Origin of the sequence: Hyalangium gracile (genome assembly GCF_020103725.1) — a bacterium.
Taxonomy (GTDB): domain Bacteria; phylum Myxococcota; class Myxococcia; order Myxococcales; family Myxococcaceae; genus Hyalangium; species Hyalangium gracile.
In genome coordinates this window covers 172,431-287,529 of the sequence record NZ_JAHXBG010000009.1, presented here as the reverse complement: position 1 = coordinate 287,529, position 115,099 = coordinate 172,431, and the positions used below count along the sequence as shown (strand labels likewise).

At 69.5% G+C, this 115,099-nt stretch carries 95 protein-coding genes (2 of these 95 only partly in view); 47 read left to right on the top strand and 48 right to left on the bottom strand.

Going from position 1 to position 115,099, the window contains the following annotated elements:
• The 11 genes from KY572_RS20530 to ptsP all read left to right on the top strand — a co-directional run.
• Window positions 1-127, top strand: partial view of a hypothetical protein gene (locus tag KY572_RS20530; protein ID WP_224244593.1) — the 3' end only. Its footprint begins 830 nt before the window's first position; only the last 127 of its 957 coding nucleotides appear in the window; the start codon falls outside the window, past its left edge; its stop codon occupies window positions 125-127.
• A gap of 86 nt (window positions 128-213) precedes the next feature.
• Entirely contained in the window at window positions 214-1,212 is a 999-nt protein-coding gene (locus KY572_RS20525) for an SPFH domain-containing protein (protein WP_224244592.1), read from the top strand.
• Between the two features lie 7 nt (window positions 1,213-1,219).
• The gene (locus KY572_RS20520; protein ID WP_224244591.1) at window positions 1,220-2,149 is read left to right on the top strand and encodes a diacylglycerol kinase catalytic domain-containing protein; all 930 of its coding nucleotides are present in this window, start codon (window positions 1,220-1,222) and stop codon (window positions 2,147-2,149) included.
• 48 nt (window positions 2,150-2,197) lie between these two features.
• Window positions 2,198-4,411, top strand: coding sequence for a hypothetical protein (locus KY572_RS20515; protein WP_224244590.1), 2,214 nt, complete (start codon window positions 2,198-2,200; stop codon window positions 4,409-4,411).
• Between the two features lie 182 nt (window positions 4,412-4,593).
• Window positions 4,594-5,388, top strand: coding sequence for a tetratricopeptide repeat protein (locus KY572_RS20510; RefSeq protein ID WP_224244589.1), 795 nt, complete (start codon window positions 4,594-4,596; stop codon window positions 5,386-5,388).
• Window positions 5,389-5,716: 328 nt separating this feature from the next.
• Entirely contained in the window at window positions 5,717-6,139 is a 423-nt protein-coding gene (locus tag KY572_RS20505) for a PTS sugar transporter subunit IIA (protein WP_224244588.1), read from the top strand.
• Window positions 6,140-6,172: 33 nt separating this feature from the next.
• A complete protein-coding gene (locus tag KY572_RS20500) occupies window positions 6,173-6,658 on the top strand; it encodes a PTS sugar transporter subunit IIB (protein WP_224244587.1) in 486 nt (161 codons plus the stop codon).
• Between the two features lie 4 nt (window positions 6,659-6,662).
• On the top strand, window positions 6,663-7,379 hold the full coding sequence (locus tag KY572_RS20495) for a PTS sugar transporter subunit IIC (RefSeq protein WP_224244586.1): 717 nt from the start codon (window positions 6,663-6,665) through the stop codon (window positions 7,377-7,379).
• The gene (locus tag KY572_RS20490; RefSeq protein WP_224244585.1) at window positions 7,376-8,146 is read left to right on the top strand and encodes a PTS system mannose/fructose/sorbose family transporter subunit IID; all 771 of its coding nucleotides are present in this window, start codon (window positions 7,376-7,378) and stop codon (window positions 8,144-8,146) included. The genes KY572_RS20495 and KY572_RS20490 overlap by 4 nt, the downstream gene beginning before the upstream one ends.
• Before the next feature lie 28 nt (window positions 8,147-8,174).
• Window positions 8,175-8,453, top strand: a complete 279-nt coding sequence (locus tag KY572_RS20485) for an HPr family phosphocarrier protein (RefSeq protein WP_224244584.1) — start codon at window positions 8,175-8,177, stop codon at window positions 8,451-8,453.
• 39 nt (window positions 8,454-8,492) lie between these two features.
• Window positions 8,493-10,259, top strand: coding sequence for a phosphoenolpyruvate--protein phosphotransferase (gene ptsP / locus KY572_RS20480; protein WP_224244583.1), 1,767 nt, complete (start codon window positions 8,493-8,495; stop codon window positions 10,257-10,259).
• A 36-nt stretch (window positions 10,260-10,295) separates the two neighbouring features.
• Here ptsP and KY572_RS20475 read toward each other — a convergent pair whose 3' ends face one another.
• The 9 genes from KY572_RS20475 to KY572_RS20435 form a co-directional block, all read right to left on the bottom strand.
• Window positions 10,296-11,126 (bottom strand): heme ABC transporter ATP-binding protein, encoded by an 831-nt coding sequence (locus KY572_RS20475; RefSeq protein WP_224244582.1) that lies wholly within the window; start codon window positions 11,124-11,126, stop codon window positions 10,296-10,298.
• A complete protein-coding gene (locus tag KY572_RS20470; RefSeq protein WP_224244703.1) occupies window positions 11,123-12,163 on the bottom strand; it encodes a FecCD family ABC transporter permease in 1,041 nt (346 codons plus the stop codon). The genes KY572_RS20475 and KY572_RS20470 overlap by 4 nt, the downstream gene beginning before the upstream one ends.
• 47 nt (window positions 12,164-12,210) lie before the next feature.
• A complete protein-coding gene (locus KY572_RS20465; RefSeq protein ID WP_224244581.1) occupies window positions 12,211-13,077 on the bottom strand; it encodes a heme/hemin ABC transporter substrate-binding protein in 867 nt (288 codons plus the stop codon).
• Entirely contained in the window at window positions 13,074-14,162 is a 1,089-nt protein-coding gene (locus tag KY572_RS20460; RefSeq protein ID WP_224244580.1) for a hemin-degrading factor, read from the bottom strand. The genes KY572_RS20465 and KY572_RS20460 overlap by 4 nt, the downstream gene beginning before the upstream one ends.
• Before the next feature lie 26 nt (window positions 14,163-14,188).
• Window positions 14,189-15,763 (bottom strand): HmuY family protein, encoded by a 1,575-nt coding sequence (locus tag KY572_RS20455; RefSeq protein WP_224244579.1) that lies wholly within the window; start codon window positions 15,761-15,763, stop codon window positions 14,189-14,191.
• Between the two features lie 28 nt (window positions 15,764-15,791).
• The gene (locus KY572_RS20450; RefSeq protein WP_224244578.1) at window positions 15,792-17,756 is read right to left on the bottom strand and encodes a TonB-dependent receptor plug domain-containing protein; all 1,965 of its coding nucleotides are present in this window, start codon (window positions 17,754-17,756) and stop codon (window positions 15,792-15,794) included.
• A 438-nt stretch (window positions 17,757-18,194) separates the two neighbouring features.
• On the bottom strand, window positions 18,195-18,644 hold the full coding sequence (locus KY572_RS20445) for a c-type cytochrome (protein WP_224244577.1): 450 nt from the start codon (window positions 18,642-18,644) through the stop codon (window positions 18,195-18,197).
• A 79-nt stretch (window positions 18,645-18,723) separates the two neighbouring features.
• The gene (locus tag KY572_RS20440) at window positions 18,724-18,936 is read right to left on the bottom strand and encodes a hypothetical protein (RefSeq protein WP_224244576.1); all 213 of its coding nucleotides are present in this window, start codon (window positions 18,934-18,936) and stop codon (window positions 18,724-18,726) included.
• A complete protein-coding gene (locus KY572_RS20435; protein WP_224244575.1) occupies window positions 18,936-19,634 on the bottom strand; it encodes a YcnI family copper-binding membrane protein in 699 nt (232 codons plus the stop codon). Before KY572_RS20435 ends, KY572_RS20440 begins: the two co-directional genes overlap by 1 nt.
• A gap of 281 nt (window positions 19,635-19,915) precedes the next feature.
• Between KY572_RS20435 and KY572_RS20430 the strand changes: the two genes are divergently transcribed.
• Window positions 19,916-20,179 carry a c-type cytochrome gene (locus KY572_RS20430; RefSeq protein ID WP_224244574.1) on the top strand — a complete coding sequence of 88 codons (264 nt, stop codon included), beginning with the start codon at window positions 19,916-19,918 and terminating at the stop codon, window positions 20,177-20,179.
• A gap of 19 nt (window positions 20,180-20,198) precedes the next feature.
• Here KY572_RS20430 and KY572_RS20425 read toward each other — a convergent pair whose 3' ends face one another.
• The 12 genes from KY572_RS20425 to KY572_RS20370 all read right to left on the bottom strand — a co-directional run bounded on the left by KY572_RS20425 (window position 20,199) and on the right by KY572_RS20370 (window position 32,789).
• Window positions 20,199-21,332, bottom strand: coding sequence for a methanobactin export MATE transporter MbnM (locus KY572_RS20425; RefSeq protein ID WP_224244573.1), 1,134 nt, complete (start codon window positions 21,330-21,332; stop codon window positions 20,199-20,201).
• Window positions 21,333-21,337: 5 nt separating this feature from the next.
• A complete protein-coding gene (locus KY572_RS20420) occupies window positions 21,338-22,207 on the bottom strand; it encodes an MbnP family copper-binding protein (protein WP_224244572.1) in 870 nt (289 codons plus the stop codon).
• Window positions 22,208-22,299: 92 nt separating this feature from the next.
• Complete coding sequence (locus KY572_RS20415; protein WP_224244571.1) at window positions 22,300-23,025, bottom strand: hypothetical protein; 726 nt, start codon at window positions 23,023-23,025, stop codon at window positions 22,300-22,302.
• Window positions 23,022-23,909, bottom strand: a complete 888-nt coding sequence (locus KY572_RS20410) for a transporter (protein WP_224244570.1) — start codon at window positions 23,907-23,909, stop codon at window positions 23,022-23,024. The genes KY572_RS20415 and KY572_RS20410 overlap by 4 nt, the downstream gene beginning before the upstream one ends.
• A 98-nt stretch (window positions 23,910-24,007) precedes the next feature.
• Window positions 24,008-24,733 (bottom strand): ABC transporter ATP-binding protein, encoded by a 726-nt coding sequence (locus KY572_RS20405; protein WP_224244569.1) that lies wholly within the window; start codon window positions 24,731-24,733, stop codon window positions 24,008-24,010.
• 126 nt (window positions 24,734-24,859) lie between these two features.
• Window positions 24,860-25,192: a transcriptional regulator gene (locus KY572_RS20400; protein WP_224244568.1), complete on the bottom strand. Its 333-nt coding sequence runs from the start codon at window positions 25,190-25,192 to the stop codon at window positions 24,860-24,862.
• The gene (locus KY572_RS20395) at window positions 25,189-25,863 is read right to left on the bottom strand and encodes a hypothetical protein (protein WP_224244567.1); all 675 of its coding nucleotides are present in this window, start codon (window positions 25,861-25,863) and stop codon (window positions 25,189-25,191) included. The genes KY572_RS20400 and KY572_RS20395 overlap by 4 nt, the downstream gene beginning before the upstream one ends.
• 154 nt (window positions 25,864-26,017) lie before the next feature.
• Complete coding sequence (locus KY572_RS20390; RefSeq protein WP_224244566.1) at window positions 26,018-26,524, bottom strand: MgtC/SapB family protein; 507 nt, start codon at window positions 26,522-26,524, stop codon at window positions 26,018-26,020.
• Between the two features lie 6 nt (window positions 26,525-26,530).
• On the bottom strand, window positions 26,531-27,130 hold the full coding sequence (locus KY572_RS20385) for an MXAN_6521/LA_1396 family lipoprotein (RefSeq protein ID WP_224244565.1): 600 nt from the start codon (window positions 27,128-27,130) through the stop codon (window positions 26,531-26,533).
• Window positions 27,131-27,208: 78 nt separating this feature from the next.
• The gene (locus KY572_RS20380; RefSeq protein WP_224244564.1) at window positions 27,209-29,818 is read right to left on the bottom strand and encodes an efflux RND transporter permease subunit; all 2,610 of its coding nucleotides are present in this window, start codon (window positions 29,816-29,818) and stop codon (window positions 27,209-27,211) included.
• Between the two features lie 121 nt (window positions 29,819-29,939).
• Window positions 29,940-32,108, bottom strand: coding sequence for a site-specific recombinase (locus KY572_RS20375; protein WP_224244563.1), 2,169 nt, complete (start codon window positions 32,106-32,108; stop codon window positions 29,940-29,942).
• Window positions 32,109-32,204: 96 nt separating this feature from the next.
• Entirely contained in the window at window positions 32,205-32,789 is a 585-nt protein-coding gene (locus KY572_RS20370; protein WP_224244562.1) for an MlaC/ttg2D family ABC transporter substrate-binding protein, read from the bottom strand.
• A gap of 225 nt (window positions 32,790-33,014) precedes the next feature.
• Between KY572_RS20370 and metK the strand changes: the two genes are divergently transcribed.
• Window positions 33,015-34,196 carry a methionine adenosyltransferase gene (gene metK / locus KY572_RS20365; RefSeq protein WP_224244561.1) on the top strand — a complete coding sequence of 394 codons (1,182 nt, stop codon included), beginning with the start codon at window positions 33,015-33,017 and terminating at the stop codon, window positions 34,194-34,196.
• A gap of 395 nt (window positions 34,197-34,591) precedes the next feature.
• Here metK and KY572_RS20360 read toward each other — a convergent pair whose 3' ends face one another.
• On the bottom strand, window positions 34,592-35,062 hold the full coding sequence (locus KY572_RS20360) for a YchJ family protein (protein WP_224244560.1): 471 nt from the start codon (window positions 35,060-35,062) through the stop codon (window positions 34,592-34,594).
• Between the two features lie 128 nt (window positions 35,063-35,190).
• Between KY572_RS20360 and KY572_RS20355 the strand changes: the two genes are divergently transcribed.
• Both KY572_RS20355 and KY572_RS20350 read left to right on the top strand, forming a co-directional pair.
• A complete protein-coding gene (locus tag KY572_RS20355; protein ID WP_224244559.1) occupies window positions 35,191-36,084 on the top strand; it encodes an undecaprenyl-diphosphate phosphatase in 894 nt (297 codons plus the stop codon).
• A 1-nt stretch (window position 36,085) separates the two neighbouring features.
• Window positions 36,086-36,700, top strand: coding sequence for a CoA pyrophosphatase (locus KY572_RS20350; protein ID WP_224244558.1), 615 nt, complete (start codon window positions 36,086-36,088; stop codon window positions 36,698-36,700).
• A gap of 9 nt (window positions 36,701-36,709) precedes the next feature.
• Here KY572_RS20350 and KY572_RS20345 read toward each other — a convergent pair whose 3' ends face one another.
• Both KY572_RS20345 and KY572_RS20340 read right to left on the bottom strand, forming a co-directional pair.
• Window positions 36,710-38,134 carry an MBOAT family O-acyltransferase gene (locus KY572_RS20345; protein ID WP_224244557.1) on the bottom strand — a complete coding sequence of 475 codons (1,425 nt, stop codon included), beginning with the start codon at window positions 38,132-38,134 and terminating at the stop codon, window positions 36,710-36,712.
• Window position 38,135: 1 nt separating this feature from the next.
• Entirely contained in the window at window positions 38,136-41,078 is a 2,943-nt protein-coding gene (locus KY572_RS20340; RefSeq protein ID WP_224244556.1) for a GDSL-type esterase/lipase family protein, read from the bottom strand.
• Window positions 41,079-41,256: 178 nt separating this feature from the next.
• Here KY572_RS20340 and KY572_RS20335 point away from each other — a divergent pair, with 178 nt between their 5' ends.
• Window positions 41,257-42,321 (top strand): mannose-1-phosphate guanylyltransferase, encoded by a 1,065-nt coding sequence (locus KY572_RS20335; protein WP_224244555.1) that lies wholly within the window; start codon window positions 41,257-41,259, stop codon window positions 42,319-42,321.
• A 16-nt stretch (window positions 42,322-42,337) separates the two neighbouring features.
• Here KY572_RS20335 and gltX read toward each other — a convergent pair whose 3' ends face one another.
• The gene (gene gltX, locus KY572_RS20330) at window positions 42,338-43,834 is read right to left on the bottom strand and encodes a glutamate--tRNA ligase (protein ID WP_224244554.1); all 1,497 of its coding nucleotides are present in this window, start codon (window positions 43,832-43,834) and stop codon (window positions 42,338-42,340) included.
• A 14-nt stretch (window positions 43,835-43,848) separates the two neighbouring features.
• On the bottom strand, window positions 43,849-46,362 hold the full coding sequence (gene leuS, locus KY572_RS20325) for a leucine--tRNA ligase (protein WP_224244553.1): 2,514 nt from the start codon (window positions 46,360-46,362) through the stop codon (window positions 43,849-43,851).
• An 802-nt stretch (window positions 46,363-47,164) separates the two neighbouring features.
• Here leuS and KY572_RS20320 point away from each other — a divergent pair.
• Entirely contained in the window at window positions 47,165-47,737 is a 573-nt protein-coding gene (locus tag KY572_RS20320) for a hypothetical protein (RefSeq protein WP_224244552.1), read from the top strand.
• A 34-nt stretch (window positions 47,738-47,771) separates the two neighbouring features.
• Here the strand turns inward: KY572_RS20320 and KY572_RS20315 are convergent, their stop codons facing one another.
• A complete protein-coding gene (locus tag KY572_RS20315; RefSeq protein WP_224244551.1) occupies window positions 47,772-49,550 on the bottom strand; it encodes an arginine--tRNA ligase in 1,779 nt (592 codons plus the stop codon).
• Window positions 49,551-49,700: 150 nt separating this feature from the next.
• On the opposite strand from KY572_RS20315, the gene rdgC reads away from it, so the two are divergent.
• The 3 genes from rdgC to KY572_RS20300 all read left to right on the top strand — a co-directional run bounded on the left by rdgC (window position 49,701) and on the right by KY572_RS20300 (window position 53,131).
• Entirely contained in the window at window positions 49,701-50,354 is a 654-nt protein-coding gene (gene rdgC / locus KY572_RS20310) for a recombination-associated protein RdgC (protein ID WP_224244550.1), read from the top strand.
• Window positions 50,341-51,015: a hypothetical protein gene (locus KY572_RS20305; protein WP_224244549.1), complete on the top strand. Its 675-nt coding sequence runs from the start codon at window positions 50,341-50,343 to the stop codon at window positions 51,013-51,015. Before rdgC ends, KY572_RS20305 begins: the two co-directional genes overlap by 14 nt.
• A 349-nt stretch (window positions 51,016-51,364) precedes the next feature.
• Window positions 51,365-53,131 carry a protein kinase domain-containing protein gene (locus tag KY572_RS20300; RefSeq protein WP_224244548.1) on the top strand — a complete coding sequence of 589 codons (1,767 nt, stop codon included), beginning with the start codon at window positions 51,365-51,367 and terminating at the stop codon, window positions 53,129-53,131.
• Between the two features lie 43 nt (window positions 53,132-53,174).
• Here the strand turns inward: KY572_RS20300 and KY572_RS20295 are convergent, their stop codons facing one another.
• The gene (locus KY572_RS20295; protein ID WP_224244547.1) at window positions 53,175-53,807 is read right to left on the bottom strand and encodes a DUF2378 family protein; all 633 of its coding nucleotides are present in this window, start codon (window positions 53,805-53,807) and stop codon (window positions 53,175-53,177) included.
• A 225-nt stretch (window positions 53,808-54,032) separates the two neighbouring features.
• Between KY572_RS20295 and KY572_RS20290 the strand changes: the two genes are divergently transcribed.
• Together KY572_RS20290 and KY572_RS20285 are read left to right on the top strand one after the other, a co-directional pair.
• Window positions 54,033-54,467, top strand: a complete 435-nt coding sequence (locus KY572_RS20290; RefSeq protein WP_224244546.1) for a cytochrome c oxidase assembly factor Coa1 family protein — start codon at window positions 54,033-54,035, stop codon at window positions 54,465-54,467.
• Window positions 54,468-54,618: 151 nt separating this feature from the next.
• The gene (locus KY572_RS20285; protein WP_224244545.1) at window positions 54,619-56,439 is read left to right on the top strand and encodes a CotH kinase family protein; all 1,821 of its coding nucleotides are present in this window, start codon (window positions 54,619-54,621) and stop codon (window positions 56,437-56,439) included.
• A 69-nt stretch (window positions 56,440-56,508) separates the two neighbouring features.
• Here the strand turns inward: KY572_RS20285 and KY572_RS20280 are convergent, their stop codons facing one another.
• Window positions 56,509-58,800, bottom strand: coding sequence for an RCC1 domain-containing protein (locus KY572_RS20280; protein ID WP_224244544.1), 2,292 nt, complete (start codon window positions 58,798-58,800; stop codon window positions 56,509-56,511).
• A gap of 390 nt (window positions 58,801-59,190) precedes the next feature.
• On the opposite strand from KY572_RS20280, the gene KY572_RS20275 reads away from it, so the two are divergent.
• From KY572_RS20275 to KY572_RS20265, 3 genes are all read left to right on the top strand, one after another.
• The gene (locus KY572_RS20275) at window positions 59,191-60,561 is read left to right on the top strand and encodes a phosphomannomutase/phosphoglucomutase (protein WP_224244543.1); all 1,371 of its coding nucleotides are present in this window, start codon (window positions 59,191-59,193) and stop codon (window positions 60,559-60,561) included.
• A 30-nt stretch (window positions 60,562-60,591) separates the two neighbouring features.
• Window positions 60,592-61,527 (top strand): ROK family protein, encoded by a 936-nt coding sequence (locus KY572_RS20270; protein WP_224244542.1) that lies wholly within the window; start codon window positions 60,592-60,594, stop codon window positions 61,525-61,527.
• Between the two features lie 108 nt (window positions 61,528-61,635).
• Window positions 61,636-63,918 (top strand): hypothetical protein, encoded by a 2,283-nt coding sequence (locus KY572_RS20265; protein ID WP_224244541.1) that lies wholly within the window; start codon window positions 61,636-61,638, stop codon window positions 63,916-63,918.
• Window positions 63,919-63,945: 27 nt separating this feature from the next.
• On the opposite strand, the gene KY572_RS20260 is transcribed toward KY572_RS20265, so the two are convergent.
• The gene (locus KY572_RS20260) at window positions 63,946-65,385 is read right to left on the bottom strand and encodes a cytochrome c peroxidase (protein WP_224244540.1); all 1,440 of its coding nucleotides are present in this window, start codon (window positions 65,383-65,385) and stop codon (window positions 63,946-63,948) included.
• Between the two features lie 339 nt (window positions 65,386-65,724).
• On the opposite strand from KY572_RS20260, the gene KY572_RS20255 reads away from it, so the two are divergent.
• The 3 genes from KY572_RS20255 to KY572_RS20245 are packed head-to-tail and all read left to right on the top strand — an operon-like array spanning window position 65,725 to window position 68,903.
• A complete protein-coding gene (locus KY572_RS20255) occupies window positions 65,725-66,867 on the top strand; it encodes an ABC transporter substrate-binding protein (RefSeq protein WP_224244702.1) in 1,143 nt (380 codons plus the stop codon).
• A gap of 21 nt (window positions 66,868-66,888) precedes the next feature.
• Window positions 66,889-67,677, top strand: a complete 789-nt coding sequence (locus KY572_RS20250; RefSeq protein WP_224244539.1) for an ATP-binding cassette domain-containing protein — start codon at window positions 66,889-66,891, stop codon at window positions 67,675-67,677.
• Entirely contained in the window at window positions 67,674-68,903 is a 1,230-nt protein-coding gene (locus KY572_RS20245) for a sugar ABC transporter permease (protein ID WP_224244538.1), read from the top strand. The genes KY572_RS20250 and KY572_RS20245 overlap by 4 nt, the downstream gene beginning before the upstream one ends.
• 205 nt (window positions 68,904-69,108) lie before the next feature.
• Here the strand turns inward: KY572_RS20245 and KY572_RS20240 are convergent, their stop codons facing one another.
• Entirely contained in the window at window positions 69,109-70,014 is a 906-nt protein-coding gene (locus KY572_RS20240) for a DUF547 domain-containing protein (protein WP_224244537.1), read from the bottom strand.
• A 50-nt stretch (window positions 70,015-70,064) separates the two neighbouring features.
• Entirely contained in the window at window positions 70,065-71,462 is a 1,398-nt protein-coding gene (locus KY572_RS20235; protein ID WP_224244536.1) for a DUF1570 domain-containing protein, read from the bottom strand.
• A 118-nt stretch (window positions 71,463-71,580) separates the two neighbouring features.
• On the opposite strand from KY572_RS20235, the gene KY572_RS20230 reads away from it, so the two are divergent.
• Window positions 71,581-72,618, top strand: a complete 1,038-nt coding sequence (locus tag KY572_RS20230) for a Rieske 2Fe-2S domain-containing protein (RefSeq protein WP_224244535.1) — start codon at window positions 71,581-71,583, stop codon at window positions 72,616-72,618.
• Between the two features lie 21 nt (window positions 72,619-72,639).
• Here KY572_RS20230 and KY572_RS20225 read toward each other — a convergent pair whose 3' ends face one another.
• Window positions 72,640-73,209: a hypothetical protein gene (locus KY572_RS20225; protein WP_224244534.1), complete on the bottom strand. Its 570-nt coding sequence runs from the start codon at window positions 73,207-73,209 to the stop codon at window positions 72,640-72,642.
• Window positions 73,210-73,503: 294 nt separating this feature from the next.
• Between KY572_RS20225 and KY572_RS20220 the strand changes: the two genes are divergently transcribed.
• From KY572_RS20220 to KY572_RS20210, 3 genes are all read left to right on the top strand, one after another.
• Window positions 73,504-74,148 (top strand): NADPH-dependent F420 reductase, encoded by a 645-nt coding sequence (locus tag KY572_RS20220; RefSeq protein WP_224244533.1) that lies wholly within the window; start codon window positions 73,504-73,506, stop codon window positions 74,146-74,148.
• A gap of 117 nt (window positions 74,149-74,265) precedes the next feature.
• On the top strand, window positions 74,266-74,718 hold the full coding sequence (locus KY572_RS20215; RefSeq protein WP_224244532.1) for a hypothetical protein: 453 nt from the start codon (window positions 74,266-74,268) through the stop codon (window positions 74,716-74,718).
• Window positions 74,719-74,882: 164 nt separating this feature from the next.
• Complete coding sequence (locus tag KY572_RS20210) at window positions 74,883-75,413, top strand: MarR family winged helix-turn-helix transcriptional regulator (protein WP_224244701.1); 531 nt, start codon at window positions 74,883-74,885, stop codon at window positions 75,411-75,413.
• Here KY572_RS20210 and KY572_RS20205 read toward each other — a convergent pair.
• The 5 genes from KY572_RS20205 to KY572_RS20185 form a co-directional block, all read right to left on the bottom strand.
• On the bottom strand, window positions 75,410-76,198 hold the full coding sequence (locus tag KY572_RS20205; protein WP_224244531.1) for an energy transducer TonB: 789 nt from the start codon (window positions 76,196-76,198) through the stop codon (window positions 75,410-75,412). The genes KY572_RS20210 and KY572_RS20205 overlap by 4 nt on opposite strands.
• Window positions 76,199-76,210: 12 nt before the next feature.
• Window positions 76,211-76,654, bottom strand: a complete 444-nt coding sequence (locus tag KY572_RS20200; RefSeq protein ID WP_224244530.1) for an ExbD/TolR family protein — start codon at window positions 76,652-76,654, stop codon at window positions 76,211-76,213.
• Between the two features lie 3 nt (window positions 76,655-76,657).
• Entirely contained in the window at window positions 76,658-77,359 is a 702-nt protein-coding gene (locus KY572_RS20195) for a MotA/TolQ/ExbB proton channel family protein (protein ID WP_224244529.1), read from the bottom strand.
• Window positions 77,360-77,659: 300 nt separating this feature from the next.
• The gene (locus KY572_RS20190; RefSeq protein ID WP_224244528.1) at window positions 77,660-78,088 is read right to left on the bottom strand and encodes a hypothetical protein; all 429 of its coding nucleotides are present in this window, start codon (window positions 78,086-78,088) and stop codon (window positions 77,660-77,662) included.
• Between the two features lie 237 nt (window positions 78,089-78,325).
• On the bottom strand, window positions 78,326-79,138 hold the full coding sequence (locus KY572_RS20185) for a hypothetical protein (protein ID WP_224244527.1): 813 nt from the start codon (window positions 79,136-79,138) through the stop codon (window positions 78,326-78,328).
• Between the two features lie 1,166 nt (window positions 79,139-80,304).
• Here KY572_RS20185 and KY572_RS20180 point away from each other — a divergent pair.
• The 7 genes from KY572_RS20180 to KY572_RS20150 are packed head-to-tail and all read left to right on the top strand — an operon-like array spanning window position 80,305 to window position 89,715.
• A complete protein-coding gene (locus KY572_RS20180; protein ID WP_317987872.1) occupies window positions 80,305-81,771 on the top strand; it encodes a hypothetical protein in 1,467 nt (488 codons plus the stop codon).
• 16 nt (window positions 81,772-81,787) lie between these two features.
• Window positions 81,788-82,783: an AAA family ATPase gene (locus KY572_RS20175; protein WP_224244525.1), complete on the top strand. Its 996-nt coding sequence runs from the start codon at window positions 81,788-81,790 to the stop codon at window positions 82,781-82,783.
• Entirely contained in the window at window positions 82,776-84,659 is a 1,884-nt protein-coding gene (locus KY572_RS20170) for a hypothetical protein (protein WP_224244524.1), read from the top strand. Before KY572_RS20175 ends, KY572_RS20170 begins: the two co-directional genes overlap by 8 nt.
• Window positions 84,660-84,687: 28 nt before the next feature.
• Window positions 84,688-85,668 (top strand): ABC transporter ATP-binding protein, encoded by a 981-nt coding sequence (locus tag KY572_RS20165; RefSeq protein WP_224244523.1) that lies wholly within the window; start codon window positions 84,688-84,690, stop codon window positions 85,666-85,668.
• Window positions 85,665-87,143: an ABC transporter permease gene (locus KY572_RS20160; protein WP_224244522.1), complete on the top strand. Its 1,479-nt coding sequence runs from the start codon at window positions 85,665-85,667 to the stop codon at window positions 87,141-87,143. The genes KY572_RS20165 and KY572_RS20160 overlap by 4 nt, the downstream gene beginning before the upstream one ends.
• 23 nt (window positions 87,144-87,166) lie before the next feature.
• On the top strand, window positions 87,167-88,000 hold the full coding sequence (locus tag KY572_RS20155; protein WP_407659979.1) for a DUF58 domain-containing protein: 834 nt from the start codon (window positions 87,167-87,169) through the stop codon (window positions 87,998-88,000).
• Complete coding sequence (locus KY572_RS20150) at window positions 87,997-89,715, top strand: BatA domain-containing protein (protein ID WP_224244520.1); 1,719 nt, start codon at window positions 87,997-87,999, stop codon at window positions 89,713-89,715. Before KY572_RS20155 ends, KY572_RS20150 begins: the two co-directional genes overlap by 4 nt.
• A 52-nt stretch (window positions 89,716-89,767) precedes the next feature.
• Here KY572_RS20150 and KY572_RS20145 read toward each other — a convergent pair whose 3' ends face one another.
• The gene (locus KY572_RS20145) at window positions 89,768-91,102 is read right to left on the bottom strand and encodes a FadR/GntR family transcriptional regulator (RefSeq protein WP_224244519.1); all 1,335 of its coding nucleotides are present in this window, start codon (window positions 91,100-91,102) and stop codon (window positions 89,768-89,770) included.
• Window positions 91,103-91,282: 180 nt separating this feature from the next.
• Complete coding sequence (gene gltS / locus KY572_RS20140) at window positions 91,283-92,476, bottom strand: sodium/glutamate symporter (protein WP_224244518.1); 1,194 nt, start codon at window positions 92,474-92,476, stop codon at window positions 91,283-91,285.
• A gap of 1,196 nt (window positions 92,477-93,672) precedes the next feature.
• Here gltS and ku point away from each other — a divergent pair.
• From ku to KY572_RS20110, 6 genes are all read left to right on the top strand, one after another.
• Window positions 93,673-94,572 carry a non-homologous end joining protein Ku gene (gene ku, locus KY572_RS20135; protein WP_224244517.1) on the top strand — a complete coding sequence of 300 codons (900 nt, stop codon included), beginning with the start codon at window positions 93,673-93,675 and terminating at the stop codon, window positions 94,570-94,572.
• Window positions 94,573-94,692: 120 nt separating this feature from the next.
• Window positions 94,693-94,887, top strand: a complete 195-nt coding sequence (locus KY572_RS20130; RefSeq protein WP_224244516.1) for a hypothetical protein — start codon at window positions 94,693-94,695, stop codon at window positions 94,885-94,887.
• Window positions 94,888-95,155: 268 nt separating this feature from the next.
• On the top strand, window positions 95,156-96,121 hold the full coding sequence (locus KY572_RS20125; RefSeq protein ID WP_224244515.1) for a DUF5011 domain-containing protein: 966 nt from the start codon (window positions 95,156-95,158) through the stop codon (window positions 96,119-96,121).
• 108 nt (window positions 96,122-96,229) lie between these two features.
• On the top strand, window positions 96,230-98,998 hold the full coding sequence (locus KY572_RS20120) for a VWA domain-containing protein (RefSeq protein ID WP_224244700.1): 2,769 nt from the start codon (window positions 96,230-96,232) through the stop codon (window positions 98,996-98,998).
• 7 nt (window positions 98,999-99,005) lie between these two features.
• Entirely contained in the window at window positions 99,006-100,709 is a 1,704-nt protein-coding gene (locus tag KY572_RS20115; RefSeq protein ID WP_224244514.1) for a hypothetical protein, read from the top strand.
• A 55-nt stretch (window positions 100,710-100,764) separates the two neighbouring features.
• Complete coding sequence (locus tag KY572_RS20110; protein ID WP_224244513.1) at window positions 100,765-101,541, top strand: hypothetical protein; 777 nt, start codon at window positions 100,765-100,767, stop codon at window positions 101,539-101,541.
• 20 nt (window positions 101,542-101,561) lie between these two features.
• Here the strand turns inward: KY572_RS20110 and KY572_RS20105 are convergent, their stop codons facing one another.
• The 4 genes from KY572_RS20105 to KY572_RS20090 all read right to left on the bottom strand — a co-directional run bounded on the left by KY572_RS20105 (window position 101,562) and on the right by KY572_RS20090 (window position 108,922).
• On the bottom strand, window positions 101,562-103,628 hold the full coding sequence (locus tag KY572_RS20105) for a sensor histidine kinase (protein WP_224244512.1): 2,067 nt from the start codon (window positions 103,626-103,628) through the stop codon (window positions 101,562-101,564).
• A 144-nt stretch (window positions 103,629-103,772) separates the two neighbouring features.
• Window positions 103,773-105,032 carry a phospholipase D-like domain-containing protein gene (locus KY572_RS20100; RefSeq protein ID WP_224244511.1) on the bottom strand — a complete coding sequence of 420 codons (1,260 nt, stop codon included), beginning with the start codon at window positions 105,030-105,032 and terminating at the stop codon, window positions 103,773-103,775.
• A gap of 63 nt (window positions 105,033-105,095) precedes the next feature.
• The gene (locus KY572_RS20095; protein ID WP_224244510.1) at window positions 105,096-107,912 is read right to left on the bottom strand and encodes a TonB-dependent receptor; all 2,817 of its coding nucleotides are present in this window, start codon (window positions 107,910-107,912) and stop codon (window positions 105,096-105,098) included.
• Between the two features lie 32 nt (window positions 107,913-107,944).
• The gene (locus KY572_RS20090; protein ID WP_224244509.1) at window positions 107,945-108,922 is read right to left on the bottom strand and encodes a hypothetical protein; all 978 of its coding nucleotides are present in this window, start codon (window positions 108,920-108,922) and stop codon (window positions 107,945-107,947) included.
• A 262-nt stretch (window positions 108,923-109,184) separates the two neighbouring features.
• Between KY572_RS20090 and KY572_RS20085 the strand changes: the two genes are divergently transcribed.
• Window positions 109,185-109,910 (top strand): PaxA, encoded by a 726-nt coding sequence (locus tag KY572_RS20085; RefSeq protein WP_224244508.1) that lies wholly within the window; start codon window positions 109,185-109,187, stop codon window positions 109,908-109,910.
• 105 nt (window positions 109,911-110,015) lie between these two features.
• Here KY572_RS20085 and KY572_RS47830 read toward each other — a convergent pair whose 3' ends face one another.
• From KY572_RS47830 to KY572_RS20070, 3 genes are all read right to left on the bottom strand, one after another.
• Entirely contained in the window at window positions 110,016-111,713 is a 1,698-nt protein-coding gene (locus KY572_RS47830; protein ID WP_224244507.1) for a LysM peptidoglycan-binding domain-containing protein, read from the bottom strand.
• 178 nt (window positions 111,714-111,891) lie between these two features.
• Entirely contained in the window at window positions 111,892-112,596 is a 705-nt protein-coding gene (locus KY572_RS20075) for an expansin EXLX1 family cellulose-binding protein (protein ID WP_224244506.1), read from the bottom strand.
• A 39-nt stretch (window positions 112,597-112,635) separates the two neighbouring features.
• The gene (locus KY572_RS20070; protein WP_224244505.1) at window positions 112,636-113,343 is read right to left on the bottom strand and encodes an expansin EXLX1 family cellulose-binding protein; all 708 of its coding nucleotides are present in this window, start codon (window positions 113,341-113,343) and stop codon (window positions 112,636-112,638) included.
• Window positions 113,344-113,608: 265 nt separating this feature from the next.
• Between KY572_RS20070 and KY572_RS20065 the strand changes: the two genes are divergently transcribed.
• Window positions 113,609-114,649 carry a hypothetical protein gene (locus KY572_RS20065; protein ID WP_224244504.1) on the top strand — a complete coding sequence of 347 codons (1,041 nt, stop codon included), beginning with the start codon at window positions 113,609-113,611 and terminating at the stop codon, window positions 114,647-114,649.
• Between the two features lie 12 nt (window positions 114,650-114,661).
• On the opposite strand, the gene KY572_RS20060 is transcribed toward KY572_RS20065, so the two are convergent.
• On the bottom strand, window positions 114,662-115,099 hold the 3' end of the coding sequence (locus tag KY572_RS20060; protein WP_224244503.1) for a translocation/assembly module TamB domain-containing protein. 4,221 nt of this gene lie beyond the right edge of the window; 438 of the gene's 4,659 nt are visible here — the last part of the coding sequence; its start codon lies beyond the right edge, outside the window — the gene reads right to left on this strand; the stop codon is at window positions 114,662-114,664.

Genomic DNA, 115,099 nt, shown 5'->3' with positions numbered 1-115,099 from the left:
CAACGTCGGGCCCAAGGCCTCCTGGCGGGAGCCGGCCGAGAAGACCGAGCGGGTGAGCGTCTGGGTCGTCGTCCGCGACGGGCGCGGTGGCACCAACTGGGAGCGCCGCGAGGTCCTCTTCGAGTAGCCCCCGTCAAGCGCGCGCGATGATGTTGCATTCGTGTAGATTCGACACTAAGCTTGGTGTCGAAGTTACACGGAAAGGAGCGGGCCATGCCCATCCGCTACATCAAGGCTGCGCCGACGACGTACGTCATCCAGTTCCAGGACGGGAAGGTGAGGCGGGAGGGCCCCGGGCTCTCCTTCCTGTACTGGGCTCCAACGACGACGCTGGTCGGGGTGCCGCTGGCCAGCGCGGACGTGCCCTTCGTCTTCAATGAGGTGACGCAGGACTTCCAGGCGGTGACGCTGCAGGGGCAGCTCACCTACCGGGTGGCGGACCCCAAGCGGCTGGCCTCGCTGCTGGACTACTCGATCGACGCTTCGGGGCGGTACCTCTCCAGCGATCCAGAGAAGCTGGAGGAGCGCCTGGTGCAGGTGGCGCAGGTGCGCGCCCGCACGGTGGTGCAGGGCATGGCGCTGCGCGAGGTGCTGGGGCGCGCGGACGTGGTGGAGGGGCAGGTGCTCGGGGCGCTGTCGGACTCGGAGGCCATCCGCCTGCTGGGCGTGGAGGTGATGGGCTTCTCGCTCCTGTCGGTACGGCCCACGCCGGAGATGGCTCGGGCGCTGGAGGCCGAGGCGCGCGAGGGGCTGCAGCGCCGCGCGGACGAGGCCATCTACGCCCGCCGCAACGCCGCCGTGGAGCAGGAGCGCCGCATCAAGGAGAGCGAGCTGTCCACGGAGCTGGCGGTGGAGGAGAAGCGCCGGCAGATCCGCGAGGCGCAGATGGCGGCGGACATCGCCGTGGAGGAGCAGCGCGCGGCGCTCATGGAGCGCTGGACGCAGAACGAGCGCCAGGCGGCGGATGCGCGGGCCTACGCGCTGGAGAAGGTGCTCAACCCCGTCAAGGGCGTGGACTGGAAGACGCTGCTGGCGGCCAACGGCGGAGGGAGCGACCCCAAGCTGAACATCGCCCTGGCCTTCCGGGAGATGGCGGAGAACGCGCAGAAGATCGGCGAGCTGAACATGTCGCCGGAGCTGCTCAGCGGGCTGCTGGGCCCCTCGCAGCGCGAGCCGTCCGCCGAGCCGCCGCGCGGCCGGGGCAACAAGTGAGGGCGCCATGTACGAGAAGATCGTCCTCGTCACGCGCAAGACGCGGCTGGCGGAGCTCATCGAGCGGCTGAACACCCGGGCCCAGGCGCGCTTCTACCTGGAGCACGCCGGGCAGGACTTCGAGGACTACGCCCGCGAGGACGACACCTATCGCCGGGCGCTGGACGGGCTCCACGGCGCCCTGGCGTTCGGGCTGCCGGTGCAGCAGGTGGACCGCTCGCTGGTGCCCACCTTCCTCTTCAGCGGCAAGGAGCTGGTGGTGGCGGTGGGGCAGGACGGGCTGGTGGCCAACGTGGCCAAGTACGTGGACCGGCAGCCGCTGGTGGGGGTGAACCCGGATCCGACCCGCTTCGACGGGGTGCTGCTGCCCTTCCGGGTGGACGGGGCCCGGGCGGCGGTGCGGCGGACGCTGGAGGGCAAGGCGAGCATGCGCGAGGTGACGCTGGCCGAGGCGCGCCTGGCGGATGGGCAGCGGCTGCTGGCCTTCAACGAGCTGTTCCTCGGGGCGCGCACGCACGTGTCCGCGCGCTACACGCTGCGACACGGAGAGACAGCCGAGCCCCAGTCCTCCAGCGGCGTCATCGTCTCCACGGGGGCCGGCTCCAGCGGCTGGCTCTCCTCGGTCTTCACCCTGGCCCGAGGGCTCACCTCCTCCACGGGCGGGGTGCCGGGGAGCACCTGGCGGATGGGCTGGGAGGACCCCCGGCTGGCCTTCGTGGTGCGTGAGCCCTTCGTCAGCCGCCACTCCTCGGCAGACCTGATCAGCGGCTTCGTCACCGCCGAGCGGGAGCTGGTGCTGGAGTCCCGCATGCCCTCGGGGGGCGTCATCTTCAGCGATGGGGTGGAGGAGGACTTCCTGGCCTTCAACGCCGGGGCTACCGCCCACGTCAGGCCGGCGGCGCAACGGGCCCGACTCGTGGTGTCGTCACTCGGGTGAGCGGGAGGTCACAGATGTCTCGGGAGACTGCTAGTCTTCCTCGAAGTCATGCTCACACTCTTTACAAGGAGCGGGAACTGGGTGGTGGTGTGGATCGTGCTCGTGGCCTCGGCATGTAAGCCGACGGAGCCTGCGGGCGCTCGGCCGCCACCGGACATGAACAGCCGCTTTCTTGGTGTCTCTCAGTGGGTAGGGACGTATTCGGTCAGGAGTAGCAGCAAAGGTGAGCGGTCCCTCGAGGGACTGACAGAGGCGTGGGATCGCACGATGTGGAGTTGGGGCATCGTGGAGCTAGAGCACCGCGCTCCTCTCCGATCCGCTCTTGGCCCTGCACCAGTCTTTCACGAGGCCCGGTTTCAATCGACCCTCACTACGGAGAGTGGCAGCCAAGTCGAGAGGGAGCGTTGCTCTGGGAGTGGAAGTCTCGCGGCCACCCTGGAGTTTTCTGCTACCGGCCAGTACAGGCTGTCGTTCAGCGACGTTTTTGCTCCTTGTGAGGGGAGCATCACCCTCGATGGGCAGGAGATCCCGGCCGGCACCTCCGTGCGCCTGACGCCACCAGCGGAGAAGCTGTTTGTGTCTCTTCCCACGGAGGGGTTGAAGTTGAGTGAGACCGTGACCTTCTCGACGGATGACGAGACAGGGCACTCCACGGACTGGGTCGTTCAGTGGAATCTTGCGCCCAGGAACTCAGAGGCGGAACTCCTGCTTGAAGCGGAAGGCTATGACGCGTGGCGTCCCCTGGCATTCGTGGGCACTCTGCCTGCTGATGAACTGCCACCCGTGGGGGTGACAACTCTCGGATCTTCGCTCCTTCGAGCCCCGAAGGAGGTAGCTCCCGGGCCGCAGCCCATGCGCGCGGGGGCAACGCTGCGTCTTCGAGCGCTGGTCATCCCGATTGGGCCGTTCCTGCCAAAAAAGGCGGCGAGAATCTCCTTTGTTCTACGCTCTTCAAAGGTCCCTGGGGTGGCCATGAATTCGCCACTGTCAGACGGGGAGGCAAGCCCCCAGGATATCCAGTTCGAGCGGGAGCCCAACGAGACGTTGGGGCTGACCTTCGTCAGCAAGGATCGTGTCGAGACGCCAGCGGGCGAGTACACGCAGGCTGCTGCGGACCTGTCGTCGTTCGACTTCGGCGCCTACGGCGAGGTGACCGCCATCGCCGAGATGGCTGATGGAACACTGCTTGTAGCGAAGGTGCGCGATGAGGGGGACTCCTTCCACTTGCTACCGCTTCGCATCCCAAAGCGAGCGCCAGACTCGTTCGTGGCGGATGTGTGGAAGAGAGAAAACGGCGCCATGGCACTGGCGGACTCGTACGACGGCGAACGCCTGCCTGGCGGCGGAGGAGACGGCCACGCGGGCGATGGTCTTACCCTCTATGAGGAGTACCGGGGCTTTATTGCGGATGGAAGCTGGTTCTCCACCAATCCTGAGACGGTGGACTACTTCCTCTATAATGAACTGGAGGGCGATGCAGTGGCGGGCATCAATCTCTTCAAGAGGGCTACGAGACTTCAAGTCCACGCGGGCTTCAACTTCAGCAGTGGGGACTTCGATCCAACAACGCGAGTCGCCAACTTCAACGCCCTCCATGATGGTGGGAGACATCGTGTCGACCAGCACCTCGTCATGCTCACAAGGTCCAGCCAGGAAAGAAGGAGATCCCAAACCCAAGGAGGGCCTAGCACCCCGAAACACGCTGGCGTCATTGAACTCGCGCGCGAAATCCCTCCTCGCGAACTTGCCAACACCGTGGCCCATGAACTTGGGCACTCCGTTGACATTCCCCATCATGGGGAGGGAGCACGGAGGGACGTGGCCTGGCGGAAGCAGCCCGATGGTCGCTTCCTTGAGGTACCCGGAATGGATAACGGGCCAGCAGGTGACGTGGTCACCTTCAAACAGGAGGGGACAGGCTTCGGGCTCACACTGCCCGACTCACTTCCCGCTGTCATTGTCTCGACCGCGCATGGTGGGCTGTTCAGCGGCGATGAGACCTGCTTCATGCGGTACGCCTCAGCCCGGGCCGTCATTCGCTCTGGTGAGCGCTCGGTTCGGTACTTCCTGCTGCAGCCAGAGCCACTCGGTACGACGCTCTGCTCCGACGGCAAGGGCAAGACCTTCAACAGTGATGGGCTGTACCCGGACGGGACGGTCCGTACCTCACGGCACGGGGATGCGGCTCCCAAGCGGGGAGATTGTGTTCACCACGTTTGCGTCAATGACGCCCACGGTCATCCCCCACGGAACGCCCCATGATCTCGCTCTTTCGTTTCGGGCTGCCTCTCCTTCTAGGCTGTGCTTCGATGGCGGAGGCCGCCGGACCTTCCCCCGAGAAGGAACTCGCAACCCCATTGGCTCGTTCCGCAGAGGCACGTCCGCGCGCGCCTGAATCGGTCCCCCCCAGGGGGACCCTCGCTGAGCCTGCTCCTGGGCCCGCGGTGGGGATCAAGCTCAACGGCGATCTCTCCGAGGCGATCTACCGTCGTTGGCCTCTCGTCATCGAGGTCAGCGTCTACCACCCGGATGTATCCGGGGCCGAGCCTGTCCCACCGATTACCATTGCCGCGAAGTCGGGCGAGTGGCACCAGTTCATCAAACTGGAGGTGCTCCGACGCATTCGTGGCCAGGCGGATGTGCGCCAGGACTGGCCGCTCAAAATCGCGGGCAGTCCCTCATCAGGCTCCCTCGTGCTCGACGAGAAGAACCCTGCTGGGCGCTTGACACTTCTCATGGCCGTGGAGGACGTGGAGCCTATCCCAGTGGGTGAGTACGTCTTGACTGCGTGGCTGGATACTCGTAGCGGTGCAACCGACGCGACGTGGCATGGGACGGTTCGTCGGACGGAGGGTGCCCTTCTTCAGGAAGAGCCTACGCCGCTCTCCGAACAAGAAGCTTGTCGGAAAGCTCGGGTGCAGGTCAGCTACTACCGGGCGCTCGGGCAGCGCGACCAGTCCGCTGCGGCGCTTGATGCCTTTCTCGATCAATACCCGGCCTCTGTGGAGTCCATGTGCTGGGGCCTTCGCGGAGAGCTGTTCGAGGAGGCCGGCAACATCGACGAGGCCATTCGCTTCTATCGCCGCTCCAATGCAGCGGGAGCCCAGCAGTCCGAACCTACCTCGGACCCCCATGCCTACTGTGATCTGCCGGCGCCACCCTACTACCAGGATCGCTGCATCGACCTCATGGAGAGTCGCGCACCTCCCGAGGAACCACTCCGAGACCTCTGCTTGTGAGCCGAAGCACCTCCTCGCCCCAGCCCGGCTGCCTGCCCGACGGCCAGACGACATGCAACCCCCGGAAAATCGGCCTGGGCCCGCACCTTTAGTCATGCCCGGGCATCCATCAAATGTGGGAAGCTCTGGACATGCTCCCCCGACCGGTGGGCGACGGCGCCCTTTCTCACCGGCCAAGGAATCATGGGCGCGCAGCCGGGGTCGGTCTTACCTTTCGAGACAGAAGGGTAGGCTGGAGCAGGTAGCGGGACGCGGAACCTTTCACCGGGGTTGCACGTCGTAGCATTCAGGCGTAGACCGCAAGCCCGGGGGGTGGTGAGGAGTGAATATGGTCGGCCTCGTTGTCGCATCTCACGGGCGTCTGGCAGAAGAGCTGGTTGCCACCGCCGAGCAGATTGTGGGCAAGCTGCCCGCTGTGGCCACGTGCAACATCGAGCCAGGCACGTCCGTCGAGGACTTGCGGGCGAAGATGAAGCAGGCGGTGGCCAAGGTGGATGACGGGGAAGGTGTCATCGTCATGGCCGACCTGTTCGGAGGTACACCCTGCAAGGAGTCCCTGATGATGTGTCAGCGGGGCAACCTTGAAGTTCTTGCCGGCGTCAACCTTCCGATGATCCTCAAGGCCAACTCGCTGCGCGGCGAGCACCTGCCGCTCCCGGAGATGGCCTCCCTGCTGGCCGCCTATGGCCAGCGCAACATCACCTGCGCGTCCGCCCTTCTTCGCGAGGCTCAGCAGTCGCCGCGAACTTGACGCCTGAGCGCCTGTAGGCGATTCGAGACAGCCGTGATCACCCTGGTCCGGGTCGACAACCGCCTCATCCACGGACAGGTCGTCGAGGCCTGGCTGCCGCACCTCAAGGTGCAGCGCGTCGTCGTCGCCGATGACGAAGCCGCCTCCAGTCCGCTCATCCGCGCCGCCATGGCGTTGGCGGTGCAGTCCGCCATTGAAGTGCAGATCCTCCCCCTGGCGCAGGTGGACTTCGCCGCCGTGTCCAAGGACGGGGTGCGCACGCTGGTGCTGCTCCGGGATGTGGCGGCGGTGCCCTTCGCCTTCGCGCACGGCCTGCTGATGGACCACCTGAACCTGGGCAACGTGCACTTCGGCACCGGGCGTCGGCAGGTGTCTCCGTCCGTCTTCCTGGCGGAGGCGGAGGTGCAGGCGCTGCAGGGGCTGGCGGACAAGGGCGTCCGGGTGGAGGCGCGCGCCGTGCCCTCCGAGAAGTCGGTGGAGCTGGGAGAGCTGACCGAGCGTTGGACAAAGGGCGGGTGAACCCGTGAGCGTGGGCTGGACCCAGGTGCTGCTCGCGGGGCTCTGGGGCGGCGTGGTGGCGGTGGAGCGCAAGGCGTTCCTCCAGGCCATGCTCTCGCGGCCGCTGGTGTCCGCCACGGTGATGGGCGCGCTGCTGGGAGATGTCCACTCCGGCCTCTACGTGGGCATGCTGCTGGAGCTGTTCTACCTGGGCACCGCGAACCTGGGCGCCTCGCTGCCGGAGAATGACACCGTGTCGGCCACGGGCACGGCGGCGGCGGCGGCCACCATGGCGGCGGCCACGGGCTCGGGCTCCACGCAGGCGCTCTGGTCCATCGCCGTGCTGCTCTTCATCGCGCTGGGCCGGGGCGGGCGGTACCTGGATCGGCTCCTCGAGGGGTACATGGCGCGGCTGGCCCGCGTGGCGCTGGCCTCGGCCGAGGCGGGCAACCTCTCGCGCGCGGTGCGGCAGAACCTGTGGGGCATGTGGCCGCACTTCTGCCTCTACGGCCTGGTGACGGCCGCGTGCGCGCTGCTGGGCTACTTCCTCGGGCCGCTTTTGGAGCGGCTGCCGTTGGATCTGCTGCGCGGGCTGGCGTGGGCCTTCCCGGCCATGGCCTCGGTGGCGGCGGCGCTGGCGGCGCAGGGCAGCCATGCGCGGCGCGCGCCCCTGTACGCGGGGCTGGGGGCCACGGTGGTCACCCTGGCCGTCATCCTCTTCAGCCTCCAGGAGCGTCGGTGAGCACCGCCCCCGCTCCTACCCTGAGCCGAGCGGTGCTGCTGCGCGTCTTCCTGCGCTCGCTGGCGCTGCAGGCCTCGTGGAACCCCAAGGGGATGCAGAACCTGGGGCTGGTCTACAGCCTGTTCCCGGCGCTGGAGCAGCTCTACCCGGACAAGAAGGCGCAGGAGGCCGCGGTGCAGCGGCACCTGGTCTTCTTCAACAGCCACCCGTACGTGGCGGCGGCCATCGTCGGCGGGGTGCTCAACCACGAGCAGCGCATCGCTCGGGGCGAGGAGACGCCGGACAAGGTGGTGGCCTTCAAGGCCGCGCTGATGGGGCCGCTGGCGGCGCTGGGCGATGGGTTCTTCTGGCTGTCGCTCAAGCCGGCGGTGGGCGCGGTGTGCGCCGCGCTGGTGCCCGTGCTGCATGCCTGGGCGGCCCTGCTCTTCCTGTTCCTCTACAACCTGGTCCACCTCTCCCTGCGGGCCCGCTTCTACATGATGGGGCTGGCGCTGGGGGACAGGCTGGTGGAGGCGGTGGCGCGCGCCAACCTGCCCTCTCGGGGGGCGCGGCTGCGCTCGGTGGCGGCGGCGAGCGCCGGGGGCCTGGCCGCCTGGCTCGCGGTGGACCTGGGGAGGACTGCGGGTGGGGACCATGCGCCCTGGCTGGTGGCTGGCTGTCTGGTCCTGGGAGTGGTGTCCTATGTGCTCGTTCAACAGCGGGTGCCCAACTACGTCGTGCTGTACCTTGCCGCGGGGCTGGCGTGCGCGGCGGGAGCCTTTCTCTAGATGATGAAGAGGGGGAGTGGAGCCGCACATGGCTAACGTCGCTGAAGGCACGTACGAGATCATCAACGCCCTGGGCCTGCACGCCCGGGCGGCCGCGCAGCTCGTCAAGGTGGCCAACCGCTTCAAGTGCGACACGTCCATCGAGCACGAGGGGCAGAAGGCCAACGCCAAGTCCATCATGGGCGTGCTCATGCTGGCGGCGGGGCAGGGCTCGAAGGTGAAGCTCACCTGCAAGGGCGAGGACGCGGAGGCCTGCCTGGCGGAGATCGTCAAGCTCATCAATGACCGTTTCGGAGAGGGGCAGTAGGCCCGCGGAAGTGGACCCAGGACAGGTGAACGAGAGACCGTGAGCACGCCAGGCACACCCACCTTGAACTTGAAGGGCATCGGCGCCTCCCCGGGCGTCGGGGTGGGGCACGCCTTCATCCTGGACCGCAAGCGGGTGCGCACGCCCAAGCTGCGGCTGGCCGAGGCGGAGGTGGAGCCCGAGCGCATGCGCATGCGCACCGCGCTGGAGCTGTCGGACCGCCAGCTCGCCGAGCTCAAGGATCAGATCACCCGCACCGAGGGGCATGACCACGCGCTCATCCTCGAGGCGCACCGGCTGATGCTCCACGATCCGATGCTCGTGGACGAGGTGGACAAGCTCATCGTCGAGGACCGCATCAACGCCGAGTGGGCGGTGCGGCGGGTGGCGCGCAAGCTCAAGCACCTGTTCGACAACATCCCGGACGAGTACTTCCGCGAGCGCCGCTCGGACGTGGACTACGTGGCCGACCGCGTGGTGCGCAACCTCATGGGCCAGGTGGTGGACGAGGAGGTGGAGATCCCCGCCGAGGCCATCGTCGTGGCGCACGACTTGTCGCCCGCGGACGCGGCGATGATGGCGCGCAGCGGGCGGGTGGCGGGCTTCATCACCGACCTGGGCGGCCAGACGAGCCACACGGCCATCGTCGCCCGCGCCCGGGAGACGCCGGCGGTGGTGGGCGCGGGCAAGGCCAGCGAGCAGATCTCCCCGGGAGACCTGGTGGCGCTGGATGGCTCGAGCGGCGTCATCCTGGTGAACCCCACGCCGGACCAGCTGGCGCTGTTCCGCGAGGCGCAGCGCGTGCAGCAGGCCAGCGAGCAGCTCGCCCTGCGCACGAAGGATCTGCCGGCGACGAGCGCGGACGGCTACCGCATCCGGCTCAACGGGAACATGGAGTTCCTGGAGGAGATCCCCTCGCTGCTGGCGCACGGTGCGGAGGGCATTGGCCTGTACCGCACCGAGTTCATGTTCCTGGACCGCAAGAGCGTGCCCTCGGAGGAGGAGCACTACCGGGCGTACAAGCAGGTGCTGGCGGCGATGGGCGGCAGGCCCGTCACCATTCGCACGTTGGACCTGGGCGGGGACAAGGTCCCGAGCAAGACGAAGCACGAGAAGGAGCCCAACCCGGCGATGGGCCTGCGGGCCATCCGCTACTGCCTGGCGAACCGGGAGCTGTTCCGGGCGCAGCTGCGAGCGCTGCTGCGGGCCAGCGCGCACGGCAACCTGCGGCTGATGTTCCCGCTCATCTGCGGCATGAGCGAGCTGCGAGAGGCGCGGGCGGAGCTGGAGCATTGCCGCACGGAGCTGAGCCGGGCGGGAGTGCCGCTGGGCAAGCGCTTCCCGGTGGGCATCATGGTGGAGACGCCGAGCGCCGCGCTGATCGCGGACCGACTGGCCCAGGAGGCGGACTTCTTCTCCGTGGGCACGAACGATCTCATCCAGTACACGCTGGCGATCGACCGCCAGAACCGGGACGTGGCCTACCTCTACAAGCCACTGCACCTGTCGGTGCTGCGCTCGATCCAGAACATCGTGGCCGCGGCGAAGTCCGCCGGCATCCCCGTGTCCATGTGCGGAGAGATGGCGGGAGACCCCATCTACTCGCTGGTGTTGCTGGCGCTGGGGTTCGACGAGCTGTCGATGACGTCGGGGCAGATCCCGGTGGTGAAGAACATCCTGCGCAGCGCCAACCGCGCGGAGGCCATCGCGCTGCTGAACTCCGCCATGGAGCTGACCACGGCGGAGGAGATCGAGCGCTACATCCGCACGGAGATGGAGCGGCGCTTCATCTCCGCGGAGCCATAGGCCCTACGTGGTAGGGCCCCGGCCGGTGCCAGCAGCTCACTCCCCGATGGGCGCTGGGGGCGCTGGCTCCAACTCGGAAGCGTCGTTCGAGGGGACGATCAGCGGTGCGGAGGAGCCCGGACGCTCGATCACCTCGACAGCGATGCCGAAGGTGGAGGCGATGAGCTCGGGTTGGAGCACCTGCGCGGGAAGCCCGAGCGCCACCACCCGGCCGCTGTCGAGCACCGCCACGCGGTGGGCATGGCGCGCGGCGAGGTTCAGGTCATGGAGGATGGCGAGCACCGCGCCGCCCTGCCGGGCGAAGCGCACCGCCTGCGCCAGCACCAGGTTCTGATGCGCCAGGTCCAGGCTCGAGGTCGGCTCATCGAGCAGGAGGTAGCGATAGCCGCGCGCGGGAGGCTCCCAGAGCTGTGCCAGCACACGGGCGAGGTGGATCCGCTGACGCTCACCGCCCGAGAGGGTGGGGTAGGGGCGAGCGGCCAGGTGCCGGGTGCCCGTCGCCGCGAGGGCGGACAGCGCGATCCGGACGTCTTCCTTGTTCTCCCGTCCGCGCCCGTGCGGCGTCCTGCCGAGAAGAACGACCTCCAGCGCGGTGAAGCCGAAAACGAGGGAGGACTCCTGCGGGAGGACGCCGAGCTGGCGCGCGCGATCCCGAGGCTTCCATCGCGAGAGGGGAATCCCCTCCATCAGCACCTCGCCCATGCGGCAGGGGTGCTCTCCGGCCAGCGCTCCCAGGAGCGTGGACTTGCCGGCGCCATTCGGCCCGACGACGGCGAGGAACTCGCCGGGATGAACCTCGAGGGACACCTGACCGAGGATGCGGCGGCGCCCTCGCCAGACATCGATCTCCCGGGCGATCAGGCTCATCCCGCCGCCCCTCTGCCACGCGCCAGGAGCGCGATGAAGACGGGGGTCCCCAGGGCGGAGGTGAGCGCGCCGACCGGGAGCTCCGCGGGCGAGGCCGCCGTGCGTGCCAGCAGGTCCGCGCCCAGCAGGAGCGCGGCGCCGAGCAGCGCCGAGGCCCCGAGCAGCCATCGGTTGTCCGGTCCCAGGATGAGGCGCAGGAGCGAGGGCACGAGCAGGCCCACGAAGCTGATGATGCCCACGCAGGCCACGGCGGAGCCCACGCCCAGCGCCGCGGCCAGGATGAGTCGCCGCTTGAGCCGCTCCACGTTCACGCCGAGGTGCATGGCCTCTCGCTCCCCCAGCAGCAGGAGGTTGAGCGCCGAGCCCTCACGCAGCAGCAGCAAGAGCGCCAGCGCGAGGGGCACGACGGCGACGCGAACCGTCTGCCACGAGGCTCCGCCCAGGCTGCCCAGCGTCCAGAACGTGATGGTGCGAAGCTGCGCGTCCGTGGCGATGTGGGTGAGCAGGCTGATGCCAGCCGCCGCCCCCGCGTTGATGCCGATTCCCGCGAGCAAGACCCGCGTGGCCTCCGTCCGGCCCGAGGCCATCCCCAGCCGGTGGGCCAGCAGCGTGGCGCCCAGGGCACCCACGAAGGCTGCCGCAGGGACCGCCACCTGCCGGAGCGCTCCGAGATGGGTGGCCAGCGCCACATCGAAGACAATGGTGCACACCGCGCCCAGCGCCGCGCCGCTGGAGGTGCCCAGCAGCCCGGGCTCCACGATGGGATTGCGGAATAGCGCCTGGAGAGCCGCCCCGCTGGCCGCGAGGATGCCTCCCACCAGGATGGCGAGCACCAGGCGGGGAAGCCGGATGGAGAGGAGCACGGCCTCCTGCACAGGCTCGAGGCGGCGCCCCGACTCGCTCCCGAGCGCCTCCAGCAGCGCGCTTCCCAGCGCCTTGGGGGAGATGGCCACCGCTCCCACGGCCAGGGACGCGAGCGCCACGATCACCAGCGCTCCCACCAGACCCGCCCAGAGCCACGAGGCGCCGGGACGCAGACGCTCGGGCGGCAGGGGTGGCAGCGAGGCCGCCGCGGACGAGGAGCTCACGGCGTACCGCGCTCCGGCGGGTGGAACTGCTCCACGAGCTGCAGCACCGCTTCTCCCAGCCGAGCGCCAAAGCCCATGAGGTGCACATCCTCCAGCGGAGCCACGCGCCAGCCCTTCACCACGGACAGGCCCGGCAGGCGCGCCAGTCCCTCGGGTCCGCCGCTCGACGCCAGGAGGCTCTTCGGCACGAGGATGAAGTCGGGACGGGCCTGCACCACCGCCTCGGCGGTGAGCGGGCGGTAGCCCTCGTAGCCGGTGATGACATTCTCTCCCCCGGCGAGCCGGATGAGCGTGTCCGCCGTGGTGTTCTGCCCCGCGACCATGAGGGCGCCGGCTCCCCGCGCATGGACCGACAGGATGCGGGGGCGGATCTTTCCCTTCAGAGCCCCGACGCGTGTCGCGGCCCGAGCGAGCTCCTGATCCAGCGTCGCGAGGAGGGCTTTGCCCCGCTCCTCCCTCCCCACCAGACGGGACAGCTCGCGGATGCGCTGCCGCGTGGCCTCTACCGTCGGCTCATTGGGCAGGACGGCGACCTGGACTCCCACGCCGCGAAGCTGCTCGAGCACCCCGGGCGGGCCGGCCTCGGCCGTGACCAGCAGGAGCTGAACCCCGAGCGCCAGCAGCCCCTCGGTGGACAGGGCCCGCTGATAGCCCACCTTCTGGAGCCGCGAGGCCAAAGGCAGTGACACGCTGGAGTCATCCACGCCCACCACATGCTCGCCCACGCCCAGCGCGAGCACGGTGTCGGTGATGGCGGGTCCGACAGTGACGATCTTCCGAGGCGCCGGGTCGGCGGCCATCGCCGTGGTCGCCGCCACGAGCATCAGCGCGGACAGCACGCGCGCAGCGGGCAGGTGCCTCATGGAGACTCCTCGGGAAGGGGGAGCGCGCGCGTCAGTTGCTCGGTCAGCGCTCGCCAGGCAGGAGCCTCCGGCTGGCCCGGCTTCCGCTTGCCGAACAGCAGCGCGATGGTCTCCCCCGCCGAGTCGAACAGCTCCACGGACGTGACGACTCCATCGATGGTGGGCTTGCGGACGATCCAGGCTGTGGCGATGTGGTCGGCGCGGACGTGCAGGTTGAACCCGTGGTCCAGCACGTTCATCCACGGGCCTGTCGGGCGCACCTTCTGGACCGGACCGGTGTGGATCTGGATGGCGCCTCGGTTGCCCACGAAGACCATGATGGGCACCTGCGAGGCGGCCGCCTGCTCCAGCACCCAGGTCAGGGCGCCGGGCTCCACCGGCAGGGCGAGATCCGCGCCCACGAGTCGCAGCGCCTGCACCCGAGCCACCTCGAAGCGCTGGAGCATCCCGAAGAACTCGTGGGTGTCTCGGAGCGCGAGCCAGGCCCCTCGCAGTCCCTGCACATCCACGGTGATGTCCGGGCGAGGCGGTGCCGGCGGCTCGCGCCGGACCACGGGCAGCAGTGGCGACTGCTCGCCACTGGCGAACTCCGCCACCAGCCGCTCGAAGGCGGCGACGTGGCTGTCCTCCTCCAGGAACACCTTGTGGATGGCGGTGCCGGTGTCGTCGAAGAACTGGAGGCTCCGCTTGCCATTGCTGGCGCCGCCCTCCTGGGACGCGAAGGCGAAGCGCCAGTGCGAGAGGAACAGGCGCAGATCAATGTCCTCGCCCAGGAACAGCGCCCGGGAGCTGTGGAGTTCGAGCTGCTGGTAGACGCCGCGCTTCTCGTGGACGGCGGACTCGTTGCGGGTGAGCGCCATCACGGGGCCCAGCGACTCCAGCCGGGAGAGGATCTCTCCGACGCGGTTGTCGAGCCGGACGACATCGTCCCCCACGCCCGAGGCGAGCAGCTCGGCCTCACTGACGCCAAATTGCTCGGCGGCGTCACGGGCGCGCGCGCGGGGCTGGGCCTGGCGCAGGGCTCGCCAGCGCTCGCGGAGGGACAGGGACTCCGAGGAACTGTCGACGGAATGGAGCTGGGACATGGGACCTCCGTGATGGAGAGTGGTGATCAGAAGGCGGTGCGGCCAGGCCCGGAGTAGGCGTACTCGAGCGTGAAGCGGCCACCCTCGTAGGAGACGATGCGCACCTTGGCGTAGGCACCCTCCACGGTCTTCACCACGAAGACGGAGGCCTTTGGCGTGACGACGTGGGTGGCCATGTCGTAGTCGTACCAGTCATTCAGGACGGGGTTGCCGGACGCCTCGCTGGGCGTGGGTCCCGGCACCGTCAGCATCCGATCCTCGACGTAGGTGCCCTCGGGAGCCGTGGTGAGCTCCGCGAGAGAGGTGGCCGTGGACAGCAGCGCGCCCGCGTGGCCGGAGCCGCTCGTCCCGCTGTTGGTCTGGATCCACGTGCGGCGGAAGGAGATGTCCCAGTCCGAAGACGGCGTCGCCGTGGAGAGCGTGGCCACCGCGCCGCGCCCCAGTCGGACTCCCACGGTCTGCGACGACTGCGACGCGTCCACGGTGAGCCGCACCACGCCGGTATCGCGAGGCACGGAGGTCAGCCGCAGCGTGTACTGGCCCGAGGAGTACGAGGTGATGCGCATCCGGGCGTACTCACCGCGAGCGGTCCGCACCAGGAAGACGCGGGCCTTCGGCGTCACCACGTGCGTGTTGATGTCGTAGTCGTACCAGTCATTCAGGACGGCGTTGACGGAGGCCGTGCCACTGTTGGGAGGACCCGGCAGCGGCTGGTTCACGTCGTCCACGTAGCCAACGGTGGAGGCCTTCTGGACGGCGGCGAAGTCGGACTGCTCCGCGATGCGCGCCCCACCGACGCCGGGGCCGCTGCTGCCGCCGTTGGTACGGAACTGCGTGCGCCGCACCGCGACGTCCCAGTCCAGGGAGCTCTCGGGGTTGGCCACCTGCACCACGCCCTGATCCACCCGGAGGTAGACCCAGGCATTGGAGTCCGTGGCATTCACCTGCAGCTCGCCCGTGGTGGGAGGCTGCACGGGCGCCCAGCGGAGCTGGATCATGGCCGGCGTCCCGGCCGTGTCGTAGTAGGAGAGCAGCTGCACCTTGAAGAAGGCGCCCGCGTCCGTCCGCACGACGTAGAGCTGCTCCCTCGGAGCGAGCTTGTGGGTGGTGGGGTTGTAGCTGTACCAGCCATCCCCCACCTCGAAGGCGGTGTCCGGGTCGCTGTTCTCGTCAGCGCCATCCGCCGCGTCGGTGGAGTAGCCCGCCGAGGGCGCCTGGGTCACCTGGGCGAAGCTCGCGCCTGGGAGCAGGGCGGCCTCGACCGCTCCCGCGCCGTGAACGCCCCCACGCAGGCGGATGTGGAAGCGCTGGAACGCGAGGTCCCACTGTTTGTCCTCCGCCGCGCTCGCCTGGCGGCGCTGGTCCAGGTCCAGGCCGATCCACTCCGTCTGGCTGGTGGCGTTGACGGTGGTGGTGAAGCTGCCGTCGCCGTTGTCCACGTGGGCCACGTTGGGATCGGTGGGCACCTCCTCATCCGGGTTCTCGACGTCGGGGTTCTCTCCGGGGGCGGGCTGGAGATCCGGGCCGCATGCCGCCATCCACCCCGCGAGGAGCAGGGAGGATGAGGCGCGGAAGAGGAAGGAGGACGACAGGACACGCATGTGAGGCTCCTGTGAGCGGAGGAAGACTTCAGAGCTGGGCGGAGAGGCCGACCTGGAACGTGCGCGGAGGGATGGGCAGGTCATCCGGGTTGCCCGCCGCCGCCAGGTTCGCGCCCGCCACGAAGAGGCGGAGCCCGGCGGGCAGATCCTTGGTGAGCCGGGCATCCACCGTGACGTAGGGGTCGGAGTCGTAGCGATCCGCGACGCCATCGCCATCCACGTCCGGGTAGAAGGGACGCGAGCCCACCAGGGCGCCTCGAGCCCACGCCTCGAGCCCCCACGGGCGGAACCGCCACGACACCTGGCCCGTGAAGCGGTGGCGAGCCTGGCCCTCCAGGGGCTGGCCCGTGGTGCGATCCTTGCCGTCAGTGAGCGAGTAGCTCGCGTCCACCATGACGCCGGCGGGGAGCTTCTGGCGCAGGCCAATCTCACCGCCGCGGACGCTGGCCCGCTCGAGGTTCGTGTAGACGAAGTGCTGGCCCTCCGTGTCCTGCTGGAGGGAGACGGAGATCATGTCCCGCAGCGAGTGCTGGAAGCCGTTCAGCCACAGGATCGACCGGGAGAACGGTCGGAACTCCATGGACAGGTTCAGGCTGCGCGAGCGCTCCGGCTTCAGGTCCGAGTTGCCGCGCACCGTGTAGCCGACGCTCGGGTTCTCGAAGTCGAGCAGCAGCTCCTGGAAGCTGGGCGCCCTCAGCCCCCAGCCGTAGCTGGCCCGCAGCGTGAGGGTGGACAGGGGATCCATCCGTAGCGCGAGCCGCGGCGTGACGGCCGGGCCGAACTGCGAGTCCAGGTCCAGCCGCGCTCCCGGGACGACCACCAGGCGGGGGTTTGAGAGCGCCGTCCAGCTGTCCTGCGTGTAGATGGACACGCGGCCTCGCTCGCCGGAGCTTCCCTCCAGCCGGTCGGACTTGAGGTGCTCGCCGAGCAGCTCCACGCCTGCCATGAACGCGTGGCGCTCACCCAGGCGGGCATCGAGCTGTCCTCCCACCCGGGCGAGCTGGTCCCGGGTGTCCTCCACCGAGTCGAGCTCGGACGCCTGACGCTGGTCGAGCACATAGCGCCGCTGGAACCCCGTGTAGTACCCCTCCGTGCGCAGCGTCACCGACTCGCCGAGCTTCCACGTGGGGGCCAGCCTCACCGTGAGCGTGTCGTCCCGGCTGGCGCGATCGAAGGTGGCGCCGGTGGCGCCCAGGTCCACGCCGCGCTGCACGCGCCGCGCATAGGACATCGTGCTGGTCAGCTCGCGGGTCTCGCTCCCGCGTAGGTCTCCGCGCGCGGACACCTGGAAGCCCGCCAGGCTGCTGCCCGTGGTGCCGATGTCCGCGGGCGTTAAATCATACGCATCGCGCCGCTGGAGCCCGCCGCTCACCCGCAGGCCCCAGCTCTCGCCCTGGGCCTCGCCGGTGCCGTCCACATCCACCTGCCGCAGGCTTCCATACGAGAGGCGCAGGTTGGCCCCGAGCGGCTTGCGCGCGCGCCGGGTGATGAGGTTCACCACGCCAGCCACGGCGTCGCTCCCGTAGAGGACGGAGGAGGCGCCCTTGACGATCTCCACCTGCGCGATGTCCTCGAGCGAGAGCCGGGACAGATCGACCGCTCCGTTCACTCGCCCGGTGACGCGCTCGCCGTCCACCAGGACCAGCGCGTACTCGGGCCCGAGCCCCTGGAACTGGATGCTGGCGCCCGAGAACGTCGACTGGACTTGCAGGCCCGGATGAGCGGCGAGCAGCTCCGCCACGTCCTGGGCCCCGCTCGCCTGGATGTCGGCGCGGGTGATGACCTCGGTGGCGACTGGCACGTCCTCCAGTCGCTCGGGAGTGCGGGAACTCGTCACCACCGTCTGAAGGGGGACCTCGCCCGTCTGCGGAGGAGCCGCCTCGCCCGTTTGCACGGGAGCCTCGACGCGACCATCGCCAGGCGAAGCCTCCTGGCTCCACGCCACTCCAGGCGTGGACCAGGCCACGAACAGAAGACACCAGCGCCAGGACATCCCGCGTCCTCCGGCAGATGGCCGGGAAGCCCTCTCGTGGGAGGACCTGTTGGGCGCTGGGCTCTCGGGCCTCTGGCCTCAGGATTGTGTCAGCCGGGGAGCAGCCCCGGACAAGCTCCGCTCAAACCTCCCGCCGTGGCGGGTGCTCCACCTTCGCCCCTTGCACCTGAGCCGAAGGGGCCTCCAGCGGCACCAGTTGAATCCGGTGACACCGCCGGCACTTCAGCTCCACGCCTCCCGGGACCAGTCGCGCGAGCAGGCTGCCGCACATGCAGCGCACGTCACATTCCGCGGATTCAGGACTGCTCACGTCCCGCATGGAGGCTCCCCATTTTGGAGTGGGTCAATATGGTATTGATATTCATTATCAAAGTCAAGGTGCGCGCGTCGGGGTGGGCGAGCGTGCCAGGATCAGCTGGAGGGTAGGGCGTCAGTGGCTCAGGGAGCGCCGCAGGCCAGCCACTGGCCCAGCCTCACGCGCTCCTGCTGGGTGGGCTGGGCCCGGCTGGAGGGCGGCATGTCGCTGTTGGTGGCGTTGGGGCCGGAGGCGGTGTGCGCGTCGATGTGCGCGGAGTTGGTGCGCACCTCTTCCAGGGTGTCGAAGTTGATGTTCGCGGGAGCACCCTGGCGAGCCGCACCGGCGACGGACGCGCTGTGGCAGCTCATGCAGTACGTCTGCATGAACGCAGTCCCGAAGTTCTGGGCGGTAGGCGGGTTCGAAGTCGGACACGTGGCACCGGTGGGGGTGCCGCCATGCTCGTGCTCGTGCTCGTGCTCGTGCTCGTCCGTCGAGTCCCCGCCGCCACACCCTCCATCATCCGAGTGTCCGAGGCACAACACGGCGACGAGGGCGAACGAGGCGAGGCGCGGCAGGGTACGGAAGAGCATGGAGCAACCATCCCCCATCCCTTCATCCGGCGAGGGTGCGACGAAGTGTCGCAGGGTCGAGAGGCCGACTCGCCAGGTGTCAGCGCGAGAAGCCGGGAGGGAGCAGCTCGCAGGGGAGCTGTCCCTCGGAGGGCGGGGAGGCGAGCGCGGAGGGCTGCTCGAGGCAGGGCTTCAAGACGTCACCGTCGCCTGGCCCTGGGGCGGGCGTGGGAGGAGCGTCGTCCGAGCAGGAAGCCGCCACCAGCGGCACCAGGAGCAACAGCCACCGGGACTGCATGAGCGCGCGTCGCATCAGTACCTCACCCAGATCTCGTCGTTGGCCTTCAGCGAGCTGAGCACCGTGACGCCCGAGGTCGCCTTGACGAGCTCCTCGGTGGCCGGGTTGGCCGTATAGGCGGAGGTCCCCTTCCACACGATCTGCGCGTCCGAGAAGTAGGCCTTGAGATCGGAGATGTCGGCGGGCACGGTGAACTTGTTCCAACCCGGCGCTCTGGCCGGCACCACGACGAGCGCTGGCGCGGGCTCCGGCGCCGTCACCGTCGGCGTGCCGACCCAGTCCGTGGTGGTGATGGTCCCATCGCTCGACTTGCAGGTCTGCCGGGTCGGGAAGTACAGGGTCGTGAAGGGCTGGTTGGGAAGCTTCAGCCGGACCGAGAGCTTGTAGTAGTGCGTGTCGCTCGGCTGCAGCTCCTCGTCGGCCTTCTGCCAGAGGATGGCGGTGATGGTGCCCGCGCTGTTCTTCTCCACGGTCGCCTTGCCGAAGTCACTCGTCATGGGGCGCACCGACGTCACGCCAGCGGGGATCTCCACCCTCACGCTGTACGTGTCCGCGCCCTCGCACCCATGCCCCACGCCGAACACGATCTCCTGTGTGGCATTGGCGATGCCCGGGCCCGAGGAGGCCGAGGAAGCCGAAATATGCGCCAGGGCCAGGGACGGTGCGAGGAGGAAGCCTGCTCCCGCAAGCAGTGCGGCGATCGTCTTGTGCATGGTGACACCTCTCGTGGAATGGGGTGCGCATCTTGAGAGGGATTCTGACCGCGGCAATGAGACAAATCGTCGCACGCGAGCGTCTGGGCCGTGCGCTAGGCTGGGTTCACATGCACGACAGGATTCTGAGAGTGATTGCACGGTGGGCAACCATCGCGGGCAGTCTCGCGGTATTGGCCTGCGGAGGCTCGACGCCTGCCCCTCCGGCGAACGAGCCGGATGCGGGAACGCCGCCACCCGATGGCGGGACAGGCCCTCAGCAGCCGCCTCCGGTGTGCGCCGTGACGGCTCCCACGAGCTGTCCCGAGCCAGCGCCTCGCTATGCGGACGTGGCGCCCATCTTCCAGCAGCGGTGTGTCGTCTGTCACAACGGCAGCGGAGGCCCCTGGCCCCTGGACGACTACGGGCATGTCTCGGACTGGCAGGACTCGATCCGAGACTACGTGCGCGAGTGCATCATGCCGCCCAGCGACTCCGGGGTGACCATGACGGTCGAGGAGCGCGTGGCCATCCTCACCTGGCTCCGGTGCGGGCTGCCGCGGTAGCCCGCCCGGGCCGCGAGGCTCAGGGCGTCTCGGCGAACGGATCCGAGAAGCGCGGGTCGGTGAGGAACTCCGTGTCGGTGAGGGACTCCAGGAAGGCGAGCACGTCCTCCTTCTCCTGAGGCGTGAGGGTGAAGCCTCGGAGGAGCTCGCTCTGGTAGGGGCTGGCGCCGGAGCCCTGGGCCTGGGCCCGGCCTCCCGCCGCGTAGTGGTCCAGCACCTCGGAGAGCGTGGCGATGGAGCCGTCGTGCATGTACGGCGCCGTCACGGCGATGTTGCGCAGGGTGGGGGAGCGGTAGCGCCCCGTGTCCTCGGGCTTGTTGGTGAATTCGAACAGGCCCTGGTCCGTGGCGGGGTAACTCCCCTTGCCGTCCACGTTGTAGAGGTTGGTGTTGTGGAAGGTGATCTCGGGGAACACCGTGGTCTTCGTCTTCACCGAGTCGCTGAAGGCAAAGCCCTGGTGGCAGTGGAAGCACTCCAGGCGCTCCGAGAAGAAGAGCGTCATGCCCCGCTTGGCGGAGAGGGAGAGCGCGTCGAGCTCGTTCCGGTACGTGTACCGATCATAAGGAGAGCCGCCCGAGATGAGGGTGCGCTCGAAGGCCGAGATGGCCCGCACGATCGAGGCCATGGAGATGGGCTGCGTCTCCTCGGGAAAGGCGTCGGCGAAGAGCTGCGGGTAGCGGGCATCCTCGGAGAGCCGCTGGAAGAGCAGCTCCTCCTGGCCCGCGAGCCCCAGCTCCACGGGGTGCTCGCCGAACAGCGGCACCAGGGCCTGCGCCTCCAGGTCCGGCAGCACGGGGTTGGACCAGGTGAGGCTGGCGGCATAGGCCACGTTGGCCAGGGGCATGGAGTTGCGACGGTGGGACTCCCGCGTGGAGCCGAGCGCCGTCTTCCGCCCGTCCGTGAAGGCCTTCTTCTGGACGTGGCAGCTCGCGCAGGACTGGGTGCCGTTGCCCGACAGCCGCTTGTCGTAGAAGAGGAAGCGCCCCAATTCCACCTTGGCGGCGCTCATGGGGTTGTCGTCGGGGACGGCGGGCTCGGGGAAGCCCTGGGGCAATTGCCAGACATAGGGCTCGGGCTCGGGCTTCGGGTCGCCACCGCACGCCACGGTCAACCCCAGGAGCCAGCCCACGCATGCGGTCAGGGAGCCACGCATCGTGCCTACTCCTTGCGGAAGAAGACCTGGGCGCTCGGGTTGGCCTGGGCGCCGCCGAAGCCCAGCCCCAGCCGCTGGAAGATGGGCGCGCAGTCGTTGTCGGTGCTCTCGGACATGCAGCCCGGGGCCGTCTCGGCCTGGTTCGTATCCAGGTTCGTGCCCGCGAGCAGCGCGGCCACATCCAGCACCACGGCCTTCGACGCGGTGGGATCGAAGCCGGCGATCTCCACCTCGAAGCGGTTGGGGCGCCCGCAGGACGTCACCTGGTTGGGGCCCGACAGCTGGCACTCGGTGCTGCCCAGGTGGAGGCTGTGCCCGGCGGGCAGCCCCGTGGTGCGCCCGTCCATGCGGATGAAGATGTAGCCGCCGGCCCAGCCCCAGAAGAGGGTGCTGATGTTGAGGGGCGCGCGCGCGGTGGACGCGTCCTGGTGGTTCTTTTCGAAGGGGAGGCCCACGGTGAAGCGCAGGCCCGAGTAGTGGCCCGCGGGGACGGTGCCGACGACGCGGTTGTTCATCGCCGTCGTCCCGTTGCTGCACAGGCCCGTCTTGTTCTCGAAGTCGAGCAGCGCCAGCCCCTCCTGCTGCCAGGCGCCATCATCGGCGAGCTCCACCGGCACCTCGGTGACACCGTGGGAGAGCAGCCGCACGTTGTGGACGTAGAGGCGGAAGTCCTTGGGCTCGTAGGTGGTGCCCGTCGTCCCCAGGTTCGTATACGTCTGGCCGCAGGCGAACGGCTGGCTGCCCACCATGGGCTTGAAGGTGATGGCGACGTCCAGGGGCGGTTCAGGCGTGGGGGCTGGCTCCTCGTCTCCACAGGCGGTGGCGACGAGCGCGGTGAGGGCGAGTGGCAGGATGCTTCCGAGAGAGCGCTTCATGGGGACGGGCTCCGTGTGTCGATGCTGGAAGAGGATATGCGATTACCAGCAGGAGCCCGTCAGGCCCACGCGGCACGTTGCCGCAGGGGCGCTCAGCGTACGGAGGTCACCGCGGCCGCGCTGGCGACGTTGCGAAGCACCTGTGTCGCTGCGTCCGGGTCCAGCGGAGAGGTGCCATCCAGCCAGTGGTCGTAGGCCAGGGTGATTCGCTGCTCGGCCTCCAGCTCCTCGGCCGAGAGGGAGAGCCCGTCGAGCACCAGCTCCTGGTTGGCGATGCGGGAACTCTCCACCCGGAACGGGCGCGGAGCTCCTCCGTCGGCGGAGGGGATTTCCCCCTCCAGCAGGAACGTCCGGCCGACCATGACGCCATCGGTGGGCAGGCCCTCGGCGTCCGCATCCGCGGGCCCGAACACCAGGTGGAGCCGGCAGTAGCGGCCCGGAGGAGGACGCAGGGTGCCCAGCTCCAGCACCTCTCCATCCGGGCGCTCCAGGCTGCTCACGTGCGGAGTGCCCAGCCGCCGCGGGCTGGACTCGGAGTGCGCGTGCGCCGTGCCGATGGGCGAGAGCTCGCGCAGCCACCGCCACGCGCCGGAGTCCGCGCAGGGGAAGATCTCCACGCTGCTCAGGCTCACGTGGGCGCGGGTGAGGATGACGCGCTCGCCGCGATCGTTGGTGAAGCTCCGGGCGCTCTGCTCCATCTGGACCGCGCCCGCCCCATGGAGCGCCAGCTGGAGGTGAAGGCGGATGCCCTCCTCCCGCGAGCCGCATCCGGCCAGCAGCGGCAAGAGGAAGGTGGCGAGCAGGGACGGTGGCTTCATAGGTCGTACGCCACGGCGGCCTGGAAGATGGGCGTCTGCCGGGTCTGCCGCAGGAGGTTGAGGACGGGCACGCGCACGCCGAGCTGGACGACGGCGTCTGTGGTCGGGCTGAAGAGCACGTCCGGAGACAGGAAGCCGATGAAGCCGCTGCCTATCGGATCGTGCACGCCCCGGACGTTCCTGACGGCCTCGAGGCGGGTGTCCACCGCCAGGTGCAGGGCCCATCGGGTGCTCGGCTGGTACTGAGCGGCTACCGTCGTGCGCAGGGACGCGCCGGCGCGGAAGCCCTCACGTCCCCGGGTCGGGAAATAGCCCGTCGTGTTGGCGAGGAAGGACCACTCCCCACGGAACGCCGTGTAGGAGAGTCCAGCGAACGGATCCCACGAGCCGGTGCCCAGCTGGGCATCGAGTGACAGCGTCCTGCCCTCCGCGTCACGCAGGGTGGGGGAGGTGGGCAGCCGGGAGCCGACGAGCACCCCCAGCAGGTGGTCCGGCGAGAAGTCCCGGTCGCGGAAGACGTACACCTTGGCGCTGAGCTCCATGTCTCCAGGGCCCCAGGACTGCTCGCGCGTCAGGCTGACGTCCTTCACCCTTCGCGCCTGGAGCGGCAGCGTGGCGGAGATGAACAGCCAGGAGCGCGGCGCGTAGGCCGCGGACACGTCCATGCGCAGCTCGCGCAGGGAGACGGCGTCCACCGCCTGCTCGCCCTCGGTCTGCCCCCAGGCGCGCAGCGTGGTGGCCAGGCGCAGGCGCCCGGCGAAGGGCTGCTCCGTGCCCATGGAGGTGAGCGTCGGGTCTCCACACGCGCACGTGGCGCAGGCCCGGGCAATCCGGGGAGTAAGGAATAGCGCCCCCGCGAGGAGCAACGCACAGGACTTCCACATGGCGAGGCTCAATCTACAGACGCCGCCTCGCCGGGGCCCTGCGGTGAGTTGTCGCGGCGCGGCCGGGTGGGGGGCGCACGGCCGCGCTCGCGGGGGGCTCAGGCCGAGCGCAGCTGGAGCTGTCGGAGCACGGCCTCCGCGAAGGTGCGCGCGCCGACGTGGGCGCACACCTCGGAGAGCGTGCCCTGGTCCACCACCTGGCCCTGGTTCATCAGCAGGACCCGGTCGCACAGGTACTCGGCGTCGCTCAGCGAGCGGGTGGCCAGCAGCACGGCCTTGCCCGCGTCACGGGCGGCGCGGATGGCCATCAGCACGAAGTGTCCGCTCAGCATGTCCAGCGAGTGCGTGGGCTCGTCCAGGATGAGCGCCGGCGGATCGTGCAGCAGCGCGCGCGCCAGGTGGAAGCGCTGTCGCTGCTCGGCCGTCATCGTCGCGACGGGCTGATCCGCCAGCCGCTCCAGCTCGAACGCCGTGATGAGCGCCTCCACGCGGGATGCCAGCTCCTGGGCCTGGATGTGGTGCAGCTGCCCCCGCTGCTTGAGCAGCTCGCGCGGCGTGGGCTGCGGCGGCAGCGAGGCGTCTCCAGTGACATAGCCGACCCGGTTCTTGATGCGGAACGGATCCACCCCGGTGCTCAGCCCCGCCACCACGCTCTCTCCGGACGAGGGCACGACGATGCCCGCGAGCATGCGCAGCAGCGTCGTCTTTCCCGCTCCCTGTGGTCCGAGGATCCCCACCACCTCTCCCGGCGCGACGGTGAACGTCACGTTCCGGACCGAGGTGCTCCCCTGGCAGTTCTTCGACAACCCCCTGGCTTCAATCATGTCGATCTACCCCCATGCAGCAGAGACTCCACGGGCACACCTTCCCCGTGCCGGCCCCCCGCTGCTCGAGGACCGGAGAGACACGACTTGTACGGAGCGCCAGGGGCCGACTGGCGCGAGCGGGCGCTACTCGGCGCCTTCCGGCTCCCACCGCCGCGTGCTGCTGCGCAGCCGGTCGAGCTGCTCCCAGTGCCGCTCGATGGCCTGACGCCCCTGCTCGCTGATGGCCAGCTGCGTGTTGGGCGTCTTGCCCTTGAACTGCTTGGTCACCACCAGCAGCCCGGCCTCCTCCAGCTTGGACAGGTGGCTGGAGAGGTTGCCCTTGGACAGCCCGGTGAGCCGCTGCAGGTAGAGGAAGTCCGCGCTCTCGCACGAGGCGAGGGCGGTGAGGATGGACAGCCGCGCGGGCTCATGGACGAGCCGGTCCAGCGTGGCGAGCTCTTCGAAAGGCGCCTTCATCCCATCACCCCCGGCGTCGCATCCGGCTCGGAGTCCGGGATGGGCCTCAGGGTCTGGACCAGCATGCGGTGGTCCAGCAGACCGAGCACGACCAGGGCGGTGCCCCACGTGCTGAACAGCGTCACCTCGGGGCAGTTCGCGTCCGAGGTAAAGGGAAGCGTCTGGAGCAGCGCGCCCACCGGCGGGTAGCCCAGCGCGTGGGCGGTGGCGAACATCATCACCGCCACCCCGGTGACGCAGTAGTGGTGGGCCAGGTAGCTGCTGCGGATCCAGCACCACGTGAAGCTCAGCCCCAGCAGGCCCAGGAAGAACGAGGTGGGCGCGGGAGAGCTCGGGCCGCTGCGCTCGAGGATGCCCATCACCATGCCCATCAACGACACCGTCAGCATGGCGCGCAGCACCCGCCGGCGCGTCGTCCACGGCTGGCGGACCATGCCGTACGTCTGCCGGTAGTACAGGCCCAGCAGCGAGTAGAGGCCGAGCACCGGCAGCGCGGCCAGCAGCAGCACGGGCAGTCGCTCGGGGCGCAGCAGCGTCACCGCTCCGGGAGAGCCTCGCCACGCGGCCCAGGCCGCCAGGGCCAGCATCCCCAACCCGATGGGCAGCAGGCGCAGCCCCTGCAGGTATGGGAAGAACCTCGTCACGAACTGGATGCGGCGAAGCTCGGACATGATGGGCCTCCGCGCTCGAGATGCTGCGCTCCCCCTGCCACCAACGTCCTCAGGCTAACGACGTTGTTTTTCGGCGTCAACAACTGGTCTGCGCCGCAAACCAGCCTTGCGAGCAAGAGCGGCAAAAGCCGCCGTGCTCCATTGGGAGGGGCTTCTACGGGCCAGGAGGAGCGGGCTCCTCGGGCTCCTGCGCGCTCTCGGGGGAAATGCCCCGGCGCTTGCGGATGCGCTCGAGCAGGTGCTCCACCGGGCGCAGGCCCACGAGCACCAGCAGGGCGAAGGCCACGGTGACGGCGGCGCCGAGGAAGAAGCCGAAGCCAGCCGCCAGGCCCACGGAGGCGGTGAGCCAGAGGTTGGCGGCGGTGGTGAGCCCGCGGATGGAGGTTCCGTGGCGGAGGATGGCGCCGCCGCCCAGGAAGCCGATGCCCACCACCACCTGGCTGGCGATGCGGGTGACGTCGGCCCGGAGGCCCTCGGGCTCGGGGCCGGCCACGGTGTCCCCGGCGGCGATGCTCACCAGGGTGAAGAGGCAGGCCCCCAGGCACACGATGAGGTGCGTGCGCAGCCCCGCGGACTGGCCGCGCAGCTCCCGCTCCAGCCCGAGCAGTCCGCCCAGCAGCAGCGCCAGCGCCAGGCGCAGGACGATGGTGCGCTCGTCCACGGAGGGCTACTCCCCCAGCTCGATCTTCTCGTCGATGTCCTGCTCGGTGAGCTTGGGGTTGGGCAGCGTGTCGAGCGTGGCCTTGAGCAGCTTGTAGGTGGGGACGACGTAGGGCTCCACCTCGGGCCCGAACTGCTGGACGTACTGCGCGGCGCGCTCGCGGTACTTCTCGTCCTGCGAGCCCCAGCTCCCGGTGGCCTCGGCCGTCCACACGTCCTGGCCGTCCTCGCAGCGCATCAGCCGGGCGCGCACCGCCTCGTCCGCGCCGTCCTGGGTGCGCTTCACCTCGGGCACCAGCAGGAGCACGCCCTCGATGCCCTCGACGCACAGCGCCTTGAGCGAGGCGTCGGTGGCGGGCTCGGCCAGGGTGGTGTTGGACTTCACCAGGAAGTCGCGGTTCTGGTTGATGTACTGGCGGGCGATGAGGCTCCACAGCTCGCCCAGGGCCTGCTTGCCGTCGGGCAGCGGCTGCGTCACCACGGCCAGCCGCTTCACCTTGTGCTGATCCACCTGCTCGTAGTCGGGGCGGGTGAAGCTGTCCTTCACCGTGGCGCAGGCCGCCAGCCCCGCCAGGCCCACCGCGAGCGCGAGTCGCTTCGTCATCATCGTCTCCCTCTCCCGGCCCCTCGCGCGGAGGGGCCTCCGTTCATGCCGGGGCTCGAGGCCCCGGAACGCTGCTGCGGGCTAGGCGGCCCGGGTCTCGGCGCTCGGGCCCCCGGGGGTCCCGGTGTCCGAGGGGGGCTGCTGACCGGCCTTGCGCACGCGCCGGTCGTGCATCAGCTGCATCACCGCGGCGAGCACCGTGAAGGACACCACCAGCGTGGTGATGAGGCCGATGCAGGCCACCAGTCCCATGGAGCGCAGGCCGTTGTGGCTGGCCGCCAGTAGCGCGGCGAAGCCGGACACCGCCGTCAGCGTGGAGGAGGCCACCGCGGCGCCCACGCTGCGCAGCGCCACCACGGGCGAGGTGCCCTCCAGGAAGCGGTGGAGCAGGTAGAGGCCGTGGCTCACTCCGAAGCCCAGGAGGATGGGCAGGATGATGATGTTCATGAAGTTCAGGCGCAGATCGAAGATGGCCATGAACCCCAGCATCATCGCCAGGCCCACGGTGAGCGGAATGACGGAGGCGAGCGCCAGCGGCACGCTGCGGAAGTCCGCGAAGTGCATGACGAGGATCCACAGCGCCACCAGGATGACGGTGAGCTGCCCATCCTTGAGGACGATGCGCGCCAGCCGCGCGTAGAGCTGCGCGGCGCCGGCGGAGCGGAACTCCTTGCCGGAGGCGGTCTTGATGACGCTCGTCTCGTCGGCGAACTGGAGCATCAGCTTGCCGTCCCACAGGTCCACGCTCGGGTAGATGAACGTGAGGAAGCCGTGGTTCTCCGGCTTCGTGGTGGGCAGGTGGCGGAACTGGGTGGCGTAGATCTCCGGCACGCCCTTCACGTCGAAGGGCCGCGCCTCCAGCATCTTCTTGAAGACGGCGGCCTTCTCCTGCATCTCGGGCGGCAGGGCGGCCACGTCGATGTCCTTCAGCTCCTCCTGCCACTCCTGGAGGATCTTCGCGTTGGCCTGGGCCACCTCGGGCGGAGGCACGAAGGTGTAGATGCTGACCACCTGGTCGATGGACTTGTACTTCTCCTTGTTCAGCGTCAGCTCGTCGTAGACCTCCTTCGCCTCCTCGAGCGTCTTGGTGTAGACGGCGATGGGGTCGCTGGAGATCTGGAACCGGCGGGCGATCTCGTCCTGGAGCTGGACGGAGGGCTGGTTGGCCGGCATCAGCGCGCGGGTGTTGTAGTTGAAGCGCACGCCGTGGGTGATGCGCTCGAGCAGGGGCAGCTCCTTGCTGGCGGACACCTCCTGGCTGCTCCAGGGGATGGCGCACGCGCACACCAGCACGACGATGGTGGAGCTGACGCCCAGCAGCAGGCCGGGCCGGGGGAAGCGGATCTCCTTGCCCGAGGCGTTGTTGGTGGCCGGGGGCGTCATGGTGCCGATGAGCCGCGCGGGCAGCGCGGGGTTCATGCGGCCGATGAGCGCCAGCAGCGCCGGGCTCCACGAGAACAGGGTGAGGCCGAGGATGAGCGTGCCGCAGCCGGCCAGGAAGCCGAACTGGCTGAAGCCGCGGAACTCGCTGACCATGAGCACGAAGAACGAGCCGGCCGTCACCACCGCGGACACCATGGCCGGGCGGCCCGCGTTGATGATGGCGTCCCGGATGGCGATGTCGTACGGCTTGCCGGCGCCCAGCTCCAGCCTCGTGCGGAAGACGAAGTGGATGCCGAAGTCGATGCCGAACCCCATCAGGATTCCGCCCAGGATGCTGGTGATCATGTTGAGCTCACCCACGGTGGCGTAGGTGAAGCCCATGGTGATGATGGTGCCAATCACCATGCCGCTCACGACGATGACGGTGGGCGCCCACTTGCGGAAGAAGGCGATGGTGATGGCCAGGATGGCCAGGAAGGCGTAGATGGCCACCGGCTGGAGCGACTCCTCGATGGCGTACGAGTCGTCCACCGCCGTCTTGTACGAGCCGGTGTAGCCGTAGGCGACCGTCTTGTCGTCACCCATCAGCTCGTAGTCCTCCACCAGCTTCACGCCCTGGGGGTTCGTCTTGGAGTACTCGGCCAGCTCCTGGGTGAGCTTGGTGACGTAGGCCTTCGTCTTGCCGAGCTCGTTGGTGTCCCACATCGGCTTGATGAGCATCATCATCATCTTGCGATCGGGCGAGATGTAGTAGTCGTCGATGATGCTCTTCTTGCCGACGCTGGAGTACTTGTTGATCAGGTCCTGCAGGTCGAGCTTCACGGGCTCGGTCTTCTTCAGCTCGATGAAGAACGGGTTGTTGCGGCGCAGCTGGTCCTTCATGTAGCGGCTGATGCGCGACTTGCCCTCGGCCAGGTCCTCCGTCTTGATGAAGAGGGCCATGTTCTGCTGCACGAACTCGACGGGAATCTTGTAGGTGACGAAGCGGACGTTCTCCTTGTCCGCCTGGAGCCTCGCCGCCAGGTCGTCCGCGACGCGCTTGAGGGTGGCCTCGTCCGAGGAGCGCAGCGCGAGCATGAAGTAGCCGCTGCCACCGACCATGTCGATGATGCGCTTGACCTCCTTCACCTCGGGGAGATCCTGCGAGATGAGATCGAGCTGGTTGGAGTTGATGGTCAGCTTCGAGGTGCCCCAGGCGGAGACGCCGAGCAGCGCGAGGATGACGAGGAGGACCAGGCCCGGCCTGCGGACCATGAGTCCGGCGTAGGCGAGAGCGAAGCGGTGCGGCGGGTGGGACGAGGCGCTCATGTGCGCGCGACCCTACCGGCAAACGGCCTCGCCCGGAAGCAGCGCATGGGCGGCCGGTCGCTGGGGCGCCGGCCACCCTCGAAACTGTCAGGGGCCCGTGGTAGGCGCGCCGGTTCCTCCCTCAGAGGGCAGGTGGGCCGGGGGCGGGAGCGGAGTCAGCGGCTCCAGGCGCCTCGGCCGGGTGGGAGGCGGGCGTCTCGGGTGGGGGGAGCAGGAAGGCGCGGGGCTGGCGCAGGAAGCGCACCGCGAGCGCCCGGGCCAGCAGCAGGCCGTCCTTGAGTGGCACGTCTCGGGCTCGGAGGGCCACGGCAAGGGCGAGCGCGAAGGAGACAGCCAGGTTGAGGGCGCCGATGGCCAGCACGCCCAGCAGGGCGGCGAGGAAGTCGGGCTGCGTCACCGCCTCGGGCCCCAGGGCGCACCCGGCGAAGGCCAGCGCGCCGAAGGAGAGGGTGACGTGGCGCACGGCCAGGGGCAGGCCGAAGAAGCGCCCGATGCCCGGGGCGATGGCCAGCAGGACGCCCAGCGTGACGCCGCCGCCGATTCCTGCCGAGTGGCGCAGCACGGCCTCCGCGAGGCGCTGGGCGCGGGCCTCGCCGAGCATCCTCCGCACCCCGCGGTGGTGGGCGAGCGCCTCGGGGATGCGCCGGTAGACGAGGAAGTTCTCGAGCCAGCCCGCCGCCAGGCTCGAGGCCCAGAGCAGCCCGCCGGTGAAGGCGGCCCACAGCAGGGTGCCGCTGCGCCAGGGATGGAAGGACTCCACGATGCCGCGAGCCTTCTCGACGGTGAGGAACGGCTGACCGGTGAGGTGCTGCCAGGCGAGGGCCAGGCCCACCGCGGCGGGCATCACGCAGCTCAGGTTGCCCAGGGCCGCCGCGAGCTGGGAGCGGGTGATGCGGGGGATGAGCTCCACCAGCCGCCGCAGCCGCTCGCGGGTACCCCCCTCGCCGATGGCTCCCGCCAGAGTCGCCGCCGTCGTGGAGTGCTGCTGGGTGGCGAGGGTGAAGCCGAGCAGCTGCATCAGCACGAAGCTGCCGGCGTAGGTGAGCGCGGCGAGCAGGCCGCCGAAGAAGGGCGCCAGCGCGAGCTTCGTGAGGAAGAGCGTGAGCGCCGCCGTGAAGGCGGTGAGCAGCCCGCCTCCCGCGGCCGAGTGCAGCAGGGCGTGGAACTCGGCCCGGCTGGAGGTGATGGAGTGCTCGCCCGAGTGGCCGGCGCGCTCGATGACCTTGCGCGCCAGGAGCCGGAGGTTGGTGCGCATCAGCGCCCGCACGGAGCGGTCCGAGTACGCGTGGCGCAGCAGCTCCGTCACGAGCACCAGCCCCTCGCGGCAGCGCTCCTCGCCCCGGGCCGCCCCGAGCACCCGGGCGATGGCCTCCATGCGGTCCAGCCCGCGCCAGATGCGCTCCAGGCGGTACACGAGGTCCACGCTCACGCCGGACTGCTCGAGGTGGCCGGTGACGAGGGTGACCACCTGCCGGCACTCCCCCAGCGCGGCGTTCAGCTCGCGCAGGGTGTCCTGGGCCGCGTCACGGGCCAGCACGCTGTCGCAGCTACGGCGCAGGCGCAGGAAGGGCGAGGCGCGGAAGGCCACCTCGGGGCTGCGGTCTCGCACGTCCTCGGCCAGCCCCAGCGCCGCCGTCTGCGCGGCCACCAGGGTGAGGGCATCCACCAGGTGGGAGCGCATCAACCCGGCGGGCGCGGGCAGCGGGTGCTGCGGCTCGCTCACCAGGGCGAGCAGCCGCGCCAGGGGCGCGATGGGAAGGGACTGCAGCCAGTCCAGCTCCGCGGGGCCCGGGAACAGCCGCAGCAGCAGCTCCGAGAGCCGCTCCGGATCCGGCGGCGCGGGGAGCAGGTGCCGCAGCACGCGGTCGGTGAGCTCGGAGAAGAAGCCCTGGCGGCCCGGCAGGCCCACCTGGGCGAAGAGCTTCAGGCCCCGGGCCTCGGCGGCGATGTGGCCCACCAGCCGGGCCACGGCCTGTCGCGTGGCGGCCTCACCCTCGAGCACCCGGAGCAGCAGCGTCAATCGGCTGGCGGCGGCGGAGCTCTCGGGCTCATCGGCCTCGACGAGCCCATGCGCGGGGCGCGGCTCGCGCAGCCAGGCCACGAGCTTCTCCACCCAGGAGAAGCGGCTCTCCAGCCCGTCCGTGGGCAGGGCATACAGCAGCCGGCACAAGTCCCTCACGGACGCATGGCCCGGAGCACGGGGGGCATAGCGCACACAGAAGGCGTCCACCTCACGAGAGGAGGGCTCGGCGCGCGAGCGGGGCGGCATGGTGATGTGGGAGTTGGGCATCAGGCCGGCCTCTCACGCAGAGACCGGAGCCTACACGGCCTGAAGGCCTCCTCCCATTCCAAGGAAGGAGGCCCGGCCGGACGCCCGGCAGGCGGGTTACTTCAGGGTGACCTTCGCCAGCTCCTTGTTCTTCTCGCGCATGGCGGTGATCAGCGCGTCCCAGCCGCCCTCCTTCAACAGGGGGCGCACCTGATCATCGCGGATGCCGGTGAGCATGGAGTCGCCGAGCACCGCCACGTCGACCACCTTCCAGCCGCCCTTGTCCTTGGCCAGGGAGTACTTGAGCTTCAGCTCCTGCTTCTTCACCGGGTGATCGATGACGACGGTGGAGCCCACCTTCGCCTCCTCGCCGGCCACCTCGGGGTCCTCGTAGGTGATGGAGGCCAGGTTCTTGAAGTTGTCGCGGACCTTGGGGAAGGCGATCTTCGCGAAGAGGGTGTGGAACAGCTCGATGAACTCCTTGCGCTGCTCCTCGGAGGCCTTGTCCCAGGCCTCGCCCAGGAGGAACTTCGCCTGCTGCTCTCCGCCGAAGTTCTTCAGGGCAGCCAGATCCTTGTTGTAGCGCACGGACTGGACGACGGTCTTCACGGGCTTGGTCACGGCCTCGTTCGGCGCGGCGAGCGCCGGTACGCAGAGCACGAGGGCGGCCAGGAGGGAGACGGAGCGGAGGCGAGCGTTCATACGGATCCTTGTTCCTGTCGAGAGGAAGCGGCGGCTTCCTGTAGCTCAGGGGAACGTCCCACGCTGGGGAAAATTCACCCTCAGGGCTTCGGCCCTCGCCTGCCCGCTCGTCCTGATGGAACCGAATTCCCCACCTGCTTACGGGGTTTGACTGAGGAAGGAGGCCACGTCTAGTGTGCGCCCGCTATACGTGGTTCAAGCCTGCCCGTTACTTTCTGAGAAGACATGCCTACCGACTTCCTGTTCACGTCTGAATCCGTCACTGAAGGGCACCCGGACAAGATCGCCGATCAGATCTCCGACGGCGTGCTGGATGCCATCATCGCCAAGGACCCGCAGGGCCGCGTCGCCGTGGAGACGCTGGTCAAGACGGGCCTCGCCATCGTCGCGGGCGAGGTGACGACGAACTGTTACGTGGACATCCCGAAGATCGTCCGGTCGACCATCTGCCGCATCGGCTACACGGACAGCTCGATGGGCTACGACGGCAACACCTGCGGCGTGATGGTGGCCATCGAGGGCCAGAGCCAGGACATCGCCCGCGGCGTGGACAACAAGAAGGAGCAGGGCGCCGGCGACCAGGGCATGATGTTCGGCTACGCCTGCGACGAGACGCCGGAGCTGATGCCGGCCCCCATCCACTACGCCCACGCGCTCACCCGCCGGCTGGCCGACGTGCGCCGCAAGCAGCACCCGTGGATCCGTCCGGACGGCAAGAGCCAGGTCACCATCGAGTACAAGGATGGCCGCCCGGTGCGCATCGACACGGTGGTGGTGTCCACGCAGCACGCGGATGACATCTCCAACAAGAAGATCCACGAGGCCATCCGCGAGGACGTGATCGCCAAGGTCCTGCCGGCGAAGCTGCTGGACAAGAAGACCAAGTACTTCATCAACCCCACCGGGCGGTTCGTGGTGGGTGGCCCCATGGGCGACTCGGGCGTGACGGGTCGGAAGATCATCGTCGACACCTACGGCGGCATGGGCCGTCACGGCGGCGGCGCCTTCTCGGGCAAGGACCCGTCGAAGGTGGACCGCTCGGCGGCGTACATGGGCCGCTACATCGCCAAGAACGTGGTGGCCGCTGGCCTGGCGCGCCGCTGCGAGGTGCAGGTCTCCTACGCCATCGGCGTGGCGGACCCGGTCAGCGTGATGGTGGAGACGTTTGGCACGGCGACGGTGGCCGAGGAGAAGATCGCGCAGGCGGTGCGCCAGACGTTCGGTCTGCGCCCGCGCGAGATCACCGAGCACCTGGACCTGCTGCGGCCCATCTACCAGAAGACCGCCGCGTACGGGCACTTCGGTCGCACCGAGAAGGAGTTCACCTGGGAGCGCACCGACAAGAAGGACCTGCTGCGTGAGGCCCTGGGCGGCTCGTCGCGGCTGAAGGCCGTGGGCAGCCCGTAATCCCGGAGCCGAGTCCGGCTGACACGAACGCGCGTGCCCCCCGGTGGGTCACGCGCGTTTGTCGTTTCTGGAGCGCAGTGCTTCAGAATGTGCTCTCGAAGCCGCACATCAGCGGCTTCAGGCCCACACCGGTGGACACACGGCGCGAACACAGCGGGCAGGCAGCGCGCCACCGGCGCTCTCCGGTGGGAGAGGGGGGCGCGAGCCTGGGAAAGAGAAGGGAAGGTTAGCTGCCCGAGTGGAGAAGCCGCTGTTTGGTTGGCAGACCTTTCCAGGCCTTGGGCGGATTTGAACCGCGTCGCGTATCAGGCGATTACCAGGAGCGTGTAGGGCCTCTCCGGCCGGGCAGCTATCGAGAGGGACGAAAAGGCCCGAAGAATCCTGACAGCGCCTCGTTACTCCGGGAAGGTGGCCAGCGTGAGCGCCTCTGGCGGCCCCGCCAGGTCCTTCGGGAGGCGCGCGGCGCCCGACACGTAGCGCCAGCCCTTCCCGTCGTGGCGGAAGTCCGAGCGCTCCACGAAGGAGCGGTCCTTGCCGCGCTCGAACACCTTGGCGAAGAAGAGCACCTGCGCCACGCCCCGCTCATCCGGTGGTCGGCGATCCATCACCACGAGCCCCGGGAACTGGTGGCCCTGCGCGTAGGTTCGCAGCTCCTTGAGCATCTCCGCCTCCGGGCGGGAGCGGTCCGGGTGGTCCGGGTGCAGGCTCTTCCAGAGCCAGGCCACCTCTCGGAGCGCGAAGGCGCTGTAGCGCGAGCGCATCAGGGCTTCCGCGTCGGGCGGCTCGGCCTCGCCTCGGTGGTAGGGGGCGCAGCACTGGCGGTAGCGGAGTCCGGAGGAACAGGGGCAGAGCGGGGCAGGGGGCATGGCCGTGAGTCCGGAGCCTACCGCTGTGGGAGCGTGCCTACCTCCAAACGTTCCACGAGAGGACTGAACGCTGGGTGGACATGGGCCTTGCGGGCAGGGGGTGGAAGGCTTACATCCGGGCTCGCCCTATGAGTCTCATCGAAGCCATCGTCCTCGGGCTGGTCCAGGGACTCACCGAGTTCCTTCCCATCAGCTCCACGGCGCACCTGCGCATCGTCCCGGAGTTGCTCGGTTGGAAGGATCCGGGGGCGGCGTACTCCGCCGTCATCCAGCTCGGCACCGTGGCGGCCGTGCTCATCTACTTCTGGCGAGATCTGGTGAAGCTCACCACCGCCTTCTTCCAGGGGCTCGCGCGGCGCCAGCCGTTCGGCACCGTCGAGTCGCGGCTGGCGTGGTTCGTGCTCGTGGGCACGCTGCCCATCGGGGTGATGGGCCTGGCCTTCAAGAAGCACATCGAGAGCTCGCTGCGCTCGCTCTACATCATCTCCGCCAGCCTCATCATCCTGGCGATCATCCTCCTCATCGTGGAGCGCCTCGCCGCGCACCAGCGGACCCTGGCGGACATGCGCCTTCGGGACGGGCTGATCATCGGCGTGTGGCAGTCGCTGGCGCTCATCCCGGGCTCGTCGCGCTCGGGCACGACGCTCACCGGAGCGCTGTCGCTGGGGCTGAAGCGCGAGGACGCGGCCCGCTACTCCTTCCTGCTCTCCATTCCCGCCACCACGCTGGCGGGCGTCTTCGAGCTCAAGCACCTGCTGGAGGCGGACTCGCGGCCCTCCACCGTGGCCCTGGTGACGGGGACGGTGGTGGCCTTCGGCTCGGGGCTGGCGTCCATCGCGTGGCTGCTGCGCTACCTGCGCACCCGCTCGACGATGATCTTCGTGGTGTACCGCGTGGCGCTCGGGCTGGTGCTGATCGGGCTGCTGCAGGCGGGCGTGCTCGAGCCCCTCTCCGGCGTGGAGAGCCTCACGGTGCCGGAGAAGTCGCTCCAGCCTCCCGTGGAGAAGCAGGTGACGGACTGACGTGAGCGCCCTGTTCGACACGCTGGAGGCTCGACTGTCCTCCCTCCCGCCCCGGTTGGTGAACCTGCCGGGGTTGGTGCTGCGCGAGTCCGCGGTGCTCGTCCCGATCTTCGAGCGCGAGGACGTGCCCTACATCCTCTTCACGCGTCGTCCCGCCCATCTGCGCAACCACGCCAACCAGTTCTCGTTCCCCGGCGGCGGCCGGGACCCGGAGGATGCGACGCCGCTGCACACCGCGCTCCGGGAGACGGAGGAGGAGCTGGGCATCGAGCGCTCGCGGGTGCGCGTGCTCGGCATGCTGGACGAACAGCCCACGACGACGGCGTTCCGCATCCAGCCCTTCGTGGGCGTCATCCCCAACGACGGACAGTACCGGCCGAACATCGAAGAGGTGGCGTTCATCCTCGAGGTGCCGCTCTCGGGCCTGATGGACCCGGCCATCCGTCGCACCGAGAAGCGCTCGGTGGGGGGCACGGAGTACGACGTCTTCTTCTACACCTACGAGTCCCACGTCATCTGGGGCGCCACGGCGCGCATCCTCTACATGCTGCTGGAGCACATCGCGCAGCTGCCCGTGAGCATCCCGTCCCGGCCCGTCGGACGCGGAACGGCCTGAGCGGGCCTCTCAGAACTGCAGGTAGACGTACGGCCGGGCCTCCACGGAGGTCAGGTGGCGAATGCCCAGGCCGAGCGCCACCAGCGCCACCGCGCGCACCGGCGCGGGCAGCCGCACGAAGATCGTCCCGCCGAGGTCATAGAGCTTCATGGGCACCATGTGGCTCACCACCGCCACCGCGAGCATCACCCACACCAGCAGGCTCACGTTGGCCAGCCCGGGCATGAGCAGCATCATGCGCGAGTAGAACTCGGCCGCGTGCGACATGTTCGGGGCGCGGAAGACGATGCGCGTGAGCACCACCACCGTGAAGGTGAGCAGCATCCCCACGGCGGTGCGCACCACTCCCACCGACTCGGCCTCGGGCCGGCCGCCGCGGATCCACCACCAGATGCGGGTGGCGCACAGCCCCACGCCGTGCACCGCACCCCAGACGGCGAAGCGCCAGTCTGCTCCGTGCCACAGGCCGCCGAGCACCATCACCGTCATCAGGTTGAACAGCACCCGAGGCTTCGAGCGCCGGTTGCCGCCCAGCGGAATGTAGAGGTAGTCGCGCAGCCAGCTGGACAGGCTCATGTGCCAGCGGTTCCAGAACTCGAACAGGTTCTTCGCCAGGTAGGGCCGCGCGAAGTTCTCCGGGAACGTGAAGCCGAACAGCGTCGCCGCGCCGATGGCGATGTCCGAGTACCCCGAGAAGTCGAAGTACAGCTCGAAGGTGTAGGCCACCGCCGCCATCAGGCACTCGGCGGAGGTGTACGCGGCCGGATCCGCGAAGACCGGGTCCACCAGGCCGCTGCCCAGCACGTCCGCGATCACCATCTTCTTCACCAGGCCCACCGCGATGCGGTACAGCGCGCGGCCGCCGTCCTCCGCCGTCAGCGTGGGCACCTCGCGGAAGCGCTCCAGCAGCTCCGAGGCGCGCACGATGGGGCCGGAGACGACTCGCGGGAAGAAGAGCAGGTAGAGCAGGTGCTCCAGGTAGCTATGGTCCGCGCTCGCCTTGCCGCGGTACACGTCCACCACGTAGCTGATGGCCTGGAAGCAGAGGAACGACAGCCCGATGGGCAGCAGCAGCCCGAAGGGCTCCTCGCGCACCGCCACGCCCAGCGGCGCCAGCAGCGAGCGCGCCGTCTCGCGGAACAGCTCCGCGTACTTGAAGGTCGCCAGCAGGCCCAGGTTGGACACCACCGACGCCGTCACCAGCGCCTTGCGCACGCCCGGGGACTTCGCTCGCGCCAGCCCCTTGACGATCAGGTGATCGAACGCCGCGCACCAGAAGAACACCAGCACCGGCAGCGGCGTCCACACCGTGTAGAAGAAGAGGCTCGCGATGAGCAGCACGCTCATCCGAACGATGCGGTGGCGGTGCCCCAGCCAGTACAGCCCGAAGGTGAGGGCCAGGAAGGCCAGATAGGGGATGCTGGTGGACTGCATGTCAGCTTCCCTCCGCAGTCCGCGCGGCGGAGGCCGGCGTGAGGGTAGGGGCAGGGCCGCGCGAGGCGCGCGCCTGGGCGGGAGGCGCCGTCAGGGGCTCGGGAGCGGGTATCGGGGTGGGGGCCTGGCCCTGCGTCGGGGCAGGAGGCTGCGTCTCGGGAGGTGTCTCGGGGGGCGCCTGCTGCGGCGTGGGGCCCTGGGTCGGAACCTGGCCCGGAGTCGGTGCCTGCACCTGCTCCGTGGGCGCCGTCTTGTACGTCTCGTAGGCCGCGAGCAGCTCCTTCACGAAGGACGCGGCGAGCTGCTCGTAGCCGGGCTGCGTCAGGTGCGTGCCGTCCTCGTGGCCCAGCACAGGCTCGGCGCGCTGCCAGCGCATCATGGAGCGCTCGCCGCCCATGGCCGCACGGGCAGACCAGTACGCGCAGCCCGCCTCGCGGGCCACGGCTGGCAGAGTGGAGAGCACCCGCCCCAGCGCGACGGCCTCCGTCCACCGGCCGTTCGTGTCCTGCACCAGGCGGTCCGTGGGACCGATGAGGAGGCACTCCGCGCCCGTCGAGGCCCGCAGCCGCGAGAGCAGGGTGACGTACTCCTTGCGGAACGTCTCGGGATCCAGGTCCGGCAGGCCCGCCTCGTTGGTCCCGTACCAGAGCACCAGGAGCTGCGGCTTGCGCGCGGCGAGCTGCGTGTCGAGCGCCGCCGGGTCATGGCGGCTCAGTGTGAAGGCCGTGCTCCCGGGCAGGCCCACCGAGTCGTAGGTGACGCCGGGCTGCTCGAAGTCCAGCGAGGCTCCCAGCACCGTGATGGGGCCCTCTCCGGCGTTGGTCACCTCGAGCGAGTGCGCCGGGCCCGTGACGGGGAAGGTGCGGATGCGCACCGTGGGCGCGGTGACGGGCGCGGGTGGCGGATCCTCGGGCGGCACGGGCTGCCCATCCACCTTCACTTCCATCTTCCCGGCTCCCGGCGCGTCCAGCCAGTACAGGGCCAGCTGTGCCGGAGGCGACTTCGCGGGCGCGCAGTCGTCGCAGAACTGGATGCGCAGCGAGGCTCCGGGCGCTCCCACTGCGCGGATGCCGCTGAGCCCCCACGCCTCGCCGGGCTGAGCCTCCGGCTGCAGCGCGTCCAGCACCTGCCACTCGCCGGTCAGCTCTCGTGTCACGTGGGCGGCAGCCAGCCGCTGGGAAGGCTTGCCCGCGGCGATGAAGCCGCGCCCTGCGTCCGCGAACTTCCGGGTGAGCGCGCCTCGGACCGCGTCCGTGAAGTAGTGCGCCGAGGTGTGGGACGCTCCGAGCTGGACGATGCCCAGCCGCTCCGTGGCCTGCTTCTGCTCCAGGGCTCGCAGCCGCGCGAAGGTGCCCTTCAGCGCCGTGGCGCCGTCGACAAGCCCCGGCGGATCGTCCACCACCAGCAGCGGCTGGTGGGTCCTGGCATACGCGCGCTGGAGCGCGAAGTCGAACAGGTGGCCCAGCAGGTCCGAGCCCCTGGCTCGCGGGTGCACGAGGTCCTCGTTGAACAGCCCCGCGGACAGCCACTTGATGGAGGAGCCCTCGCCACCCATGGCCTCCAGGGCGTCCCAGAAGGCGCAGCCGCCCTCCTTCGCCACCTCTCGGAAGATGTCTCCCACGTCCTTGGAGCCGCGGCGCGGCACCAGCTCGCCGCCCATGGTGCGCACCGCCGCGTCGATGGGCGCCATCAGCAGGCACGCGGAGTCCGGTACCGACTCGCGCACCCACTTCACCAGCTCCGTCGCGTGGGCGCGGATCTCCTCCGGCTTGATGCGGTTGCGCGAGATGTAGAAGGCCTCGTTGCCGCCCACCATCAGCACCACCAGCGAGGGCTTGCGGTGGCGGAGCTGCGAACGGAAGGAGCCCTGCTTCGCCCGGAGGAACACCTCGGCGGTGGCTCCTGGCAGGCCGATGGTGTCGTAGACGACGCCCGGTTTGCCGTTCTCCAGCGAGACGCCGTGCAGCTCCACCTTGCCCAGCGTCTGCAGCGAGAGCGTCTTCGTGCCCTCCGGCAGCGTGAAGCGCGAGAAGGCCACCCCGGGTAGCTCGAACCGCGTCAGCAGGCGCTGCATGGGCTTGCCGTCCACGTTGAACAGCACCGTCCCACCCATGGGCTGCGTCTGGAAGAACAGCTCTCCGACGCGCGCCCCCTCCGCCGAGAAGCGCACGCTCTGCGTACCCGTGCCCGCCGAAGCAAAGGCCACGCCCGTGTAGCCCAGCTTGTCCTTGGGATAGTTGCGATCGATGAGGCGGGTGATCTGCCAGCCCTCGCTCGCCGTGCCCGTCCGCACCGAGCGGCCCGCGCCCGTGGGGCGGTCGACATAGAGGAAGCCCTTGCCGCCCGAGCCGTGACGCTCCTGGAGCCGCGCCCGGATCATGTCCGTGATGTGGTCCGAGGCGATCAGCGAGTCACCCAGGTGCACCACCCGCACCGGCTGCCTCCTCTTGTCCTCGCGCAGCTCCTTCAGGGCGGTGAAGAACGGCGCCAGTGCGTCCTCCTCGCACCCAGAGGCGCCCATGCGCCGGCAGCCGAGTTCGATGTCCACGTGCCGCGAGCCCATCTTCTCCCGCAGGGCCTCCAGGGACAGCGCCCGGGTGCGCGTGAGGGTGCTCAGCCCCTCGAGATCGGAGGGAGGTGCCGTGGCGGTCGGGCTGCTCTCGTCCTCCACTGCTGGGGTGTCCTCCTCGGGGGGAAGCACCTGCTCACCCGTGGAGTGGGGCGAGGTGCCCGCCAGCGCGTCATCTCCGCCGCGCTGCGGGGCGCCCTTTCCGGTCAGGGTTCTGGGCAGGACGACCTCGGCCAGCCGAGGCGTCAGCGGCCCTTCCTTGCCCAGGCTCGGAATGGGACGGAAGTCCTCCGGCAGCGGCGCCAGGGACAGCCCGAGCGCGAGCGCCGCCGTGAGGACGATCGTCCATCCGGTGGTTTTGGCCTTGTGGTCCAACGTGCGGGCATGAGACTGGCTTTTTGGTGCCGGGTCAAAACTCTGATCACCGGTGTGCCGGCCGGTGGGCAGGCGAGGGGGCGGGCGCTCGAAGTCGGCTCCCTTCCGGCCGAGAGGCGCTATGGTGCGCCGCCGTCCGCGCCGGCCCCCCGGCGCCCCTCAGGAGTTCTTGACCCGCATGGCCCTCTATCCCGTCATCATGGCTGGTGGTTCCGGCACCCGGTTCTGGCCCCTGTCCCGCCAGGCCCGGCCCAAGCAGTTCCTCCCGCTGGCCTCGAAGAACCCCCTCATCACCGACACCGCCGCCCGGCTCAAGGGGCTGGCCTCGCTGAAGAACACCTTCATCGTCTGTGGCCCCCTGCACGCCAAGGCCGCCTCGAAGCTGGTCAAGGGCCTGCCCAAGCAGAACCTCCTGGTGGAGCCGGTGGCGCGCAACACCGCCCCGGCCATCGCGCTCGCTACCCTGCAGGTGGCCGCGAGGGATCCGAAGGGCATCCTCATCGTCCTGCCGTCGGACCACCACGTCTCCAACCCGGAGGCCTTCCGGGCGACGCTCGTGGAGGCGGCCGTCGTCGCCGAGGCCGGGCACATCGTCACCCTGGGCATCAAGCCCCACCGCCCCGAGACGGGCTATGGCTACATCCAGCTCGGCGAGCCCCTCCAGGGCGGCGGGCGCAAGGTGAAGGCCTTCAAGGAGAAGCCGAACCTGGAGACGGCTCAGGGCTATGTGGACTCGGGTGAGTTCCTGTGGAACGGCGGCATCTTCGTCTTCCGCGCGGACGTGATGCTGGAGGCCTTCGCCCAGCACATGCCCGAGATGAAGAAGGGGCTGGAGGCGCTGCGCGCCGCGGTGGGCAAGCGCACCTTCCCCGCGGTGCTCAAGCGCGTGTTCCCCAAGCTGCCGTCCATCTCCATCGACTATGGCGTCATGGAGAAGGCGTCGAACATCGCCGTGCTGCCGGGAGACTTCGGCTGGTCGGACGTGGGCTCCTTCGCCGCCATCCCCGAGGTGCGCCCCGCGGACGAGCGAGGCAACGTCGTCTCCGGCCCCGAGTCCATCGTCGTGGACTGCAACGGCTGCGTGGTGCTGGGCGACAAGCGCCCGCTGGCCGTGGTGGGCATGACGGACGTGGTGGTGGTGGACGCGGGGGACGCGGTGCTCGTCGTCCCCAAGGACAAGAGCCAGGACGTACGCAAGGTCGTCGAGGCTCTCAAGGCTCGCAAGCGCCAGAAGCTCCTGTAGGCGAGGCCGAAGGAGCTCAGGTGCCGGGCTTCGGCGCCGCCGCCGGCTGCGGATCCGGCAGCTTGGCGGCCTTGAGCTCCGAGATGGCGGCGCGGATGCGGGTGCGCACCCGCTCGCGCCCGAGCACGGCCATGGTCTCGAAGAGCGGCGGAGTGGCCTTCTTGCCGGTGACCATCAGGCGCACCGGCGCGAAGAACTCCTTGGCGCTCACGCCCTTCTCCTCGCAGAAGGCGCGCATCAGCGCCTCGATCTTCGGGGGCGAGAAGTCGAAGCAGGTGTCCACCTTCTCCACGAACTCCTCGTAGAGCTCCACCGCCTCCTTCTTCGTCTTGCCCTTGAGCAGCAGCTCCGCCACGGGCGCGCCGACGCTGCCCTTGAAGAAGAAGTCGGCGTAGCCGATGAAGTCCTCGCTCTTCTCCACGCGCTCGCGCACCAGCTGCACGATGCGGGTGAGGTACGAGTCGCTGAAGAGCTGCTCCTTGAGGTAGCTGACCCACTCGGTGTCCGAGGTCTTCTCGCGCAGGTAGCGGCCGTTGAGCCACTGCAGCTTGGCCAGGTCGAACACCGGACCGCCCAGCGAGATGCGCTCCAGCTTGAAGTGCTGGACGAAGTCCTCGAGGGAGAAGATCTCCCGCCCGTCCTCGAAGGTGAAGGCCATCATCCCCAGGAAGTTGATCAGCGCATGGGGCAGGTAGCCGGCCTCGCGGAAGTAGCTCAGCGAGACGGGGTTCTTCCGCTTGGACACCTTGGACTTGTCCGCGTTGCGCAGCAGCGGCAGGTGCGCGAACCGAGGCGCCTCCCAGCCGAACGCCTGGTAGAGCAGGACGTGCTTGGGCGTCGAGGTGATCCACTCCTCGCCGCGCATCACGTGGGTGATGCCCATCAGGTGGTCGTCCACGATGTTGGCCAGGTGGTACGTCGGGAAGCCGTCGCTCTTGAGCAGCACCTGGTCGTCGATCTCGCTGTTCTCGATCTTGATCTCCCCTCGGAGCAGATCGTTGAACACCGTGGTGCCCTCGCGCGGCACGGCCAGCCGCACCACGCCGGGGGCTCCCGCCTTGATCTCCGCCTGCACCTCTGCGGGGTCTCGATCCCGGCAGCGGCGGTCGTAGCCTGGGTTCTGCTTGCGCGCCATCTGCTCCTTGCGCAGCTGGCTCAGCCGCTCCTCGGTGCACGAGCACCAGTAGGCCTTGCGCGAGGCCACCAGCGTCTCGACCTGCTCGCGGTAGATGTGCAGGCGCTCGCTCTGACGGTAGGGCGCGTGGGGACCGCCGATGTCCGGGCCCTCGTCCCACTTGAAGCCCAGCCAGCGCAGGGACTGGAGGATGGCCTCCTCGCTCTGCCGGGTGGAGCGCGTCTGGTCCGTGTCCTCGATGCGCAGCAGGAACTTGCCGCCCCGCTGCTTGGCGAAGGCGTAGTTGAAGAGGGAGATGTAGGCGGTGCCCACGTGCGGATCTCCCGTGGGCGAGGGCGCGATTCGGACTCGAATGGGTCGGTCGTTGGCGTCGGTCATAAGGACGGCCTCTCTCAGGCAACCACGATGTTGACGATCTTTCCGGGGACCACGATCACCTTCTTCACGGCCTTGCCGTCGATGTGGCGGGCGACGTTCGAGAGCGCCAGCGCCTGCTCTCGCACGGTGGCCTCCGGTGCCTGCCGGTCGATCTCGAGGCTGCCGCGCAGCTTGCCGTTGACCTGCACCGCGTAGGTGATGACCGCGTCGATCGTGAGGGCCTCGTCGTAGGCCGGCCAGGCCTGCTGCACCAGGAAGCCGCTGCCGCCGAGCTTCTCCCACGCCTCGTCCCCGAGGTGCGGCGCGAACGGCCCCACGAGCTTGACCAGGGTGACCAGGTCCTCGCGCGTCGCGCCCTGGCCGGTCAGCTCGTTCACGTACTCCATCATCGCGGCGAGCGCCGTGTTGAACTGCATGCGCTCCAGGTCGTTCGTCACGCGCTTCGTCGTCTTGTGGCGCAGGCGCTGGTGCGGGTCTCCCGCGGGGGCCTTGGCCGGGTCATGCTCCTCGACCAGACGCCAGAGCCGCCGCAGGAACCGGCCGCAGCCCTCGATGGCGCGCGGGTCCCAGGGCTTGGACATCTCGAACTCGCCCATGAACATCTCGTAGAGGCGAAGCACGTCCGCGCCGTACTCGGCGACGACGTCGTCGGGGTTGACGCCGTTGTGCTTCGACTTCGCCATCTTCTCGACCTGGACCTTCAGCTTCTCCCCGGTCTTCTTGAGGTAGGCCTCATCGCCTCGCAGCTCCACCTCGCTGAGCTCGTGGTAGCGCTCCTGCGCGTCCTGGTAGGTGTAGGCGAGCACCGTTCCCTGGTGGCGCAGCTTCTTGAACGGCTCCTTCGTGGAGACCCAGCCCAGGTCGTACAGCACCTTGTGCCAGAAGCGCGAGTAGAGCAGGTGCAGCACCGCGTGCTCCGCGCCTCCCACGTAGAGGTCCACGTTCATCCACTGTTTCTCGGCGTCGCGGGACCAGGGCTCCTGCGCGTTCGTCGGATCGATGTAGCGCAGGTAGTACCAGCACGAGCCCGCCCACTGCGGCATCGTGTTCGTCTCTCGCCGGCCCGGGCCGCCGCAGGTGGGGCAGCGCGTCTCCAGCCAGGACGGGATGTTCGCGAGCGGAGACTCTCCCGTGCCGGACGGCTCGTAGCGCTCCACCTCGGGCAGCAGCACCGGCAGCTCGCTCTCCGGCACGGCCACGGGGCCGCACTTCGCGCAGTGGACGATGGGGATGGGCTCGCCCCAGTAGCGCTGGCGCGAGAAGACCCAGTCACGCAGGCGGTAGCTGACCGTGGCCTTCCCGAGCCCCTTCGCCTCGAGCTGCGCGGTGATCTTCCGCTTCGCCTCGGCGGTCGGCAGCCCGTCGAGGTCGCCGGAGTTCACCGCCACGCCCTCCTCGGTGAACGCCTGGCCCTGCTCGGCCTCGCCCGTCACCGGGCGGACGACCTGCTTCATGGGGATGCCGAACTTCACCGCGAAGGCGTAGTCGCGCTCGTCGTGGGCGGGGACCGCCATGATGGCGCCCGTGCCGTAGGTGGCGAGGACGTAGTCGGCGATCCAGACCGGTACCTTCTGGCCATTCACGGGGTTGATGGCGTAGCCGCCCGTGAAGGCGCCGGTCTTCTCCTTGGAGAGCTCGGTGCGCTCCAGGTCGCTCTTGCGCCGGGCCGCCGCCTGGTAGTCCGCCACCGTCTGCTGCTGCTCGGGCGTGGTGAGCTTCTCCACGAGCGCGTGCTCGGGTGCCAGCACCATGTACGTCGCTCCGTGGAGCGTGTCGGGCCGCGTGGTGAAGACCCGAATCTCGGCGTTGGCGGCGGGGCCCTCGGCGACGCGGAACACCACCTCCGCGCCCTCGGAGCGGCCGATCCACTTGCGCTGCATCGTGAGGGTCGACTCGGGCCAGTCCACCTCCGCGAGGTCCTCCAGCAGCCGGTCAGCGTAGGCGGTGATGCGCAGCACCCACTGGCGCAGATCCTTGCGCTCCACCTGGGTGCCGCAGCGGTCGCACTTGCCGCTGACGACCTCCTCGTTGGCCAGGCCCGTCTTGCACGAGGGGCACCAGTTGATGGGCATCACGGCCTCGTAGGCGAGGCCCTTCTTGAAGAGCTGCAGGAAGATCCACTGCGTCCACTTGAAGTACCGAGGGTCCGTGGTGTTGACCTCACGGTCCCAGTCGTAGGCGAACCCCACCGAGTCGATCTGGCGCCGGAAGTTCGCGACAGCCTTCTCGGTCGTCACGCGCGGGTGGATGCCCGTCTTGAGGGCGTAGTTCTCCGCCGGCAGTCCGAAGGCATCCCAGCCCATCGGGTGGAGCACGTTCCAGCCCTGCATCCGCTTCCACCGCGTGAGGATGTCCGTCGCGGTGTAGCCCTCGCAGTGTCCCACGTGGAGCCCCGCGCCCGAGGGGTAGGGGAACATGTCGAGCGCGTAGAACTTGGGCTTCTTGGGATCGAAGGTCGTCTTATGGAGACGCGCCTCCTGCCAGCGCTTCTGCCACTTCGGTTCGATGACGCGGTGCTCGTATGCCATGGCGCGGCACATTACATGACGCGTCGATCGTCAGCGCCAGAATGGGCATTTCCAGGGAGCCATTTCCAGGGACGTGAGAAGCGCTTTACCGTCTGTCCGATAGCCTTCGCTCTTGGAGGAGACGGTCATGCCCGGTTGGAGAGAGGTGCTCTGTTACGGGCTTGTGCTGTTGCTCGGAGGGTGTAGCCGTGCTCCCAGCACTGTGCGCGGCGAGCCCACCGAGCGCGTCAAGGGAGGGGACAGCGCGACGTTGCATATCCGCGCGCTCATTGCCAAAGGCCAGCTCGCCGAGGCAGAGGCATTGCTGGTGGAGGCCATCGCCACGGGGTTGGTTTCCTGGGAGGCTGCCTCACGACTACGCGAGGCCATTCGCCAGCGCCGGCAACGTCCGCAGCATGGCTCAGATGACCTCCCCGTCACTCCATGGGTGACGCCCGAGGAGCCTCCAGGCGAGCGCCGTACGTGCGCCACCGCCTTCCCCTCCCATCCCACGTGCCATGAGCTGCCCGAGGAGTACACCTACCATGGCGTCCAGCAGGCACTGAACGCGATGAAGGAGAAGTTAGGGGCGAAGAATCTCACCCTCCACAGCCCGGACACTTCGCGGTCGGGCCCTTGCCCGGGCATTGGAGATCACTACAACGTGCGCAAGAATGGCGAGCGGGTCGGCTCCATCACCTGCTGCCCGTGTTGTGTGGACACCGAGCCTGGACCTCTCATGTGGGTCAGGTGCCGCATCGTCTGGTAGGTCCGCAGGTCACTCATGAACGGGCCCATATCGATCGAGAAGGAGCTCGGAGCCTTGAGGCTGGCGGCCGGGCGTGGCGATGTGAACGGGTGCTGGGATGCCACTCAGCAGCTGCTGCGCCGACTGCCCTCGAGCCAGGGACTTCGACTCGCGCAAGAGTTCGTCTCGCGTCGGTTGACCACCTTCGAGCGCCATCAGCCCGATGTGCATTGGCCCCGCGAGTTCATCGAGTCTGTGGCCGATGCAGCCCGGAGCCCTGACAGCAGGAGCTGGCCCGAGGCGGAGTCCGACTTCCCTGGCCCGGGTGCCAACAGCTTCATTGCCGCGGTGGAGGCGCTTTGGAAAGCAGGTCATCTCCTGGATGACGAAGGCAAGCGCGGCGAGCTGTTGGCGGATGCCATCGAGCGTGCCGTCAGCGCGGAGCGGCTCGAGTACTGGGGCTCACGTCACCCCGAAGCATGGGCCCGCTGGTATCAGGCCGCAGCCTCTGGCAGTGATGACGTGAGCCGGTTCGAGATTCTGGCCACCATCAAGCGGGATCCAGACGCCGCATGCGTCGAGCGGGAGGCCTGGCTGGAAGTCGCTCAGCTCCTGCAGGAGGAGCTGAGCGCGGCAGCTCAAGGATGAGGTGACGACGGAGCCCTGGGGCTCCACCGCCGGGTCACTCCTCCTCGGGCGGGGCCTCCATGTACTCCGGAGCGGTGATGCCCAGCAGCGCGAAGGCGCTTCGCAGCGTCTGCTTCAGCGCCGCCACCAGCGCCAGTCGGCCCTGCGTCTTCTCCACGTCCCCGCTGATGATGGGGTCCGTCTTGTACTTCGTGTAGTAGCTGTGGAAGTCCGTGATGAGCTCCTGGCAGAAGTACAGCACGTGGTGCGGCTCCAGCCGCTCCGCCGCGCTCGCCACCACGTCCGGCAGCTGGCTCATCTTCTTCAGCATCGCCAGCTCCTCCGGCAGCGTCAGCCGCGCCAGGTGCTCCGGCTTCAGTGCCTCCAGCCCCACGAACGGCGTGCCCTTCTCCACCGCCTTCTTCAGGATGCTCGCGCACCGCGCGTGGCCATACTGGAAGTAGAAGACCGGGTTGTCCTTCGACTGCTTCTGCACCAGGTCCAGGTCGAAGTCGAAGCGCGAGTTCGCCGTCTTCATCAGGAACAGGAACCGGCACACATCCGGACCCACCTCGTCGATCAGGTCTTCCAGCTCGAACACCGTGCCCTTGCGCTTGCTGACCTTCACCTCCTCGCCACCCCGGGTGATGCGCACCAACTGCACCAGCAGGAACTCGAGCCGCTTCGGATCCAACCCCAGCAGCACCATGCCCGCCTTGATGCGCGGCGTGTGTCCCGCGTGGTCCGCTCCGAACACGTCGATCATCCGGTCGAAGCCCCGGTCGTACTTCTCCTTGTGGTAGGCAAGGTCCGCCGTCAGGTACACCGGCGTGCCGTCATGCCGCAGGATGACGCGGTCCTCGTCGTCCCCGTGCTGGCTCGTCATCAGGAACAGGCCGCCCTTCTGCCGCTCCGTGTACTGCGCCGCCTTGCTCTCCTCGCTCCGGACCTTCTCCGTGTCGCGCCGAGCCTCCGCCGCCTCGTACGTCACCCCGCGCTTCTTGTACTCCTCGGCGATCGCCTTCACCTTGCCCGCGTGGTGCAGCGAGGCCTCGCTGAAGAACACGTCGTGCCGGATGTTCGCCTTCTCCAGGCTCGCCTGGATGGCCTTCAGGTTCTCCCGGATGGCCACCGCGATGGCCTCCGCCAGCCACTCGGACTCCGGCACCTTCAGGTACTTGTCGCCCACCTCCTCCTTCCACGCCTTCGCGATGCCGATGACGTACTCGCCCGGGTACTCGCCCTCGGCCAGCTCCACCTGCTCCCCGAACAGCTGGCGGTAGCGCTTCTGCAACGTGCGGCCCAGCGTCTCCACCTGCTTGCCGTAGTCGTTGATGTAGAACTCGCGCGTCACGTCGTGCCCGGCCGCGTCCAGCAGCCGCGCCACCGCGTCTCCCATGAACGCCCCGCGCGCATGGCCGATGTGCACCGGCCCCGTCGGGTTCGCCGAGACGAACTCCACCATCACCCGCTTGCCCGTCGACTTCGGTGCCCGCCGGCCGAACGCATCCCCGGCCTGCAGCACCTCGCGCGCCACCTGCTGGGTGACGGCCTCCTTCAACGTGAAGTTCAGGAAGCCCGGGCCCGCCACCTCCACCTTGGCGACGATGCCCTCCTTGTCCACCAGCCCCTTCACGATGGCGTTCGCGATGTCTCGGGGCGGCTTGCCCTCCGGCTTGTTCAGCAGCATCGCCACGTTGACGGCCCAGTCGCCGTGGGCCGCGTTCTTCGGGGGCTCCACGGTGAAGCCCGGCATCTGCTCCAGCTTGAGCGTGCCGGCCGCCTTCAGCGCCGCGAGCGTTTCATGGATGAGAGCGAAAACCTTGTGCCGCATGGGGACGTCTTTCTCCAGTCACTGGCCTTGAGGGCTGCGCAATCTAGGCAGAATCCGCCCGGGCTTCACGGCTTCCGTGCACCCTCTGATAGGTGTCGTACCCCAGGTAGCTTGACTGACGCATCTGCTCTCCTCATTGTGCCGCGCCTCATGCCCGTCCTGCGTGGTGCCGTCACCCTGTCACGCTTCCTCGTCGAGCCCGCCGAGGGAGCCGCCGCGGACCTCAAGCGCTCGCTGTCTCGCGCCCTCAAGGCCCGTGCCTTCGCCCCCATCGACCGCCGCTCCGAGGAGGAGCGAGCCGCCGGCTTCGTCGAGCTGGAGAACCACGACGCCTCCGAGTTCTCCGCCGGCAGCCTCTTCTATGGGGAGTACGCCCTGTTCTCCTACCGCATCGACCAGATCAAGATTCCGGGCGCCGTGCTCCGCGCCGAGGTCGACAAGTGGGCCGCCGCCTTCCAGAAGGAGAAGGGCCGCCCCCCCAGCCGCGGAGAGAAGACCGAGAACCGCTCCTCGCTGCGCCAGATGCTCCGCAACCGCGCCGTGCCCATCACCAAGGTGCATGACGTGAGCTGGAACCTGAAGACCCAGCAGCTGCAAGTCTGGGCCGCCTCGCGCAAGGCCGTGGAGGAGGTGCTCAACGGTGTCGAGACGGCGTTCAAGGTGAAGCTCACTCCGCTCATCCCCGCCGCCGCCGCCGCGCGCATGGGCATCGAGGAGTCGGCCCTGGGGCCGACCGCGGAGCTGATCGGTGTCGAGCTGGCGGCCGAGCTGCCGGTGGAGGAGGTGCGTCATGGGGAAGCGTGAGCAGGCCCGCCAGGAAGCGGCCTTCATGCGCGGTGAGGTCGGCATCGATGGCGCCGCCACCGAGGAGAAGCAGGACGAGGCCGAGGTCGAACGTGGCAAGGCTCGCGAGGCCCTGCTGCGCGGCAAGGCGTACCTGGGCCGGGAGTTCCTCACCTGGCTGCTGTGGCGCTCGGAGGCCGGCGAGCCGCTGGTCGAGTTCGAGAAGGCCGGCGTCGTCGTCCTCTTCCTCGGGCGCGTGGTGCTCAAGGGCGTCAGCGGCGACGTGACCGAGCTGTCGGCTCGCGGCGCCATGGCTCCCTACTCGGAGCAGGTGAAGCACTCGCTGGATCGCGGCCTGCTCGTCCACCAGGCGCGCCTGATGCTCACCCACGGCGAGAAGGTGTATGAGACGACGCTGGACGCCGAGTTCCTCGACCTCCGCGCCGCCAAGCTCCCTCAGCTGATGAGCGAGGATGAGGACTCCCAGCTCGGCGAGCGGCTCTACCTGGTCGAGCAGCTCTCCAACATCGTCCACACCCTGGTGGAGGCCTTCATCACCGTGCGCGCGGGCCGTGCCTGGAGCAAGCAGGTGGTGCCCGCCATGAAGGAGTGGATGCGCGGCGAGGAGGGCACCCGGAAGCAGACGGTGCTCCAGCGCGCCGCCAATGTGCGCAAGCGGTAGGCGCACCGGCTCCCTCGCCGCGCAGCGTTGCAGAACGCACCACCTGTGGCACCCCGCGGCGGATGACAGGCAATCTCGGAAAAGCCGGTAGATGCTGGAGCCTCCCGGAAGGGGGCTCCGGTAAAAATGACGGTCCCCTCGCCCCCCGTGGCGGGCCCCTCCTCGCGACTTCGAGGGGTTCGAGCGTCGGGTAGGCCACGACTGCCCCCTGCACGAACGTTGCAGTGATCCCGCTCACGCATTGCGTGGGTGGGGGTTTCACGTGGGGGTGGCGTTGATGGGATGCGTTCGCTGCCAGGCAGTTCATCCGGCCGGGAGTGCATGCCCGGCGTTCACCGGTGCCACCGAGATGGACGAGGTCAATTCTCTCGTAGGTCAGCGGCATGGTCCCCTCATCCTCGAGCGCCTGCTCGGGCTCGGGGCCGTGGGCGCCGTGTATCTGGCCATGCATCCCCCGACCGGGGCGCGCTTCACCGTGAAGGTGTTGCACCCGCCGCTGGCCGCGAATGCCAACGTCCGCACCCGCTTCTATGTGGAGGCCCAGGCCGCCAGCCGCGTCCTCCACCGCAACGTGGCGCGCGTGCTGGATGCGCGGCCGGGCCCCGGCGGCCTGCCGTCCATCCTCATGGAGTACGTGGAGGGCGAGCCGCTGTCGTGCATGCCGCTGCCGCTGTCGCCGGTGGACGCCACGGCCCTGCTCATCCAGGTGCTCGAGGGGCTCGAGGCCGCGCACGCGCGCGGCGTGGTGCACTGCGATCTCAAGCCGGACAACGTCGTCATCACCCGTGACAAGCAGGGCCAGCGCCTGGCGAAGGTGCTCGACTTCGGCATGGCCAGCGTCCTGTCCGCGTGCTTCTCCCAGGAGGAGATGGCCGCTGGCGTCTCCCTGGGCTCGCCCGCGTACATGGCTCCGGAGCAGTGGGAGACCTCCGCCGCGGACACCCGCATGGACGTGTACGCGCTGGGCGTCATCGGCTACCGGCTCCTCACCGGGCGCCTGCCCTTCGGCCGTGGCCGCATGGGCGAGGTGCTCCTCAAGCAGCAGGAGCTGCGACCGCCGGCGCCGCACGCGCTGGACGCTCGGATTCCTCCCGTGCTGTCCATGGTGATGATGCAGGCCATCGCCCGGCGGCCCGAGGAGCGCTTCCCCAGCGCGCGGGACTTCCAGCTCGCGCTCATCACGGCCCAGCGCCGCATGTCCCGGCCCACGATGACGCTGGAGGCCGTGGCCCCGAGCACCCAGGAGCCCATGGGCCTGCAGGTGCGCGTGGGGAACCTGGGCAGCCTCGAGCCGCTTCCGGTCCGCGTCAGCGACGTCACCTCCGAGGGCCTCTTCGTCATCTTCGACGGGCCGCCGCCGCCGCTCGCGGCCCGGCTGCCCCTGGAGCTCTCCTTCCAGGGACGCTCGCTCGTCTGCGTGGGGGATGTGGTGCGCCACGTCTCCCAGGACGAGGCGGTCGCCTGGGGGGTGTCCGCCGGGTTCTTCGTCCACTTCGCCGAGCCCTCGGAGATGCTGACCGCCCTGGTGGCCCAGTCCAGCGCTGGCGCCGCCGAGCCTCCGCCGGACCCCGAGCTGGCGCAGCTCCTCTCTCGCACCGCCGCCGTCGGACAGGACCCTTACACCTTCCTGGGCCTGCCGAACACGGCGAGCTTCGATGAGATCCGCCAGCGCTGCGAGGCCGCCGTCAACCGCGTGGCGCACTTCTGGGGCCGCACCCTTCCGCGAAGCCAGCGCCGCGAGCTGGAGCTGCTGCGCGCCCGCGTGGACGCCGCCCGGCGCACGCTGGGCGATCCGCTCACCCGCGCGGGTTTCGATGCCAGCCGGGGCAACACCTTCGGCATCGCCCGGTGCATCGCCGCGGGGCTCTCGGAGCAGCAGGTGGAGCCCATGCGTCGGGCCTTCCTCTGCGCACGGCCGGGCTCCGAGGCCCAGGCCCAGGCGCTCTTCGTCCAGGCCCGGAGCCTGGAGGCGCAGGAGGCCCTGAAGGCGGCGCTCCAGTGCTACACCCAGGCGCTCACGCTGGATCCGCTCAACATCCCCGGGCACCGCTACTACTGGGCGCTTCAGCGGCGCATGCGCCCGATGACGATGTCGCTCCCCGCGATCCAGCGGTAGCCACGGCCGGAGGGCAGGGGAGCCAGCACTGGCGTGGGGGGGCCTACTCCCACGTCACCTCGTACTCGCTGTCGAGCAGCCCCAGGGAGCGCGAGCGCACCTGGGGATTCTTCACCTTGAGCGCCTCCAGCACCGCCAGCAGCACGCCCTCGGTGTGGACCGGCGGGAAGAAGTCCCGCGTGTAGCTGACGACGAGCGACTTGTCGCCTCGCGGAGACACCTTCCGCTCGCCGAAGCTCACCGCCGCGCGGTAGGCCTGGGAGATGCTGCCGAGCAGCCGGTGCGGCGAGCCTCCCGCAAGCACCATCAACGACTTGCCCGCCATGGTGGCCAGGAAGTCCCGCGAGGTGTACATGCCCAGCTGGCGCGCGGTGTTCTCCGGGTTGCCGAGGCTGGGCGCCAGCACCTGGGACGCGGCGACGCACAGCCGCAGGAAGTCCGTGGCCGGGTAGCTGGAGAAGCTGATGAAGCTACGCTCGAAACGGATGTCGCCCAGCATGCCCTGGCACTGCTTGAGGGCCGGCTCGCCTCCGTACGTCTTCACCAGGGTCAGCAGCCCGTTGAAGAACATCCCTCGCACGGTGTCCGAGGGAGACGGCAGCGACACATAGCGCGAGTAGGCGGACTCCCTGCCCGCGGCGCCAGGAGACATCACCGGTGCATTTGGCTGGATCATGTCAGGCCCCCCGTAGGCCATTGCTCGAACTCTAGCCTACCTCTGGGGTTGGGCTGCGTCTTTTCACATCCACCCTATTCTTCTCGCTCGCACGGAAAGTGTACCGGATAACGTCTCACCATCGCGCCGGGCCTGTCTCGAGCAGGCGCGCGGGAAGGTGACTTCCTGGGTGCCCTGGGGGGAGTGGGGTTGCCGGGCGTCGAACGGGTAGTGGACACTGCTCTCGTGCCCACCCGCACCGCTCAGCCCACCCGCATCCCCCGGCGCATCGGCCAGGTCGTCCTGGGCCTGGTCTTCGTCGGGATCGGCTTCGAGGCATGGTCTCGCATGCGGCTGAGCATGAGCGGCGCTCCCCGGGCCGCGCTGGAGCAGCTCCGGGCATGCGAGCAGGCGCGCAACCTGCTGGGCGAGGACATCGACTCCGTGTGGTGGGGCTGGTCGCATGGCTGGCTCCGCGTGCCTCGGACCAGCCAGGCGTGGTCGGCGGTCAGGGGCTCCGTGGACTGGACGATGCCCGTGGCCGGCTCCACCGGCCGAGGCGTGCTCCACTTCCAGGGGAAGAAGGACGGCGGCTTCTGGGAGCTGGACGGCGCCCTCGAGGTGGACGGCGTCAAGGTGTATACGCGCAGCTGTGAGGTGAGCGGCGGCAGCTCGCCGTAGTGGCGCTCGCGGGCGCCCGGCTCTCCATGCAGGGCACCGATGCTTCCCGCGCCGAGCAAAGAGTTTCCCTCATCGAAGTCACTGGCTTCTCCGCGCCCGCGCAAACCGTGGGCTGAGGTGGCGGCTCGCGTTTTGCTCGGGTGAGGGGCTCATGAGACTGTCGGCTTGGGTATTGGGGCTCCTGCTCCTGAGCGCATGTGGAGGCGCGACCGAAACGCCTCCGCCTCTTCCTCCAGAGACGTCCGGTCAGGAGCAGCCCGAGGGCTCGCCCGATGCGGGCGTGTCGCCGCCGGATTCGGGAGTCCCGGATGCGGGCGGTCCCAGGCCGGACGCAGGCACGCCTCGTCCGGATGCGGGCACTTCGGGGCCTGACGCGGGCACGCCCGTGGCTCCCGCGTGGCCGGAGCTGCAGACGTCCATCCCCACCTACGTCCTTTCCATCTCACCGGAGGACCAGGAGGCGCTGGACGAGCACATCAAGGATCGGGACTTCATGGTCCCCGCTCGCTTCACCTTCGAGGGGCGCACCTGGAACGTCGAGGTCCGCTACCGCGGCCGCTCCACGCGCTTCGAGGAGAAGAAGCCCTGGCAGGTTCGCTTCGACAAGGAGGATCGCTTCCTGGGCGGGGCCAAGCGCCTGGAGCTGCTCGCGGAGTACGACGATGGCGGCTACCTGATGGAGAAGCTCTGGTACGACCTGGCGGCCAGCGTGGGGATGAAGGTGCCCTCCGTGCGCTACGTCCACCTCATGGTCAACGGCCAGTACCAGGGCGTCTATACGGAGGTCGAGTCCATCGACAAACCGTTCCTCAAGGCACATGGCCTGGACGGAGACAGCGACATCTACCGCTGCGGCATGCACGACTGCGAGCTGCGCCCGCCTCCGGCCGAGGCGTACATGGAGGCGTGGGACAAGCGCACCAACGAGGACCAGCCGTGGGATCGGCTCTGGAGCTTCATCGACGACATCAGCCGCACGCCTCCGCACCAGTTCCGCGCCTTCGCCGAGGAGCACGTGGCGCTGGACGAGTACCTCACGTGGATGGTGATCGACGCCTTCATCTCCAACGAGTACCAGACCGACTCGCGCAGCTACCTCGTGTTCGACCCGAAGCGGGAGAAGTGGGTGTACGTCCCGTGGGATCTCAACAACGCCCTGTCGCTCTATGACAGGAACGGCTCCGTCGAGGCCGGCGTCACGTGGAGGGCCGAGCGTCCGCCGCTCTGCTTCACCGCGTATGATCCGCTGGTGTACGAGCTGGCGGAGTTCCGCCGCAACCTGGGGTACGCCGACATGAAGCCGGCGTGGAACACGCTCTCCACCCGCATCGTCGATGACGAGGTGCTGCGCGCCCGCTTCGTCTCACGGATGCGCCAGCTGCTGGACACCTGGCTGACGGAGGAGAACCTCAACGCGCGCATCAACGCGATGCACCGGCTGCTGGCGCCCTTCATCCTCGCGGGCCCGGAGGGCAAGGCGAAGGATCCCTGGGTGAGCCCACCTCACGCCGCCTACAGCCCCGAGTTCCTCCGCCGCTTCGTGCACGAGCGCCGCGCGTGGCTGCGCGCCCACCTCTCGGACATCTCGGCCCACGGCCAGGGCCCGCTCGTCATCGACCGGGTGGGGCGGGATGCCTCGGGCGCGTGGTGGGTGCAGCTCTACAACCGGGGGAATACGGCGGCGCCGCTCGACGGGCTGTACCTGACCGGCTTCACCCGCCTGCCCACGCAGTCCCGGCTGGCCGCCGCCACCGTGCCGCCTCGTGGTTTCGTCACCCTGCGCCAGGGGGCCGCCGATGCCTCCCTGCGGCTCGGCGCGGTGCTGAGCCCGGAGCGCCCGGAGGTGGCGCTCTTCGCGGCGGACGGGCGGACGGCGCTGGACATGATGTGGCTGGCCCCGCTGGCTCCGGGCCAGGCCTACGGCCGGCAGCCTCGCGGCGCGGAGACGTTCGGTCCCCAGTCTGGACCTTGACGCACTCGGGCCAGGCGCAGGCTCCCCGTGCCCGCGCCTGACCCGTGCGCTCCCTGAGCTCGAACCGGCTCAGTCGTCCGCGTGGCACCTGCGCTGCTCGCGGACGTCATCCTCTCCCGAGGCCAGCCCCGCGAGCCTGCAAGGCATCAGCACCCGGGTCGGCTCCAGGTGGATGGGCGAGACGCCGTCTCCGATCGTCCCGTGGACGTTGTGGCCCCAGCTCACCAGCGTGCCGTCCGCGCGCAGCGCGTGCACCGAGCCGGACTCGGACGATAGGGCCACTACCCCCGTCAGGTTCGGCACCTGCGCCGGCTCCAAGGAGTACGACTCGGCCGTCGGGAACCCGCGCTCTCCATAGAGGTTGCCGCCGGTGTTCCACACCGTGCCGTCCGCGCGCAGGATCTGCGTCGTCTGTGCGCTCGAGGTGACAGCGACCGCGCCCGTGAGGCCATCCACCGGCCACGCCGGCCATTGGTCTCCCTCGAAGCCGAGGTACCACTGCCACACGGTGCCATCCGCTCGCAGAGCCAGCAGTGACGGCGCCAACACGCTCACCGCCACCACCTCCGACAGCCCTTCCGCCTGCGCCGGGGGATGCGGCATCTGATCGCCCCAGGTCCAGACGCTCCAGTCGCTGCCCCACGTCCACACGGTGCCGTCCTGCTTCACCGCCACCGAGAGATCGACGCTGCCGGAGAGGGCGGCCACGCCCGCGAGGCCCTGCACCTGCACGGGCAGAGGCCGATCCTCCAGCGTCATGTCCCCGAGCTGGCTGAAGTGGTTGGCACCCCAGGCCCACACGGTGCCGTCGTGCTTGAGCGCCAGCGAGTGGTAGTCGCCCGCGGCCACCTCCACCACGCCGCTCAGGCCCTGCACGGGGGCTGGCGTGTCACGGCGCTCGCCCACCGTTCCATCTCCGAGCTGGCCGCGGGAGTTGTCGCCCCAGGCCCACACGGTGCCGTCCTGGCGCACCGCCAGCGCGTGCAGCGAGCCCGCCGCGACGCCCTTCGCCTGCGTGAGACCCGGGACCCGCCTCGGAGTGGCCTGGATGCCGCCACCAAAACCCTGAGGGCTGCCCCAGGCCCACACCGAGCCGTCTCCGCGGACCGCCAGGGTCTGGAAGGGGCGGGAGGCGACGGCGCGCACATCCCTCAGGCCCACCACCCGGACGGGAGAGGTCCGCCGATCGGTGCCGGTGCCCATCTGCCCCGCCTGGTTGTGCCCCCACGTCCACAGGGTGCCGTTCCGGCGCAGGACGATCGAGTGACCGGCGGCCGCGGCCAGCGCCACCACCCCGTGCACGCCTCGCACCTTCCGCGGCAGGCTCGCTCCGCCCTGGGAGCCGTTGCCGAGCTGCCCCACGCTGTTGTCACCCCAGGCCCACACGGTGCCATCCGCGCGCAGCGCCAGCACGTGCGTGTGGCCCGCGGCCAGGGCGACCACGCTCGGCAGCCCCTGCACCCGGCCCGGAGTGAGCCGCACAGGCCCTGTTCCGCCGTCTCCGAGCTGGCCCTGGTGGTTGGCTCCCCACGCCCAGACCGTGCCGTCCGCGCGGAGCGCGTAAGAGGAATAGCCCCGGCTATCGATGGCGACCACATCCGTCAGTCCCGGCACCTGGGTCGGCGTGAGGCGACGCTGCTGGGTACCATCTCCGAGCTGGCCGAAGCCGTTGTCACCCCAGCCCCACACGGTGCCGTCCTGCTTCAGCGCCAGCGAGTGGTAGTCGCTCGCGGCCACGGCCACGATGCCCGTCAGTCCCAGCACCTGGGCGGGCGTGGCGCGCCGGGTCGTCGTCCCATCTCCGAGCTGCCCGCGCCAGTTGTCGCCCCAGGCCCACAGGGTGCCGTCCTGGCGTACAGCCAGCGAGTGCTGGCTCCCCGCGGCGACGGCCTCCGCTCCCGTCAGTCCCAGCACCGTCACCCGGGCCGTCCGCGTCGCCGTCGTGCCGTCCCCGAGCTGCCCATAGTAGTTGTTACCCCAGGCCTGCACGGTGCCGTCCTGCATGAGCGCCAGCGAGTGTCCCCCTCCGCCGCCCGTGGAGACGGAGACGGCGCCCTGCATCCTCGGCATCCGCACGGGTGTGGCGCTGCCGGCGCTGTACTCCGGCGCGATCCCCAGATCCTCCCCTCGGCCTCCGCCCCAGACCCAGATCGAGCCGCCCTCGCCGAGCACCATCGAGTGGCTGTTGGAGGTCGTCAGCACGTACCGAGCGGACTGCCGCTGGCGCTCCTCCAGGGAGCCCTGAGCGAGTCGCTCCGGCTCCAGCGGGGGTTCCGCCCGGGCGCTGACGCCCAGGGCGAAGGCGAGCACCATCATCACCTTCCACAACAGTTCCATCGCGAACCACGCCGTTCGTGTCATTGCTGCAGTCCTCCGTTGGGGTGACGGATGCGCGGCAACACCTGTCCCCCTCGAGGCGGACGCCTCGCGAAGCGCGCTGGGGACACCTGTCTTGCCGTGTGTCGGGTGCCCAGAGCAGCCGCCGTGCCACTCCGCCGGTGCGGGTCCGCAGCACGGAATCCAGCCCTTTGGCCCCTCGCGGCTGCTCGCGGAGTGACAAATCGCGGTCACCGGAGTGACCAAACGCGCCTACGGCCGGCCGTCTGGCCCGCTGGGCGGTTCTCCCACCTTGGGACAGCAGACGCTCACCCGAGGCCTGAAGCGCTTACCCCTCCGCCCTCGCTTGTGTAGAGTCCGCCGCCCTCTGGTGGTACCCCTCCTCAACCGGTAGGGAGGGTGAGGGTTCATCCCATGAATACGCACATCTTTCGCGAATACGACATCCGTGGCCTGGTCGATAAGGATCTCACCGTCGAGGTGGTGGAGCTGCTGGGCAAGGGCCTGGGCACCATCATCCGCCGCCAGCACGGGCGCACCATCGTCGTGGGCCGGGACTGCCGCGAGTCCTCCACCCGCTTCCGGGACGCGCTGGCCAAGGGGCTGACCTCCACCGGCCTCCACGTGCTGGACGTGGGGGTGGTGCCCACGCCGCTGACGTACTTCGCCGCCAACACCCTGCCGGTGGACGGCCTGGCGATGATCACCGGCAGCCACAACCCGCCCGAGTACAACGGCTTCAAGATCGGCGCGGGGAAGACGACGTTCCACGGCCCGGAGATCCAGGCGCTGCGCAAGCTCATCGAGGCGCGCGACTTCGAGAAGAGCGACAAGCCGGGCACGGTGAGCCCGTTCGACATCGTCACCCCGTACAACCACTTCGTCCGCCAGACGGTGAAGGTGGGCCGCAAGGGGATGCGCATCGTCATCGACGCCGGCAACGGCACGGGCGGCGCGGTGGCGGTGCCCCTGTTCCAGGCCATGGGCTTCGACGTGGTGCCCCTCTTCTGCGAGATGGACGCCACCTTCCCCAACCACCACCCGGACCCCACCGTGGTGGAGAACCTCGAGGACCTGATCGCCGCCGTGAAGCGCGAGAAGGCCGAGGTGGGCATCGCCTACGACGGCGACAGCGACCGCATCGGCGTCATCGACGACCAGGGCAACATCCTGTGGGGCGACCAGCTGATGGTCCTCTTCAGCCGCTACGTGCTGAAGGAGAGCCCCGGCGCCGCCATCGTCGGCGAGGTGAAGTGCAGCTACACCCTCTATGACGACATCGAGAAGCACGGCGGCAAGCCGGTGATGTGGAAGGCGGGGCACTCGCTCATCAAGGCGAAGATGAAGGAGACCCACGCCGAGCTGGCCGGTGAGATGAGCGGCCACATCTTCTTCAAGAACCGCTACTTCGGCTTCGACGACGCGGTGTACTCCTCGGCCCGGCTGCTGGAGATCCTCACCCACGAGCCGCGCAAGCTGTCCGAGCTGCTCGCGGACGTGCCGAAGACGTACGCCACGCCCGAGCTGCGCGTGGACACCCGCGAGGAGAAGAAGTTCGAGCTGGTCAAGCGCGTCACCGAGACGCTGCGCGCGGCGGGCCACAAGATCATCGACGTGGACGGCGTGCGCGTCACCTTCCCGGACGGGTGGGGCCTGGTGCGCTCCTCCAACACGCAGCCCATCCTGGTGCTGCGCTTCGAGGCCAGCACCCCGGAGCGGCTCGAGGAGATCCAGCGGCTCATCGAGGGCACCGTCGAGAAGGTGAAGCGCGAGCTGGGCGCGTAGGGAGTATAAGGAGGAGAGGAGAGCGCACAGATGCCGACGCTGGGAATCGACCTGGGAGGAACCAACGCTCGCGCCGCCGTGGTGGATGAGCAGGGCCGGATCCTTGCCTCCGCGAAGGTGGCGCTCACCGAGCGCAGCCCCATGGCCGTCGTGGAAGTGATTGCCCAGGCCGCCGCCTCGGCCATGGCCGCCAGCGGTGGAGCGCAGGTGCGCGGCTGCGGTGTCGGGGCGGCCGGGCAGATCCACCGGGACTCCGGTGTCATCGCGGTGGCGCCGAACCTGGGCTGGCGCAACGTGCCACTGGGCGCGCTGCTGGCGGAGCGGCTGGGGCACTCGGTGCGCGTGGTGAACGATCTGGCCGCCGCCGCCTGGGGCGAGCTGCACGCTGGCGCGGGCCGGGGCGCCACGGACGTGTATGTCGTCTTCGTGGGCTCGGGCGTGGGCAGCTGCGTCATCGCCAACAACCAGCTGGTGCGCGGCGCCGGGGGTGTGGCCGGAGAGCTGGGCCACACCAAGGTGATTCCGAACGGCCGGCGCTGTGGCTGCGGCGAGCTGGGGTGCCTGGAGGCCTACGCGGGTGGGCACAACCTCATCGCCCAGGCGCGCGAGGTGCTCCTGGCCGGGCGCTCTCCCGGGCTGGCGGAGCTGACCGAGGGAGACCCGTCTCGCATCACCCCGCTCACGGTGGAGAGGGCGGCGGAGGCGGGAGACCCCGCCGCTCGGGAGCTCCACGAGCGGGCCGGGCAGATGCTGGGCATGGCCGTCGCCAACATGGTGACGGTGCTCAACCCGGCGCGGCTGATCATCGGCGGCGGGGTGCTCCTGAACTGCCCCGGCATCCGCCGGTACGTGGTGGAGGGGGTGCAGGCGCTGTCCTCCAATACCTCGCGCGAGGGCCTGCTCATCGCCGAGGCCGAGCTGGGCGACGACAGCGGCCTCATCGGCGCGGCGCTGCTGGGCCTCTGATCTGAAGTGTGGGGTAGGGCAGACCCGCCCAGAAATCCACGCCAAGGTGGGGCCTGTCCGCTACGCTGAGCTGGCGCGCCGTTCCAGCGTCACGCTCCGAGGTCGCCCATGCCCTTCGAATGGAAGCTCGCCAGTCTCGATGAACTGAAGGGGCTGTTGCTGGCTACGCCCCTTCAGGACTCGCAGGTCCGCGTCAACCTCGCCACCGTCAAGGTGGAGCAGCCCATCAGCCTGGGGCTCGAGGCGCTCTCCTTCGTCGTGGACGGAGGGGCGGAGACCTCCATCGAGGCCTTCAATGCGCCCGGCGACGTGGATGTGGATGGCGTCATCGGCGAGGCGGCCACCCAGGAGGACGTGCTCAAGCTGAGCCCGCCGCTGGTGCTCGGGCAGGACGCGTGGCTGAAGTATGGCGTACGGGCCCGCGCCAAGGCCCAGGCCGGGGCGACCATGCCCTTCCTGTCCGCCTCCGCCAGCGGCGAGGTGACCCTGTTCGTGGCCGACTACCACGTGCACTCCCTCACCGAGCAGCTGCGCGACGCCATCAACAAGGACACCAAGAACCTGCGGCTGCCGCTGGTGCTCGACCATGTGCTGAAGCTCCAGCCGAAGGAGGCGCTGAGCTTCCAGGCCCGCACGCGCCTGGAGACCTCGGTGTCCCTGCGGTGGGCCGATGTCTTCACCTCCAACCTCAACGCCCTCAGTCGGCTGCTGCCGGCGGGCACGCTCCTGGGGCTGAAGACGTCCATCGGCGCCTCCGTGGTGGGCTCGGTCACCGTGTCGGACGACTTCATCCTCACCTTCTCGCGCGAGCAGGCCGGCGCGATGGTGGTCTCCGTGCAGAAGGGCGCCGTGCGCGGCCCGAAGCTCGCCGCGCAGATCGGCGTCAGCGTGGAGGCCGCGGGCGCGGAGGTGATCGACGCCGCGCTGAACGCGCTCGTGGGGCTGCCCGGCCTCGCCCAGTTCGAGGCGCTGCTGGACAAGCTGGCCACCCTGCAGCTCAACGAGGAAGAGAAGAAGGTGCTGCGCCTGGCGCTCGACCGGCTCGGCCTGAGCGACTACGAGGCCGACGCGTCCGCCCTCAAGAAGGCCTGGGAGGACCAGAAGGCCAAGGCGAAGCAGGCGCTCACGACCATGGCCGCGGAGAAGATCGCCGCCGGGTTCCAGTACGAGTACGCCCGACTCTCCGACGAGCAGACCCTGCTGCGGCTGGTGCTGTCCGACGAGCAGCTCAAGCAGTTCCACACCCCGCTGGTGATGGGGCGGCTCTCACAGGTGCTCGGAAAGATCGAGCCCGGGGCGCTGCGCAGCTACTTCCAGCAGGCCACGCGGACGCTGAACGAGGCGTGGGGCTTCTCGCTCGGCTTCTCGAAGTGGTCGCTGCTCCATAGCCAGACGCAGAAGAAGCTCCAGCGCGTGACGCAGTATGGCTCGCCGGATCGCGTCCACGGTCCGAAGCGCTACGCCTACGTGGGCTTGCGCAGCTACGAGGGTGGCCTCTTCCAGGATCGGGGCGGCTGGTCCATCGACTTCAAGTGCGACATGGGCGGGTTCAAGTCCGAGCCCACCGTGCGGGACTTCGACTTCGGCCTCTACATGTTGCTGCGGCGCAACGGGAAGCTCTCGGATGAGTCGCTGCGCCAGGCCATCGACGAGGCCATCGTCTGGCACGTGCTGGATGACGCGGACGAGGAGCAGGTCTTCAAGCAGATCCGGGACGCGGCCAAGGGTGGGCCCGTGGAGGTCCGCCTGGAGGTGAAGCTGGCCGACACCCTGTTCCGGGAGCTGACGTCCCTGGTGGCGTTCGGCCAGCCGGAGTTCTTCGCCAAGGCGCTGGCGCGCTCCATGCCCTGGTCCTCCATCCGCGCCCGCTCCGAGCCCGAGTTCCGCCAGGGCGTCTACGCGCCGCTGTGGATGGCGTACCTGACGGAGAAGGCCAAGGACTGGACGCCGCAGAAGGCCGCGCAGCGCGCCGCGGCGTGGCTCAAGCAGGACAGGATCGCCAAGGGCGTGGGCGGGGAGGTCGCGTTCTGGGAGGGGACGGGGCGGGCCAACACCTTCGCGGACGTGCTGGACAAGAACTCGCGGCTGGCGGACGTGGGCGGCATGTATGGCGGCACGTACGTGCGCTGGCAGCGCCTGGTGTCCGGCATGGCTCGGCTGAGGGACGGGCTGGTGCAGGGGGCGGATCCCACCCTCATCGACAGCGTGTTCTCGGAGCTGGAGGAGCTCTGGCTCGTCTCGTTCCACGTGAAGGCGTTCGGCGCGATGCTGCTCGACCTATCCACCAGGAGCGTCCAGGGCCTCAAGGCCGTGGAGCGCACGTTCACGGTGGTGGCGGGCACGGGCGAGCAGCAGACGCAGCTCGTGTTCAGCGCCTCGCGAGCGGAGTGAGGTTCCGCCCGCGAGGACCGGGGTTGCTCAGAGCCGGTTGAGGAAGGCGAGCAGGTCCTGCTTCTGGGCCGGGCTGAGCGCTTCGGGCGGCCCGCCGGGGAACTGGGGCGGGTGGACCGGGGGCAGGTTCAGCGCGGGGACGAAGGGCAGCAGGAACTGGCTGTAGGCGTCCACCACCTCCGGCAGGGTCGCGAAGCTGTTGTCGTGGAAGTACGGAGCGGTGCGCGCGACGCCTCGGAGCGGTGGGACGTCGAAGGCCTCGAAGTCCAGCGGGTCTCCGGTGATGAGGGCGCGCCCCGGATCCGTCGAGAACCACTGAGGGGCGTTGTTGGGGCCGGCGATGGGGGCTCCGTTCTCATCCAGGGCGGGGACCAGATCGAAGGGATCTCCGCTGGCCGTCACCGGGATGGGCGGCAGGTCGGTCACCTGCTGCTGGCGCGTGCCGTCCGTGTAGAAGCGGAAGCGGTAGCGAGGCAGCTCGACCGAGGCATTGAAGGTGGGGAAGAGCCCGAGCTGGCCGAGGTACGAGAAGTAGCTGAACCCGACGAGCAGGAACTCGTCATCGGGGCGAGGCTCCAGCACCCGGACGGGGCCCTGGCCAGGAACGATGGTGTAGACGACGTTGCCATCAGGCTTGAGCGCCGAGAACAGGAAGTCGTGGACGGGGCGGTTGACGATCTGCCTCGTGGTGGCGCCGCCGTGGCAGGCCTGGCAGGCCGCCGCGTAGATATCTCGGCCGCGCTGCTCCTGGGGGCTGAGCGCCATGAAGTTCTCGGGGACGGGGATGTTCTCGAGGGGGACGCCGTAGTCGAGCAGCTGCGAGACGAACCGCGCGCGACCCGAGGAGAAGACGCTGCGCTCGAAGTCGGCGATCCGGTCGAGCGTCCGCTGACTCACGTCACCGCCCTGGCTGTGGTCGTGGATGGCGGCCTGGGCCTGCTGCTGGAGCGTGGTGGCGCGGCCGTCGAAGAGGTAGGGCGCGGTGATGGCCGTGTCCGCGATGCTGGGGACTCCCCGCCAGACGAAGATCTTCCGGTCCGGGGGAGTGATGACGTTGCCCGCCGTGTCGATGACATCCATGTTGGCGGGCAGCGGCAGGATGATGCGCACGAGCCCCTTCTTGAGGTGCTCGTACGTGGGGGTGGGGGCGAGCGGGTCGTCCGCGTCGAGGCGGTTGAACAGCGGGTCTCGAGGGTTGCGAGCCAGGCGCGCCTCGACGCTCTGGGGCAGCAGGGCCGTGTCCTCGTCGAGGACGTGGCAGGTGGCGCAGGAGCGCCCGTTGGTGTTCGGGAGCGCGTGCTGGAAGAGCTGCCTGCCCGTGGCGGCCCTGGCCGCCGATGAGAGTCCCGCTTCGGACTGTGTCGTCGTCGGGGCTGGGTCCAGCTCCGCATCCGAGGTGGAGCAGCCCGCGAGTCCGCCGAGTGCGAAGGCACTCAGCAGACACGACAGGGTTCGAGTGGGTTTCATCCGTGTGCCTCCGGGTGTTGTGCTTGCCGGCACGGAACACCGAGGCGCACGGAACGTGTTACCGCAGCCGCTCATGAGGCGGAGCCGGCCGCGCCGCACGGGTTATCGAATATCGAGAAAAGAGATGCTCGGGTTTTCGATGACTCAATGAACAGGCGTTTCGTAGGTGCGCGAGGAAGCAGTGCGTCATGCATGGCCCGCTGCGTCAGCGCGCGGCGTTGACTAGCGCTTTCAGACAAAGTCTTGCGGTACCTGACGGGTGGGGACAGGATGCGCGCCCGCTTCCCCACACCCTTCACCCTTCACGAGAAGGAGGACGAGTTGAATACCCGTTCTTCGATGGCTCGAGTCGGCGCCGCGTCGGTGCTGGCCGCTGTGATGCTGCTGATCCCTGGCTGTAAGAAGGAGAACAAGGAGGCGGGTGGAGACACCGCCGCCACTGGCACCACGGGCACCGCCACGGGCACCGCCCCCGCCGTGAAGAAGCCGGCTGGCGGGAAGATCGCCCTGCTGCTGCCCGAGTCGAAGACGGCGCGCTACGAGTCCCACGACCGGCCGCACTTCGAGCGCAAGGTGAAGGAGCTGTGCGCCGAGTGCGAGGTCATCTACAGCAACGCGGACCAGGACGCCGCCAAGCAGCAGAACCAGGCCGAGGCCGCGCTGACCAACGGCGCCCAGGTGCTGGTGCTGGATCCGGTGGACTCGGCCTCCGCGGCCGCCATCGTCACGCGCGCCCGGCAGTCCAAGATTCCCGTCATCAGCTATGACCGCCTCATCACCGGCGCGGACGTGGACTACTACATCTCCTTCGACAACGAGCAGGTCGGCAAGCTGCAGGGCACGGCGCTCGTGGACAAGCTCAAGGCGGACGGCAAGGCCGGCGGCACCATCGTGATGATCAACGGGGCGCCCACCGACAACAACGCCAAGCTGTTCAAGGCCGGCGCGCACAGCGTCATCGACGGCAGCGGCCTGAAGATCGGCGCCGAGTACGACACTCCGGACTGGAGCCCCGACAAGGCCCAGCAGCAGATGGAGCAGGCCATCACCTCGATTGGCAAGGACAAGATCGCCGGCGTGTACTGCGCCAATGACGGCACCGCCGGTGGCGCCATCGCCGCGATGAAGGCCGCGGGCGTCAAGCCGCTGCCTCCCGTCACGGGCCAGGACGCGGAGCTGGCCGGCATCCAGCGCATCGTCGCCGGCGAGCAGTTCATGACCGTGTACAAGGCCATCAAGCCGGAGGCCGAGGTGGCCGCCGAGCTCGCGGTGGCCCTGGTCCGCGGGCAGCCCGCCCCGGCCGGCAAGGTCAACGCCAAGGTGAACAACGGCCAGAAGGACGTGCCCTCCATCCTGCTCACGCCGGTGGCGGTGACCAAGGACAACGTCAAGAGCACCGTCATCGCCGACGGCTTCTGGAAGGCGGACGAGATCTGCGCGGGCAGCTACAAGGAAGCCTGCGCGACGGCGCAGCTCCAGTAGCCACACGGCCAGGAGGCACGGATGTCCGCGACCCCGCTGCTCGCGCTTCGAGGCATCTCCAAGCGTTTTGGCGCCGTTCAGGCCCTGACGGCGGTGGACTTCGAGGTGCACGCCGGTGAAGTCGTCGCCCTGGTGGGCGACAACGGCGCCGGCAAGTCCACGTTGATCAAGGTGATCTCGGGCATCAACCCCATCGACGAGGGCCAGGTTCTCTTCGAGGGCCGGCCGGTGTCCCTGACGGGGCCGCAGGCCTCGACGTCGCTGGGAATAGCCACCGTGTACCAGGACCTCGCGCTCTGCGACAACCTGGACGTCGTCGGCAACCTGTTCCTCGGGCGCGAGCTGCGCGCGGGGGGCATCCGGAAGCTGGCGGGCTGGCTGGACGAGACGGCCATGGAGCAGCAGGCCTCGGAGCTGCTCCAGCGCCTGAGCGTGAGCATCCCCAGCGTGCGCACCCAGGTGGCGTCGCTGTCCGGCGGACAGCGGCAGTCCATCGCGGTGGCGCGCGCGATGATGGGCTCGCCCAAGGTGGTGCTCCTGGACGAGCCCACCGCGGCGCTCGGCGTGGCGCAGACCAAGCAGGTGCTGGACCTCATCCGCAGGCTGCGCGAGCAGGGCCTGGGGGTGGTGGTCATCAGCCACAACATGGTGGACGTGTTCTCCGTGGCCGACCGCATCATCGTCATGCGGCTGGGCAAGCGCGTGGCGACGTTCGACGTGAAGGACGTCAAGCAGGTGGACGTCGTCGCCGCCATCACCGGAGTGAAGAAGACCGAGGTCGTCGAGACGCTCAAGCCGGAGGCCACATGAGCGCCCCCCGTGAAATCGCAGTCGATCCCCGGCTCATCCAGGATGCCCCGGGGCTGAAGGGAGCCTGGCAGGGGTTCCTCCGCCGCGTGTCCCAGGGCGAGCTGGGGAGCCTGCCCGTCCTCATCGGGCTGGTCGTCATCTGGCTCATCTTCTACATGGCCAACGAGCGGTTCCTGTCCGCGGTCAACCTCACCAACCTGATGCTGCAGATCGCCGCCATGGGGACGATCTCCGCGGGCATCGTGCTGGTGCTGCTCCTGGGGGAGATCGACCTGTCGGCCGGCGCCGTGAGCGGCCTGTCCGCCGCGGTGATGACCATCCTCAACGTGAAGCAGCAGTGGGCTCCCGTGCCCTCCATCCTCATGGGGCTGGCGGCGGGCGCGGGGATCGGCCTGTTCCATGGCCTGTGGATCACCCGGCTGCGCGTGCCCTCGTTCGTGGTGACGCTGGCCGGACTGCTCGGGTGGCAGGGCGCGCTGCTCTTCGCGCTGGGCGGCACGGGCACCGTGAACCTGAATGACCCGCTCATCACCGGGCTCACCGGCACCTTCTTCGAGGCGGAGATCGCCTGGCCGGTGGCGATCCTGATCATCCTGCTCTACGTGGCCTCGGTGCTGGTGGAGCGCTGGCGGCGCGCGGGGGCGGGGCTGCCCCTGGCGCCCATGCGCTCCACGGTGGCGCGCATGGTGGTCATCTCCGGCGCGGTGGTGGCGGCCGTCGCCGTCTTCACCCAGGACCGCGGCCTGCCCCTGGCGGGGCTCATCTTCGCGGGCTTCGTGGTGCTGATCGAGCTGCTCATCAAGCGCACGCGCTTCGGCCGTCACGTCTTCGCGGTGGGCGGCAACGCGGAGGCGGCCAAGCGGGCCGGCATCCGCGTGGAGACCATCCGCGTGGCCATCTTCACGCTGGCGTCGACCATGGCCGCGGCCGGCGGCATCCTCGCGTCCTCGCGCCTGCTGGCCGTGAACCAGTCCTCGGGCAGCGGTGACGTGCTGCTCAACTCGATCGCGGCGGCGGTCATCGGCGGCACCAGCCTCTTCGGTGGCCGTGGCTCGGCGTGGTCGGCCATCCTCGGCGCGCTGGTCATCGGCTCCATCTCCAACGGGATGGACCTGCTGGCGCTGTCCTCGTCCGTGAAGTTCATGGTCACGGGCGCGGTGCTGCTCGTGGCGGCCTCCATCGACGCGCTCTCGCGGCGGGGACGGCAGGCGGCGGGCCGGGCCTGAGACGGGACACAGGGGACGGCACCCGCGTGCCGTCCCAACCTGTCTGTCGCTGCTCGACCGACTGGCCCCGGGCGCGATGCGCACACCGCCCCCCGAGCCCCTACAACCTCTCGGGAGGTGCCCGTGTCGGTCCAGAGCGCCACCAACTGGTATGACAGGCATACCAGTTCGCAACCCGTCGGCCGACAGGGGGCGGGGCTGGCGTTTACGGAGCGCCAGTCCGGAGCCCGCGCTCGGCGGCATCCGGGAGCGACACATTCTCGGCCTCGAAGGCGATGCTGCACTGGTCGAGCTTCGTGCCGCACACGCGATCGAGGTCTCCCCGGGTGTCGCAGCCATAGCGGTCCGTGCACGTGTCTGGAAGGAAGGCCCAGACGAACTGGAGCACGGTGCCTCGGCGGCCCTCGGGCAGCGCGGCGAGGAAGTCCTCCCGGTAGGTGTCGAAGACGCGGGCCAGGTGGACGGTGTTTCCCTCCAGCCGTACGTGGCGCTTGTCGCCGATGAAGCGCCGGGCCGCGTCGTTGAGCTGCGAGTCGAGGAAGGCGGGCTCGAAGGGGGCCCCATCCAGCAGCGGCCCGCCGCGCGTGCCTCGGAAGAGGGCGAGGTGGATGCGCGGGTCCGCGAACTCCTTCAGGAGGATGCGGTGCTTCAGCGCCCAGAGCGTCAGCCGCTGGCCTCCCACCGGCCACGAGCGGCTCCAGAAGAAGCTGCCCAGCCATTTGCTCTCGACGCTCTCCAGGTAGGGGTACTCGTCCACCAGCGCCTGCAGCACCAGCGCGTGGTAGGCGTTGAGCCAGTAGGCCAGCGCGTCCTCGGGCTTCTCGAAGAGGTCGGGCCGCGAGCGCGGCGAGAAGGTGGCCAGGGAGCGCACGAAGGTGTCCAGCTCCAGGCGCTCCCGGCCCATGGCGGAGAAGTCCACGTCCCCGTCCGGCTTCACGTGGCGCAGCACGCGCGCATAGCCGCCGTAGTGGAAGGGGAAGTCCCCGCTCGGGACGGAGGCCGGCAGCAGGCCGTGCATGTAGAGCACTCCGCCCACCGCGAGCACGGCGGAGAGCAGGAAGGCCGCCATCACGAGCAGGAGACGGCGCCGGCTGGGAGCGGGGGTTTCCACGGCGCCCTCACTGTAGTCCACGAGCGCGCCGGAGTGACGCCCGTTGGGGCTCAGCGCTTCCGCCCGTCCACGCAGTGACGCTCGTACTCCGCGAGCTTGCGCCGCATCGCCTCTCGCGTGGCCTCCGCCGCGGGCCGGAGGGCCTCGGTGACGTGGCCGCCCAGCACGCCGATGGCTCGCTGCTGCGCGGTGACGCTCTCCTCGCACCGCCCCGCCTGGAAGAGCAGCGCCGCGTAGGCCTCCAGCGTGGAGGCTCTCCCAGGCGCAAGACGGACGGCGCGCTCGGCCTTCGTCAGCCCCTCCGCCGTAGCGCCCTGCTCCGTGTGGAGCCAGGCCATCGCCACCAGGGCATCCACGTCCTCCGGCTCCAGCTCCAGCGCCCGCTGGAGCGCGCTCACCTGCTCTGCCGCCGGAGCGCCCGCCTCCTGGAGTGACTGGCCCAGCAGGCTCCACGCGGCTCCGCTCTCCGGCCGGGCCTGGACCAGCGCCCGCGCGAGGGCGAGCCGCTTCTCCGGCTCGGGAGTGAAGCTTGCCCTCAGCTGCACGGCGCTCACGTTCGTCGGGTCCTCGCGCAGCGCCTCCTTCACCTCCTCGTTCGCCAGCCGCACGCGCTCCGCCACGCGCCGCGGCCCCGGGCTGCGCAGGAAGAGCCGAGCGCGCAGGGCGTGGATCTCCGCGCAGTCCAGCTCCCTCACCTCGAGCTCCGGAGCGATGGGTGGCAGCTCCACCGTGAGCCGTCCCTCCTCCTTCGGCTCGTACTTCTGGAGGTCCTCCTCCAGCCCAGGCACGTCCTGGAAGGTCGCCTCCCAGGCCTGACGGGGCTCCTCGGCGCGCGACAGCCGCTCCTGGAAGCTCCGGAAGCGCTCCGGCTGGCGGTCCATCAGGTACACCACCCACAGCCAGGACGTCGCGTAGTAGGGCAGCGAGTCCTCCGAGTTTGCATACGGCCGTCGATCCCACGTCCACAGCTGCTTCATCGGCAGCCGCCGGTGGCTGCGCAGGTAGCGGGCGTAGTCCGGAGGAAACTCCCCGAACGTGGCCTTCCTGCGCAGGTTGGTGAACCGCACCGTCTGGAGGTAGGTGGCCAGCCCCTCCGAGAGCCACCGCGGCTGCCGCACCATCACGAAGCGGCCGATGTGGTGGGCCAGCTCGTGCGCCTGCACCTGCAGGGACTCGGGGCGCTGCAGGAGGTACTCCCCGTCTCCCGCCATCACCATCAGCGGGCTCCGGCCGGAGGAGTCCAGGAACGCCTCCATGGGCGCGCCCTGGGTAAACTCCTCCAGCTCCACGTCGCTGCGGGCGACGATGACCTCCACCTGGCCGGCGGGATCCACCGGGCTCCCCCAGACGAGGAGCAGGGCGGCGCGCAGCTGCTCCAGCTCCAAGGCCGACAGGCGGGCCACGCGGTTGCCCAGGTCCGTCAATACTCGGAAGTGAGGGCTGTTCACTTCGCGCCACGTGTGTCCCCCCTTGTCCGGACATGTGGCGAGGGGGCGCCGGACGCAGGCGACCGAGAGGGCCAGCACCACCCCGAGCAGGGGCATTATGTTGAGGCGTATGGAACCCATGCCGGATGTCACCCGCTTCTTCCACCCCGTTCTGCCAGCCCGGGCGCTTCAAAAGAAGCCCTTGCGTGTGGAGCTGGCCGGACGCGCCTACGCCCTGTTCCGGGATGGGACGGGGAAGGCCGCCGCGCTGGCGGATGCCTGCCCTCACCGCTTCGCGCCGCTCTCCGCGGGCAAGGTGAGCAGGGACGGCCGGCTGCAGTGCCCGTACCATGGCTGGAACTTCGACGCCGAGGGCCACGGCCGCAGCCCCAGCCAGCCCGACCTGAAGAAGTGCGACGCGCGCGCCTTCCAGCTCGTCGAGCGCTACGGCTACCTGTGGCTCTCCGCGCGGGACACGCCGCTGTCCGCCTTCCCGGACTTCGCGCCCGAGGGCTTCGAGTTCACCGGCGCCTTCTCCATGCTGTTCCGCGCGCCGCTGCACGTGGCGCTCGACAACTTCAGCGAGGACGAGCACACCCCGTTCGTCCACACGCGCCTGGGCTGGGACGACCACGACACCCACCACATCGACTACTCCGCGGAGAACCACGAGGACCGCACGGAGGTGCACTACCGCGCGCCCCAGCGGGCCAGCCGGCTGGTGCGGCTGCTGCTGCTGAAGCCCGGCGACACCTTCCACAACGACTGGGTGACGCGCTTCGATCCCGTGCGGACCAACTACTCCATCCACTGGAGAGCGCCCTCGGGCGCGCCGCGCCCGTTCCACCACCACTTCGCCATCTTCATGGTGCCGGAGACGCCGCGCACCACCCGCTTCCACGTCTTCGCGTTCCTCAAGCTCCTGGACGCGCGCTTCCGGCCGCTGCTGCCCGTGGTGCGCCAGGCCCAGCGCGTGCTCGCCTGGTTCGAGATCCGCGATGACGCGCGCTTCATCCCGCTCGTCGCCGACACGCCGTACAGCCTCAAGGGCATGCGACTGGGCAAGTACGACAAGCCCCTCATCCATCAGCGCAAGCTGCTCGAGCGCATCTACTTCGCTCAGGGCCCCACGGAGGAGACCGCGCCCCTCTCGCTCGTCCAGAGCGCTGGCAGCTGAGGCAAGGCGCGGAGGCGCCTCTCAGTTCAGCTGCTGGCGGTGGTGGCGGGCCACCGAGGCCATGTCCGTGGCGTAGACGTAGAGCCGCATCATCCCGCGCTTGTGCGCGATGTCCGCCGCCAGCCGCGCCTTCTGCTCCAGGAAGTCCCAGTCCCGCGCCTGCTCGGCGTGGGAGAGCAGCTTCACCCAGCAGCGCTCGAGCCGAGAGGTGTAGTCCCCCATGGCCTCGGCGACGCTCATCGCCTGGAGGAGCTCCAGGTACATCTCCTCCATCCGGCGGAGCCTCCCCAGCGTGGTGCCGTAGGCGAAGTGGTACTCGAAGCGCGCCGCGCGGGCGAGCGCACCGGCCAAGGGCGCCATGTCGGCGAACTCCTGCCGCGCCTCCTCATGGAGCGCCAGGTCCTTCAGGCAGAGCCCCACCCGCATGCGCGCGGTGGCGATGAACGCCGGCGAGCTCTTCGGGCCCCCCGGCTCACTGGCCCGGGCAATCACCGACCGATACGCGGAGAGCGCGGCCCAGTGCTCGCCGTCATGGCCCAGCTGGGCCGCGAGGTTGAAGTGCTTGAGCAGGTTCGTATCAACTCCCGACATGGCGCCTCCTCAGGAAAGTCACGCTCTCCTGGAAAGCACCTGCCGTGCCATGGCCAACCCCGCAAAAGCACTGGCGCTCGTGACGGAGCCCCGCCCGGAGGGATGCTCCACTCTGGGGCGGCGTGCTCCGGGATGGCGCAGGGGCCCCGTCCACCCTGGAGCAGGCCGTGGAGGGTTGCGCCGCATGCAACATCCCGTTGCGAGAAATGAAACACAGCCCTGGGAATGGGGGCGCTAGACCTTCCGGGCCAGGGGAGCGGCCTCATGCCCTCCCCATCTCCCAGGAGTCCTGTCATGAGCCAGAACCCTCGTATTGCCCTCATCGGTGCCGGGAACGTCGGCGGCAATCTGGGCATCCTCCTTGCCCGCAGTGGCTTCTCCATCCGCTTCGGCGTCCGCGAGGGCAAGGACCTGAAGGACGTGCTCGCCCGGTGCGAAGGCAGGGCGGACGTCACGAGCGTGCCCGAGGCCGCCAAGTGGGCCGACGTCATCATCCTCGCCGTGCCTGGCAACGCCGTCGTGGAGGCCGCCGGCTCCCTGGGAGACATCTCCGGCAAGGTGCTCGTGGACTGCAACAACCCGCTCCGGTGGGACGACGGTCCCGTTCACACCCCGCCCCCCGAGGGCTCGCTGACCGCCGCGCTCGCCAAGGCCTTCCCGAAGGCTCGCGTGGTGAAGGGGTTCTCCACCTTCGGCTCCGAGTTCCACCTCGATCCGAAGATTGGCACCACGTCCGTCGACGTGCAGCTGGCCGGAGACGACGCGGAGGCCAAGGCGCTCGTGGCTTCCATCGCCACCCGTGCCGGCTTCACGCCCATCGACGTGGGCCCCATGCGCAACGCGGCCCACCTGGAGTCCCTGGCCATCCTGTGGATCCACCTGGCCCTGAGGGCCGGGCAGGGCCGCGAGGTGGCCTTCAAGCTGCTCAAGCGTGGCTGATGTAGGAGGGTTGCGGCTCTGGCTGGATTTCAAAGAGATGCAGGAAGTCCTGTTTTTTGAGTCGAGGCTTCCGTACCTTCCCGCGCCGGCAGTGTCCCTCTACCCACGGGAGTTCCCATGAAGCTTCGTTGGATGGCAGTCGCGGTGTTGGCCCTGATGGCCTCGGCGTGCGGCGGCACGGTGGAGGAGTCCACCGACACGCAGGCTCAGCATGCGAACGTCGACCCCGTTGCTGGCGCCGGCCTCCACAACGGTGGCGGAGCGGAGGCGGACGAGAACGTCATCGGCGTGCCCTGCGGCAGCAACACCTGTGGCAAGGGCACCTACTGCTGCAACGCGAGCTGTGGCGTCTGCGCCCCGAAGGGCGCCTCATGTCTGGACGTGATGTGCGAGGTGGCGCAGCAGCCGCAGCAGCCCGAGGCGGCGGCCATGAAGCCGCTGCCCCCGGAGGAGCAGCAGCTGGGCGGCTCCTGCGGTGGCAACAGCTGCGGCGCGGGCACCTGGTGCTGCAACCCGAGCTGCGGCGTCTGCGCGCCGAAGGGCGCCTCCTGCCTCGACATCGCCTGCTGAGCGCGGCGTGAGCGGGGCGGGGGGCCATCAGGCTGCCCCGTCCCGTGGCTTCCAGGCACACGGGGAACCGGTGAGCTTGTCATCCCCAATGGTTGAGGAAGTCAATTGTCGAGGTGCCACGAGTGAATTACGATGGCGCCATGAGCAGGACGGAAGTGGAAGGGATGGAGGCCCGCGCGACGCAGAGCAGCGAGGCGGTGGGCTCCTCCAGACCCGAGGAGAATCTGGCGCGCGAGGCGTGGAAGCCGCTCTTCGAGCTCATCCAGGAGCGCATGCGGCACTTCCCGGGACTGGCGGCGGAGTTCGACCTGTCGACGGTGCAGGCGCACATGCTGCGAACGCTGGGCTACGGCCCGCAGCCGATGAGCGTGATGGCCAGCTACCTGGCGTGTGATGCCTCGAACGTGACGGGGCTGGTGGATAGGCTCGAGGCGCGGGGCCTGGTGGAGCGGCGCAGCGCGGAGCACGACCGGCGGGTGAAGCTGCTGTGTCTCACGGCGGCGGGCGCGGAGGTGCGGCAGCGGCTGATGGAGCGGGTGGCCGAGCCGCCCGCGGCCATCTCGGCGCTCTCGGCGGAGGACCTGCGCGCGCTGCGCGACGTGATGGTGCGCGCGGTGGCGAAGCTGAGCGAGCAGCGGGAGGCCTCGCGCGGGAGCTGTGCTCCGCTGCCCGCGCGAGACGACAAGCCGGGCTAGTCCAGCAGGAAGGTGTAGGCGTACTTCATCTCCGTGGAGACGGCCTCTCCGCCCTTGATGGCGGGCTTGAAGCGGAAGCGCTTGATGGCGTCGCGCGCCGCCTCGTTCAGTCCGTAGCCGGGGCCGGAGATGATCTTCGCGGCCACCACCTTGCCCTCGGGATCGATGGTGATGGAGAGCGTGACGGTGCCCTCGATGCCGGCGCGCCGGGCCTCCTCGGGGTAGGGGATCTTCACCTCGGAGGCGACCTGGGGCTCGGAGTCCACCTGGTAGATGGGGGTGTACTTGGGCGCCGCGTACTCCTTCACCTCGCTGGGGGCCTTGGCCTTGCTGTCCACCTTGCCGTAGGCGGTGTTGCCCACGGGCGCGGCGAAGCCGCCGGCGGCGGTGGTGGAGGACATGGAGATGCCCACCACGAGCGGCACCGGCTTGGTGGGCTCGGGGGGCGGCTCGTTGGGCGGAGGCGGGGCCTGCTCCGGCGGAGGCGGGGGCGGCTTCTCCGCCTGGGCCACCTTCACGGGGGGCGGCTTGGGCGGGGGCCTGGCCTTGGGAGGCTCGGGGGGCTTGGGCTCCTCCTTGGGGGGAGGGGGCGGAGGCGGAGGCTTCTGCACCTCCACCATGACGAGCTCCACCGGCTTCTGCGCCTCGTGGATGGCGCGGTCCTTCATGCGGCTGAGCGCGAACAGGCCCACGCCGTGCAGCGCCAGCGAGACGAGCACGAACACGAGGGCCCACTGCGACGAGCGGCGTGGAGGCAGCGGGTTGTCGAGAATCGCCTGGCTCATGGGCGCCTCGCCTCAGGGACTCGCGGGAGCCGCCGCGGGTGTGGGCGCGGCATCCTTCTGGATGTTGAGGGCGAACTTGGCGATGCCCTGTCCCTTCACCACGTCGATGAGGTGCATCACCCGGCCGTACGGCAGGCTCTGGTCGGCGCTGATGATGGCGCGGGTGTCCTTGTCCTTGGCCACCGCCTCGGCCACCTTGCGATTCAGCTCGTCCTCGGGCACCTCGGTGCCGTCGAAGTAGAGCTTGCCGTCCTTGTCGAGGACGACGTTGACGAGCCCCTGCACCGTCTCGCCGCCGTTGGCGGCGCGGGGCAGGTCCACCTCCACCGTCTCGCGGACGATGAAGTTGGCCGTCACCATGAAGATGATGAGGAGCACCAGCACGATGTCCACCAGGGGCGTGACGTTGATGCCGGTGATTTCCTCTTCGTTGTCCTGCTGCGCACCGCCGGCCATGGCCTAGCGCCCCTCCGCGGAGGTGGCGGTCTTGCGGCCCTCGGCGCGCAGGCTGCCCACCAGGGCGAAGCCCAGGGCATTGGTGCGGCTGGTGAGCGTCTTGAGCTGGCGGTTGAAGACGTTGAAGGCGACCACGGCGGGGATGGCCACGGCCAGGCCCACGGCGGTGGCGACGAGCGCCTCGGAGATGCCGGCCATCACGGTCTGCTGGATGGCGGCGCCCTTGACGTTGGTGGCGCCCAGGTCGTTGAACGCCTTGATGATGCCGAGCACCGTGCCGAACAGGCCGATGAACGGCGCGTTGTTGCCCAGGGTGCCCAGGAAGGACAGGTAGCGCTCGTACTGGGGGCGCTCGCGGGAGACGGTGGAGGCGATCACCTGCTCGACGGTGTCGGGGCCCTGGGCGGTGGAGTCGAGGCCCTCGCGGATGACGGCGGCCTCCATGCCCTTCTTGCCCTGGATGGCGGCGCGCACGGCGTCGAACTCGCCGCGGGCCAGCTTGACGGCCAGGGCCTCCGAGTCACTGAGCCGGTGGGTGGCGAAGTAGACGGCGCGCTCGAGCATGAGCGCGATGGAGAGCACGGACAGGGTGACGAGCAGCCACAGCACCCACTCCGCGCTGGAGAGAGTGACGCCGAGCAGCTTGCGGCTCAGCCAGCCGAGCTCGGGCTGGCCAGCCTGGACGAGGAGAAGGAGGGACGTCATGGAAGCCTGCATCGGTGAGAGGGAACCAGCAGAACACCGGCCTTGCGTGGAAATGCCACGTGCTGGTTGTGTCACGGGGTCCATCGGGACCCGAGGCTCGAACAGAGCGCCGCATCCATTCTTCTCCGGGGACAAAAAGTCAAATGAATCGGCAGGTTGGCGCTCGTTTCCCAGGCCGCAAGAAAGGACCTGGAGCGGCTGACCCCGCCAGGGGCCGACGGAGCTGAGGCCCGCGCTGGGAGTGTGAGGCGGAGAAAGTGGGAAGACGTGTGCTTCCCTGGGTAGAGGGACGCCTGGCTTCTAGGGGAGCGTGTGCCGCAACTGCTCGAGCCACTCGAGTGCGCCCGGGGCGCCATGGGCCAGGAAATCGAAGCGGCCGGCGCGCACCTGAGCGATCAGGGGAGCGTCCGAGGCGACGAGTTCGGGCGTGCTCCAGGGGAAGAGCAGGGCGGGAGAGCCCGTATGGACGTACTCGAGGTCGACGGCCATCCGCTCCAGGTAACGGGAGTAGGTGTCGAAGAAGCGGTCGACGCTGGAGGCGACGGGGATGGCAAACGGAGCTTCGTGACCGTCGATGTAGACGACCGGTTGGAGCGCGTGGGCGTTGGCCAGGGTGGGAACGGTGCCGAGGTAATAGGAGAAGCCCGTCTTCTCTCCGAAGACGAGACAGGAGCGAAAGGGCTCCGCTCCATCTTCCCTCAGCCGCTCATTCCACGGAACGAGATCCATCCATTCAGAGCCGGGTCGGTAGAGAGTGAGTGGACCGAGTTCAGCGGCGCCCAGGCGCGAGTAGACGGCTGCCAGCTGAGGGTCCACAGGCTCGCCGAAGAGCAGCTCTCCAGCTTTGGGCGCGGTTGAGAGCGGGGGAGAGAGGCTCAAGGCGAGGGCGTGGCGCTGGCAGATGCCGACGAGCCGGTCGAATCCTGGAAGCGGGGCCGTATCAGGCATGCAGCCTTGTCTCTCAGCTCATGGAGTCAGTGATGCTTTGAGTGCAGCCATCTCTTCCAGCGCAGCATTCTTGGCGTTGGCCAGAGCCGAGGCCTCTCTTGGATCGAAGCGCTTCCCGAACCAGCGGTGGTAATGGCGGTGGATGATCTCCACTGCCCGCTCGACGTCCTGAGGTTTCATCCGTTCCGAGGCTCCTCCAAGTGAGCGCCAGACAGCACTGATGCTGCGGTGAACATCCACGTGGACGGCCGTGAGGTTGAATCCGCCGTTGATATCCAGCTTCGGGAAGAGGTGGGCATACTCCATCGGATGGAGGTGATGCACCTGGTAGAACTTCATTTCCTGGGTTCCCAGCAGCCTGGCGAACTGAGGATTGTACAGAGTGAAGTACTCCTGGCGTGCCCACTCGCGGAGTCTGTCCTTGGCATAGTTGTCCAGAGGCGTGCTCAACACTCTCTCCAGGCGGCTCATGAGGGCACCGAACTGCTGCCTCTCCGCCACCGTGAGTGAGTTGAGCCCCTGCGTCTCCACCTTCATCCACAACTGTTGGAGGAGCACACGCTCCTCGGGAGCCGCACGCACCAGCACGGTACGGAACCAGCTCACCGCGCCTTTGCCGCCCCGCGCCAGGACGGAGGTGATGGTGGGGGCCGCCACTTCGATGAGCACCAGAGCGCGCTTGATCAGCAGGCCGCCCACGACGGCGTAGGCGATCTGCTCCAGGGTGAAGCCCGCCGCGAGCACCGCGTATTGGCGCGACTGATCCTGGAACTCGACGAGGATGTGCTCGTGCAGTGCGCGGTACTCCTGGTGGAAGTCCGCCACCTCCATGGGCGGTGGCGGTGGCTCCAGCGTGCGAGCTTCCACCACCTGCCAGCGAGGCTGGGCGTCTCCGTGCCTGTGCCTGCCGTGCAGCGTGAGGGCCACCGAGCGTTCGCCCATTCCGCGCATGAAGGGCAGCAAGGCTCCGAGGACCGTGGTCACTGCTTCCTCGCCAGGGTGGAGGAGGGGGCCATCGCCCGAGGAGTCCAGTTCTCCCGGCTCCCAGCCCACGAGCCGCTGGTCCTCCAGCATCAACCGCACCACCAGGCGAGAACTGCCATCGCGAGACACGCCCAGCAGCCTCGTGACGCGTCGCGCCATGTCCAGTGCCTGTCGGTACTCTTCATCGGAGGTGCCAGCGCGAGTGGAGGGGAGCGTCCTCGCGTAGGCGGGCGGAGAGTCGCGTGAGGACGTGTCGAGATCCACGCTCCAACGTTTCTCCTGCCTCTCAAGGGAGAGGGTGAGTTCTCGCGGTCGGGTCCCCAGCAGAGTGGGGAACTCTCGTTCGAGGCGCTGGAGGAACGCCCCTCGGCTCACGGGGACCGCCTGCCCATCGCCTTCCTCGATGAGTCGCAGGGAGAGGAGCGTGAGGGCGCCAGCATGAGACCAGAAGCGGAACTCCCATCTGGCACCGGGAGAGTCCGTGGCCCTCACCACCGTCCAGAGCGTTTGCACCGCGTGTTCTGTTTCCGCGCGTCGTGCTCGCTCCAGTGTCGCGGTGTCAGCCTTCCACGAGGGGACAGGAAGGCGCTGGGACTCATCGGATGAGGAATCTCGGGTGACATGCGCAGCCGAGTCGTAACCCGAGAGCCTGAACTCGCGAGCCGTCGAGCCAGCCGAGCGAGTGGCACAGGCTGGCAGGAGGCTCATGGCCAGGACGAGGAGCGCCGAGGGGAGCGCCAGGGAGGTGCGGCAGTGCTGGGACAGCTTCGCAGCATGAGCCATGAGGGGCAGGCTACCGCGAGGGCGCCGTGAGGCTCAGGCTGGAGCGCGTCGGATCGTGCTCGCAGCTCCGGCCATTCGCGGACCAGGAGAGCTTGCCCTGCCACGCCATACCCGAAGCATGCCCCTTGTGAGCGCGGCTACGTCCCGGGCGGCTTGTGAAAGCCCCTCCGGGTGACCGACACTCTGTCCCGTCCATGGCCGTCAGTGAAGAACGCCGGTTCCAGGCTCTCGTGCTCGCGCCCGTGCGGCGCGTGCAGCGGCGTCTCAACGCGGTGGCCTGGGCCGAAGCGGGCATCGGTCCGATGTGGGCCGCCGTCACGCTCTGTGTCGTGGCTCGCCTGCTCCTGCGCGATACCGCCCTGTGGGCCGCGCCCCTGTTCCTCCTGGCCGGTGGCTTGTGGTGGGGACTTCGCGCCCGCCACCGAGGCATCTCCCTGGAGCAGGCGGCGGTGCTCGCGGATCGCTCGGCCAACGCGGGCGGCCTGCTGCTCACCCGCCTGGAGCGCCCCGTCGGAGAGTGGGAGCTCTCCGTCAACCAGTTCGCTCGCGCCGTGAAGCCTCCCGAGGTGCGCTGGCGGCGTCCCGTGGGCGCCCTGCTCGGCGCGCTCGTGTTCCTGGCCGTTGGCTTCCTCCTGCCACTGCCCGCCCCCTCTCCCCGCCACATCAACGCCGCTGCCGCCGCCAAGGTCGCCGCCGTTCAGGCCAAGGCCGAAGCGCTCGCCAGGGAGGAGCCGCTGGGCAGTCCCATGGACGAGGAGCTGCGCCGGCTGGCCGAGGAGGTCGCCGAGGGTCGCTTCGACTCCGCCGACTGGGAGGCCGCCGATGGGCTGGACAAGCGGATTTCCGAGCGCGCCGCCGAGGCCGCCGCGGAGCTCGCCGGAGCCGCCGAGGCCGCTCGAGAATTGGAAGAGGAGCTGGGAGCCGCCGGAAGCGCGGAGAGCGTGGCCCGCGAGCGCGAGGAACTGGAGCGGGCCTTGATGGCGCTCTCGGATAGCCAGGGGACGGCAGGCGAGAACGGTGCCCAGGGCCAGCGCGAGGCCAACGGCGAGAACGGTGCGAAGGGCGCGAACGGGGAGAACGGCGAGAACGGCGCCACAGACAGCCAGGGCACGGAGACGGGGGGCCAGCAGGGCTCCCAGGGCCAACGGAAGGCGGCGTCCGGACAGGCGGGAGGAAACCTCGATCAGATCTCCGACCTCCGTCGCTCGTTGGAGCGACGACAGCAGCAGCTCGCGGATCGCTTCGGCCAGGGCAATCCCAGCCAGCAGGGGAGCGCAAGTCGGTCTGGCTCGGGACGGCGGGGCCAGGGGAGAGGACAGGGACAGGGCGAGCAGGAAGATGGTGAGGGTCAGGGGCAGGGTCAGGGGCAGCGTGGCGGGCACGCGAGCCGCTCCGTGAGGGAGGGCAAGGGAGCGGGAGTGGGGCGCGGGGGGGAGAGCCGGCCGCTCGTCTTCGGGGACGCGGCGGAGATGGATCCGGATCGCCTCGAGTTCCAGCCCCTGCCAGAGGGCCAGGGCGGCGAGGCGAGCGAGCTGTGGGGACTGAAGGCCGCGGAGCCACGGCGGGAGGGCATCATGGTGGTGCCCTCGCCGACGCAGGGCACGGGGGCGCAGGGCGACGCGACGCCGGGGTACTCCACCGGGCCGTTGCTGCCGCGCAACCGCGACCTGGTGAAGCGATATTTTGGCAGTCAGTGAAACGAGAGGAGCGGACGTGTCTGAGCTTCTGAGCCCCGCCGAGGTGCAGGGGGCGGCGGAGGTGGCGGCCCAGCTGAAGAAGGGCCTCAACCAGGTGCTGCTCGATCAGGAGACCGTCGTCGAGCAGGTGGTGGTGGCGGTGCTCGCCCGAGGCCACGTGCTGCTCGAGGGCCTGCCGGGTCTCGGCAAGACGGAGCTGTGCAAGGCGCTCGCGCGGCTGCTCGCGCTGCCGTTCCGCCGCATCCAGTTCACTCCGGACCTGCTGCCCGGCGACATCACCGGCACCTACGTGCTGGAGGGCGAGGGCCGCCGCGAGTTCACCTTCCGCGAGGGCCCGCTCTTCGCCAGCATCGTCCTGGCTGACGAGATCAACCGCTCCAGCCCGAAGACGCAGTCCGCCCTGCTGGAGGCCATGCAGGAGCGCAGCGTGACGGTGCTCGGGCAGACCCGCTCGTTGCCCGACCCCTTCTTCGTGCTGGCCACGCAGAACCCCATCGAGCTGGAGGGCACCTACCCGCTGCCCGAGGCGCAGCTCGACCGCTTCCTCTTCCGCGTCCAGGTGCCGCCCGTGGGAGCCAAGACGCTGAGCACGCTGCTCACCACCCGTGTGAGAGGCGCCCCCCCCGCGCTGCCGCCCGTGCTCGACGCGGAGAGCCTCGGGCGCCTCTTCGCCGCCACGGACCGGGTGCACCTGCCCGGGCCGGTCGCCGACTTCATCGGCCGCCTGGTGGAGGCCACCGACCCGCGCCAGCCGCACGCGCCGGACGCCGTGCGCCGCTTCGTCCGCTATGGCGCCTCGCCGCGCGCCGCGCTGGGACTGGCCGCCGCGGGCCGGGCCCTGGCGCTGCTGCGTGGCAAGCCCAACGTAGGGTTCGACGAGGTGGTCGCCGTGGCGCCCGCCATCCTCAACCACCGGCTGGTGCTCGCCTACGAGGCCTCGCTGGAGAAGGTGGCGTCCACGGAGGTCATCCGAGCGCTGATCCAGGCGGTGCCCGAGGTGCCGCGTGCGTAGGCTCCTGGCGCCCTGGCTGCTGCTGCCCTCGCTGCTCGTCGCGGGCCTCGGGCTCGCGCAGCCTCAGCCTCCCGCGGTGGTCGCGCCCGCGAAGCCCGCGGAGGAAGCCGGTGAGGCGAGCGCCGCGGAGGACCACATGAAGGACCTCGCGGAGGACACCTCGAACCAGAAGGAAGCGGAGGCCGCGGCCGAAGCGCCTCCCCCCGCGGAGGAGTGGGAGGTCGAGGCCGAGGAGCCCGAGCGATTCGGCTACGCCGATACGACTGGCACCCTGGAGAACCTGGAGGATACGGACGGGCTGCGCGTCTCCGTACGCACCGGCTCGCTGCGCGGCAAGCGCGGCTTCGCTCCTCTCGAGGTGACGCTGCAGAACCTGGACTCCGTGCCGCGCCCGCTGCGCCTGGGCTTTCAGGGGTATCGCTCGGGCTCTCCCTCCACCGTGCGTGAGGTGGAACTCGCACCGCGCCAGCGGCTGACCACGTACCTGCTCGTTCCCTCCGCCGTCCCCTCCGGCCTCTTCTCCGTGGAGGGGCCCAATCTCCGCAAGCGCACCAGTGGCATCTACCTGAACGAGGGGGATGCCCTCGCCACGCTGGTGCTGGGCACGTCCAAGGCCTTCGAGGCGGGGACCGGCCTGTCTCGCGTCGAGAACAGCAAGTCCCCGCTGGTGAATACCCGGTTCATGTCCGTGGAGGAGGCGCCGCGGGAGCTGGCGGCCTACTCCGGGTTCCCCGCCGTTATGGTGACCGGGGAGGTGGCCTCCGTGCCCGCGGATGTCTGGGCCGCGCTGGAGAACTACGCCGCGGCGGGAGGCTCGCTCATCCTGGCGCGGCCGCCGCGAGACGTGCTCCAGCGCCTGCCCCTGCTCGAGCCCGAGCCGGAGCGGCAGGCGTGGAACGCGTACGCCTTCGGCCAGGTGTACCTGTGCCAGTCCGGGGCGGAGGACTGCCGCGATGCCCTGCTGTCGGTGGTCGAGAACGGCAAGCCGCACCTGGAGCCCATCGGCCCGCCGCAGCGCTGGGAGGAGGCGCGGTCCGCCTTGCGCGGAGGCGAGTGGCCGCTGCTGCCCAACGCCCTGGTGCCGGTGGGGCGCTTCCTCGTCCTCATCTTCCTGTTCTCGCTGGTGGTGGGGCCGGGAGGGCTGATCCTGGCCCGGCGCAAGGGGCCCGTGGCGCTGCTCATCGGCGTGCCGGCGGTGGCGTTGCTCACCTGCCTGATCATCGTCGGGGACTCGTTGCTGGGAGACGGCTTCGTCACGCACGCCTCGCGCTACAGCTACACCTGGCTGGACCGTCCCAGGGATCGCCTGGTGACGTCCGCGGTGGGGGGGTACTACGCCAACCTGGCGCTTGACAGGGTGCAGCTGCCCTCCACCGGCGTGCTGGTGGCGCCGGACGAGCTGGAGGACTGGACCGTGGACGTGAGCTGGACGGGCGGGGGCATGGTGGCGGAAGGCTTCCTGCCCTCTCGCACCTACGTGGAGTGGGGCGAGCTGGCCGTGCTGACGACGCGCGCCCGGCTGGTGGTGCGCCAGGAAGGCGCGGGGTGGAAGGTGCAGAACGCGCTCGGGGCGCCGCTCCAGGGAGGGCTCGTGAGGCTCGGCAAGCGGCACTACGCGCTGCCCGAGCTCGCCGATGGCGCCGAGGGGATGGCTACGGAGGTCCCGTCGGGCAAGGAGTCCCTCGGGCGGGTGGTGAGCCCACCGGTCAGAGTGGAGATCCGCGCGCAAGGCATCCGGAGCAACTTCATGCTGCCGCTGGAGGAGGGGGACTTCATGGCGAGGCTGGGAGGCCCGGGCTTCGCGCCGCTGGCGACGCTGCCGGCGCAGCTCCACGAGGGCACTCACTTCATGCGCGGACAGGTGGACAAGCCATGAGCGGCCCGCGACGAGTCGAGGTGGGGCGATGAGCCTGCTGCAGGTGAAGGGGCTGCGGCGCGACTATGGCGCGCTGCGCGCGGTGGACGAGGTGTCCTTCGAGCTGGAGGCGGGCACCATCCTGGGCTTCATCGGGCCCAACGGCGCGGGCAAGAGCACCACCATGCGCATCATCGCCACGCTGGACACGCCCACCGCGGGCGAGGTGCTGCTGGACGGGCAGTCGCTGGTGGATGCGCCGGACAAGGCCCGGCCGCTGATCGGCTACATGCCGGACCGGTACGGCACCTACGACGACGTCACCGTCTGGGAGTTCCTGGACTTCTTCGCGCGCGCCTATGGCCTCAAGGGCGAGGCGCGCAAGAAGCGCGTGGCGTCGGTGATGGAGTTCACGGGGCTCCTGCCGCTGAAGGACAAGCTCACCAGCGCGCTGTCCAAGGGCATGCGCCAGCGCGTGGCGCTGGGGCGGACGCTGCTGCACGACCCGAAGCTGCTCATCCTCGACGAGCCGGCGGACGGGCTGGATCCGCGCGCCCGCATCGAGCTGCGAGAGCTGCTGCGAGCGCTGGCGGACCAGGGCAAGGCGGTCCTCATCTCCAGTCACATCCTCACGGAGTTGGCGGAGATCTGCGACACGTGCGCCATCATCGAGCAGGGCCGGCTGCTGGCGACGGGCAAGGTGGCGGACCTGCTGGCGCAGAGCCAGAGCGGAGGGGGGAGCGAGCTGACGGTGCGGCTGGCGGTGGGCGCGGACGGGGAGGCGGCGTACGCGCGGGCGGAGAAGGTGCTGCTGGAGCAGCCACGGGTGGGGCAGGTGGCGCTGGAGGCGGACGGGCTGCGGGTGCGGCTGGAGCTGGAGCCGGGCGCCACGCGGACGCAGGTGGATGAGGCGGCGGCGCGGCTGCTGGCGGCGCTGGTGGGGGCGGGGGTGCCGGTCTGCGCCTTCAGCCACCGGGAGCTGAACCTCGAGGATGCGTTCATGACGGTGACGAAGGGGAGGGTGGCATGAGCGCGGCGGTGGAGAGCGCGGCGAAGGCGCCCCTGGGCGAGCGGCTGGGGGACCGGCTCAACCCGCTGGTGGTGAAGGAGATCCGCCAGGGTGTGCGTACCCGCGTGTTCTGGGTGTGCTTCGGGCTGATGCTGCTGGCGTGCGTGCTGCTGTCGCTGATGGCGTACGCGGACGTGCGGGATGGGGGCTATCGGCCTCGGGGGGGCAGGTACTTCTTCAGCTACTTCGTGTGCCTGGGGCTCGTGCACTTCTTCGTCATCCCCTACAGCGCGTACCGCTCGCTGGCGCGAGAGCGCGAGGACGAGACGTGGGTGCTGCTGGCGCTCACCGGGCTGGGGCCTCGGCGCATCCTGCGCGGCAAGGTGATGTCCTACCTGGTGCAGGCGGCGCTGTACGCGTCCGCGGCCGGGCCCTTCCTGCTGTTCAGCTACTACCTCAACGGCATCTCGCTGCCGACGATCCTGGTGGTGCTGTCGCTGGGAGCGGCCTGGCTGATGTTCCTCACGGTGCTGGCGGTGTGCGCGGCGACGCTGGCGGACGGCCGGCTGGGGCGGGCCTTCGTGCACTTCCTGGTGCTGGGGGTGCTGGCCGGGGCGGTGTTCCAGGGGCTGGTGGCAGCCTTCGCGCTCAGCGAGGAGAGCTCCCGGTTGATGCGCGAGAAGGAGTTGCCCTACGTCATCGGCGTGGCGCTGTGGCTGATGCTCAGCTACGGGTGGCTGCTGTACGAGGCGGCCGCCGCGCGGCTGTCGCTGATCACCGAGAACTACTCGTGGGGGCCTCGAGGGGCGCTCGTGGTGCAGATGCTGATCACCGCGCTGGGGGTGCTGGGGGCGTGGGTGAAGGAGGGCTTTCCTCGGGAGCTCGCTGCCGTGGCGGGAATCCTCGGGTGTCTGCACCTGACGATGGCGGGGCTCTTCGTCATGTCCGACGTGGACGGGCAGGCGCGGGCGCTCCGGGCGAAGACGCGGGCGTGGAGCCTGCTGCGGCCAGGCGCGGTGCGAGGGTTCCGGCTCGCGGTGCTGCTGCTGGTGGGGTGGGCGCTCTTCTGCACGGTGCTCGGGTGGAGCTCCTCCGGTACGCGCAACAACTGGCGCTCGCTGCTCCATGCCACGGCGGCCGCGGGAGCGTACCCGGTGCTGTTCCTGTCGGCCGCGGTGCTGGTGGCGAAGCTGCCGCGCTCGGATCGGCTGGCGTCTCCGGCGGCGGTGCGCATCCTGTTCATGGCGCTGGCGGGCCTGGCCGCTGTGCTGCCGCCCCTGCTGGCCCTGTTGATGGAGGAGTCCGCCGACAACGGGCTCATCAACCTGCTCAACCCCGTCGTCGGGCTCGTCAACTTCGCGACGCATGACTACGCGACGGACCAGCCGAAGATGACGGTGGAGCTGGTGTACTTCCTCTGCGGGGTGGCCGCGCTGGCGGCCTTCGGCGCGGATCGGGCCCTGGTCGAGCGCGAGCGGCGGGTCCACGCGTCGTGAGCGGGGCGGCGGACGAAACCGAGGTGGCGAGGCTGGCGCCGGGGCTCGCCCTGGCGCTGCCGCGCGTGCCTCACCGGGGGCAGCTGGGCGAGGTGCGCGCCACCTCCGCGGGCGCCTCGCTCGAGCTGCACGACTTCCGCGTCTACCAGCCTGGGGATGACTTGCGGCAGGTGGACTGGAACGCGGTGGCGCGCACCGGGGAGATCATCCTCCGCGTGCGCCAGGAGGAGGTGTCTCCGCGCCTGGAGGTGCTGGTGGATGCCTCGCGCTCGGTGGCGCTGAGCCCGACGAAGGAGGCGCGAGCGCGGGAGGTGGCGCTGCTGGCGCTGGAGGTGGGCGCGCTGCAGGGGCTGGCGCCGACCCTGCTCACCACGAGCTCGCGGCCGGAGCGGGCGCAGGGACAGGTGTGCCGCTCGGCGCTGCGGACGACTCCATTCGACGCGAGGGATGATCTGTCCGCGGCGCTGGGGCGGATGCCGCCGCTGCGACCGTGTGGCCTGCGCGTGGTGGTGAGCGACTTCCTGTTCGAGACGGACCTGTCCGCGCTGGCGGCGCGGCTGGCGAGAGGGGCCTCGGCGCTCTTCCTGGTGCAGGTGCTGGACGCGGAGGACGTGGAGCCGTCGGGAGGCGAGGGGGCTCGGCTGGTGGACTCGGAGAGCGGGGCGGCGCTGGAGGAACTGCTGACGGAGGACGTGCTGGCCGCGTACGCGCGGCGCTTCGCGGAGCACCAGCGTGGGCTGCGGGCCGCGGCAGTGCGGGCGAGGGCGACGCTGGTGACGGCCGCGGCTCCGGAGCCGCTGAGCGCGCTCGTGAGAGGCCCCTTGAGGCCGCTCTTCCTGGCGGGAGGGAGCGCGTGAGCTTCGGCTTCCCATGGGGGCTGCTGGCGCTGGGGGCGCTGGTGCCGCTGGCGGCGGCGTACTTCCTGCGGCGGCGGCAGAAGCCGGTGACGGTGAGCGCGCTCTTCCTGTGGCGCACGCCGCGTCCGCGCGCGGAGGCGGGTCCCCGCTTCGAGCGCTTCACGCGCGAGGCGTCCCTGCTGCTGGAGACTCTGGCGGTGATCGCGGCGTCGCTCTTCCTGGCGGACGTGCGCTTTGGCGACGACGTGCGGGCGAGGCACGTGGTGCTGGTGGTGGACGGCAGCCTCTCGCTCTCGGCGCGGGGGCCGGACGGGGTGACGGTGCTGGAGCGCGTGAGGCGCGAGGCGGCGAAGCGGCTGGAGGAGGAGCGCGCCACGCGGGTGACGGTGCTGGCCAGTGGCTCGGCGCCACGAGTGCTGGCGGGGCCGGAGACGGAGCCCTCGAAGGGGCTGAGCGCGTTGGAGTCGTTCCAGGCGCAGGGGGCGGACCACGAGGTGACGGCCACGCTGCTGTGGGCGCAGGAGCTGGCGGGGCCGGGCCGGCGGGTGCACTTCTTCACGGATGTGCTGCCCGCGGAAGGCGTCGTGGTGCCGCCAGCAGTGAGGTGGACGGCGCTGGGAGCACCGCGAGACAACGTGGCGCTCGTCTCCGCGCAGCGGCGGGACGAGGGCACGAAGGCCACGGTGACGCTGCGGGTGGCGCGGTTCGGCGGGCCGGAGAGCGTGGAGGTTCGGGTGCGCGCGCAGCCGGGGCCGGGCGCGAAGGAGGGCACGGAGCAGCGCGAGCAGGTGCAACTGCCAGCGGAGGGAGCGGCGACGGTACGCTTCACCTTCGAGAACGCGGGGGACGTGGAGGTGACGCTGCCGCAGGACGCGCTGCCGGAGGACGGGCAGGCGAGGCTGGTGCCTTCGGCGGCGCGCCCGGTGCGAGTGGCGCTGGCGGAGGGCCTGGATGCCCCCGCGCGTCAGGCGCTGGAGCGGTTCCTGGTGGTGGCTCCGGAGGTGGAGGCTGGGCCGGGAGAGGGCGCGATGCTCATCGGCCCACGAGGGACGGACGCGAAGGTCACAGTGGGAGCGGGAGGCACGCTGCGCACGTTCCTGGGGCCCTTCTTCTCGGAGAAGGGGCACCCGTTGCTGGACGACGTGCAACTCGCGGGCGTGCGCTGGACGGCGGGGGACAATCCGCCGGGCCGCGCGCTCATCACCGCGGGAGACGCGGTGCTGGTGTCCGAGGAGGAGGGTCGCGTCCACCTGAACGTGGAGGTGGCGCGCTCCAACCTGCAGCGCACGCCGGCCTGGCCGGTGTTGTTGGGCAACGTGCTGCGAGAGGCTCGACGCGCGAGAGAGGGATTTCCCCGCAGACAGCTCACGCTGGGGGAACCGCTGCCGGTGGTGACGCAGCCAGGGGCTCGCTACACGCTGGTAGGCCCGCTGGGAGAGAAGCCGGTGTTTGGAGCCGGTGCGCTGACCCTGCCCGCGCCGCAGGTGCCGGGCCGCTACACGCTGGAGCGGGACGGTGAGCCGGTGGACGTGACGGAGGTGCTGGCCCTGGACGCGCGCGAGTCCGACCTGCGTGGGCGCAGCAGCGGCGAGCGGGATGCGGAGGCGGAGCAAAGGGATGAAGGTAGCGCGGGCTCATCCGGCCGTGCGCGCTGGCCGCTGCTGGTGCTGCTGGGAGCCCTGCTGGCGGACTTCTACGTGACGAGGCGACGGTAGTCTCCTCGCCGAGCCTCGGCCTCTATTTGCGCGCTCAGGCTGAACCTGCTTGCTAATCCTCTTCAGGGAAGTTGGGGGAGGGAGTGGGGCGCGAAGCCAGGAACTCGCCGGTGGTGTCGTGGACAGGACGGGGCGGCGACTGGAGTCCGAGGCGCCCACCTGAGCGCTGGCGAGCCCCCACTCCAAGCTCATGGCCGGGACCAGCCACGCAGGACTCCCCCACGTCCATCGGCAGAGCGGCCTGATACTCGCTGGGGACAGGCTCCCTTTCCACGGCATTGGAAGCTTCCGGACACGGGGCAGGTGGGCCCTCGGCGTCTGCTGCCGGCAGTGCCGAGCAGGAAGGAGGCACCCAGGCCAGCATCAGGGTGGGGGGATAACAAGGACTGCCAGGAGCACCTCCGGTGGAGGAGCGAAGGGCGGGAGGAGCCTCCATGGGTTCGCGGCCGCAGGAATTCTCCTGCACCGCTCCAACGGAGAGCGGGGCGGGTGGGGCCGAGGGTGCGTTCCGGCTCGAAGTGGCACACGCGAGGGTGCCCCCCTCCTCGTGGACCGGGGGCCTCCCTGTCGGCTCGACTTGTTGCGAACTGGTATGACAAGCAGACCAGTTGCTGGCGTTCTCGCCCGACACGGGCTCCTCCCCGGCAGGCGAAGGGGGGTGGTGTGCGGTGGGGGCATCGCGTACCGGAGCCAGGCAGGCGAGCAGCGGCTCGTCGGCGGCCTTCAGCAGCGCCGGCAGCTGTTGGCGAAGGGCCTGGGCGTCACGGTCGGCCAGGGCGTTGAACACGCACTGGGCCCACTGCTGGAGGGCCTCGGGTTGCAGCGCGGGGAGCAGCGCGTCCGCCAGTCCCCGGAAGGCCTTCTCCAACGACATCAGGAGCAACATGTGGCCGGGACGGTCCGCTGCTTGGGCCGCCAGCCTCAGCAGGTCGAACTCTCGCTCCACCCACCGGATGCGCTTCTCCTGCCAGCGGGCCTCATCTCTCAACGCGAAGCTGGCATTGAGCAGCAGCTCCACGTCTTGCTGGCTGGCGTGCTCGCAGCAGGCGGCCAGTAGCTCCACCGTCACCTCCCGCTTGAGGGCGAAGTACCCCTCGAGCAGCGGCCGGCGGTCCATGTCTTGGCGGCCCTCGGGCAGCAGCAGCTTCAGGCTCTCCAGCGACAGCGCTTCACCCAGGGGCACCGTACGGCTCTGTCGCCCGGGGTGTTGAACGATGAGTCCTCTGGCGGCCAGCCCCTGGAGGGCGCCTCGGATGGTGGTGCGCGACACCCCATAGCGCTGGGCCATCTGCCGCTCGGAAGGCAGCCTGCCTTTAGGCCACTGCCCCAGGGCAATCGTTTGCTCCAACTGCTCCGCCACTCTCGACACCAGCCCCTTGTGTTCCATCCCCGCCACCCTCCTCGTTGCACGCCTCCTCCATCCAAGCAGAGGCCTCTGACAACGTATGAGGCAGCCCGAACACACATGCTTGTGTCTTACCGGACTTGTCTCAAACAGGTTGGTCGGACAGGTTTTGGACTGGCGCGCCACGGAGCAGGCTCGGGCCCCACCGTTCCGGGCCGCGCCTCACTTCAGCAGATTGAGGAAGACGGTAATCACCACGGCGTTGGTGAAGTCGATGAAGAAGGCGCCCACCATCGGCACGACGAGGAAGGCGCGCGGGGCGGGGCCGAACTTGCGCACCAGCGCCTCCATGTTGGCCACGGCGTTCGCGGTGGTGCCGAGCATGAACCCGCACAGTCCTGCTCCCATCACGGCCGAGTCGTAGTCCTTGCCCATCAGCCGGAACATTGGCCACAGGCTCACCGCCACGGTGAAGGCCACCTGCACGGCCACGAGCACCAGCATCGGCAGGGCTACAGAGGTCAGCTTCCACAACTCCAGCGTCATCAGCGCCATGACGATGAACAGGGAGAGTGCCGCGCCGCCCATCTCCTCGAGCATGGGGCCTGACAGCCTCAGCCACCGCGTCTTGTCGTCGAGGTTTCGCAGGAAGGCCGCCACCAGCATCGCGCCGATGTAGCCGGGCAGCGTCAGCCCGAGCTCCATGAAGCCCTTGCTCACCCATCCGCCTACCCAGAGTGTGGCGAGCATGATGACGACGTGCTTGATGAAGCCCTGGCCGTCAGAGCCCTCTCCCGAGGAACCCTCCGGCTGCGCGCCGATCTGCGCCACCGGGCGGGGAGCCGCCGACGACTTCAGCGAGTTCCTCGTGATGAGGAACGTGCCCACCGGCCCTCCCACCACCCCTCCGGAGATGATGCCCAGCATCGCGGACGCGATGGCGATGGCGGACGCGCCCGCCACTCCGGCCTGCTCGAAGGAGGGGGCGAAGGCCAGCCCTGTCGCAGGGCCTCCCGCCAGCGTCACGGAGCCCGCGAGCACTCCAAAGAGGGGATGGACGCCGAGCGGATAGCTGAGCATCACCCCCACGCCGTTCTGGACGATGGCGAGCACCGTGGCGGCGGCCAGGAAGATGGCCACCTGCGGTCCTCCGAGGCGCATCAGCGACAGCGACGCGGCGAACCCGATGCTCGCGAAGAACGCGATCATCAGCGGGCTCTGGAGCGTCGTGTCGAAGGTGATCGGCGTGTACCCCGCGCTCCGGCAGGCGGCCAGCACGGACGCCACCAGCAGCCCACCAATCACGGGCGCCGGCAGGTTGTACTTCGACAGCGGGGGGATGAGCCGACGCACCCCATGGCCCACGTACAGGGTGATGCCAGCGAACGCCACGGTCTCGACGAGGTTGAGCTGCATGCCGGATGCACCATAGTCGACGCGGCGCCCGTGAGGTCGTTTCCCGCTACCCGCCACCATCCGGAACTCCTTCAGCCATGCCGAACAGAGCAGTTGACGCCATGGATGAGGTGTGCCCAGGCAACCTCTGAGGTAGGCTCGCGGCCGGTGGTCTCGGTGTGCACCTCTTGCCGGAGGGGATTCATGGAAGCGCCGTCTCACGGGCTGGACGCGGATCCGCGCTTCGAGCGTGAGGCCGTGCTGCTCTCGCGCATTCGCCACCCCAGCGTGCCCCGGTTGCTCGAGACCAGAGCATGGCGACACTCCTCCCGCCCTTCTCGGACTCCAGCCGGACCGAGGGACGGTGCTGGCGGCCGGGAGGCGGTGGTCCTCGACCGCCGAAGGAGCTCAATCCTCGGATCGACCCCGAGCTCGACGCGCTCATCCTTCGCATGCTGTCCTTGAATCCCGAGGAGCGTGGCACCGCGGCGGAGCTGGCCGAGGCGATGGAGCGGAGGGCCGCACGGGTCGGCTCGGAAGCGGATGTTCCGCTGTTCGACTGGGAGACGCTGGCTCGCGCGGAGTGGCCCCCCGAGGATGCGGCTGAGGTCAGGCTTCTCGGTCACCGCGTCCGGCGACGGGAGCGCAGAGGTGCAGGTCGCCCTTCAGGCGGATGCCGTTGCACGGGTGAGTGCAGAGCCGCCGAAGATCGAGGCTCCCAGAGAGCACCTCGCGAGCGACTCCAGACATGGCTGCCCTGGCTCACGGCCACGGCGCTGACTCCCGTCCGCACGCGGGCCGACCTCGGCCCCCACGAAATGATCCGGCGCCGCGTCGGACGGATGGCCGCCTGCCTCCCCAGTCCGTTGGACTCGAAAGGTAGGGCGTCAGGCCCGAGGTGATCCGACCCGAAGCGTTGGCGTGATCCACTCCACCGCCAGCGCTTCTCCCTGCGGAACCTCGCGGATCCACCCCACCTCTCGTCAACCCGAACCGGAACTGGAGTTCAGTACGATCCTCGGATCAGAGTCGTCTGCTTCCCGATCGGAAGGGCACCTGGGAGGTTTGCCGCGAAAGGGGATCGGATCGAGCTTTCTGACGTCGGCCCATCGCGTCCGGAGCCGATTTCTCGGCCTCCGGCGCGATTTTCGACACCCGGCGCCGGACTCGTTCCGAGCGCCTTTCTCTCCGACCCGGGCCGTCAGAGGAGGCAGCGCATGGCTCGCCCGATGTGGAAGGGCTCGGTCAACTTTGGTCTCGTGAACGTGCCGGTGCGCATGTACCGCGCCGTCTCTCCGAGGGACATCCGCTTCCACCAGCTCCACGAGAAGGACAAGGCCCGCATCCGCGAGAAGCGCATCTGCGAGGCCGAGGGCGTCGAGGTCCCCTACGAGGAGATCATCAAGGGCTACGAGATCTCCAAGGGCGTCTACGTCACCATCACGCCCGAGGAGCTCAAGGCGCTCGCGCCCAAGGGCACCTACGCCATCGACATCGAGGACTTCGTCCCCGCCGGTGACATCCACCCGCTCTTCTTCGACTCGCACTACCACCTGGTGCCTGAGACGAACGCCGCGCGCGCGTACGCGCTGCTGAGCGAGGCGCTCGAGAGCTCCGGGCGGATCGGCGTCGGCCGGGTCGTGCTGCGGACCAAGCAGTACTCGTGCGCCGTGCGCCCCAACGGGCCCGGGCTGATGCTCTCCACCATGAACAGCGTGGACGAGGTCATCCCCCTGGAGCAGATCGACGGGATGCCCAGCCACATGCCCAAGGTGAACGCCCGCGAGCTGGCCACCGCCGAACAGCTCATCGAGTCCCTGAGCGCCCCGTTCGAGCCCGAGAAGTACCGCGACGTCTACCGCGAGCAGCTCGAGGAGGTGCTGCGCCAGAAGGCCGGAGGCGCGGAGATCCGCGCCTCGCCCACCGCGACCCCCGAGTACTCCGCGCCCGCCAACCTCATGGACGCGCTGAAGAAGAGCCTCGCGGCCGCCAAGCGCACCCGGGAGCGGGAGGAGGAGGCCAGCACGCCTCGCCGTGCCACCGCCACCCGGGCCTCGGGCACGCGTCGGGTCCGCTCCCAGGCGGCGGCTCGTACCTCGCGGCGGCGCAAGCACTGAGCCGTGCCCGCCCGGAACGCCTGAGCCGGAAGCAGCCGGGAATGCGCGGGGGCCATCGTCACAGATGGCCCCCTCACGCTCTCTCTGGATGACCCCCAAGTCGTCACAAGGAGACGTGCCATGCGCAACACCCCCCGTACCGAGAAGAGCATCGAGCGTCGTGAGTCCCCCGCCATCGAGCAGCAGCTGATGGTCTCCAGCGGGCAGCTGATCGAGATCGGCCCCGATGCGCTGCGCGCCGTCGTCGGCGGCAGGAAACCCGTCGTCGAGATTACGGTGAAGCCCGACGGCACCATCGTCATCATCCAGAAGTAGTCCTCCAGGACAGGGCCCACGGTGGGTGTGCCGTGCCCCACCCACCGTGGGCTCCGCCTGTCGCCGCTCGGCTGCACGGGCGGCCGAGAGAAGCGTCGCGCTGCGTGCACTCACCTTGGGCCCTCGCGGATCCTCTGGAACCTGTCCAACACAGGCCTTCCACGAGCGCTTGTTGCACCCGAAGGCCGTGATGACCGTCCCCCCCGCTCTCGAGCGCTGACCCCGCTCGGGAGCGACCGCCGACCGATTGCAACCGTGGGGGATGCACATGACGAAGCGTACTGTCGTGGGTGCCATTGCTGGCGCCCTCGTGGCCCTGGGAGCCCTGCCCGCAGCCGCGCACACCCGGACACCCTGGGAGACGCAGCAGGGGCTGGAGGTGTCGTCCGAGAACCCGTTGGGCCTGCTGCCCTTCACCTGCACTCCGTCCAGAAACGGAGCCGCGTGTGGGCTCAGCGTGGCCGCGATTCCCTCCTCGGGAGCCGAGGGATGGACGGCCGCGCCGGACCCGGACACGAGCGGGTTGGACACCCTGGGGGAGCAGGGCTGTGAGAGCGACGCCTCGTGCGACGACGACAACCCCTGCACCGCGGACATCTGCACCCCCGAGGGGACGTGCAGCAACCCGCTGCTGGCCTGCTACAACGGCCAGCCCTGCCTGGAGCCGACACCTACCCTGACGAGCGGAGGCGCGCTCCCCACGCTGGGCTGCACGCCCAACGCGAACGGCCAGCCCACGCTGGAGGTGAACGGCGACCTGAACATGACGCTCGAGTGCGGCCAGGACGTGTGGGTGGATCCGGGCGCGCGCGCGTATGATGCGACGTGCAGCCCGCTGACGGTGCGCACGTACAACTCCGGCAATGACGCCTACGGCCCGGGCCCGAACACGTGCGCCGAGGGCACCTACTCGGTGCAGTACATCGCCTGGGACGCCAGGGGCCGGACGGTGAGCGCCATCCGCTCGGTGAAGGTGGATGACACGCAGCCGCCCACGTTCAGGCTCAAGGGCGCCACGCACATGACGCTCCAGTGCGGCAACGGGTACGTGGAGCCGGGCTGGGAGGCCTCCGACGCCTGTTACGGCAACATCACCCCCGAGGTGAAGGTGTTCGGCTACCCGAACGGCTGGGTCGCGGGCACGTACACCGTCACCTATACGCTGACGGACAGCGGCGGCAACAGCGCGCCGACGCTGACGCGCACGGTGGACGTCGTCAACTGCCCCTGGTGACGCTCCGAGGGCCGGGGCCCCGTGGCGAGACGGGGCTCCCGGCTCCAGGGAAGTCGCCGTGGGCTGTGGAAGGCGGGAGCCGTAGTAGAGTGACGGCCACTCGTCTTGATGAGCTTCTCCCTGCCGCAGGCGCTGGTGCTGCTCGTGCCCCTCGGGCTCTTCCTCTGGAAGCGCGGGGCACGGCCGGGCATCCCCATGCTCCTGCGGTGGGGGCTGCTGCTGCTCGCCGTGGGCGCGCTCGCCGGACCGGAGCTGGTGCTGCGCGACGCGGGCAGTGATGTCGTCGTGGTGGTGGATCGCTCTCGCTCCATGCCGCTGGACGCCGACCGCGTCGCGCTGGAGCTGGTGAAGCTGCTGGAGGGCCAGCGGCGGCCCGGCGACCGGCTGGGCGTCATCTCCTTCGGTCGCGAGGCGCGGGTGGAGCAGCCGCTGAGCGCGGCGGGCACCTTCGGTGGCTTCTCCCGGCCGGTGGATGCCGATGCCTCGGATCTCTCGGCGGCGCTGGACGCGGTGGGGGTCCTCATTCCCCCGGAGCGCACGGGCCGGGTGCTCGTGGTGTCGGACGGGAGGGCCACGGGCGCGGACGCGCGCGGCGCCGCACGGAGGCTGGCCGCCCGAGGCATCGCCGTGGACTTCCGCCACGTGGCCCGGGAGGAGGCGCCGCTGGACCTGGCGGTCGTCTCGGTGGACGTGCCCTCGTCCGTGACGGCGCGGGAGCCCTTCCAGTTCTCCGCGGTGGTGGTGGCCTCGGGCGCCGTCACGGGTACGGTGAGCCTGGAGCGCAGCGGCCAGCTGCTGGTGAAGGGGCCGTACGAGTTCCGCCCCGGCCCCAACGTGCTGCCGTTCCGGGACCTGGTGGAGAAGGAGGGGCTGGCCAGCTACCGCCTCTCGGTGGAGGCCCCCGGGGATGGCCTGGTGGAGAACGACGAGGGCCGCGCGGTGCTGCGCGTGGAGGGGCCGCCCAGGGTGCTGCTCCTCACCCGCCAGCCGGGAGGAACCTTCGCGAAGACGCTGGAGGCCACCGGGATGCGGCTGGAGGTGCGCGAGCCCTTCCAGCTCTCCCTGGACACGCTGGACGGTGTGGCTGCGGTGGTGCTGGAGAACGTGGATGCGAACTCCCTGGGCGAGCCCGGGCTGAACGCGCTGGCCGCGTACGTGGAGCAGGCCGGCGGCGGGCTGGTGATGACGGGAGGGCGGGACAGCTTCGGCCAGGGGGGGTACCGGCGCTCGGCGCTGGAGCCGGTGCTGCCGGTGTCCCTGGAGCTGCGCGAGGAGCAGCGGCGCACCTCGATGGCCATGAGCGTGCTGATGGACTGCAGCTGCTCCATGGGCGCCACCGTGCCGGACGGGCGCACGAAGATGGAGGTGGCCGCCGAGGGCGTGGTGGGTGCGCTCACGCTCCTCAACGAGAGGGACGAGGTCTCGGTGCACATGGTGGACACCCAGAGCCACGAGATCTTCCCCATGAGCCCGGTGAGCGGCGGGCTCCCGCTGGACGAGGTGGCGCGCGGCTTCAGCGGCGGCGGCGGCATCTACGTGGGCGAGGCGCTGCGCACGGGCAGGAAGGAGATCCTCTCGAGCGACAAGGCCACGCGCCACGTGCTGCTCTTCTCGGACGCGGCGGACTCGGAGGAGCCGGACGACTACAAGGCGACCATCGCCGCGCTGCGCAGCGAGAACGTGACGGTGTCCGTCATCGGGCTGGGGACGCCGAGCGACTCGGACGCCAGGCTGCTGCAGGAGGTGTCCGCGCTGGGCGGCGGGCGCATCTACTTCGCCCAGGACGCGCTGAGCCTGCCGCGCATCTTCAGCCAGGAGACCATCACGGTGGCGCGCTCGGCCTTCGTGGACGTGCCCACCTCCATGGAGGCGGCGCCGGACCTGCCGCTGCTCGGGAAGCTGTCGCCGCAGGGGCTGCCCCAGGCGGGCGGCTACAACCTCACGTACCTCAAGCCCCGGGCGAACGTGGCGCTGCGCACGCTGGACGAGAACGCCGCGCCGCTGCTGGCGCTGTGGCCGCGAGGCGCGGGGCGCTCGGTGGCCTTCATGGGAGAGGTGGACGGGGAGTTCAGCGGCGAGCTGCGCCAGTGGAGCGGGCTGCGGGCGGCGCTGGAGAGCATGGTGCGCTGGGCCATGGAGGGCGGTGGCAAGCCGGAGGGCGAGGCCGTGGCCCGGGCGGAGCGGCAGGGCAACCTGCTGCGGGTGACGCTGGACCTGGCGCCCGGAGAGCCGATGCCCACCGCGCTGCCCACGCTGGTGGTGCTGCCGGGCGATGGGAGCTCCGCGCCGGTGGAGCTGCCGATGCGCTGGGAGGACGAGGATCGCCTGGCGGCCGAGTACACGCTGCCCGGGCGCGGCACGTGGCACCCGGTGGTGAAGCTGGGCAACCGTGCCCTGCGAGCGCCCCCAGTGGCGCTGCCCTACGCGCCCGAGTTCGAGCCGGGCAGCCCGAAGGAGGGCAGGGCGGTGCTGGACGCGGTGGCGGCGGTGGGCGGAGGCGTCGAGCGGCTGTCCATGGTGGGCCTGTTCGCGGAGGCGCCGGTGTCCGAGGGCCGCGTGGCGCTGGCTCCGTGGCTGGTGGGGTTCGCGGTGCTGGTGCTCCTGGCGGAGGTGGTCGTGCGCCGCTTCTTCTCCACGCCGCAGCTGCGCAAGCCCGCGCCCGCGAAGGTGTCTCGGCCGGCGCAGGTTCCCGCGATGGCGACGGCCGGGGCGACTGCGAGCGCTCCGGCGCGGGCCCGGGAGGCGCCTCGGGAGGCTGGCCAGGAGCAGTCTTCCGCCGAGGGGGACGCGAAGCCTCCACCGGAGAAGCCCGCGGGCAACGTGGACTCGGCGCTCGAGGCGGCGCGCGCCCGCTCGCGCAAGCGTCTGGGGCGCTGAGGAGGCCATGAAGCGCTCGGTGGGCGGCTTCATCGCCGCGGGGGTGGGGCTCGGATTCGTGCTCGTGGGGCTGGGCGTCCAGGCGGCTCGCCTCGCGCTGTACAAGAGCTTCAGCATCGACGAGTTCCAGTACGCCCACGCCGCGTGGCTGGTGGCTCGGGGCGAGGTGCCCTACCGCGACTTCTTCGAGGTGCACCTGCCGCTGGTGTACCAGGCCCTCGCGCCGGTGTTCTGGCTGCTCGGGGACTCGCCGCTCCACATCCTCGCGCTGCGCGTGGGCATGCTCCTTCCTCTCGTCGGCACGTGCGTGGCCGCCGCGAGCCTCAACCGACGGCACGGGCTGCTCGCGATGCTGCTGGCCCCCGCGCTGTTGCTGGCCACGCCGCCCTTCGTCACGCTGGCCACGGAGATCCGCCCGGACCCGCTGGCCTTCGCGCTCTTCCTGGGCGCGCTCGCGCTCGTGTCGGCGCGCCCCGCCTCATCCGCTCGGGCCTTCGGGGCGGGAGCGCTGCTGGTGGCGGCGGTGTGGGGCTCGCAGAAGGTCCTCTTCCATGGAGGCATCATTGGTCTGGCCCTCGCCGTGGACCTGGTGGCGCGGCGAGGCCGTGAGCCCGCGCTTCTTCCAGCGCCTCGGGCCTTCCTCGCGGGTGCCGGAGCCGTGCTGGCGCTCATCGCCGCGTACCTGACCGTGACGCGCTCCTGGGCGGCGTGGTGGCACTGGTGCTTCGTCTGGGCGTCCGAGCATCAGCGGCACTACCCCGGCTTCTCGTGGCGCTCGTACTTCGAGCCTGTCTGGAAGGAGCATCCCTGGCTCTTCACGCTGGCGGGGCTCGGGCTCGCCGCCACGGTGCGGAGGTTGGGAAGCGCGGGGCGGCGAATGCTCAGTGAGCCGGACCTGCTGCTCCTGCTGGCGCTGCCCGCCACGTTTGGTTCCTACGCGCTCCAGCGCGCCCCGTTCCCGTACAGCCTGCTGCCCTTCCTCGGCGTCGTAGCGATCCTCGCGGCTCGGGGAGCGGCAGCGGTGCTCGGTGCACTGGAGGCACGGGCGTGGAAGGTAGCCGGGGCCAGTGCCCTCCTGCTGCTGCTCGGAGGGCAGCTCTGGCGCCTGGAGGAGCGCCTCGCGGCAAGCCGTAATGAGCGCCAGCGAGACGTCCTGGCCCGCGTCGCCACGCTCACCGCGCCGGGGGATGTGGCCTATGACAACTCGGGAGGCTACGTGAGCCGCCCGCACGCGTACTTCTACTTCTACACGGACGCATACCTTCGCGGCGCCATCGCGGACACGCTCGCTCGCGAGGTCCCCGAGGCGCTCGTCGCCAGCGGCTGCGTGCTCCGCGTGGATGACCTGCGCACGGAGGGGCTGCCTGCCTCGCTGCGGCGCTTCCTCACGGAGCACTACCAGCCGCTCGATGGAGATGTCTTCCTGTGGGGGCAGCGGTACGAAGCGCCCGCCCCCGGCGCCCTGGAGGCGAAGTTCCTCGCCGTCCGGGACGATCGCTACTTCATCGAGCCGGCGAGCGCCCTGGAGCAGGGGGCACTGTTCATCGACGAGCGCCGCATCACCGAGCCCGTCTTCACGCTGAGCAAAGGAGAGCACGCGGTGCGTTATGAGGGGAGCGCCCGAGCCTTCTACCTGCTCTGGCTGCCGCGCGACGGCCAGCGGTGGGCTCCGAGGCCGGGGCAGCCTCCCACCTACTCCCGGCTCTTCTGAGCGGAGGGCCGAGGGGGGATGGAATAGGCTGCGGGCCTCCTCCGTCCATGGGTCCATGATGAACCGCATCCTCGGATTCGCCTCGCTGGGACTGGCAGTCGTGGCACTGGGTGTCGCCCTCTCGAACTCAGGTGAGGTGCCGGTGGCTCCACCTGCCCCCGAGCGCTCGGCTTCCACCTCCTCGCACGAGGTGGAGGCCTTGGAGAAGCGGCTGAAGGCGCTCGAGAACACGGTGGTGCTCCTGTCCAGCCGGGTGATGGCGCTCGAGCGGCAGCCCGGCGCCGCCGGTGGTGGGACGGGGGCGGCGGGCGCGCCTCCCGCGGCGCTCGCGCAGGAGGTGGAGCAGCTCAAGACGGAGGTGCGGAGCCTGATCGCGGGCGAGGCGCTGAACTCGCAGGGCGGCCGTGAGTACCTCAAGGAGATGGTGCGCTCGGTGCAGGACGAGATGCGCACCGCCCAGCGCGAGGAGCGCCAGCAGCAGTGGGTCCAGGCGCAGGCCCAGGCGCAGACCGAGCGCTCCGAGCGACTGCGCAGGTTCGTGTCCGAGGCGGGCCTGAACTACAGCCAGGAGCAGGAGTTCACGCGTCGGTTCCAGGAGGAGGATGCGCGCCGCCAGGCCCTGTTCGCCGAGGTGAGCGCGGGCAGCAAGTCGCCGAGAGAGCTGCGGCAGGAGCTCCGCGCGCTGCAGAACCAGACGGACGAGGCGATGCGGCAGATCCTCTCCGAGGACCAGAAGGCGAAGTACGACGCGCTGAGGCGCGAGGATCGCGGCCCCGGGCGCCCGGGTGGACGGCAGCAGGACGGTGCGGGCGGCAGGCCGTCCCAGCCCTGAGCCGTCGCGGGGCGGAAGGCTCACGAGGCAGCAGGGTGGCCGAGCTCCGGCTCGGCCTCGGGCTGCTGGCCCACGGGCAGCTGCAGCATGAAGGTCGCTCCCTCGCCGGGGTGACTCTCCACATGGACCGTCCCACCGTGGGACTCGGCGATCTGCCGGGTGAGGAACAGCCCCAGGCCCAGGCCCCCATACCGGCGAGACGACACCGCCCGCTCGAAGCGCTCGAAGATGCGCTCCAGGGCCTCCGGGTCGATGCCGATGCCGTGGTCCGTCACCGCGATGCGCACCCACGGCCCCTCGCCCGAGAGGTGGATCTCGATGGGGTGTCCGGCGCCGAACTTGAGCGCGTTCGCCAGCAGGTTGGCGAAGGCCTGCTCGATGCGACCGCGATCCCACCAGACCGTGAGTCCCGCCCGGGCCTCGACGCGCAGCTCGCTGCCAGCGCGCGTGGCCTCCTCGGAGAAGGACTCCACCACCTGCTCCACCAGCTCGCTGACGTCCACGCGCTCCCGCTGCAGCTCCAGCCGGCCGGAGGTGATGCGCCCCACGTCCAGCAGGCGCTCGACGAGCTGGCCCATGCGCACGAGCTGACGGGATGCCGCGCGGACCTTGGCCCGTGCCTCCTCGGAGGCGCGCTCGCGGTGGAGCAGCCCGTCCAGCGCCCTCATGCGCAGCGTGAGCGCCGTCAGAGGGGTGCGCAGCTCGTGAGCGGCCACGGCGATGAACTCATTGCGAGCGGCGATGGCCTGCTGCGCCTCCGTGTAGAGACGAGCGCTCTCCAGCGCCATGCCGCACCGGTGCGCCAGATCCTCGGCCAGTCGGAGGTTCGCCGAGCCCGCCCAGCAGGCCCGCTCATCGCTCATGAGCACGAGCGCCCCCTGCACGCTGCCCCGGAGCCGGAGCGGTGCCAGCACCACCGTGCCCTCCGCGGTGCTCCAGCGCCGGGAGGTGGTGGGCAGCGGCGGCACCTGTCCGCGCACGCGGCTCTCCCGAGCGGCGCTCCATCCCGCCTGCGCCACGCGCTCCAGCAGCCCGCTCTCTCCCACCACCCACAGCGCGAAGCCCGTGCACGCCCGCGGCACCAGGAGGCGGGCCACGCGCGGAAACGTCTCTCGCACGTTCATCGAGGCGGCCAGCACCGTGCCGGCCTCCACCAGCAATTGCTGGAGCTGCTCGGTCCGCCGCCGCTCGGAGGCCATCGCCGCCAGCATCAGGGCCGTCAGCCCGAGGAACGCCAGGAAGATCTGCAGGGTGAACAGCTTCTGGTGCGGCAAGGCGGTCATGGCGCCGAAGGGGCCTCTCCCGAGGTGGGTGTGCCAGTGCGCGAGCACCGCCACTACCGCCGAGGTGCTCGCCGCGCCGAGCGGTCCCAGCCGCAGCGCGCCCCAGAGGACGAAGGGGAAGCTGGCGTAGAGCAGCGCGGCCCGGATTCCCACCGGCTCGGTGTGGTTGAAGAGGAGGTGGGTGCCCAGGGCCGTCGCGGCCAGGATGGCCCCCAGCTCCGCGAGCCGGTGGAAGCGCTTGGGGTGGAAGGCCGCGGAGGTCCACGTCAGCAGCAGCGGGGCGATCAGCAGCGTCCCCAGCCCATCACTCACCCACCAGGCCACCCAATGCGAGCCGAAGGACTCGGGGCCGCGCCAGAGGACGTTGCCGAGGGCGCCCAGCGTGGCGCTGGGCAGGGGGCTCACCAGCCCGCCGAAGAGCAGCAGCCCGCCCACCTCCCAGCTCCGCGAGAGCTGGACGGAGGTCCCCACGAAGCGACGGATCAGCGCCGCGCCCAGCAGGGCGCGCAGGCTGTTGGCCAGGCCCCAGAGCATCGCGGTCCAGACGGGGGTGCCCGAGCCGTCGAAGTGAAGCAGGGTGACTTCGGACACGAAGATGGCCAGCAGCAGGACGGGCCACTCCCGAGGCTGGGTGCACACCAGGAAGGCGAGAGAGAGCCCGCTCGGCAGCCAGAGGACGGAGCTGGGGTGGGGCTCGAAGACGAACCCGGTCGCGAGCCGTCCCAGGGCGAAGAGCGCCACGGCGAGCACGAGGGCACGAAACCCCAGCGTGTCCCAGAGCCTGCCTCCGCGATTCGCTTTCACGGAATGACCTCCTGCCCCCAGCGGAAGGTATGCCTTCGAGGGGCAAGCCGTGCCGCTGGCGCGAGGCGAAGGCAGGAGGGCGGGTGCTCCGCTGCCCGGTGACATGCCGAGCGTAAGCCGTGTGTCGGGGCGCCTGGGCGCGCGCTACTGCTCGCTGGAGATGGCGGGCGGGGTGTAGGTCGCCTTCGGATCCACCTCGGCTGAGTAGGGGCTGGTCCAGGTGTCCGAGAAGAAGCGCTCGAGCTGACGGGCGAAGGCGGGGCCCTCGATGAAGAGGCCCACGTTCCGGGTCTGGGTGAAGTAGTCGCGCTCCCAGTTGCTCGTGCCCACCCAGGACGTCTCGCCGTCCACCACCATGTACTTGGCGTGCACCACGCGCGCGAAGGGGATGAAGCCGCTGGAGGCGCGGGGGATGGTGGCCATCTTCACGGTGAGGCCCGGCGGCGCGTGGAGCGCCTGCAGGCCCTCGATGGTGCCCGAGCGCTTGCTCCAGTCCGCCACGAGCAGCTCCACCTTCACGCCTCGGGCGCTCGCCCGCCGCAGCGCTTTGTCCAGCTCGCGGAACTCGCCGCCGTCACGCGCCTTGGCGCGGTAGGTGAGCAGCTGCACGCGCACGGAGCGCTTCGCGCTGTCGATGAGCCCCACCATGCGCTGCAGGTCCCACGTGGCCGGATCCGGCAGGAAGCCCTGGGGACTGAAGGCCGGGCTCACGCGCACCGTCTCTCCATCGAAGCGCGCTGGAAAGGGCCCGAGTCCACCGGTCCCAGAGGTGACCGGAGCGGGCGTGGCACCCGCCGCCAGCGCCCAGTCGTACTCGAAGACGGCGCCGAGGGCGCGGACCACCTCGGGGACTCGCACGCGCAGGCCCAGCTCCTGGATGTGCTCGAGCGAGCGCCAGTCGAAGTTCTGACTGCCGAAGTACGCCTCGCGTCCGTCCACGACGAAGTACTTGGCGTGCTGCACCCCGCCCATGGACTTCGCCGTGTCCATGCGGCGCACCGTGATGCCGCGCCGGGCCGCGAGCCGCTCCAGCGTCTCCGGGTACTGCCTGGCGAACTTCTCCTCGGCCAGCAGCCGCACGCGCACGCCGCGGTCCGCCGCGGCCTCGATGGCCTGGATGACGGGCTCCAGCCGACCGCCCGGCGTGTTGCTCACGTAGAACTGCTCGATGTCCAGCGTGCGCGTGGCGGAGCCGATCATCTCCGGCCACACGCGCCAGGCATCCGGGATGTCCGGGTGATCCATGGGCGTCTCCACCGGGCTGCTCTCCACGAGCACCAGGTCGGGCTCGGCGGTGGCGGAGGTGGACTCGGCGGCCAGCGGACGGGGCGCGGGCGTGGCGCACGCGAGCGCGAGGGAGAGGACGAGCAGGGAGGACGGGCGCATGGAGGAGGAGGGGAGCATGGAAAAAGAGAGGGGCCCCCACATGATGCGGGAGCCCCTCGGATTCATCGCTTCAGGCTGGGCTCAGTTGCGGAAGCGCAGCAGCAACTCCGCCTGCAGCGGGCGGCTGCGGCTGAACACGCTGCCGTACTGCTGGTTGGCGGTGTTGTAGGTCTGGTTCAGCGCCGTGGCGTCGGTGTTGTTGAGCAGGTTCACCACCAGGAACGTCAGCTCCAGCTTCTGCTTCAGCCCCAGGGGCCGGCCCACGTCATAGCGGGCCTGCGCGTCGATGATGAACTGGTCCGGGTTGCGGAGGATGGCCACGTTGGACGGCTCGTTGAGGTCCGCCCGGCCCGTGTTCGCGTTGACGGTGTAGCCCGTGCCGCGCGGCGAGCGGTACAGCGACCCGTTGTTGGGGGTCGGGTTCTGCATCGTCATCCACAGCGGCGTGCCCGTCAGGTAGCGGAACCGGAAGCCGAAATCGAGGCCGAAGTCCGTCACGTAGCCGATGGAGCCCTTGATGGTGTGGCGGATGTCGTCCGGGTTCGGGCCCTTGAAGAACGACTTCATGCGCGGGTTGTCACCATAGCCGTCGAAGTAGTTGCCCACCGTGCCATTGGCGAAGGCCAGCGTGTAGTTGGCCAGCAGGTCCCACGCGCCCGCCTTGCCCTGCACCCACAGGTCCATGCCCCTGTAGTCACGCCACGCGTCGTCCGGCGTGGTGAGCTTCACGATGGCCTGCGGCTGCGACGGGTCGACGTAGCCGATGATGCGCGTGCCGGAAGGATCCCAGAGCTGGTTGATCTCCTCGTCCACCCACATGTTGGAGTACTTGCGGTAGGTGAAGTCCGCGCCCACCGCGGCCTTGTCGCCCACGGCCTGGCGCAGGCCGAAGCTCAGCTCGTCCACGTGCGGCGTCTTGGCATCCTTGTCGAAGACGCGGCCGGTGGCGCCTCCCGCGTTCCTGCAGCCAGTCGCCGCGACGAACGGCGCGCACTCCGCGAAGGCAGTCCCCGTCCACGAGGCCGTCACCTGCGCCAGCTCCGGGTTGGCACTCTGGGCGACGAACACGTCGCCGATGTCGTTGGAGCGGCCGTAGAACGCGGTGATCAGGGTGTTCCGGTCGCCGAACACGTCGTACGTGCCGGACAGGCGGGGCCCGAAGCCGGTCAGGTTGGTGATGAACTGGCCATCGTCCGAGTACAGCCGGCCCGCGTCGAAGCGCAGACCGCCCACCACCGTCAGGTAGCGGTTGATCGTGAAGCGGTCCTGGAGGAACGCGCCCAGCGTCATCACCGAGGCGTCCGTGGTCAGCGGCTTCTGCTCGCCGTTGAGATCGTAGAAGTCGGTGCGCGTCTGGCAGAACTGGAAGGTAGTCGGGTCTTCCGGGTCGCAGATGCCGTTGCGGTCCTGGTAGCGCTGGTTGCCGGTGACGCTCTGGGTGATGTCGCCCGTGAGGTAGCCAAACTGCAGGCCGCCCTTCATCTGGTGCTTGTCCATCTTGAAGGTCAGCGTCGGGTCGAACTGGAAGCGCCGCTTGCTCTCGTCCTGCAGGTTGCTCACCTTGCCGTTCAGGCCGCCCGGGCTGAAGCGCGTGACGCTGCCGTCGTTGTGCGAGATGGCATTCTCATCCCCGCTCTGGGGACCGAAGTGCGCGCTCTTGTAGGTGGTGCCCGCCGAGAGCTGGAAGAGCATGTTCTCGGTGATGGTCCGGTCGTAGTTGGCGATGAGGAAGAAGCCGCCGCGGTCGATGTTCGACTCCGCGTCCAGCGCCGTGCTGGAATTGGAGTTGTTGTTGTCGATCTGGTTGCGGTCGTAGTTGAACGCCACGGAGATGCGGTCCTTGTCCGTGGGCTGGTAGGTCAGCTTCAGGCGGGCCAGCCGCGTGTCGGTGTCCTTGGGACGGTTCTCCAGCGCCTCGCCCGGCAGGGTGATGGGCGTCTCCTGGTGAGACAGGTTCCACTGACCGCTGGCGTAGAACCAGAGCCGGTTCTTGATGATGGGACCGCCGACGGACACCAGCGGGCTGTAGAAGCTCGTCTCCGACTGGGGGGTGGTGTTCTGCGTGAAGGAGCCCACCGCGGGGCTCTGGTTGGAGGCCGAGAAGCCCTTGGCGTTGGCCCAGGCCGGCGACAGCACCATCGTCACGTCATAGGTGAACTCGTTGGAGCCGCTCTTGGTGACGACGTTCTCGATCATGCCCAGGCTGTTGTACTGGGCGTCCATGCCGCCGGTGATGACCTCGAAGTTCTCCACGGCGTAGAAGTTGAGCGGCGCGGTGATGCTGCCGTCCGTGACGTCCGTGGTGTCCATGCCGTCCACGAAGCTCTTGCCGTAGCGCGACAGACCGCCGCGGCTGCTGGGCGCGTTGCCCGGGCCCACGCCCGCGACGAGCTGGGGAATGGCCTGCACCTGGGTGAACACCGGCGTCGAGGCGACCTTCTCCGCGGTCAGCACCGCGCCCGTCTGCGCCGAGTCCGGGTTGATGAGCGGGTTGACCTGGGTGACGATCTCGTAGGTGGCCACCGCCTGCGTCTCGGTGAGCACCTCCAGCTTCACGTCCACCGGCGAGGTCCGGCCGAGCAGCACGATGATGCCCGTCTTCTTGATGGGGGCGAAGCCCTCCACCTTCACCTCGAGCGTGTAGTTCTCGCCCGGGGGGGCCAGCGCGAACTCGAAGCGGCCGTCCTCGCCGCTGGTGGTCGTCTGGGGCTGCTGCAGCGCCGGGCCGGAGAGGGTCAGCGGCACCTCGGCGATCGGGGCGCCCGTCGGGTCATACACGTAGCCAGCCACCTGGCCGTAGTTCTCGCCCGCCGCCAGCGCGGACACGGGCAGGAAGGTGATCGCCAGCAGCGCCAGGACCAGCGCCCGGCCGCCGAGAGTCAGGAGGGAGTTCTTCATGGGGCCAATCTCGCGGGAAGAAGGGGAGGAGCTCACGGCGCACCCGTGGTGAGGTAGAGCGTGCCGGCGTAGGTGGTGGCCTTGGTCATGTCCACGGCGTTCGTGGCGCAGGGCGGGTCGTAGCAGAGGCTCTTGTAGAAGGAGGGCGAGTTCGGCGCGGTGGCCCGGAACTCACGCAGCTTCACCACCGGGGACCAGCCCTGCTCGCCGGGCCGCGCGCGCAGCACCAGCACGTTGTTGGCCGTCGCCTGCGAGGTGCCCGTGCCGGAGGGGTGCACCAGCACGCCGTCCATCGGGGCCAGGACCTGGTAGGGCTCGGATTCCGGGTTGTCCTGGACGGTCTCCACTGGCACCTGGCCGGCGTCCACGTAGTTGAGCAGCAGCCCCTTGTACCAGCCCAGCGGCGGCGTGTACGTCGTGCCGTCGCCCCGGCGCATCTCGAAGGGGGCGATGATGGCGCGCATGGAGATGACGCTGCCCTCCTGCTGGGTGAGGGAGAACTTGCCCTCGTCCACGCTGGTGGCGCTCTTGATGGCGTTGCACTCGTACTTGTCCGAGCCGCTCCAGTAGACCACCTTCGCCAGAGGCACCGGCGGCGACGAGGTGCTGGTCACCGGCAGCCTCGAGTACACCGGGTACTGCCTGGTCTGCTCGTACGCGTCGGTGCGCGGGTCATACTCCGGGCCGGCGATGCAGCCCTCGGGGAACTCGTACACCGTGGTCGCGATGCTCTCCACCTTGGTGGGAGCCGGGGGCTTGCTCTTGTCCGTGTTCGGGTTGGCGACCAGGCCCATGTTGTAGAAGACCACCGGGTCTCCGTTCACGGTGGCCGTCTGCGGCACGTAGCACTTGATGTTGCTGCCACACGTGCCCGCCGGCTGGAACCGCGTATCCAGCACGCTGCCGTCGATATAGCCCTGGAACGTGTCACCAGTCGGCTCGGAGTCACCACACGACATCGCGCTCAGGGCCGCTACGAGCCCGAGCGTCTGCTTCCATGAAATCTGCACGCGAAACCTCTTCGGGAGGGAGGACGAAGATGGGCGCGCGCACCCTGCCATGTGTCCACTCCCGATCACCAGCCCCACCCAGTACGTAGGCGATACGTACGGCTTATGGAATCTATCTGACACTCAAATGAAACGGTATTGACACAGATTCGGAGATGTGACTGGCGGTATGAGCAGGGGCGGGGGTTTACCTGGGGCGTTGGGAGGAGACCCCAGGGCTGTGGTATGGCCCGAGGGCACTCGCGCCGTCCCCTGCCCATCCATGTTCGCGCAGCAACTCGCTCCTCCCCCCTCGCGCTTCGCTGGCTTCACGGTCCTCTCCGTGGTGCTCCATGTCGTCGTCATCGCGGCGCTCGTTCTCTGGGCCAAGCCGGGCAACGAGCAGCAGGAGAAGGAGGTGAAGGTCACCTTCATGGCGGCGCTGCCCCCGCCGCCGCCTCCCCCGCCGCCGCCTCCCCCGCCGCCCGCGGCCCGCGTCACTCCGAAGACGACTCCCAAGGTCACCCCGAAGCCGAAGGAGATCGTGGTGCCCAAGGAGGTGAAGCCCATCGAGCCTCCCAAGGATGAGCCGCCACCGGAGCCGGAGCCGGAGCCCGAGCCCGCGGCGGTGGAGGGCGGTCAGGAAGGCGGCGTGGAGGGCGGAGTGATCGGCGGGGTGGTGGGTGGCGTGGTGGGGAGCACGGGGACGGTGGCCGAGCCGGTGAAGCCGAAGAACGTGCCGCCGTTCGTCATCCAGCGAGACGTGGTGCGGCAGGTGCCGCCGAAGCTGTCCGAGGTGTTCAAGCAGGCGCACCGCAACAGCGGCACCCTCCTGGGCATGTACAAGATCTGCGTGGGCACTGACGGCAAGGTCTACGACGTCATCCCGGTGAAGGCGGTGCCGGGCGCGGACCAGGACATCATCAGCGGCATCAAGGACGGCTGGGAGTACAAGCCGCAGAAGGTGCCGGTGTGCTTCCTCTACAACATCCCCATCACCGTGCAGTGAGCGGCTTCGTCAGGCGCCGCCGAGCGCCCGCAAAAGCAACGGGGCCTGGAGACGATCTCCAGGCCCCGCGCCTGTACCTCACCCCACCATGGGGTGCCTCGAAAATCAGCCCAGCGTGTTCAGCGCGCGGCGGTAGTACGCCTCGCGGCTGGCCAGGCCGTTGTAGCCACCGTTGATGCGGCGGGTGACCTCACGGAAGTTGCCCGCGTCCGCGTAGGTGTTCAGGTTGCGGCTGTTCCAGAACCACGCCGCCGTGCGGAAGCCCACGTCGATGTCCGCGGCGCGCTTGGGGTTGTTCTCCAGGTCGATGCCCAGCGCCTTGCCCGCCGCCCGGTAGTTGGCGCGGCCGGTCAGCTGGATGGGCCCGCGGCCCTTGAACCGCACGCCGTCACCCGGCTGCGTGTTGCCCAGGTCCCGGCGGCCCTCGTACGCCGCGCCCGAGGCGATCTCCTCGAAGTAGCGCAGCTCGCCGCTCTCGTGCGCCAGCTGCGCCAGGAACGCGGCCTGCCGCTTCGGCGTGTTGATCTTCGCGTCCACCATCGCCTTGTTCAGGTGCGGCAGCACCTGCCGCGCCTTCGAGTCCGACAGGTTCGGCATGATCTTCTTCAGCTGCGCCAGCGACACGCCGCCCTTCACCGGGCCCGGCGTCGGACCCGTCACGGGCCCCGTGCCGCCCGTCTTGGCCGTCTTCGCGCCCAGCTTCTCGAACGCCGCGCGCGTCTTGGGCCCGTAGTAGCCCGTGGCCGGCACGCCGTGCTTCTGCTGGAACTCCTTCAGCGCGGACTCGGTGCGAGGCCCGAAGACGCCAGGGCCCGTGTTCATCTCCTTCTGCGTCAGGTTGCCCGCCTTCACCAGCGCCGCCTGCAGCTGCTTCACCGCCGCGCCCTGCGAGCCGCGCTTCAAGTCCCCAGCCGGCACCGTGGTGCCCTTGAGCGACGTGGACGGCGGCTTGGCCGGCGTGGACGGCGGCTTGGTCGGCGTGGACGGCGGCTTGGCCGTGCCCGGACGCGGGTTGCCGCCGGAGAACGTCACCAGCTGGCCCGTCGTCTTGTAGTTGGCCGGGCCGCCCACCAGCTGGCTGCCCACCTGGCGCAGGGTGACCTGCTTCCCCGTGGCCGGATCATTCGCGTAGTAGACGGGCTTGCCGCCCTCGCGGCCGCGGCCGGTCAGGGTGATCCAGTGGTCCGTGCCGTTGGAGCCGCCGTTGCTGCCGGCCTTGTAGTCCACGCCGATGACCACCGGGCGGCCCACGTCCAGCTGCTTGTTGATGGTGTTCAGGTTCCAGGCCGCCTTGGTCGCGCCCATGCCGCGCGCCGCCGCCGCCTTGCCCCAGATCAGCGCGTTGCCCGAGTAGCCGCCGTGGGTGTCCAGGTACTGGTCCATCTGCCCGGGGTTGATGGGCTTGCCGGAGATCTTGCTGACGGCCATGGCGGTGGCCGTCATCGCGCAGCCCGCCGCGGACAGGCTCGAGCTGGTGCCCAGGCGCCGGCTGCCCCACGCCGGATCTCCCTGGCGGAACATCGGCGTGCCGTCCTTGGAGGTGGGGTACTGGCGGCCCGTGCTGTCCTTCACCGGGCCCCCGGCCGCCGCGGACGGCGCCGGAGCCGGCGAGGACGCGGGCTTGGAGCCACCCGGCTTCTGCTCGAAGCTGTCGCCCCGGCCAGGGACGGTCAGCTTCTGTCCCGCCAGGATGCGGTTGGGGTTGGAGATGCCGTTGGCCTTGGCCAGGGCCGAGACCGTGGTCTTGAAGCGCGCCGCGATGGCGCTCAGGGTGTCGCCGCTGCGGACCGAGTAAGTGGACACGAGATTTCTCTCCGTTTGAGAGTGACGTGCCTGCTTTTTCGGCTGATTCGAGAATCAAGTTGCGCGGTCCTGAGAAGATTTCGTTCCGAATGGTTTTGCGATGAGAGCGCCGGAGGGCTCCGCGTGCTCGATCAACATTCTGATCGAAATGCACGCGGAGAGCGGGATTTTCAGAGCTTCAGTCCTCGAACTGGGCCTTGCCATCCACGACGGTGCCCTGGATCACGACGGGCAGGGTGTCCTCGATGACCCTCCCCGTGGTGGACGTCAAGCGCAGGTGCAGCGGGCCGGGGCCCATGCCCGCGGGCTCGACGAAGTAGTTGTAGGCCTCGCGCTTCACCTCGATCCAGGTGCCGTCCTTCTCCCACTCCAGCTTCTGGATGGGGTGCCGGTGGTTGCGGACCTGGATGGCCACCCAGTACGGGCTGCTGTCCTCCTTGAAGCGGTAGCGCAGCGGGCCCTGCACCGGGCAGGTGATGTAGCGCCAGCGGACGCTGGCCGTGATCAGATTGCTGCCGCCCATGGAGTCGAACACCTGCGGGCTGAGGCCGAGCTGATCCGGCGTGCACCCCGAGCAGCTGTCGACGATGCGCACGCGCACCTTCTTCTTCTCCGCGGGCAGCTCCAGCTCCGCGCAGGCGCCGCACAGCCCGGAGTCTCCGTAGGCGGTGGCATCCAGCGCGGCCACGTGTAGATCCTCCGGGCTCGGATCGAAGTTGCAGTTGCCCGTGCCGTCGGAGACCACGCGCGTGGCGGTGCTGGTCTTCTCCTCCGAGAGCGGAGCGACAGGCTCCTCCGGAGGGTTGGAGTCGGAGCAGGCGGTCAGGCCCAGCACTCCGACCGCGATGAGTACGTGAGGGGAGAGGACGTTCTCGAATCGCATATGTGAGGACCTCGTTGTGGGGGGGACGGATGGGTGCGTCTACTGCAGGGAGAACTGCGCGGCGCCGTCGAAGGTCTTCTCCGCCTTGATCTCGGGCAGGGTGTCCTCGAGCTTCTGTCCGTCGGTGGCGGTGATGCGGACCTTCACCGGGCCGGGGCCCATGCCGGAGCTGGCCACGAAGTAGTTGTAGGGCTCGCGCTTCACCTCCACCCACGAGCCGTTCTTCTGGTACTCGAACTTCTGGATGGGCAGCCGGTGGTTGCGCACCTGGATGCCGACCCACCACTCGGAGCTGCCCTCCTTGATGCGGTAGCGCACCGGGCCCTGCACGGCGCAGCTCACCAGGCGCCACTGCGTCGTCACGCGCCCATCATTGATGGGGGCAATCTTCGCGAAGGCCTGCTTGCTCAGGTCCAGGTGTCCGGAGGCGCACTCGGGGCAGCTGTCCACGATGCGCACGCGCACCGTGCCCTGCGGCCCCTCCACCTCCGCGCACGAGCCGCACACCGCGCTGTTGGAGAACTCCGGCGCGTTCATGGCCGCCACGTCCATGTCGTTGGGGCTCGCGTCGTAGCCGCAGTGCCCCGCGCCCGTCGCGTCGTACCAGGTGGCGATGCCACCGCGGAAGTCGCCCAGCGCGCGGATCTCTCCGTAGATCTCCTCGCTGGAAGAGGAGCACGCCGCCAGGGTCAGCACCCACGCCGCGGTGCCGAGGTTTCGAAGGGAGAAGAGGGAAGAGGCTCGCATCCACAGGCTCCTTGACCAGGCTTGCTCGCGCTGGTGGTGCTGGATGCTAACGAGGTCTCTCGCTGCTGTGTCACGTCCTGTCCCGGAGGGCTGCTTGACTGGTCTCCAGGTGCAATCGAGTCGCAATGCTCCGCCCGCGCGGCAACGCCGAGGAGCTGAAACTTCGCTCCCGTGAAAACAATGTATCAATCCTGGAAATAAATGACTTCTTTGAGAAACCCGTGTGAGGGACTAAGACGCGCGCCCCCCCACCAGAGAGGTCGCGATGAAGCTTCGAGTCTCGCTGCTCCTGCTGCCCGTGCTGTACTCCCTCGGCTGTGGTCCCACCGAACAAGCGCCCGTCGTGGATGAGCTGACGGGAGAGGTGCTGCAGGAGGCCACCACCACGTACGACATGAACCGGCTGCTGGAGGACGCGGACATCACGGGGGGGCAGTGGATCACCACCGCGCAGGTGCAGCAGTTCCTCCAGCAGAAGGGCAGCTACCTGGCCACGTACACGGATCCGGCGTGGGGCAAGACGGCGGCGGCGCTCATCGTCGAGCGCTCCAAGGCGTACCAGATCAGCCCGCTCTACATGCTGGCGCGCATCCAGACGGAGTCGAGCCTCATCACCAGCGGCACCTCCTCCAACCTGGCCAAGGCGTGTGGCTGCGGCTGTCCGGACAGCAGCGGCTGTGACGCGGCCTACACGGGCTTCGGCAACCAGGTGGAGTGCGCGGCGAAGAAGATGCGCGGCTACTTCACGTCCCTGGACTCGGGCGGCTCCACCATCTCCGGGTGGAAGGTGGGCGTGACGAAGAGCTCGCTGGATCCGTGCTCGGTGCGGCCGGCCACCAAGGCCACCGCCGCGCTCTACACGTACACGCCGTGGGTGGGCGCCTACGCGACGCAGTGCGGGAGGAAGACGGTGGGTGGCTCGTCGCTGGTGGCCTCGGCGTACAACCGCTTCAAGGGCGAGTACGCGTGGGGTACCGGCGGCACCTCGTGCTACTCGGGCACCGTGGACGCCAACGTCGCCGAGTTCACCTGCGTGCAGAGCTCCTCCGACGCGCTGTGGCGCAAGTGCGTGGCGGGCGTCTTCACCGGGGGCTCGACGACGAAGCCCACGGGCTGCACCACCTCTTACCCGTACTGCCCGTCGGCCACGCTGGGCCACCCCGTGCCCACGCGCACCTGCGTGCAGTCCTCGGGGGACTTGCAGTGGCACCAGTGCGGCGTGGAGGGCGCGTGGAAGTCCGCCCCCAACGCCCCCACGACGGGCAGCGGCCCGGTGGGCACCTGCTACGAGATCCACGCGCTCTGATGAGCGTGGACCTCAGTAGTCCTTGCTCCAGATGAGGTCCAGGCCGCCGGAGCGCGCGTCGCCGTAGTTGGCCTCGAGGCTCCAGGCCGGGGTGAACTGGTACTCGAAGCGGACCGCGTTGGCGTTCTCGCGGCTCTGGGCCGCGGTGCCCACGCGGCCCGTGTAGCCCACGTAGATCTTGTCCGTGAGGTACTTGCCCACCTCGAGCTTGGTGCCGGCCAGCCCGCTGTCGCCCGCCTCGATGGAGAACACGTCCAGGGGCAGCTCGGCCGACAGCGCCTTCTTGGCCTGCGAGGCCACCAGCGAGCCCACCACCGACGCGGCCTGCGCGCCCGTCATCGACGAGCCCGAGTTGCGCTCCAGCGTCCGCCGGCCCGTGGCCAGCAGCGTGTAGATCTCCGTCTCGGACATCGGCGGATCGCTCGTGGGCTCGATGGTGAAGTCCTTGCC

Coding starts and splice junctions, on each gene's coding strand:
- KY572_RS20525 (WP_224244592.1), top strand. CDS start 214: ATGCCCATCCGCTACATCAAGGCTGCGCCGACGACGTACGTCATCCAG.
- KY572_RS20520 (WP_224244591.1), top strand. CDS start 1,220: ATGTACGAGAAGATCGTCCTCGTCACGCGCAAGACGCGGCTGGCGGAG.
- KY572_RS20515 (WP_224244590.1), top strand. CDS start 2,198: ATGCTCACACTCTTTACAAGGAGCGGGAACTGGGTGGTGGTGTGGATC.
- KY572_RS20505 (WP_224244588.1), top strand. CDS start 5,717: ATGGTCGGCCTCGTTGTCGCATCTCACGGGCGTCTGGCAGAAGAGCTG.
- KY572_RS20485 (WP_224244584.1), top strand. CDS start 8,175: ATGGCTAACGTCGCTGAAGGCACGTACGAGATCATCAACGCCCTGGGC.
- KY572_RS20475 (WP_224244582.1), bottom strand. CDS start 11,126: ATGAGCCTGATCGCCCGGGAGATCGATGTCTGGCGAGGGCGCCGCCGC.
- KY572_RS20465 (WP_224244581.1), bottom strand. CDS start 13,077: ATGAGGCACCTGCCCGCTGCGCGCGTGCTGTCCGCGCTGATGCTCGTG.
- KY572_RS20460 (WP_224244580.1), bottom strand. CDS start 14,162: ATGTCCCAGCTCCATTCCGTCGACAGTTCCTCGGAGTCCCTGTCCCTC.
- KY572_RS20455 (WP_224244579.1), bottom strand. CDS start 15,763: ATGCGTGTCCTGTCGTCCTCCTTCCTCTTCCGCGCCTCATCCTCCCTG.
- KY572_RS20450 (WP_224244578.1), bottom strand. CDS start 17,756: ATGTCCTGGCGCTGGTGTCTTCTGTTCGTGGCCTGGTCCACGCCTGGA.
- KY572_RS20445 (WP_224244577.1), bottom strand. CDS start 18,644: ATGCTCTTCCGTACCCTGCCGCGCCTCGCCTCGTTCGCCCTCGTCGCC.
- KY572_RS20440 (WP_224244576.1), bottom strand. CDS start 18,936: ATGCGACGCGCGCTCATGCAGTCCCGGTGGCTGTTGCTCCTGGTGCCG.
- KY572_RS20435 (WP_224244575.1), bottom strand. CDS start 19,634: ATGCACAAGACGATCGCCGCACTGCTTGCGGGAGCAGGCTTCCTCCTC.
- KY572_RS20425 (WP_224244573.1), bottom strand. CDS start 21,332: ATGCGTGGCTCCCTGACCGCATGCGTGGGCTGGCTCCTGGGGTTGACC.
- KY572_RS20420 (WP_224244572.1), bottom strand. CDS start 22,207: ATGAAGCGCTCTCTCGGAAGCATCCTGCCACTCGCCCTCACCGCGCTC.
- KY572_RS20415 (WP_224244571.1), bottom strand. CDS start 23,025: ATGAAGCCACCGTCCCTGCTCGCCACCTTCCTCTTGCCGCTGCTGGCC.
- KY572_RS20410 (WP_224244570.1), bottom strand. CDS start 23,909: ATGTGGAAGTCCTGTGCGTTGCTCCTCGCGGGGGCGCTATTCCTTACT.
- KY572_RS20405 (WP_224244569.1), bottom strand. CDS start 24,733: ATGATTGAAGCCAGGGGGTTGTCGAAGAACTGCCAGGGGAGCACCTCG.
- KY572_RS20400 (WP_224244568.1), bottom strand. CDS start 25,192: ATGAAGGCGCCTTTCGAAGAGCTCGCCACGCTGGACCGGCTCGTCCAT.
- KY572_RS20395 (WP_224244567.1), bottom strand. CDS start 25,863: ATGTCCGAGCTTCGCCGCATCCAGTTCGTGACGAGGTTCTTCCCATAC.
- KY572_RS20385 (WP_224244565.1), bottom strand. CDS start 27,130: ATGATGACGAAGCGACTCGCGCTCGCGGTGGGCCTGGCGGGGCTGGCG.
- KY572_RS20380 (WP_224244564.1), bottom strand. CDS start 29,818: ATGAGCGCCTCGTCCCACCCGCCGCACCGCTTCGCTCTCGCCTACGCC.
- KY572_RS20375 (WP_224244563.1), bottom strand. CDS start 32,108: ATGCCCAACTCCCACATCACCATGCCGCCCCGCTCGCGCGCCGAGCCC.
- KY572_RS20370 (WP_224244562.1), bottom strand. CDS start 32,789: ATGAACGCTCGCCTCCGCTCCGTCTCCCTCCTGGCCGCCCTCGTGCTC.
- metK (WP_224244561.1), top strand. CDS start 33,015: ATGCCTACCGACTTCCTGTTCACGTCTGAATCCGTCACTGAAGGGCAC.
- KY572_RS20360 (WP_224244560.1), bottom strand. CDS start 35,062: ATGCCCCCTGCCCCGCTCTGCCCCTGTTCCTCCGGACTCCGCTACCGC.
- KY572_RS20355 (WP_224244559.1), top strand. CDS start 35,191: ATGAGTCTCATCGAAGCCATCGTCCTCGGGCTGGTCCAGGGACTCACC.
- KY572_RS20345 (WP_224244557.1), bottom strand. CDS start 38,134: ATGCAGTCCACCAGCATCCCCTATCTGGCCTTCCTGGCCCTCACCTTC.
- KY572_RS20335 (WP_224244555.1), top strand. CDS start 41,257: ATGGCCCTCTATCCCGTCATCATGGCTGGTGGTTCCGGCACCCGGTTC.
- gltX (WP_224244554.1), bottom strand. CDS start 43,834: ATGACCGACGCCAACGACCGACCCATTCGAGTCCGAATCGCGCCCTCG.
- leuS (WP_224244553.1), bottom strand. CDS start 46,362: ATGGCATACGAGCACCGCGTCATCGAACCGAAGTGGCAGAAGCGCTGG.
- KY572_RS20315 (WP_224244551.1), bottom strand. CDS start 49,550: ATGCGGCACAAGGTTTTCGCTCTCATCCATGAAACGCTCGCGGCGCTG.
- rdgC (WP_224244550.1), top strand. CDS start 49,701: ATGCCCGTCCTGCGTGGTGCCGTCACCCTGTCACGCTTCCTCGTCGAG.
- KY572_RS20305 (WP_224244549.1), top strand. CDS start 50,341: ATGGGGAAGCGTGAGCAGGCCCGCCAGGAAGCGGCCTTCATGCGCGGT.
- KY572_RS20300 (WP_224244548.1), top strand. CDS start 51,365: ATGGACGAGGTCAATTCTCTCGTAGGTCAGCGGCATGGTCCCCTCATC.
- KY572_RS20295 (WP_224244547.1), bottom strand. CDS start 53,807: ATGATCCAGCCAAATGCACCGGTGATGTCTCCTGGCGCCGCGGGCAGG.
- KY572_RS20285 (WP_224244545.1), top strand. CDS start 54,619: ATGAGACTGTCGGCTTGGGTATTGGGGCTCCTGCTCCTGAGCGCATGT.
- KY572_RS20280 (WP_224244544.1), bottom strand. CDS start 58,800: ATGACACGAACGGCGTGGTTCGCGATGGAACTGTTGTGGAAGGTGATG.
- KY572_RS20275 (WP_224244543.1), top strand. CDS start 59,191: ATGAATACGCACATCTTTCGCGAATACGACATCCGTGGCCTGGTCGAT.
- KY572_RS20270 (WP_224244542.1), top strand. CDS start 60,592: ATGCCGACGCTGGGAATCGACCTGGGAGGAACCAACGCTCGCGCCGCC.
- KY572_RS20265 (WP_224244541.1), top strand. CDS start 61,636: ATGCCCTTCGAATGGAAGCTCGCCAGTCTCGATGAACTGAAGGGGCTG.
- KY572_RS20260 (WP_224244540.1), bottom strand. CDS start 65,385: ATGAAACCCACTCGAACCCTGTCGTGTCTGCTGAGTGCCTTCGCACTC.
- KY572_RS20255 (WP_224244702.1), top strand. CDS start 65,725: ATGGCTCGAGTCGGCGCCGCGTCGGTGCTGGCCGCTGTGATGCTGCTG.
- KY572_RS20250 (WP_224244539.1), top strand. CDS start 66,889: ATGTCCGCGACCCCGCTGCTCGCGCTTCGAGGCATCTCCAAGCGTTTT.
- KY572_RS20245 (WP_224244538.1), top strand. CDS start 67,674: ATGAGCGCCCCCCGTGAAATCGCAGTCGATCCCCGGCTCATCCAGGAT.
- KY572_RS20230 (WP_224244535.1), top strand. CDS start 71,581: ATGCCGGATGTCACCCGCTTCTTCCACCCCGTTCTGCCAGCCCGGGCG.
- KY572_RS20225 (WP_224244534.1), bottom strand. CDS start 73,209: ATGTCGGGAGTTGATACGAACCTGCTCAAGCACTTCAACCTCGCGGCC.
- KY572_RS20220 (WP_224244533.1), top strand. CDS start 73,504: ATGAGCCAGAACCCTCGTATTGCCCTCATCGGTGCCGGGAACGTCGGC.
- KY572_RS20215 (WP_224244532.1), top strand. CDS start 74,266: ATGAAGCTTCGTTGGATGGCAGTCGCGGTGTTGGCCCTGATGGCCTCG.
- KY572_RS20210 (WP_224244701.1), top strand. CDS start 74,883: ATGGAGGCCCGCGCGACGCAGAGCAGCGAGGCGGTGGGCTCCTCCAGA.
- KY572_RS20205 (WP_224244531.1), bottom strand. CDS start 76,198: ATGAGCCAGGCGATTCTCGACAACCCGCTGCCTCCACGCCGCTCGTCG.
- KY572_RS20200 (WP_224244530.1), bottom strand. CDS start 76,654: ATGGCCGGCGGTGCGCAGCAGGACAACGAAGAGGAAATCACCGGCATC.
- KY572_RS20195 (WP_224244529.1), bottom strand. CDS start 77,359: ATGACGTCCCTCCTTCTCCTCGTCCAGGCTGGCCAGCCCGAGCTCGGC.
- KY572_RS20190 (WP_224244528.1), bottom strand. CDS start 78,088: ATGGATCTCGTTCCGTGGAATGAGCGGCTGAGGGAAGATGGAGCGGAG.
- KY572_RS20185 (WP_224244527.1), bottom strand. CDS start 79,138: ATGGAGGTGGCGGACTTCCACCAGGAGTACCGCGCACTGCACGAGCAC.
- KY572_RS20165 (WP_224244523.1), top strand. CDS start 84,688: ATGAGCCTGCTGCAGGTGAAGGGGCTGCGGCGCGACTATGGCGCGCTG.
- KY572_RS20160 (WP_224244522.1), top strand. CDS start 85,665: ATGAGCGCGGCGGTGGAGAGCGCGGCGAAGGCGCCCCTGGGCGAGCGG.
- KY572_RS20145 (WP_224244519.1), bottom strand. CDS start 91,102: ATGGAACACAAGGGGCTGGTGTCGAGAGTGGCGGAGCAGTTGGAGCAA.
- gltS (WP_224244518.1), bottom strand. CDS start 92,476: ATGCAGCTCAACCTCGTCGAGACCGTGGCGTTCGCTGGCATCACCCTG.
- ku (WP_224244517.1), top strand. CDS start 93,673: ATGGCTCGCCCGATGTGGAAGGGCTCGGTCAACTTTGGTCTCGTGAAC.
- KY572_RS20130 (WP_224244516.1), top strand. CDS start 94,693: ATGCGCAACACCCCCCGTACCGAGAAGAGCATCGAGCGTCGTGAGTCC.
- KY572_RS20125 (WP_224244515.1), top strand. CDS start 95,156: ATGACGAAGCGTACTGTCGTGGGTGCCATTGCTGGCGCCCTCGTGGCC.
- KY572_RS20120 (WP_224244700.1), top strand. CDS start 96,230: ATGAGCTTCTCCCTGCCGCAGGCGCTGGTGCTGCTCGTGCCCCTCGGG.
- KY572_RS20115 (WP_224244514.1), top strand. CDS start 99,006: ATGAAGCGCTCGGTGGGCGGCTTCATCGCCGCGGGGGTGGGGCTCGGA.
- KY572_RS20110 (WP_224244513.1), top strand. CDS start 100,765: ATGATGAACCGCATCCTCGGATTCGCCTCGCTGGGACTGGCAGTCGTG.
- KY572_RS20100 (WP_224244511.1), bottom strand. CDS start 105,032: ATGCTCCCCTCCTCCTCCATGCGCCCGTCCTCCCTGCTCGTCCTCTCC.
- KY572_RS20095 (WP_224244510.1), bottom strand. CDS start 107,912: ATGAAGAACTCCCTCCTGACTCTCGGCGGCCGGGCGCTGGTCCTGGCG.
- KY572_RS20085 (WP_224244508.1), top strand. CDS start 109,185: ATGTTCGCGCAGCAACTCGCTCCTCCCCCCTCGCGCTTCGCTGGCTTC.
- KY572_RS20075 (WP_224244506.1), bottom strand. CDS start 112,596: ATGCGATTCGAGAACGTCCTCTCCCCTCACGTACTCATCGCGGTCGGA.
- KY572_RS20070 (WP_224244505.1), bottom strand. CDS start 113,343: ATGCGAGCCTCTTCCCTCTTCTCCCTTCGAAACCTCGGCACCGCGGCG.
- KY572_RS20065 (WP_224244504.1), top strand. CDS start 113,609: ATGAAGCTTCGAGTCTCGCTGCTCCTGCTGCCCGTGCTGTACTCCCTC.